General features: G+C 67.9%; 92 protein-coding genes, 1 rRNA gene, 3 pseudogenes and 1 riboswitch. Of the genes and pseudogenes, 54 read left to right on the top strand and 42 right to left on the bottom strand.

The genetic code is table 11. From position 1 onward, the window contains the following. Window positions 1-472 precede the first annotated feature (472 nt). The gene (cls, locus tag J2X52_RS11535; protein ID WP_310153228.1) at window positions 473-1,897 is read left to right on the top strand and encodes a cardiolipin synthase; all 1,425 of its coding nucleotides are present in this window, start codon (window positions 473-475) and stop codon (window positions 1,895-1,897) included. Window positions 1,898-1,981: 84 nt separating this feature from the next. Here cls and J2X52_RS11530 read toward each other — a convergent pair whose 3' ends face one another. Further along, window positions 1,982-2,524, bottom strand: coding sequence for a DUF924 family protein (locus tag J2X52_RS11530; RefSeq protein ID WP_310153226.1), 543 nt, complete (start codon window positions 2,522-2,524; stop codon window positions 1,982-1,984). A gap of 101 nt (window positions 2,525-2,625) precedes the next feature. Between J2X52_RS11530 and J2X52_RS11525 the strand changes: the two genes are divergently transcribed. Further along, window positions 2,626-3,048 carry a hypothetical protein gene (locus tag J2X52_RS11525; RefSeq protein ID WP_310153225.1) on the top strand — a complete coding sequence of 141 codons (423 nt, stop codon included), beginning with the start codon at window positions 2,626-2,628 and terminating at the stop codon, window positions 3,046-3,048. Between the two features lie 462 nt (window positions 3,049-3,510). Here J2X52_RS11525 and J2X52_RS11520 read toward each other — a convergent pair whose 3' ends face one another. Then, a complete protein-coding gene (locus tag J2X52_RS11520) occupies window positions 3,511-4,287 on the bottom strand; it encodes an AMP nucleosidase (RefSeq protein ID WP_310153222.1) in 777 nt (258 codons plus the stop codon). Window positions 4,288-4,455: 168 nt separating this feature from the next. Between J2X52_RS11520 and J2X52_RS11515 the strand changes: the two genes are divergently transcribed. After that, entirely contained in the window at window positions 4,456-5,841 is a 1,386-nt protein-coding gene (locus tag J2X52_RS11515) for an amidohydrolase family protein (protein ID WP_310153220.1), read from the top strand. Further along, on the top strand, window positions 5,838-7,139 hold the full coding sequence (locus tag J2X52_RS11510) for an amidohydrolase family protein (protein ID WP_310153219.1): 1,302 nt from the start codon (window positions 5,838-5,840) through the stop codon (window positions 7,137-7,139). The genes J2X52_RS11515 and J2X52_RS11510 overlap by 4 nt, the downstream gene beginning before the upstream one ends. A 192-nt stretch (window positions 7,140-7,331) precedes the next feature. Here J2X52_RS11510 and J2X52_RS11505 read toward each other — a convergent pair whose 3' ends face one another. Beyond that, window positions 7,332-7,997: a response regulator transcription factor gene (locus J2X52_RS11505; RefSeq protein WP_310153216.1), complete on the bottom strand. Its 666-nt coding sequence runs from the start codon at window positions 7,995-7,997 to the stop codon at window positions 7,332-7,334. Between the two features lie 185 nt (window positions 7,998-8,182). Continuing rightward, the gene (gene acs / locus J2X52_RS11500; protein WP_310153214.1) at window positions 8,183-10,270 is read right to left on the bottom strand and encodes an acetate--CoA ligase; all 2,088 of its coding nucleotides are present in this window, start codon (window positions 10,268-10,270) and stop codon (window positions 8,183-8,185) included. Window positions 10,271-10,349: 79 nt separating this feature from the next. On the opposite strand from acs, the gene J2X52_RS11495 reads away from it, so the two are divergent. The 4 genes from J2X52_RS11495 to J2X52_RS11480 all read left to right on the top strand — a co-directional run bounded on the left by J2X52_RS11495 (window position 10,350) and on the right by J2X52_RS11480 (window position 14,721). After that, window positions 10,350-11,726: a DcaP family trimeric outer membrane transporter gene (locus J2X52_RS11495; protein ID WP_310153211.1), complete on the top strand. Its 1,377-nt coding sequence runs from the start codon at window positions 10,350-10,352 to the stop codon at window positions 11,724-11,726. A gap of 184 nt (window positions 11,727-11,910) precedes the next feature. Beyond that, the gene (locus J2X52_RS11490) at window positions 11,911-12,168 is read left to right on the top strand and encodes a DUF4212 domain-containing protein (RefSeq protein ID WP_310153208.1); all 258 of its coding nucleotides are present in this window, start codon (window positions 11,911-11,913) and stop codon (window positions 12,166-12,168) included. Window positions 12,169-12,180: 12 nt separating this feature from the next. Continuing rightward, window positions 12,181-13,953, top strand: coding sequence for a sodium:solute symporter family protein (locus tag J2X52_RS11485; protein WP_310153205.1), 1,773 nt, complete (start codon window positions 12,181-12,183; stop codon window positions 13,951-13,953). Between the two features lie 249 nt (window positions 13,954-14,202). Continuing rightward, on the top strand, window positions 14,203-14,721 hold the full coding sequence (locus J2X52_RS11480; RefSeq protein ID WP_310153202.1) for a hypothetical protein: 519 nt from the start codon (window positions 14,203-14,205) through the stop codon (window positions 14,719-14,721). 448 nt (window positions 14,722-15,169) lie between these two features. Here J2X52_RS11480 and J2X52_RS11475 read toward each other — a convergent pair whose 3' ends face one another. Continuing rightward, complete coding sequence (locus J2X52_RS11475; protein ID WP_310153348.1) at window positions 15,170-15,535, bottom strand: EF-hand domain-containing protein; 366 nt, start codon at window positions 15,533-15,535, stop codon at window positions 15,170-15,172. 14 nt (window positions 15,536-15,549) lie between these two features. Further along, window positions 15,550-16,785, bottom strand: a complete 1,236-nt coding sequence (locus J2X52_RS11470) for a fatty acid desaturase (protein WP_310153199.1) — start codon at window positions 16,783-16,785, stop codon at window positions 15,550-15,552. Between the two features lie 389 nt (window positions 16,786-17,174). Between J2X52_RS11470 and J2X52_RS11465 the strand changes: the two genes are divergently transcribed. Further along, window positions 17,175-19,226: a sodium-translocating pyrophosphatase gene (locus J2X52_RS11465; protein ID WP_310153196.1), complete on the top strand. Its 2,052-nt coding sequence runs from the start codon at window positions 17,175-17,177 to the stop codon at window positions 19,224-19,226. 448 nt (window positions 19,227-19,674) lie between these two features. Here J2X52_RS11465 and J2X52_RS11460 read toward each other — a convergent pair whose 3' ends face one another. Then, window positions 19,675-20,205, bottom strand: coding sequence for a hypothetical protein (locus tag J2X52_RS11460; RefSeq protein WP_310153193.1), 531 nt, complete (start codon window positions 20,203-20,205; stop codon window positions 19,675-19,677). 262 nt (window positions 20,206-20,467) lie between these two features. After that, complete coding sequence (locus J2X52_RS11455) at window positions 20,468-22,021, bottom strand: M91 family zinc metallopeptidase (protein ID WP_310153190.1); 1,554 nt, start codon at window positions 22,019-22,021, stop codon at window positions 20,468-20,470. 182 nt (window positions 22,022-22,203) lie between these two features. On the opposite strand from J2X52_RS11455, the gene ppa reads away from it, so the two are divergent. Both ppa and J2X52_RS11445 read left to right on the top strand, forming a co-directional pair. Continuing rightward, complete coding sequence (ppa, locus tag J2X52_RS11450; RefSeq protein WP_310153188.1) at window positions 22,204-22,734, top strand: inorganic diphosphatase; 531 nt, start codon at window positions 22,204-22,206, stop codon at window positions 22,732-22,734. Between the two features lie 127 nt (window positions 22,735-22,861). Continuing rightward, the gene (locus tag J2X52_RS11445; protein ID WP_310153186.1) at window positions 22,862-23,971 is read left to right on the top strand and encodes an HDOD domain-containing protein; all 1,110 of its coding nucleotides are present in this window, start codon (window positions 22,862-22,864) and stop codon (window positions 23,969-23,971) included. A gap of 323 nt (window positions 23,972-24,294) precedes the next feature. On the opposite strand, the gene J2X52_RS11440 is transcribed toward J2X52_RS11445, so the two are convergent. The 6 genes from J2X52_RS11440 to J2X52_RS11415 form a co-directional block, all read right to left on the bottom strand. Next, window positions 24,295-27,156 carry a TonB-dependent receptor gene (locus tag J2X52_RS11440; RefSeq protein ID WP_310153182.1) on the bottom strand — a complete coding sequence of 954 codons (2,862 nt, stop codon included), beginning with the start codon at window positions 27,154-27,156 and terminating at the stop codon, window positions 24,295-24,297. Between the two features lie 164 nt (window positions 27,157-27,320). Beyond that, a complete protein-coding gene (locus tag J2X52_RS11435) occupies window positions 27,321-28,154 on the bottom strand; it encodes an AraC family transcriptional regulator (protein ID WP_310153345.1) in 834 nt (277 codons plus the stop codon). Between the two features lie 147 nt (window positions 28,155-28,301). After that, window positions 28,302-30,614 carry a winged helix-turn-helix domain-containing protein gene (locus tag J2X52_RS11430; protein ID WP_310153179.1) on the bottom strand — a complete coding sequence of 771 codons (2,313 nt, stop codon included), beginning with the start codon at window positions 30,612-30,614 and terminating at the stop codon, window positions 28,302-28,304. Window positions 30,615-31,097: 483 nt separating this feature from the next. After that, the gene (locus J2X52_RS11425; RefSeq protein ID WP_310153176.1) at window positions 31,098-31,694 is read right to left on the bottom strand and encodes a DUF4136 domain-containing protein; all 597 of its coding nucleotides are present in this window, start codon (window positions 31,692-31,694) and stop codon (window positions 31,098-31,100) included. 123 nt (window positions 31,695-31,817) lie between these two features. After that, window positions 31,818-33,695 carry a phosphomethylpyrimidine synthase ThiC gene (thiC, locus tag J2X52_RS11420; protein WP_310153173.1) on the bottom strand — a complete coding sequence of 626 codons (1,878 nt, stop codon included), beginning with the start codon at window positions 33,693-33,695 and terminating at the stop codon, window positions 31,818-31,820. A gap of 120 nt (window positions 33,696-33,815) precedes the next feature. Next, a riboswitch (TPP riboswitch) is annotated at window positions 33,816-33,910 on the bottom strand. A 43-nt stretch (window positions 33,911-33,953) separates the two neighbouring features. Further along, window positions 33,954-35,804: a methyl-accepting chemotaxis protein gene (locus J2X52_RS11415; protein WP_310153172.1), complete on the bottom strand. Its 1,851-nt coding sequence runs from the start codon at window positions 35,802-35,804 to the stop codon at window positions 33,954-33,956. A 325-nt stretch (window positions 35,805-36,129) separates the two neighbouring features. Between J2X52_RS11415 and thrA the strand changes: the two genes are divergently transcribed. The 3 genes from thrA to thrC are packed head-to-tail and all read left to right on the top strand — an operon-like array spanning window position 36,130 to window position 40,882. Further along, a complete protein-coding gene (gene thrA, locus J2X52_RS11410; RefSeq protein WP_310153169.1) occupies window positions 36,130-38,634 on the top strand; it encodes a bifunctional aspartate kinase/homoserine dehydrogenase I in 2,505 nt (834 codons plus the stop codon). Continuing rightward, the gene (locus J2X52_RS11405) at window positions 38,631-39,584 is read left to right on the top strand and encodes a homoserine kinase (protein WP_310153166.1); all 954 of its coding nucleotides are present in this window, start codon (window positions 38,631-38,633) and stop codon (window positions 39,582-39,584) included. Before thrA ends, J2X52_RS11405 begins: the two co-directional genes overlap by 4 nt. After that, window positions 39,581-40,882: a threonine synthase gene (thrC, locus tag J2X52_RS11400; protein ID WP_310153163.1), complete on the top strand. Its 1,302-nt coding sequence runs from the start codon at window positions 39,581-39,583 to the stop codon at window positions 40,880-40,882. Before J2X52_RS11405 ends, thrC begins: the two co-directional genes overlap by 4 nt. A 68-nt stretch (window positions 40,883-40,950) precedes the next feature. Here thrC and J2X52_RS11395 read toward each other — a convergent pair whose 3' ends face one another. Continuing rightward, window positions 40,951-41,319 (bottom strand): BON domain-containing protein, encoded by a 369-nt coding sequence (locus tag J2X52_RS11395; protein WP_310153160.1) that lies wholly within the window; start codon window positions 41,317-41,319, stop codon window positions 40,951-40,953. A 114-nt stretch (window positions 41,320-41,433) separates the two neighbouring features. On the opposite strand from J2X52_RS11395, the gene J2X52_RS11390 reads away from it, so the two are divergent. The 13 genes from J2X52_RS11390 to J2X52_RS11330 all read left to right on the top strand — a co-directional run bounded on the left by J2X52_RS11390 (window position 41,434) and on the right by J2X52_RS11330 (window position 56,328). Further along, window positions 41,434-42,519 carry a DNA topoisomerase IB gene (locus tag J2X52_RS11390; protein WP_310153157.1) on the top strand — a complete coding sequence of 362 codons (1,086 nt, stop codon included), beginning with the start codon at window positions 41,434-41,436 and terminating at the stop codon, window positions 42,517-42,519. 40 nt (window positions 42,520-42,559) lie between these two features. After that, complete coding sequence (locus J2X52_RS11385) at window positions 42,560-42,712, top strand: hypothetical protein (protein WP_310153154.1); 153 nt, start codon at window positions 42,560-42,562, stop codon at window positions 42,710-42,712. 355 nt (window positions 42,713-43,067) lie between these two features. Continuing rightward, on the top strand, window positions 43,068-44,063 hold the full coding sequence (gene ilvC, locus J2X52_RS11380; protein WP_310153152.1) for a ketol-acid reductoisomerase: 996 nt from the start codon (window positions 43,068-43,070) through the stop codon (window positions 44,061-44,063). Beyond that, the gene (gene ilvG / locus J2X52_RS11375) at window positions 44,063-45,835 is read left to right on the top strand and encodes an acetolactate synthase 2 catalytic subunit (RefSeq protein WP_310153150.1); all 1,773 of its coding nucleotides are present in this window, start codon (window positions 44,063-44,065) and stop codon (window positions 45,833-45,835) included. Before ilvC ends, ilvG begins: the two co-directional genes overlap by 1 nt. Continuing rightward, complete coding sequence (locus J2X52_RS11370) at window positions 45,819-46,055, top strand: ACT domain-containing protein (protein WP_310153147.1); 237 nt, start codon at window positions 45,819-45,821, stop codon at window positions 46,053-46,055. The genes ilvG and J2X52_RS11370 overlap by 17 nt, the downstream gene beginning before the upstream one ends. Then, window positions 46,046-46,975 (top strand): aminotransferase class IV, encoded by a 930-nt coding sequence (locus tag J2X52_RS11365; RefSeq protein WP_310153144.1) that lies wholly within the window; start codon window positions 46,046-46,048, stop codon window positions 46,973-46,975. Before J2X52_RS11370 ends, J2X52_RS11365 begins: the two co-directional genes overlap by 10 nt. Before the next feature lie 2 nt (window positions 46,976-46,977). Beyond that, window positions 46,978-48,144, top strand: coding sequence for a threonine dehydratase (locus J2X52_RS11360; RefSeq protein WP_310153141.1), 1,167 nt, complete (start codon window positions 46,978-46,980; stop codon window positions 48,142-48,144). After that, a complete protein-coding gene (locus J2X52_RS11355) occupies window positions 48,141-49,682 on the top strand; it encodes a 2-isopropylmalate synthase (protein ID WP_310153138.1) in 1,542 nt (513 codons plus the stop codon). The genes J2X52_RS11360 and J2X52_RS11355 overlap by 4 nt, the downstream gene beginning before the upstream one ends. A 97-nt stretch (window positions 49,683-49,779) precedes the next feature. Then, the gene (gene leuC, locus J2X52_RS11350; RefSeq protein ID WP_310153135.1) at window positions 49,780-51,207 is read left to right on the top strand and encodes a 3-isopropylmalate dehydratase large subunit; all 1,428 of its coding nucleotides are present in this window, start codon (window positions 49,780-49,782) and stop codon (window positions 51,205-51,207) included. Continuing rightward, window positions 51,207-51,800 (top strand): 3-isopropylmalate dehydratase small subunit, encoded by a 594-nt coding sequence (gene leuD, locus J2X52_RS11345; RefSeq protein WP_310153132.1) that lies wholly within the window; start codon window positions 51,207-51,209, stop codon window positions 51,798-51,800. The genes leuC and leuD overlap by 1 nt, the downstream gene beginning before the upstream one ends. Then, complete coding sequence (leuB, locus tag J2X52_RS11340) at window positions 51,790-52,869, top strand: 3-isopropylmalate dehydrogenase (protein ID WP_310153127.1); 1,080 nt, start codon at window positions 51,790-51,792, stop codon at window positions 52,867-52,869. The genes leuD and leuB overlap by 11 nt, the downstream gene beginning before the upstream one ends. Before the next feature lie 105 nt (window positions 52,870-52,974). After that, window positions 52,975-54,813, top strand: a complete 1,839-nt coding sequence (ilvD, locus tag J2X52_RS11335; RefSeq protein ID WP_310153124.1) for a dihydroxy-acid dehydratase — start codon at window positions 52,975-52,977, stop codon at window positions 54,811-54,813. Window positions 54,814-55,065: 252 nt separating this feature from the next. Continuing rightward, window positions 55,066-56,328 (top strand): HD-GYP domain-containing protein, encoded by a 1,263-nt coding sequence (locus J2X52_RS11330; protein ID WP_310153121.1) that lies wholly within the window; start codon window positions 55,066-55,068, stop codon window positions 56,326-56,328. A 27-nt stretch (window positions 56,329-56,355) separates the two neighbouring features. Here J2X52_RS11330 and J2X52_RS11325 read toward each other — a convergent pair whose 3' ends face one another. Together J2X52_RS11325 and J2X52_RS11320 are read right to left on the bottom strand one after the other, a co-directional pair. After that, window positions 56,356-59,526 carry an efflux RND transporter permease subunit gene (locus tag J2X52_RS11325; RefSeq protein WP_310153120.1) on the bottom strand — a complete coding sequence of 1,057 codons (3,171 nt, stop codon included), beginning with the start codon at window positions 59,524-59,526 and terminating at the stop codon, window positions 56,356-56,358. A gap of 178 nt (window positions 59,527-59,704) precedes the next feature. Then, entirely contained in the window at window positions 59,705-60,856 is a 1,152-nt protein-coding gene (locus J2X52_RS11320; protein WP_310153118.1) for an efflux RND transporter periplasmic adaptor subunit, read from the bottom strand. 75 nt (window positions 60,857-60,931) lie between these two features. Here J2X52_RS11320 and J2X52_RS11315 point away from each other — a divergent pair, with 75 nt between their 5' ends. From J2X52_RS11315 to J2X52_RS11305, 3 genes are all read left to right on the top strand, one after another. Further along, entirely contained in the window at window positions 60,932-61,609 is a 678-nt protein-coding gene (locus tag J2X52_RS11315) for a TetR/AcrR family transcriptional regulator (protein ID WP_310153115.1), read from the top strand. A gap of 137 nt (window positions 61,610-61,746) precedes the next feature. After that, window positions 61,747-62,409, top strand: coding sequence for a protein-L-isoaspartate O-methyltransferase (locus J2X52_RS11310; RefSeq protein ID WP_310153112.1), 663 nt, complete (start codon window positions 61,747-61,749; stop codon window positions 62,407-62,409). 17 nt (window positions 62,410-62,426) lie between these two features. After that, window positions 62,427-63,788, top strand: coding sequence for a TolC family outer membrane protein (locus J2X52_RS11305; RefSeq protein ID WP_310153109.1), 1,362 nt, complete (start codon window positions 62,427-62,429; stop codon window positions 63,786-63,788). A 13-nt stretch (window positions 63,789-63,801) separates the two neighbouring features. On the opposite strand, the gene waaA is transcribed toward J2X52_RS11305, so the two are convergent. Next, the gene (waaA, locus tag J2X52_RS11300) at window positions 63,802-65,142 is read right to left on the bottom strand and encodes a lipid IV(A) 3-deoxy-D-manno-octulosonic acid transferase (RefSeq protein WP_310153106.1); all 1,341 of its coding nucleotides are present in this window, start codon (window positions 65,140-65,142) and stop codon (window positions 63,802-63,804) included. 150 nt (window positions 65,143-65,292) lie between these two features. On the opposite strand from waaA, the gene lpxL reads away from it, so the two are divergent. After that, window positions 65,293-66,207 carry an LpxL/LpxP family Kdo(2)-lipid IV(A) lauroyl/palmitoleoyl acyltransferase gene (gene lpxL, locus J2X52_RS11295; RefSeq protein WP_310153103.1) on the top strand — a complete coding sequence of 305 codons (915 nt, stop codon included), beginning with the start codon at window positions 65,293-65,295 and terminating at the stop codon, window positions 66,205-66,207. Window positions 66,208-66,453: 246 nt separating this feature from the next. Here lpxL and J2X52_RS11290 read toward each other — a convergent pair whose 3' ends face one another. From J2X52_RS11290 to J2X52_RS11265, 6 genes are all read right to left on the bottom strand, one after another. Next, window positions 66,454-67,809 (bottom strand): O-antigen ligase, encoded by a 1,356-nt coding sequence (locus tag J2X52_RS11290; protein WP_310153100.1) that lies wholly within the window; start codon window positions 67,807-67,809, stop codon window positions 66,454-66,456. Further along, complete coding sequence (locus J2X52_RS11285) at window positions 67,784-68,905, bottom strand: glycosyltransferase (RefSeq protein ID WP_310153098.1); 1,122 nt, start codon at window positions 68,903-68,905, stop codon at window positions 67,784-67,786. The genes J2X52_RS11290 and J2X52_RS11285 overlap by 26 nt, the downstream gene beginning before the upstream one ends. 22 nt (window positions 68,906-68,927) lie before the next feature. Beyond that, entirely contained in the window at window positions 68,928-69,119 is a 192-nt protein-coding gene (locus tag J2X52_RS11280) for a zinc-finger domain-containing protein (protein WP_159682038.1), read from the bottom strand. A gap of 59 nt (window positions 69,120-69,178) precedes the next feature. After that, window positions 69,179-69,859: a hypothetical protein gene (locus tag J2X52_RS11275; protein ID WP_310153092.1), complete on the bottom strand. Its 681-nt coding sequence runs from the start codon at window positions 69,857-69,859 to the stop codon at window positions 69,179-69,181. A 75-nt stretch (window positions 69,860-69,934) separates the two neighbouring features. After that, window positions 69,935-70,636 (bottom strand): YceI family protein, encoded by a 702-nt coding sequence (locus tag J2X52_RS11270; protein WP_310153089.1) that lies wholly within the window; start codon window positions 70,634-70,636, stop codon window positions 69,935-69,937. A gap of 80 nt (window positions 70,637-70,716) precedes the next feature. After that, a complete protein-coding gene (locus tag J2X52_RS11265; protein ID WP_310153086.1) occupies window positions 70,717-71,304 on the bottom strand; it encodes a malonic semialdehyde reductase in 588 nt (195 codons plus the stop codon). Window positions 71,305-71,399: 95 nt separating this feature from the next. Here J2X52_RS11265 and J2X52_RS11260 point away from each other — a divergent pair, with 95 nt between their 5' ends. Then, the gene (locus J2X52_RS11260; protein ID WP_310153083.1) at window positions 71,400-72,371 is read left to right on the top strand and encodes a mitochondrial fission ELM1 family protein; all 972 of its coding nucleotides are present in this window, start codon (window positions 71,400-71,402) and stop codon (window positions 72,369-72,371) included. 112 nt (window positions 72,372-72,483) lie between these two features. Here the strand turns inward: J2X52_RS11260 and J2X52_RS11255 are convergent, their stop codons facing one another. Then, window positions 72,484-73,158 carry a phosphoglycolate phosphatase gene (locus J2X52_RS11255; protein ID WP_310153080.1) on the bottom strand — a complete coding sequence of 225 codons (675 nt, stop codon included), beginning with the start codon at window positions 73,156-73,158 and terminating at the stop codon, window positions 72,484-72,486. 138 nt (window positions 73,159-73,296) lie between these two features. Between J2X52_RS11255 and J2X52_RS11250 the strand changes: the two genes are divergently transcribed. Next, a complete protein-coding gene (locus tag J2X52_RS11250; protein WP_310153078.1) occupies window positions 73,297-73,596 on the top strand; it encodes a DUF2218 domain-containing protein in 300 nt (99 codons plus the stop codon). A gap of 43 nt (window positions 73,597-73,639) precedes the next feature. Here J2X52_RS11250 and J2X52_RS11245 read toward each other — a convergent pair. After that, window positions 73,640-75,272, bottom strand: a pseudogene (locus J2X52_RS11245) (Na+/H+ antiporter). A 132-nt stretch (window positions 75,273-75,404) separates the two neighbouring features. On the opposite strand from J2X52_RS11245, the gene J2X52_RS11240 reads away from it, so the two are divergent. The 4 genes from J2X52_RS11240 (at window position 75,405) to J2X52_RS11225 (ending at window position 79,596) form a co-directional block, all read left to right on the top strand. Then, on the top strand, window positions 75,405-77,423 hold the full coding sequence (locus tag J2X52_RS11240) for a M3 family metallopeptidase (RefSeq protein WP_310153075.1): 2,019 nt from the start codon (window positions 75,405-75,407) through the stop codon (window positions 77,421-77,423). 392 nt (window positions 77,424-77,815) lie between these two features. Further along, window positions 77,816-78,550 carry a hypothetical protein gene (locus tag J2X52_RS11235; RefSeq protein ID WP_310153073.1) on the top strand — a complete coding sequence of 245 codons (735 nt, stop codon included), beginning with the start codon at window positions 77,816-77,818 and terminating at the stop codon, window positions 78,548-78,550. Between the two features lie 78 nt (window positions 78,551-78,628). Continuing rightward, complete coding sequence (locus tag J2X52_RS11230) at window positions 78,629-79,006, top strand: EF-hand domain-containing protein (RefSeq protein ID WP_310153070.1); 378 nt, start codon at window positions 78,629-78,631, stop codon at window positions 79,004-79,006. 86 nt (window positions 79,007-79,092) lie between these two features. Next, entirely contained in the window at window positions 79,093-79,596 is a 504-nt protein-coding gene (locus tag J2X52_RS11225; protein WP_310153067.1) for a hypothetical protein, read from the top strand. A gap of 75 nt (window positions 79,597-79,671) precedes the next feature. Here J2X52_RS11225 and J2X52_RS11220 read toward each other — a convergent pair whose 3' ends face one another. The 3 genes from J2X52_RS11220 to J2X52_RS11210 form a co-directional block, all read right to left on the bottom strand. Further along, complete coding sequence (locus tag J2X52_RS11220) at window positions 79,672-80,103, bottom strand: PepSY domain-containing protein (protein WP_310153063.1); 432 nt, start codon at window positions 80,101-80,103, stop codon at window positions 79,672-79,674. A 103-nt stretch (window positions 80,104-80,206) separates the two neighbouring features. Then, window positions 80,207-81,613 (bottom strand): UdgX family uracil-DNA binding protein, encoded by a 1,407-nt coding sequence (locus J2X52_RS11215; protein WP_310153343.1) that lies wholly within the window; start codon window positions 81,611-81,613, stop codon window positions 80,207-80,209. Window positions 81,614-81,751: 138 nt separating this feature from the next. Further along, entirely contained in the window at window positions 81,752-83,032 is a 1,281-nt protein-coding gene (locus J2X52_RS11210; protein ID WP_310153060.1) for a putative DNA modification/repair radical SAM protein, read from the bottom strand. A 281-nt stretch (window positions 83,033-83,313) separates the two neighbouring features. On the opposite strand from J2X52_RS11210, the gene J2X52_RS11205 reads away from it, so the two are divergent. From J2X52_RS11205 to J2X52_RS11190, 4 genes are read left to right on the top strand one after another with little or no spacing between them, the layout of a single operon-like run. Continuing rightward, window positions 83,314-84,012, top strand: a complete 699-nt coding sequence (locus J2X52_RS11205) for a cytochrome c oxidase subunit II (protein ID WP_310153058.1) — start codon at window positions 83,314-83,316, stop codon at window positions 84,010-84,012. Then, complete coding sequence (gene ctaD, locus J2X52_RS11200; RefSeq protein WP_310153055.1) at window positions 84,009-86,549, top strand: cytochrome c oxidase subunit I; 2,541 nt, start codon at window positions 84,009-84,011, stop codon at window positions 86,547-86,549. Before J2X52_RS11205 ends, ctaD begins: the two co-directional genes overlap by 4 nt. Before the next feature lie 14 nt (window positions 86,550-86,563). Continuing rightward, complete coding sequence (locus J2X52_RS11195) at window positions 86,564-86,920, top strand: hypothetical protein (protein ID WP_310153053.1); 357 nt, start codon at window positions 86,564-86,566, stop codon at window positions 86,918-86,920. Between the two features lie 14 nt (window positions 86,921-86,934). Continuing rightward, the gene (locus J2X52_RS11190; RefSeq protein ID WP_310153049.1) at window positions 86,935-87,474 is read left to right on the top strand and encodes a DUF2231 domain-containing protein; all 540 of its coding nucleotides are present in this window, start codon (window positions 86,935-86,937) and stop codon (window positions 87,472-87,474) included. A 620-nt stretch (window positions 87,475-88,094) separates the two neighbouring features. Here J2X52_RS11190 and J2X52_RS11185 read toward each other — a convergent pair. Then, complete coding sequence (locus J2X52_RS11185; RefSeq protein WP_310153046.1) at window positions 88,095-88,595, bottom strand: CopD family protein; 501 nt, start codon at window positions 88,593-88,595, stop codon at window positions 88,095-88,097. 113 nt (window positions 88,596-88,708) lie between these two features. Here J2X52_RS11185 and J2X52_RS11180 point away from each other — a divergent pair, with 113 nt between their 5' ends. The 4 genes from J2X52_RS11180 to J2X52_RS11165 all read left to right on the top strand — a co-directional run bounded on the left by J2X52_RS11180 (window position 88,709) and on the right by J2X52_RS11165 (window position 93,431). Then, window positions 88,709-89,620, top strand: coding sequence for a cytochrome c oxidase assembly protein (locus J2X52_RS11180; protein ID WP_310153044.1), 912 nt, complete (start codon window positions 88,709-88,711; stop codon window positions 89,618-89,620). Further along, window positions 89,617-90,936, top strand: coding sequence for a ferric reductase-like transmembrane domain-containing protein (locus tag J2X52_RS11175; RefSeq protein ID WP_310153041.1), 1,320 nt, complete (start codon window positions 89,617-89,619; stop codon window positions 90,934-90,936). The genes J2X52_RS11180 and J2X52_RS11175 overlap by 4 nt, the downstream gene beginning before the upstream one ends. A gap of 292 nt (window positions 90,937-91,228) precedes the next feature. Continuing rightward, window positions 91,229-92,407, top strand: coding sequence for a mechanosensitive ion channel domain-containing protein (locus J2X52_RS11170; RefSeq protein WP_310153038.1), 1,179 nt, complete (start codon window positions 91,229-91,231; stop codon window positions 92,405-92,407). Window positions 92,408-92,435: 28 nt separating this feature from the next. After that, on the top strand, window positions 92,436-93,431 hold the full coding sequence (locus J2X52_RS11165; protein ID WP_310153035.1) for an aldo/keto reductase: 996 nt from the start codon (window positions 92,436-92,438) through the stop codon (window positions 93,429-93,431). A gap of 241 nt (window positions 93,432-93,672) precedes the next feature. On the opposite strand, the gene J2X52_RS11160 is transcribed toward J2X52_RS11165, so the two are convergent. Continuing rightward, the gene (locus J2X52_RS11160) at window positions 93,673-94,656 is read right to left on the bottom strand and encodes a bile acid:sodium symporter family protein (protein ID WP_310153032.1); all 984 of its coding nucleotides are present in this window, start codon (window positions 94,654-94,656) and stop codon (window positions 93,673-93,675) included. A gap of 167 nt (window positions 94,657-94,823) precedes the next feature. Between J2X52_RS11160 and J2X52_RS11155 the strand changes: the two genes are divergently transcribed. Beyond that, window positions 94,824-95,903 carry an endonuclease/exonuclease/phosphatase family protein gene (locus tag J2X52_RS11155; RefSeq protein ID WP_310153028.1) on the top strand — a complete coding sequence of 360 codons (1,080 nt, stop codon included), beginning with the start codon at window positions 94,824-94,826 and terminating at the stop codon, window positions 95,901-95,903. Between the two features lie 56 nt (window positions 95,904-95,959). Here J2X52_RS11155 and J2X52_RS11150 read toward each other — a convergent pair whose 3' ends face one another. The 4 genes and pseudogenes from J2X52_RS11150 to J2X52_RS11135 all read right to left on the bottom strand — a co-directional run bounded on the left by J2X52_RS11150 (window position 95,960) and on the right by J2X52_RS11135 (window position 99,055). Further along, a complete protein-coding gene (locus J2X52_RS11150) occupies window positions 95,960-96,322 on the bottom strand; it encodes a hypothetical protein (RefSeq protein ID WP_310153025.1) in 363 nt (120 codons plus the stop codon). An 86-nt stretch (window positions 96,323-96,408) separates the two neighbouring features. Further along, the gene (locus J2X52_RS11145) at window positions 96,409-96,969 is read right to left on the bottom strand and encodes a hypothetical protein (RefSeq protein WP_310153023.1); all 561 of its coding nucleotides are present in this window, start codon (window positions 96,967-96,969) and stop codon (window positions 96,409-96,411) included. A 298-nt stretch (window positions 96,970-97,267) separates the two neighbouring features. After that, window positions 97,268-97,774, bottom strand: a pseudogene (locus J2X52_RS11140) (pyridoxamine 5'-phosphate oxidase family protein); the annotation flags it as partial. Between the two features lie 78 nt (window positions 97,775-97,852). After that, entirely contained in the window at window positions 97,853-99,055 is a 1,203-nt protein-coding gene (locus tag J2X52_RS11135; protein WP_310153020.1) for an MFS transporter, read from the bottom strand. Window positions 99,056-99,241: 186 nt separating this feature from the next. Between J2X52_RS11135 and J2X52_RS11130 the strand changes: the two genes are divergently transcribed. The 4 genes from J2X52_RS11130 to J2X52_RS11115 all read left to right on the top strand — a co-directional run bounded on the left by J2X52_RS11130 (window position 99,242) and on the right by J2X52_RS11115 (window position 103,769). After that, a complete protein-coding gene (locus J2X52_RS11130) occupies window positions 99,242-99,853 on the top strand; it encodes an NAD(P)H-dependent oxidoreductase (RefSeq protein WP_310153018.1) in 612 nt (203 codons plus the stop codon). Window positions 99,854-99,858: 5 nt separating this feature from the next. Next, window positions 99,859-100,569 carry a DUF72 domain-containing protein gene (locus J2X52_RS11125; protein WP_310153015.1) on the top strand — a complete coding sequence of 237 codons (711 nt, stop codon included), beginning with the start codon at window positions 99,859-99,861 and terminating at the stop codon, window positions 100,567-100,569. Between the two features lie 64 nt (window positions 100,570-100,633). Then, window positions 100,634-103,438, top strand: a complete 2,805-nt coding sequence (locus tag J2X52_RS11120) for a PAS domain-containing protein (protein WP_310153012.1) — start codon at window positions 100,634-100,636, stop codon at window positions 103,436-103,438. A 43-nt stretch (window positions 103,439-103,481) separates the two neighbouring features. Beyond that, window positions 103,482-103,769 (top strand): hypothetical protein, encoded by a 288-nt coding sequence (locus J2X52_RS11115; protein WP_310153009.1) that lies wholly within the window; start codon window positions 103,482-103,484, stop codon window positions 103,767-103,769. Here the strand turns inward: J2X52_RS11115 and J2X52_RS11110 are convergent. After that, window positions 103,766-104,782, bottom strand: a complete 1,017-nt coding sequence (locus tag J2X52_RS11110; RefSeq protein WP_310153006.1) for a serine hydrolase — start codon at window positions 104,780-104,782, stop codon at window positions 103,766-103,768. The two genes, J2X52_RS11115 and J2X52_RS11110, sit on opposite strands and share 4 nt — an antisense overlap. A gap of 48 nt (window positions 104,783-104,830) precedes the next feature. After that, entirely contained in the window at window positions 104,831-105,736 is a 906-nt protein-coding gene (locus J2X52_RS11105) for an NAD(P)/FAD-dependent oxidoreductase (RefSeq protein ID WP_310153003.1), read from the bottom strand. A gap of 118 nt (window positions 105,737-105,854) precedes the next feature. On the opposite strand from J2X52_RS11105, the gene J2X52_RS11100 reads away from it, so the two are divergent. Together J2X52_RS11100 and J2X52_RS11095 are read left to right on the top strand one after the other, a co-directional pair. Next, window positions 105,855-106,289: an Rrf2 family transcriptional regulator gene (locus tag J2X52_RS11100; RefSeq protein ID WP_310153340.1), complete on the top strand. Its 435-nt coding sequence runs from the start codon at window positions 105,855-105,857 to the stop codon at window positions 106,287-106,289. 104 nt (window positions 106,290-106,393) lie between these two features. Beyond that, the gene (locus tag J2X52_RS11095; RefSeq protein WP_310153000.1) at window positions 106,394-107,179 is read left to right on the top strand and encodes a DUF2884 family protein; all 786 of its coding nucleotides are present in this window, start codon (window positions 106,394-106,396) and stop codon (window positions 107,177-107,179) included. A gap of 13 nt (window positions 107,180-107,192) precedes the next feature. On the opposite strand, the gene J2X52_RS11090 is transcribed toward J2X52_RS11095, so the two are convergent. Together J2X52_RS11090 and J2X52_RS11085 are read right to left on the bottom strand one after the other, a co-directional pair. Then, on the bottom strand, window positions 107,193-107,627 hold the full coding sequence (locus tag J2X52_RS11090) for a hypothetical protein (protein WP_310152998.1): 435 nt from the start codon (window positions 107,625-107,627) through the stop codon (window positions 107,193-107,195). After that, complete coding sequence (locus tag J2X52_RS11085) at window positions 107,624-108,223, bottom strand: DUF5671 domain-containing protein (protein WP_310152995.1); 600 nt, start codon at window positions 108,221-108,223, stop codon at window positions 107,624-107,626. The genes J2X52_RS11090 and J2X52_RS11085 overlap by 4 nt, the downstream gene beginning before the upstream one ends. Window positions 108,224-108,379: 156 nt before the next feature. On the opposite strand from J2X52_RS11085, the gene dinG reads away from it, so the two are divergent. Then, window positions 108,380-110,542: an ATP-dependent DNA helicase DinG gene (dinG, locus tag J2X52_RS11080; RefSeq protein ID WP_310152993.1), complete on the top strand. Its 2,163-nt coding sequence runs from the start codon at window positions 108,380-108,382 to the stop codon at window positions 110,540-110,542. A gap of 184 nt (window positions 110,543-110,726) precedes the next feature. On the opposite strand, the gene dinB is transcribed toward dinG, so the two are convergent. Continuing rightward, window positions 110,727-111,791, bottom strand: a complete 1,065-nt coding sequence (gene dinB, locus J2X52_RS11075) for a DNA polymerase IV (protein WP_310152990.1) — start codon at window positions 111,789-111,791, stop codon at window positions 110,727-110,729. A gap of 124 nt (window positions 111,792-111,915) precedes the next feature. Here dinB and J2X52_RS11070 point away from each other — a divergent pair. Next, window positions 111,916-112,086: pseudogene (locus J2X52_RS11070) on the top strand (HupB); the annotation flags it as partial. Window positions 112,087-112,099: 13 nt separating this feature from the next. Here the strand turns inward: J2X52_RS11070 and J2X52_RS11065 are convergent. After that, window positions 112,100-114,799: a bifunctional acetate--CoA ligase family protein/GNAT family N-acetyltransferase gene (locus tag J2X52_RS11065; RefSeq protein WP_310152987.1), complete on the bottom strand. Its 2,700-nt coding sequence runs from the start codon at window positions 114,797-114,799 to the stop codon at window positions 112,100-112,102. 454 nt (window positions 114,800-115,253) lie between these two features. Further along, window positions 115,254-115,343: ribosomal RNA gene (rrf, locus tag J2X52_RS11060) — 5S ribosomal RNA — on the bottom strand; the annotation flags it as partial.

Below are 115,343 nucleotides of genomic sequence, written 5' to 3'. Positions count from 1 at the left end.
TCCCCGCGAAGGCGGGGATCCAGCGCCTCCTTACGAAACCCGCCGCAAGGCGGGTTTCGTGTTTTCGGGATTCTGGAAGTTGCCGGAGGCATGCGCGCGCCGCGCGCCCCAACCCCTCTACCCCAGGGGCAAGTAGTCCCAGAGGGAGAGGGGCTCAGTCAACGGCCCGGCAAACGTGCGAGCCACTACCCACGGCCCATCATCCCGGACGGCGCGCAGCGACGATCCGGGATCCAGCGCCTTCAATGCAGAACCCGCTGCCAGGCGGGTCCTGTGTTTCTGGGACGTGGCATTGCTGCCAGTTTACGCGCGCGCAGCGCGCGCCCTCACCCCAACCCCTCTCCCGAAGGGAGAGGGGCTCGAAGCGCTATCGCGACGTTTGAGTTGCAGAACTTCCGCTTTAACTCTGCCGGTGCACGAGGCGGCCTTCGGATGACGTGCCCCGCCACACCCGCATGCCACACTCGAACGCATGTCGAATGACGACCTGCACATCGGCCTGTGGATTCTCGTCGCCGACTGGCTGATCCGGATCGCGGCCCTGCTGTGGATTCCGGCGCGCACGCGCTCGTCGGCCGCGCGCAGCTGGTTGTTGCTGATCGGGTTCGTGCCGTTGCTCGGGCTGCCGGCCTATCTGCTGCTCGGTCATCCGTGGCTGTCGAAGCTGCGGCGCGAGCGCCAGGCGCAGGCATCGCGATTGATCCGGCAGCGGCAGATGCCGTTGACCGCACTGCGCTGGTGTCCGGCGGATACATTCTCCGCCCAGGCGGATGCGGCGCGGCTGGTGGAACGGCTCGGTGACTTCATGCCGACCAACGGCAATGCGGTCGAGCTGCTCGACGATTACGCAGGCTCGCTGCAACGCCTGGTCGACGACATCGACGCGGCGACGCGCGAGGTGAACCTGCTCTATTACCTGATGCGCGACGACGCCACCGGCCGCAAGGTCGCCGATGCGCTCGAACGTGCCGCCCGGCGCGGCGTGCGCTGCCGCTTGCTGCTGGACGCGGTGGGCGCCAAGCCCGGACTGCGGGCCTTCCGGCGCACGCTGCGCGATGCCGGCGTCAGCGTGCAGGCCACGCTGGCCGGCGGATTCGCATGGCGGCGCAGTGCGCGGATGGACCTGCGCAACCATCGCAAGATCGCGGTGATCGACGGCCGTCTCGCGCTGACGGGGTCACAGAACCTGGCCGATCCGGAATTCGTCCCCGGCCATCCCAACCGCGAGGTCGTCGCGCGGGTGCGCGGGCCGGTGGTCGCACAACTGCAGGCGTTGTTCGCCAGCGACTGGTACATCGAAACCGGCGAGGTGCTTGAAGTCGATGCGCCGCCGATCGCACCCAGCGGCCACGTGGCGGCGCAGCTGCTGCCGAGCGGGCCGGCGTATCCGTTCGAGAATGCACGCGACGTGCTCATTGCACTCGTGCAGCGTGCGCGCAGGCGGGCGGTGCTGGTGACGCCCTACTTCGTACCCGATGAGGCGACGCTCGGTGCGCTGCGTGTGGCCGCCCTGTCAGGTGTGTCGGTGCAGCTGATCCTGTCGGCCACAAACAACCAGCGCCTGACCGCCTGGGCGCAGGCGGGCTTCTACGACGAGCTGCTCGCAGCCGGCGTGCGCATCGCCTTGTACCGGCCGCACTTCCTGCATGCCAAGCACCTGAGCATCGACGACGACATCGCGCTGGTGGGCTCGAGCAATCTCGACATCCGCAGCTTCATGCTCAATGCCGAGGCCGGCCTGCTGTGCTTCGACGCCGGCGTCGTGGCGCGGCTGCGCGAGATCGAGCTGGACTATCTACGCGAGTCGGACGTGCTCGATACCGAAGACTGGACGCGACGGCCGGCCTGGCGGCGCAGCGTCGAAGGCATCGCGCGATTGGCGGATTCGTTTTTGTGACGCTGGGGACGCGCTTGCGCGTGCTTCGGCTTCCGCAGGAAGGCCCATCGCGCGCAAGCGCGCTCCTACAGATTCAGTGCGCCACTAGAAGCCGCCGCCTTCGTCGAGCCAGGTCTGCTCTTCAGGCGTATTGATGCGACCCAGCGCGCGGTTGCGATGCGGGAAGCGGCCGAAGCGCTCGATGACGTCTAGGTGCGCCTGGGCGTAGTTGCGGTACGCGTCGTTGTCGACATCGGCAAAGAGTTCGACCGAGCGTTTCTGGTCAGCCAGGTCTTCCGAATGCTCGAACGGCAGATAGACGAAGCCGCGCAGGTCGGCCTGGAAGCTGCGGTCATGGCCGGCGTCGATCATGCGCTGCGCGTAATGGCGCGCGAGACTGTCGGTGGCGAACGCATGCCCGCTGTCGCGGAAGATGTTGCGCGGAATCTGGTCGAGCAGGATCAGCAGCGCGAGGCCGCCTTCCGGTGTGTCGAGCCAGTGTTCCAGCTCGCGCCGGCCCGCAGCGAAGTGCGCCTCGCGAAAGCGTGCGTCGCATTCGCGGTCGAAGGCGTCGCCGCCCTGGAACCATTTCTGCATGCCGGCGTCGCGCCAGAAAGCGACGACATCTTCAGGGGTGATCGTGTCCATGATGGCAGACTAGCGCGGCCGGACGGCGCGCGCACCACGTGTCGTTTCGTGCGCACGCAGCCCTATACTCGGCGCGATTCCCACATTCATCGGAGTGCTTCATGACGCGTCGCCCGATCCGCCTGCTGCTGCCTGCCCTGTTTTTCCTGTCCGGTGTGATGCTGCTGGCCGCCTGCCAGGGTGGAGACGCCGACAAGGCGCTGCTCGAGGCTCCGGCCGTCGGCGACATCTATGCCGCGCAGCTGAGCGAATTCTCCGATTACGAGTTCACCGACGAGAACGAGAAGCCGATCGATCCGGCCTACGGCCTGATGAAGGTCGTATCCACCGATGCCGCCGGCGTGGTGGTGATCACCGAGAACGCGGCTGCGGCCGACAAGTCGGTGGCCCGCAGCGACATCCGCGGCGACCTGTCCGGCACCGAGTTCGACGAGAGCGAGCAGATCCAGATTGCCAAGGCCGACCTGATCCAGGCGCATGCGGATGGCCTGATCTACGTGGTGAAGCGCCCTGCGGCGAACTGAGTTCGGCGCGATGGTGGCATGAAAAAGCCCGGCGGATGCCGGGCTTTTTTGTGGGTACGCTTCCGATCATTGTTCGAGCCCCTCCACCATGGAAGAGCAGCTGAAGTGAGCGTGCTTTCGATGTGCCTCACGACCTGCCCTCACCCGAAACGGCTGCGCCGTTTCGACCTCTCCCGGAGGGAGAGGTGCTTTCAAAGCTTGAAGCCCCTCTCCCTCTGGGGTGAAGAGGCATGTTTGCGGGCCACTGGCCTGCGTGCAGATGAACGACCCCGCGGCGAGGCGGGGTGCGGGGCGCGGAGCGGGGGTTGGGGTGAGGGTGCTTTTCGCAGTTCCTCACGTCCTTCCCTCACCCGATGCGCTTCGCGCGTCGACCCCGGATCAGGTCCGGGGCAGGCTCTCTCCCGGAGGAAGAAGGGCTCAAAGCTCAAGCGGTCTCATCCTCTGGAGGAAACGCTCGCCGCCTTACTCGTCGAACCGCAAATGCCTGACCGACTTGCCATGCCTACGGATCAGCTTCAGCGCCTCGATGCCAATGTTGATGTGCCGCTCGACGAAGTCCGCGCTGACCAGCGCATCGGAGGCTTCGGTCTTGACGCCTTCGGGAATCATCGGCTGGTCACTGACCAGCAGCAGCGCGCCGGCAGGAATGCGGTTCGCGAAGCCGGCGGCGAAGATTGTCGCGGTTTCCATGTCGATGGCCATGCAGCGCATCGCGCGCAGGCGTTCCTTGAACGCGGCGTCGTGTTCCCAGACGCGGCGGTTGGTCGTGTAGACGGTGCCGGTCCAGTAGTCGTGGCCGAGGTCGCGGATCATCGTCGAGACCGCACGCTGCAGGGCGAACGCGGGCAGCGCCGGCACTTCGGGCAGCAGGTAATCGCTGCTGGTGCCTTCGCCGCGGATGGCTGCGATCGGCAGTACCAGATCGCCGAGCTGGTTCTTGCGCTTGAGGCCGCCGCACTTGCCGAGGAACAGCACGGCCTTGGGCATGATCGCCGACAGCAGATCCATCATCGTCGCGGCGTTGGGACTGCCCATGCCGAAGTTGATCATGGTGATGCCGTCGGCGGTAGCGCTGGGCATCGGCCGGTCGAGCCCGACGACTTCGGCGCCGCTCAGGCGTGCGAAGTGATGCAGATAGCCGCTGAAATTGGTCAGCAGGATGTGTTCGCCGAACTGGTCCAACGGTACGCCGGTGTAACGCGGCAGCCAGTTCTCGACGATCTGTTCTTTTTCTTTCATCGCCCGTTCTCCTTCTTTTTTGCGGCCATTCTCGCACGCGACCGGACCGGCATCCGGACGCGAGGCGGCGGTCGCAGCGCAGATCGGGGGCGCGCGGGTACACTCGGCCATCGCCCGTGGCGCGCACTGCATGCGGCCGCGGACCGTTCAACGTACCGGGGAAATCCGATGTCTCGTCTCCTGTCGGCCGCGCTCGCGGTCGCCCTGTTCGGTGGCTGCGCCAGCACCGCCACGTCCGGAAAGCCGGCCACCGCGTCCGGCGGCGCGCATGTGGGCGCGAACGCCTACGCCAGCACCTACGTGCCGATCGCCTCGGCGCCGGTCCTGATCACCAATGCCACCGTGCTGATCGGCGACGGCCAGCGTCTCGACGGCGCGGACGTGCTGCTGCAGGACGGCCGCGTTGCGGCGGTCGGCGTCGGTCTCGACGCGCCGGCAAACGCGCAGCGCGTCGACGGCACCGGCAAGTGGGTGACGCCGGGCATCATCGACGTGCATTCGCATCTGGGCGTGTATCCGAGCCCGGGCGCCAGTGCGCACAGCGACGGCAACGAGATGACCGCGCCCAATACCGCGCAGGTCTGGGCGGAACATTCGGTGTGGCCGCAGGACCCGGGCTTTGGCGCGGCGCTCGCCGGCGGCGTGACCTCGCTGCAGATCCTGCCGGGGTCGGCCAACCTGGTCGGCGGCCGCGGTGTGACCCTGAAGAATGTCGCAGCGACGACGGTCACCGACATGAAGTTTCCGGATGCGCCCTATGGTCTGAAGATGGCCTGCGGCGAGAATCCCAAACGCGTCTACGGCCAGAAGGGTGGCCCGGCCACGCGCATGGGCAATGTCGCCGGCTATCGCGCCGCCTTCATCGACGCCGCCGAATACCGCAGCAAGCAGTCGGGTGATTCGCCGGGCAAGCGCGACCTCAAGCTCGAAACGATGGCCGGCGCGATGGATGGCGACATCCTCGTGCACATCCACTGCTACCGCGCCGACGAGATGGCGCAGATGCTGGATCTGGCGAACGAGTTCGACTTCAAGGTCACCGCCTTCCACCACGGCGTGGAGGCCTACAAGCTCGCCGATCGCCTGGGCGCCGAGGGTGTCTGCGGCGCGCTGTGGGCCGACTGGTGGGGCTTCAAGATGGAAGCCTTCGACGGCATCCAGGAAAACATCGCCATCGTCGACCGCGCGCCGGGTGGCTGCGCGATCGTGCATTCCGATTCCGACGAAGGCATCCAGCGCCTCAACCAGGAAGCTGCCAAGGTCATGGCCAGCGCGCATCGCGCGGGCATCGAGATCACGCCCGAACACGCGATCCGCTGGCTCACCGAGAACGCGGCGAAGTCGCTCGGCGTGCTCGAGCAAACCGGCACGCTGACCGCCGGCAAGATGGGCGACGTGGTGCTCTGGAACGGCAATCCGTTCACGGTCTACGCGCTTGCCGAGCAGGTGTGGGTCGATGGCGCGCACGTCTACGACCGCTTCGATCCTGCGCGTCAGCCGGTGTCGGATTTCATGCTCGGTCAGGGCGCCGCGGCCAATGGAGGTGCCCGATGAGCCGCCGTCTGCCTCGCGCGATGACGCGCCTGCTGGTCGTCGGCGCATTGCTCGCGGCGACCCTCCCCGTCGCCGCGCAGTCGGTGCTGATCCGCGGCGCGACCGTGCACACCGCCGGCGCCCAGGGTTCGCTGCAGAACACCGACGTGCTCGTGCGCAATGGCCGCGTGGCCGCGATCGGCACAGGCCTGTCCGCAGGCGATGCACAGGTGGTCGAGGCCAACGGCCGTCCGCTGACGCCGACCCTGTTCGGCGGCGTGACCGGCATCGGCATTGAGGAAGTGTCGGGCGAAAGCGGCACGCGCGACGATCGTCTGTCGCTCGGCGAGGCCAGCGACATGGCCGTGCGTCCGGAGTTCGACGTCACGCTGGCCTTCAATCCCGACTCGATCGTGATCCCGGTGGCGCGCGTCGAGGGCATCGGCTTTACGCTGATCTCGGCCGGCAGCGCGAGTTCGATCATCGGCGGCCAGGGCGCGGTGATGCGTCTGGACGGCAGCGTCGATCCGGCCGGCCCGAAGGTGCTGTATCTGTCGCTCGGCGCAGATGGTGCGGAGCAGAGCGGATCCTCGCGCGCCGCACAATGGATGCTGCTCGACCAGCTGATCGACGAAGCGCGCGGTCGCCTACCGGCCGATTCGCACGTCGCTGCGCTGACCCCGGCCGGCAAGCGTGCACTGGCGCCGTATCTGGATGGCCGCGGCACGATCGTCGTCGGCGTGAATCGCGCCGCCGACATCCGTCAGCTGCTGCGCTGGTCGAAACGTCATGGCCTGCGCATCGCGATCCGTGGCGGCGCCGAAGGCTGGCGCGTTGCGTCGGATCTTGCGGCGGCCAACGTGCCGGTGTTCGTCGATCCGCTGGTGAACCTGCCATCGGACTTCGACCAGATCGGCGCGACGATGGAGAACGCCGCGCGCCTGCAGGCCGCAGGTGTACGCGTCGGCTTCGCCCAGGCCGGTGACGCGTCGCACAACGCGCGCAAGCTGCGCCAGCTCGCCGGCAACGCCGTCGCGCATGGCCTGCCGTGGGAGGCGGGTCTTGCAGGCCTGACGCGCGTGCCGGCGGAGACGTTCGGCGTGGGCGGGTCCATCGGCACGATCGCGGTCGGCCGCACCGCGGATCTGGTGCTGTGGTCGGGCGATCCGCTCGATGTCACCAGCACCGCGGACCAGGTGTGGTTCGACGGCCGCGCGATCGAAATGCGCTCGCGGCAGACGGAACTGCGCGATCGTTACCTGCGTCCGGCGACGCCGGCGACCGAAGGCGGATTGCCGCGGGCGTACCGGAAGCGGTAAGGTGAGCACCTCTCCCTCTGGGAGAGAGCCTGCCCCGGACCTGATCCGGGGTCTACGCGCGCAGCGCGTCGGTGAGGGCCGCGCTCAACAATCTGACGGAAAAGCACCCTCATCCGCCCTTCGGGCACCTTCTCCCGAGGGGAGAAGGGCTGGATCAAAGAAGTCGAGACGGTGCGCGGCGCACCGCTTCACTCAGCGCGCGTCGGCGGGAATCTCGTCCGGATCAGGATCCACCGCCAGCTTGCCGGCAATCAGCACCGCCTGCGTGCGGTTCGATGCGCCCAGCTTGCGCAGCACCGCGGTCATGTGCGCCTTGACGGTCGCTTCCGACACGCCCAGTTCGTAGGCGATCTGCTTGTTGAGCATGCCATCGCCGAGCATCTGCAGCACGCGGAACTGCTGCGGGGTGAGATCGCGCAGGCGGGCGGCGACGTCATGTTCGCCGGGTGAGACGCCGACGGCGGACGCAGCCGCTTCTGGTATGAAGCGATCGCCATCGAGCACTTGCGCGACGGCGCGTGCCAGCGTTTCGGCATCGGCGGATTTGGGCACGAACCCCGATGCGCCGTGGTCGAGCGCGCGGCGCATGACGGCCGGCTCCTCGCGCGCGGACACCATCAGCACCGGCAATTGCGGGAACTGCGCACGCAGGTGCACCAGCGCGCTGAAGCCGTGCACACCGGGCATGTTGAGGTCGAGCATCAACAGGTCGGCATCGGGCTCCGATTCGACCATCGCGTAGAGCGCATCCACGTTGTGGGCCTCCCGCAGGCGTGCGTTCGGCACGGCGCGGGAAATCGCACCGCGCAGAGCCTCGCGGAACAGCGGGTGGTCGTCGGCAATCAGCAGGGTGGTCATTGGCGCGGGTGATGCCTTGGAAGATGGAATGCGCCCCTCGTCGATCGTGCGGCGCGGGCATATGGGTGCGTCGGCCGTCGGGACCGGGTGCGCGGCGGACGCCACGCCCCGCCGGCGATCAGGCCGGCGTGGCGCAGAACAGCGTCGCGTTTTCTCGATGGCGCCGGAGCCTCACCGCTCCAGCGTCATCCCTGCGGGATGTACCGCTCCTTGACCAGTGAGTCGACGACGGACGGATCGGCCAGCGTGCTGGTGTCGCCGAGCTGGTCGGGCGCGTTCTCGGCGATCTTGCGCAGGATGCGACGCATGATCTTGCCCGAGCGGGTCTTCGGCAGACCCGGCGCCCACTGGATGTGATCGGGCGATGCGGTCGGGCCGATCTCGCTGCGCACATGCTTGACCAGTTCCTTGCGCAGTTCCTCGCTGTATTCCACGCCATCCTTGAGGGTGACGTAGGCGTAGATGCCTTGGCCCTTGATGTCGTGCGGAAACCCGACGACCGCGGCCTCGGCCACCTTGGGATGCAGCACCAGCGCGCTTTCCAGCTCCGCCGTGCCGATGCGGTGCCCGCTGACATTGATGACGTCGTCGACGCGGCCGGTGATCCAGTAGTAACCGTCCTCGTCGCGGCGGCAGCCGTCGCCGGTGAAGTAACTGCCGGGATAGGCCTTGAAGTAGGTGTCGATGAAACGCTGGTGGTCGCCGTAGACGCTGCGCATCTGGCCGGGCCAGGAATCGGTGATGACCAGATTGCCCTCGGCCGCGCCTTCGAGCACGACGCCATTGGCATCAACCAGCGCCGGCTGCACGCCGAAGAACGGTTTGGTCGCCGAACCGGGCTTGGCGTCGATCGCGCCGGGCAGCGGGGAGATCAGGATGCCGCCAGTCTCGGTCTGCCACCAGGTGTCGACGATCGGGCAACGCGAATCGCCGACCACCTCGTAATACCAGCGCCAGGCTTCGGGATTGATCGGCTCGCCGACGCTGCCGAGCAGCCGCAGCGAGCTGCGCGAGGTCGACTTGACCAGCGCCTCGCCCTCGCGCATCAGCGCGCGGATCGCGGTCGGCGCGGTGTAGAAGATCGTCACCTGGTGCTTGTCGATGACCTGCCAGAAGCGCGAGGCATCGGGATAGTTCGGCACGCCTTCGAAGATCAGCGAGGTCGCGGCGTTCGCCAGCGGGCCATAGACGATGTAGCTGTGGCCGGTGACCCAGCCGACATCGGCAGTGCACCAGTACACATCACTGTCGCGCAGGTCGAAGATCGCCTCGTGGGTGTAGCTGGCGAACAGGAGATAGCCGCCGGTCGTGTGCAGCACGCCCTTGGGCTTGCCGGTCGAACCGGAGGTGTAGAGGATGAACAACGGATCTTCCGCGTTCATGCGCTCGGGTTCGCAGGTCGCGGGCTGGTCGTCGACGACGGCGTCGTACCAGCGGTCGCGCGGCATCTGCATGTCGACCGCGCCGCCGGTGTGGCGCACGACCAGCACGGTTTCCACGGTGTTGGTGCCCGGCAGCTTCAGCGCCGCGTCGACGTTCGCTTTGAGCGGCACTTTCTTGCCGCCGCGCAGGCCTTCGTCGGCGGTGATGATCAGCTTGCTGCCGCAGTCGCTCACGCGGTCGGCGATCGAGTTCGCCGAGAACCCGCCAAACACCACGCAATGCACCGCGCCGATGCGCGCGCAGGCCAGCATCGCCACGGCCGCCTCGACGATCATCGGCAGATAGATGGTGACGCGATCGCCCTTGCCCACGCCGAGGTTGCGCAGTGCGTTGGCGAGCTTGCAGACGCGCGCGTGCAGATCGTTGTAGGTGACGTGCAGCGCCTGGGTGTCCGGGCCGTCGGCCTCCCAGATCAGCGCGGTCTTGTCGCCCTTGCCGGCGAGATGCCGGTCGATGCAGTTGACGCTGACGTTGAGCTCGCCGTCCTCGAACCAGCGGATGCGGAAATCCTGCAGGTCGTAGCTGACGTTGCGGATCTTCGTCGGCGCCTTGAACCAGTCGAGGCGCTTGGCGGCCTCACCCCAGAACGCGTCCGGATCCTGCACCGAGCGCGCGTAATCGCGCGCGTAGGCCTCGGCGGTGATGGTGGCAGGGCCGGCGAAACCGGCCGGTGCCGGATAGGTTTCTGCGGAATGGGACATTGGTGGATCCTCCTTCAGACGCGTCCGCCCAGTGTGCCGGATCCGCCGCCGCTGGCGCCTAGACCTTCGTCTAACCGCCCTGACCGTGTTGGGGAGTATCGACCAATGGCGAATGGGCGCGGGGTCCACATCCGTGCAGTCTCCGCTGTGGACCGGTCGATGCCCGTGTGCGCGACCGCTTTTCTGTAGACCCGTGGGAGGGGAACTGATGAACCAGATGACCAAGGCGCGTCCGCGCCTGCTGGCTGCCGCCGTGCTTGCCGCGCTCACCCTGCCCGGTGCTGCGTTCGCGCAGACCGCCAAGGAACGTGAGCTCGAAGCCCGCGTCGCCCAGCTCGAGGCCATGGTCCAGCAGCTGGTGACGCAACAGCAGCAGACCGACACCGTCGTGACCGAAGTGCGGACTGCGCAGGCGGCCCAGCCCGGCGCGCCGGCCGTGGCCACCGGCACCGGCGCGGCCGCGCCGATCCAGGCAACGACGATCACACCGGGCGCCAATCCGGGCACCAAGTTCACCGTCGGCGGCATGATCCGCACCGATGGCCTGGTCACCAAGACCACCGACGGCGACATTGCCAAGGGCACCGCGGGCCGCGATTTCTACGTGCCCGGCGCGATCCCGGTCGGCGGCGACGGTCCGGACACCTATTCCGATGCGCATCTGAAGTTCTCGCGCCTGTGGTTCGACGCCAGCACGGTGCTCGATTCCGGCGACAAGCTCGGCGCGCGCGTCGAACTCGACTTCTTCGGCGGCGCGCTCGGCAACTCGGCGGCGACCAACACCTATGGCGCGACGCTGCGCCACGCCTACCTGACCTACAACAACTGGCTGGTCGGCCAGACCTGGTCGAACTTCATGGACACCAACGCGCTGCTCGACGCGGTCGACTTCGTCGGCCCGACCGATGCGGTGGTGTTCGTGCGCCAGCCGCAGCTGCGCTACACCAACGGCCCCTGGGCGATCTCGGTCGAGAGCCCGGAGACCACCGTGCAGCCCTTCGGCGGCGGCGCCCGCGTGATCGCCGGCGACAACAGCGCGATTCCCGACGTCATCGCCCGCTACACCCACAAGGGCGACTGGGGCCATGTCAGCTTCGCCGGCATGGCGCGCCAGCTGAAGTACGAACCCGTCGCCGGCGCCGAGAGCACCGACACCGGCTACGGCGCGACGGTCAGCGGTCTGGTCAAGCTCGGCGAGAGCACCGACATCCGCTACCAGGTCAGCGGCGGCGACGGCATCGGCCGCTACATCGGTCTGGCCACGATCCAGCAGGATGCAATGGTCGATTCGGCCGGCAACATCGATGCGCTGGGCGGCTGGGCCGGCTATGTCGGCCTGCGCCAGGTGTTCACGCCGAAGGTGCGCGGCAACCTGTTCTACGCGCGCTCGCAGTGGGACAACGAAACCGCCTGGACCGGTCTGGGCGTGACCCGCAAGGTCCACTCGGTGCACGCGAACATGATCTGGTCGCCGGTGCCCAAGCTCGACTTCGGCGTGGAGGCGATCTGGGGCGAGCGCACGCTCGAATCCGGTACCGACGGCGAGCTGATGCGTCTGCACACGATGGCGCGCTACTCGTTCTGAGTTTCACCGGGGGAACCGGCGCAGGCCGGTTCCCCTCGGACGTCACCAGGCAGGACGCCAGCGCAGTGCATCCAGAGCGACAGACACGCCGGGGGAGGCGACGCATGTCCCAACCGAGATCCGCAGCAGCGACGACACGACCGCAACCAGACCTTTGCAACTCAGACCTTCCGAGGAGGGACGCATGTTAGACAAGACCGCAAGCAACTACTGGAAGGCCAATCTCAGGATCATCTTCATCTGCATGGCGATCTGGGCGCTGGTGTCGTTCGGATTCGGCATCGTGCTGCGGCCGTTGCTGGCCGGCATTCCGATCGGTGGCACCGACCTGGGTTTCTGGTTCGCGCAGCAGGGCTCGATCCTGGTCTTCATTGCCCTGATCTTCTTCTACACCTGGTACATGAACCGGCTCGATCGCGAGTACGGCGTGGACGAGCAATAAGGGCCAATGCCAATGGATCAGTTCACGATCAACCTCATCTTCGTCATCGGTTCCTTCCTCGTCTATATCGGTATCGCGATCTGGGCCCGCGCGGGGTCCACGTCCGAGTTCTATGCCGCCGGGCGCGGCGTGCACCCGATCGTCAACGGCGCCGCGACCGCGGCGGACTGGATGTCGGCCGCATCGTTCATTTCGATGGCAGGCCTCATCGCGTTCGTCGGTTATGGCAATTCGACCTACCTGATGGGCTGGACCGGTGGCTACGTGCTGCTGGCCCTGCTGCTGGCGCCTTACCTGCGCAAGTTCGGCCGCTACACCGTGCCGGACTTCATCGGTGACCGGTTCTACAGCCGCTCTGCCCGCATGGTCGCGGTGGCGGCGTTGCTGATCATGTCGCTGACCTACGTCATCGGCCAGATGACCGGCGCCGGCGTGGCGTTCTCGCGCTTCCTCGAAGTCGACACCACCACCGGCCTGCTGATCGCATCCGCGGTCGTGTTCGTCTACGCGGTGCTCGGCGGCATGAAGGGCATCACCTACACGCAGCTGGCGCAGTACGTCGTGCTGATCATCGCCTACACGATCCCGGCGGTGTTCATCTCGATGCAGCTGACCGGCAACGCGATTCCGCAGTTGGGCCTGTTCTCGACCCATACCGAATCGGGCCTGCCGCTGCTGGCGAAGCTCGACCAGGTGCTGCTGGAGCTGGGCTTCAACGACTACACCGGCCAGCACGATTCCACGCTCAACATGGTGCTCTTCACCCTGTCGCTGATGATCGGTACCGCGGGCCTGCCGCACGTGATCATCCGCTTCTTCACCGTGCCGAAGGTGTCCGATGCCCGCAAGTCCGCAGGCTGGGCGCTGGTGTTCATTGCGCTGCTCTACACCGTGGCCCCGGCCGTGGGTGCGATGGCGCGTCTGAACATCGCCACGACGATCTATCCCCAGGGCACGTCCGCCGAGTCGATCAGCTATGAAGCCCGCCCCGACTGGATGCGCAACTGGGAACAGACCGGCCTGCTGAAGTTCGAGGACCTCAACGGCGACGGCCGCATCCAGTACTACAACGCCGCCAACGAAGCGTTCGCAGCCACCGCGGAAGAGCGCGGCTGGGCGGGCAACGAGATGGTGACGTTCAACCAGGACATCCTGGTGCTGGCCAATCCCGAGATCGCGCAGCTGCCCGGTTGGGTGGTGGGCCTGATCGCAGCCGGTGGTCTGGCGGCGGCGCTGTCGACGGCAGCAGGTCTGCTGCTGGCGATCTCCTCGGCCATCAGTCACGACCTCATCAAATCGACCTTCAAACCGGACATCTCGGAGAGGGGGGAACTGCTGGCGGCGCGCATCTCGATGGCGGTGGCGATCGTCGTGGCCACCTGGCTGGGACTCAATCCACCAGGGTTTGCGGCGCAAACCGTGGCGCTGGCATTCGGACTTGCGGCGTCGTCGCTGTTCCCGGCGATCATGATGGGCATCTTCTCCAAGAAGATGAACTCGTCCGGCGCGATCGTCGGCATGCTGGTGGGGCTGGGCGCCACCGTGCTCTACATCTTCACCTACCTCGGCTGGTTCTTCATTCCAGGCACCAACATGCTGGCGAACACGCCCGACAACTGGCTGTTCGGCATCTCGCCGCTGTCCTTCGGTGCGGTCGGTGCACTGCTGAACTTCATCGCCGCCTACATCACCCTCAAGCTGACCAAGCCAGCCCCGGAGCGCATCCAGGAGCTGGTGGAAAGCATCCGCGTCCCACGTGGTGCAGGTACGGCCGTGGATCACTGATCCCGGTCGTCGCGTAACCCGCGGCCCGCCCTTCGCAACCCGGAGGGCGGGCCGTGTCATATCCGGGGTCTGCCATTGCGGGCCCCACACATTGCGTCCGCAGGTCGACCGGTGCGCCAAGCGCGTGCGGTCCACCTGGGGACAATGCGACCATGCGCTCCGCATGAAGCCACGCCACATCGGCCGCGGCCGTCGCCCCTCGTTCGTCTTCCGTTCCGGCGTCTGCCGGAACCTCTGCCAGGACCCGCCATGCTGCTGGAATTCGTTGCCATCATCGCCGCCGGATTCGCCCTGGCGGGCGTTGCCCTGACGCTCAACTTCGTCGTCGGCAAGCGCCTGCCCGGCTGGGTCATTCCGGCCTCGGCGGGTCTGGGCATGCTGCTGATGGCGATCTGGCTGGAGTATTCGTGGCTCGACCGCGCCCGCAGCAGCCTCCCCGACGCGGTGGAGATCGCGTCCACCAACGAGATCCGCGTCTGGTACCGCCCGTGGACCTATGTGGTGCCGCAGAGCAACCGGCTGATCGCGATCGACCACCGCTTCGACCGCCGCAACGCGGCGATGCCCAATCAGGTGCTGACCCAGGTGCTGCTGATCGGACGCTGGCAGCCCTCACGCCAGTTCGGCGTGCTGTTCGACTGCGCCGGGCAACGCCGCGCCGATATGGTCGACCAAGTCGTATTCGAAGATGACGGCACGCTGCGCAATGCGCGCTGGCGTGACCTCGAGGCGGATGATCCGGTGCTGCGGGCCGCCTGTACCGATTGAGCGCAGTAGCGCCGCCACTCATCTGGCCGATCGCGGCACGCGGCAGCTGCGTGCTGATCAGGCCGGGTTGTTATTCGGCCGAGGACAACAACGAAAGCATCGTGCACGCACCGTCCGCGGGACCTGATGGGTGTCGTGACTCAGCCACGGTGGAGTTAAACGTGGAGTTACGACGAAGTGTCTAGGAGGCTCGGAAAATTCCCGTGACTCCCGCGAAGGCGGGAGTCCATGGACGTGCGCACGGATACTGCGAAAGTCCTGTGCCGCGACGCTCATGCTCATACGTCATGCACAGGGCACACCTTCACGAACGTGCGCGGAGACGTTGCTGCCATGCAATTCCCCCGAGGCGTCCGCAACGGGCCCGACGAGCGAACGTTGTCGCGATGCGCCAGCTAATCGGCAGGCGATGCGCAGCCCACGCGTGTGTCGGCGCTGGAGCGCGCAGCTACCTCTGCGGCGGCGCCGCGAGCTCGCGCGCGTCGAGATACCCGTCGCGGTTGGTGTCCTGCCGGTTGAACGTCGCCGCCAACTTGGCCATGTGTTCCGACAGCGTCACCGGTCGCCCTTTGCCGCCCGGCAGCTCATCGGCCGTCAGCACGCCATCGCCATTGCGGTCCATCCGGTCGAAGCCGTAACGCATCCACGCCTGGTACTCGGCGAGCGAGACGCGGCCATCGCCATCGGTGTCCATGTGGTCGAGATACTCGACCGTGCGCGTGACCTGCGCGCCGGCGCCCGTCGCGACGACAATCGCGAATAGCGCGCATGCGGCGCGGCCGATCCGTTGCTGGACCGGCCTTCCTGTGGCGATCACGGCGCGAGGTTTCAGGCGTGCGCGCTCTGCAGCGAATACCCCTTGAGCCGCGCCGAATACTCCTGCAGCGCGCGGATGCCACTGGCCTCGGCTTCTCGGCACCACGCCTGCAGGTTCTGCAACGCATCGCTGGCGTTCTGCGAACGCGCTTCGAGCAGCGCCCTCAGGCGCGCGCGATGCTCGACCAGCGTGCGGATGCGCGGGCGCTGCTCGACCCACTGGTGCAGCTGCTGACGCGCATCCGGCTGCAACCAGCGGCCATCATCCACCAGGCCCTTGCGCAGCTGACGCGGCAACAGCTTGCGCAGCCGCGCACCTGCCGCCTGCGCTTCCTCACGCAGCGCCGGCTTGAGCACGTTGCGCTGGAAATCGGTCATCGCCTGGAAGCGATGCGCGAGCAGGGCGCGCATGGTGTCGGTATCCGGCACGTGGATGTTGGGACGGATGTCGAGCGACGGCGCGACGCGCAGCACCTTCGCCAGACGCACCGATTCCAAACCCTTGATGACCGCCCAGCCAATGTCGAATTCCCACTTGCGCAGCGCGAACTTCGCCGAGCTGGGAAACGCATGGTGGTTGTTGTGCAGTTCCTCGCCGCCGATCCACACGCCCCACGGCGTCAGGTTCGTCGCGGTGTCGGTGGTTTCGAAATTGCGGTAGCCCCACCAGTGGCCGAGGCCGTTGACGACACCCGCCGCCCAGAACGGAATCCACGCCATCTGGATCGCCCACACCGCGATGCCCTTGAAGCCGAACAGCGCGAAGCTGACGAACAGCAGCAGGGTCGGGCCGAAGGTCGCCCACGGCGTATAAAGCTTGCGCTCGATCCAGTCGTTGGGCGCGCCCTTGCCGTACTGCTCGATGTCGGCGCGCATACCGCGCGCCTCGCGATACAGCTCCACGCCCTGCCAGAACACGGTCTTGATGCCCTTGAAGCGCGGGCTGTGCGGATCGTCCTCGGTCTCGCACTTGGCGTGATGCTTGCGATGGATCGCCACCCACTCGCGCGTGATCATCGACGTGGTCAGCCACGTCCAGAAGCGGAAGAAGTGTGCGATCACCGGATGGAAATCCACGCCGCGATGCGCCTGGCTGCGATGCAGATACAGGGTGACGGCGAAGATCGTCAACTGCGTGGCGACCAGCAGATAGACCAGCATCGCGACCCAGCCGAACTGCAGCAGGCCACCGGACAGAAAGTCGAGAATCGTAGAGGACATGGGCGCGTCGAAAAGTCGTGAACCCATGCATCATGGCGGCATCGCAGCGCCCTTTCCATCCCTCCGAACGGGTATGGAAGGCCCTGCGATTCAGACTCGCCACGCGGGTCGCATTCATGGGACCGCGCGATGCGGATCCGCATGAACCGCGTCCGCTCATCCGCCGAAGACCGATCACCCGAGTGCCAGTTCGCGCGGCGCGCGGCTCGCAGTGGAGACTCTCCCGGGGGGCCAGGTATTCGTGCGCTGCAACATCGATGCGCGGCCACTCGGGGCGTGGCGGCAGATCGCGGCGCGGTCCCATACCCCTCGAGCCTGTCGCTCGATCCCGACCTCCACGGCCTGTGCCATAGTCGGCGCGCACCAACGCTGCACCGCTGTTTCGTCTTGGCATACCGACTCTGGGAGGGGTTTCCATGCTCGAGCAACACGGTTTGTGGCTGGCACTGGGTTGTGCCGCCATCGCGATTCTCTACGGCGTGATTTCCGCCGGCTGGATCAACAGGCAACCGGCCGGCAACGCGCGGATGCAGGAGATCGCAGGGGCGATCCAGGAAGGCGCCCGCGCATACCTCAATCGACAATATCTGACGATCTCGATCGTCGGCGCCGTGCTGTTCGTGCTGATCAGCGTGTTTCTCGGCTGGGCCACCGGCATCGGCTTCCTGCTCGGCGCGGTGCTGTCGGGCGCGGCGGGCTACATCGGCATGAACGTGTCGGTGAAGGCCAACGTGCGCACGGCGGAAGCGGCGCGTCGCGGCATCGGGCCGGCCATGGATGTCGCATTCCGCGGCGGAGCGATCACCGGCATGCTGGTCGTCGGCCTCGGCCTGCTTGGCGTGGCCGGTTACTGGATGCTGCTGCCGCGCTTCGGCATCGCCGACGAAGCCGCGCTGCACGCGCTGGTGGGCCTGGCGTTCGGCAGTTCGTTGATCTCGATCTTCGCGCGCCTGGGTGGCGGCATCTTCACCAAGGGCGCCGACGTCGGCGCGGACCTGGTGGGCAAGGTCGAAGCCGGCATTCCCGAGGACGACCCGCGCAATCCCGCGGTGATCGCCGACAACGTCGGCGACAACGTCGGCGACTGCGCGGGCATGGCGGCCGATCTGTTCGAGACCTATGCGGTCACCGTGATCGCGACGATGCTGCTCGGCTTCCTGATGGCGTCGACCGTCGGTGCGAACGGCGTGCTGTATCCGCTGGTACTCGGCGGCGCGTCGATCCTGGCGTCGATCGTCGGCACCTTCTTCGTCAAGGTGAAGCCGGGCGGCTCGATCATGGGCGCGCTGTACAAGGGCGTGATCGTCTCGGGTGTGATCGCCGCGGCACTGTTCTGGCCGGTCACCCAGCAACTGATGGCCGACAACGCGCACGGCCCGACCAACCTCTACTGGTGCGCGCTGATCGGCCTGCTGCTGACCGGCGCGATCGTCTGGATCACCGAGTACTACACCGGCACGCAGTACGCGCCGGTCAAGCACATCGCGCAGGCGTCGACGACCGGACACGGCACCAACATCATCGCCGGCCTAGGCGTGTCGATGAAGTCGACCGCGATGCCGGTGATCGCGGTGTGCTTCGCGATCTGGGCGTGCTTCTCGTTCGCAGGCCTGTACGGCATCGCGATCGCGGCGACGGCGATGCTGTCGATGGCCGGCATGATCGTCGCGCTCGATGCGTACGGGCCGATCACCGACAACGCCGGCGGCATCGCCGAAATGGCGGAACTGCCGTCCGACGTGCGCGACGTCACCGATCCGCTGGACGCGGTGGGCAACACCACCAAGGCGGTGACCAAGGGCTATGCGATCGGCTCGGCCGCGCTCGCGGCGCTGGTGCTGTTCGCCGACTTCACCCACAACCTGGAAGCGAAGTATCCGGGCACTGAGTTCCGCTTCGATCTGGCGGATCCGGCGGTGATCATCGGCCTGTTCATCGGCGGCCTGATTCCGTACCTGTTCGGCGCGATGGCGATGGAAGCCGTCGGCCGCGCGGCAGGCGCGGTGGTCGAGGAAGTGCGTCGGCAGTTCCGCGAGATCCCCGGCATCATGGCCGGCACCGCGAAGCCCGACTACTCGCGCGCGGTCGACATGCTGACGAAATCCGCGATCAAGGAAATGATCGTGCCCTCGCTGCTGCCGGTGCTGGTGCCGGTGGTCGTCGCGCTCGGCATGAACGCGCTGATGGGACCCGGCGCCGGCATCCGCGCGCTCGGTGGCCTTTTGATCGGCACCATCGTCACCGGGCTGTTCGTCGCGATTTCGATGACGACCGGCGGCGGCGCCTGGGACAACGCCAAGAAGTACATCGAGGACGGACATTTCGGTGGCAAAGGCAGCGAAGCGCACAAGGCCGCTGTGACCGGCGATACCGTCGGCGATCCCTACAAGGACACCGCGGGCCCGGCGATCAATCCCCTGATCAAGATCATCAATATCGTCGCGTTGCTTCTGGTCCCACTGCTCTAGTCGAAGCTGACCCCGCTCGACGCCTCCGCCCCTCTCCCTCTGGGAGAGGGGAACAGGGTGAGGGCGCGCCGCAGGTGCGGATCAAGATCATCAATATCGTCGCCTTGCTGCGGGTGCCGTTGCTCTGATTGTGGGCATCACGGTATGCAACCCACGCACCGATGGTGTGTGGGTCGCATGCGGAGCGGGCATGAGGGACCGTGGCACGAACTGCGTAAAGCAACCCTATTGTTCAGCGGCATCGGAATGCTGGAGATGGTCGGCGTGTCGCCGAGGCTGGCATGGAGTCGATGCCGGTTGTCGCAGTGCAGCCCGTTGATGAGAGTCGCTACGCGGACTCGATGTCTGTTCCCGCCTAGGCACGCTCACGCAAGCTGGCCTGGCGTCACCCCGGGTGCCAGTCAACGACGATGACTGACCCTGGTGTTCTCCAGCGCCGGCGCTGTCGTCAACGCTCGAACGTACCTGCAGCGAGGTCGAACCACGGGGTGCAGACAATGCGCTGCCGGCCCGCTTCGTCGAAGCTCGCATGCCAGACTTCCACATCGCGCACCTGCTCGGGGCTGCGGAAGTACGCTGCGTCGAAAGCGGACACGCCCAGGCACCAGCGCAAGCGCTTCGGCGCATCGAGTGTCATCGGCGATGCAGTGAATGCCCCTTCCAACACGCCACCGGGCGTGACTTTTGCCGCGAGCGGCACTGGCGGCAATGTCGGCGACGGACTCGGCAGGGGCCTGGCCGCATGCGATAGGGTGACATCGCCGCCCCCCTCATCGCGTGTGGCGGGCATGCCGATGTCGCCGGTCGCATGCCGCCCGGTGAGCACGGCATGGCGATCACCGCGGTCGAATACCGCCAGCGGCGTCGGGCTGATGTTCGCCAGCCGGTACTGCACCTGGATGGGCGCACCGACGCGCGCGTCGAAACGGACGTCAAGGACAAGCGTGTCCGATTCGATCCGGGTGGTATTGGGCGACATTGCAGAACTCTCGTGCGCTTCGGAAACGCGGGTGGGCGATGTCTGTGCACAGGCGGTTGCCTGCGCGCACAGGAGCAGCACGGTCATGGCGGCCAACGAGGACAGCCTGGGACCGCGCGTGATGGCCGATGTCATGCGCACTCCTTGAGCGGGGAAAGAAACGATCGTAGCGGCACACAGGACGCCACATGTTCAGGCGACATCACGCCGCGCCAACCGGCGTGCTCGCACATCAATCGAACCACCGTGGCCTCACTTCTTCTCAGGGCAGCGCGTAGCTCGGTCGCAGATCCAGCCCCATTTCGCCTCGAATGCCGTTTTCGGTCAGCGCGTGGGGATTGGAACTGGTGACACGGCCGTCGCCATAGTCGTACTCGGGATGGCTGCTGGGCAGACCCACGGCCTGCCGTTCGAGATTGGGGACGCCGGCGGCGGCGTCGCGCGCGTCGTCGGGCGTCGAGGTTCCGGTGAAGGGACCGGGCATGAAGGTTCCGGTCACGCCATTGAACGCGTGCGACATCTCGTGATACAGGATCACCGAAGGCGCGGGCAGATCTTCAACGAAGAACTGCGGGTTGTAGGAGATCGTCACGTCGGTCCCAGGGCCGGCCTGCCCGTTCTGGATGTAGCCGGGCACCATGCTCGCGTAGCCGTTCTGCTCGTTCTGCAGTTCGCGGATCGTCACGACGTGGCCGCTGACGGCTGCCTGGTCGAACTCGGCCAGCATCTGCTGGCCATTGGGCGAGGCGCGCAGCATTTCGATATCTGCCTGCACGCGGCTCACGAACGATTCCGAGCCCTCGATGCGCATGCTGCGGCCGAGCGCGGGATCAATGGCGACGTTGACCACGGTGTTGCGGCCACCGTTCTCGGCGCTGATGCGGTCGGCGATGGCCTCGCTAGCGTAGACCACCGACGCGCCGCCCTGGTTGAGCACCGTGCTGTCGTCACCGGCGTACACGCGCGTATCGCCGATGCCCGTGTGGATGGTGTTGGTCCCGGTACCGCCGATCAGCACGTTATTGCCCGCCACGCCTTCGATGTGGTCGCTGCCGGCGCCGCCATCCACGTAATCGAAGCCCCGGCCTGCGGTGATGCGGTCGGCGCCATCGCCGCCGTAGAGCACGTTGCGACCGGCACCTTCGACGCCGATCGTGTCGTCACCGGCGCCGCCGTAGACGTAGTTGTTGCCTTCGCCGACGGTGATCGTGTCGTTGCCGGCCCCGCCGATCACCCGGTCATCGCCGGCGCCGAGCGCCGAAATCGTGTTGTCGCCACTGCCACCCTCGATGACGAAATTCACCGCGACCCCTTCCGCAACCTCGATGGTGTCGTCGCCGTCGCCACCGCGGATGGTGATCTCCTGTCCGGCGGCTAGTTCCAGGGCATAGGTTTCGCCGTTGACGTCGAGCGCCAGCGCGCCGTTCGCGCCCTGGGTCACGCGGACGTTGTCGTTGCCGTTGCCGGTGGTGAACACGAGCTGGTCGGAGACCGCATAGAGCTGCCCGTCCTGCTCGACCGCGGTGCGCTCGCGCGTGATCGTGACTTCCGCCGACTGGTGCAAAGGATCGACGAGTACCGGCTTGCCGTCGGTGGTCTGTGAGCGTGTGCGGCCGCCTTCATTCGTGCCGTCACCGTCAATGCGCGTGGCGCCCGTATCCAGCTGGGCGCCATCCGTGCCTGCACGGGCGGCGGGGTCCCACGGCGTCTGCCCGACCATGACCGGATCGAGCCGGGCGTGTTGATCGAGCGACGGCTCCCAGACGCCAGTGCGGGCTTGGGACGCGGATTGCAGCTGCGGATCGAGCGAGGTCATGGCAAAAACCTGTGGCGAGCGAAGCGGGGTTCCATATGTACGCCTGCGTATGGCGCGACCATACTGGGGCGTACCCTGGGTCGCGACCCGCCGGCTCCGTTGCAGGGGAAACCATCACCGGCGCTGCGCCGCAACATGGTTGCCGTAAAATGCCGGTCCACATCGAACATCGGAAGCGACGCATGGGCCTGGACTCCGTCTCCACCGGCAAGAACCCGCCGGACGAAATCAACGTGATCATCGAAATCCCGAAGGACGCCGAGCCGGTCAAGTACGAAGTGGACAAGGAAAGCGGCGCGATCTTCGTCGACCGCATCCTGTCCACGCCGATGCGCTACCCCTGCAACTACGGCTACGTGCCCAACACCGTCTGCGGCGACGGCGATCCGGCCGATGTGCTGGTGGTGCTGCCGCTGCCGCTGATTCCCGGCTCGGTGATCCGTTGCCGCCCGGTGGGCGTGCTGAAAATGACCGACGAGGCCGGCAGCGACGAGAAGATCCTCGCTGTGCCGATCGACAAGGTGTTCGGCGGCTACGCGCACGTCGACGATCTCGACAAGGTGTCGGCGCACTGGCTCGAGCGGATCGGTCACTTCTTCGAGCACTACAAGGATCTCGAGAAGGGCAAGTGGGTCAAGATCAGCGGCTGGGGCGACGCGGCGGAAGCCAAGGCCCTGCTCAACGACGCGATCGCGGCCTACGCGGCCGAGTAAACGCCGTGACGGCGTTCACGCCGTCACAGTTCGCACCACGCCGCCGCGACCGCAGCGGCGTGGTTGCTACTATCGTCACGAGCCGGCGCCATCGAACGGGTGTCGCGGCGATCAGGGGATTTCTATCGTGCGTATTCTGTTCGTGGGCGGCGAAGACAGCCTGCCATCCGACCTCGTCTCTCTCGTATCGGAAATGGATGACGGTTGGCACGTCCAGCGCGCCGCCGACGGCAGCGCAGCCACGGCCTTGATCACCGATGCGCCGCAGGATGTCGTCGTCGTCGCACCCACGCTGCCGGACATGCCGGTCGCGACGCTGCTGGGCCAGATCCGCACGCTTCGCCCCGAGACCTCGCGCATTGCGGTGTTCGGTGGCCAGCCGCCCGCACGCGTGCTGTCGCTCGCGCACCGGTTCCTGCCTCTGCCCGTCGGCGAGGCCCAACTGCTGGAGGCCATCGGCAGCCTGGAAGAACTGCGCGAACTGCTCGACAACCCGGATCTGCGCGAGCGCATCGGCAAGATCGAACGACTGCCGTCGCCGCCACAGACTTATCTGGCGCTGGCGCACGCGCTCGAATCCGACGAAGACAGCAACGCCAACGATGTCGCGCAGTTGATTGCCGGAGATCCCGCGATCGCCGCGAAGGTGCTGCAACTGTGCAATTCCGCCTATTTCTCGGCTGGGCGCACGATCACCGACCTGCGTTCGGCGGTCACCCGTCTGGGCATGGCGACGATGCGCGACCTGGTGCTGGCCAGCGAAGTCTTCGCGAGTCCTGCACGCAGCGATCTTGACCGCCCTGCGATGCAGCAGCGCGCGCTCCTGGCGTCGCAGCTCGCCCGCCGCATGCTGCCCGAATCCAGCGCGGAACTCGGTGCCACCGCGGCACTGCTTGCGGATATCGGCCTGCTGCTGCCGGGGGTCCGCGACGAACGTGCCCCGGCCGAGACGCAGCCCGAAGATGCGCCCGGCCACACCGAAGCCGGCGCCTATCTGCTCGGTCTTTGGGGTCTGCCGATGCCGATCATCGAGGCCGTCGCCTTCCAGCGTGATCCTGTGCGCGCGGGCACCCGCAGTTTCTGGATCACCGGCGCCGTTCATGTCGCGACCGCACTGGCCTCCGGCGAAGATGTCCGCGAGGACTATCTCCAGCGCACGGGTGTGATTGACAAGCTTCCTGGCTGGCGTGCGCACGCAGACCGCCTGCAGGGCTTGGCCGACGCACAGCCCGCCTGACGGACGTCTGTCGTCGCCACGGCGACGCTTTGTGCCATCGAACCCGCTCCATCACCTGATCAATCGAGCCGGCGCGTAGGCTCACCTGTTACAGCAGGGAGGACCGCCGGCTCAAACTGTGCGGCAACGTTGGGTTGGTCTGGGCCATACACGCCAAGCTGAGCCGAATGCGGTGTATGAGTCGCGCGCCCAAGTGGCGTCTAGACTTAACTACGGTGCTGTTTCGCAACTTTGTAAATGCCGTGATCGAAGTTCGGCATCGGTCCACAAACAACTACGGCCCCTTTCGGGGCCGTAGTTGATCATGCATGACGCTTGATGGATCAGAAGCGCTGCTGGTACTTCATGTACGTGAAGCGACCGATATCAAAGCCGCCGTAGTACGAGAACCCGCTGTTGGGCTGCGTATAGAGCAGCGGACCCACCCGGTCGAACACGTTGTTCACACCGACGGAGACCGTCGCGTTCCAAGGCGCGGTCCAGCGAACCTGCACGTCGTTGAACGTGTTGGAACCGGTCTTGTTCTGGGCGATCGCATTGCTGTCGCTGTCGATGTAATCGGGCAGGTTGCACGGATCGTCGAAGTAGCACTCTTCCTTGATGTTGGAGTGGTAGCGCGCGGTCCAGGTTGCACCGAAGTCACCCTTGTCCCACGACAGCGACGCCACCGAACGGATGCGGAAGTTGCCACCGAAGCCGATCTGCGGCTGTGGTGTGGTGTTGTCGGTGCTGTCAGGCTTGATCTCGAAGTCGCTGTAGTACGTCGTCGCCCAGTTAACGCCAAAGGTGCCGGCGCTGGTCTCGGGGAGACGATAGTTGACCTCGAAATCGTAGCCTTCGATGTCCCAGTAACCGGCATTGCGACCAACCCGGGTCAAGCTGTTAACCGTACCGGTGACCTCGTCACGCGTGAAGTACTGACACTGCGACTCGATGTCATACAGATAGCAGTCGGCGAGAATGCCCGACGCGGTGAACGCCGTCACGACGTTGTCGATCTTGGTCTTCCACCAGTCCAGCGAGACGCCCAGGCCCTGCACGAACTGCGGGCTGTAGACGATACCCAGCGAGCGGCTGACAGAGGTTTCGGGGGTCAGCTCTGGGTTCGAGCCGCTGAGGAACGGCGTACCCGTCTGGCCTCCATAGGCGACGGTGCCGCCCTGGCCGCGCTGGCGATAGCCGGCGTAATTGGCGATATCGGCCGCGCAGCGGGCAAACACGTCCGGATTGCTTGCAGCCGCACCAGCGACCGTATCGCAAGGATCAACGTAGCGGTCGAAGGTCTGGCCGACACCGCCATAAAGATCGGAGACAGCCGGGGCGCGGAAACCTTCTGCCCACGTGCCGCGGACGAGCACGTCGTCGATCGGACGCCAGCGGAAGCTGGCCTTGCTGTTGGTGGTATCACCGAAGACGTCGTAGTCCGAGTAACGGCTTGCCACGTTGATCGCGAGTTCCTGTGCGCCCGGAACATCCGCCAACAGCGGAATGTCGAGCTCGAGGTAGGCTTCGTTGACGCTGTAGCCGCCCGAGGTTTCCTGCGCAGCCAGGTTGGTCGAATTGCCGGTCTGCGCGAACGCGTCAGGCGAATAGCGGCCCTTGACGCGTCGGTTTTCGAGGCCGGCAGCGAAGCTGAGGTCACCGGCCGGAAGCGTGACGATCGCGCCGCTCACGTTGGCAAAATAATTGTGGGTCGTCGTCTCGGACGTCGCGTTTTCCGTCAGGAAGAAGCGGTTCTGGATGTCCGGATTGGCCAACGAGTTCGGGCCTTCGCTCAGTACGGGGCTCCAGGGCGTACAGGCCGACAGCGCGATTGGATTCGCCTCGGTGCCGCACTGGACAACGCCGTTCGCGTTAAGGAACGAGGGGCCCACTGCATCGCGCACGGCGATCTTGTTGAAGTCGCCACGGCCACGAATCGTTGCGTCACCGCGCGTGAAGAGGTAGCCCGCATCCCAGTCGAAGAACTTCTCGCCCACTTCGAATGAACCTTCGAACACGCCGCTGAAGCGGTAGGTGTCGAGACGGCGATCGGTGGTACGCGGGACTTCCCAGCCGCGACGGCGGAAATCAAGCGTCTCGCCAGTCGGATTGAAGTAGCTGTCGGCACTGATCGGCGTCTGCACGTCCGGCATGCCGCTCTGCAGCGGATAGCCGGCCACCTGCACGCTGGTTTCGCGACGATTGAAGCTGGCGTCGGTCGAGAAGCGCACGTTCTCGGTCAGATCGAAGTCGACGCTGGTGAAGATCGACGTGCGCTCCATGCCCGTCTTGACCATCATCTGTTCGGCGGCGTTGCTCGTATCGCCGATGACGCCACCACCCGGATTGACCTGGGGACGATAGTCGGCGAGGTTGGTCGGATCGCCGCCATCGCGCAGCACCAGCCACGCGGGTGCGCCGGGGGTCCGATCCGGATTCCGGATGTTGCCGATCTGGCCGACGGTTGTGTAGTTGTTGGCTTCGTCCTGGCCGGGATACGAGAAGCGGGACCACGGACGGTCCTTCGCCCAGACGGGCTCTTCCTTGTCGTACTGCGCACCGAAGACAACCGAGCTGCGCTCACCCTGCGAACCAATGGTGAAATCGAAGGACTGGGTCTGACCGTCACCTTCGCCGTACTGGCCGATATAGGCGTTCATTTCGGCGCCGTCGAAATTGCGACGGGTGATGATGTTGATGACACCGGCGATGGCGTCGGAGCCGTACAGGGACGAGGCACCGTCCTTCAGCACTTCGATACGCTCGACCATCGAGGACGGCACGGTGGCCAGATCCTGCAAGCCATCATTGTTGACGCCCAGACGACGGCCGTTGAGCAGCACGAGGGTGCGCTCCGGACCGAGGTTGCGCAGGTCAACATACGTACCGCCCGGGCTTTCGCCGGAGTTCAGCGGCGACGAACGGCTCAGCGCCGGGCTGCCCGTCGCGGCAATGTTCTGCAGGATGTCGCCGACGGACTGGAAGCCCTGGTTTTCGATTTCGGTACGCGAAATCGTCTGGATCGGCTGTGCGTTCTCGACATCCACCTTGCGGATGCGCGAGCCGGTGACCTGGATGCGGTCGAGTTCTGTGGTGCCGCTCGCGGACTGCTCCTGCGCGAACGTGACCGCTGGGACGACAGCCGCGAGGATCGCGGCCGGCAGCAGGGCCTTCCGCAGTGCGGGAGTGCGAAGGTTCTTCAAAGTTCTCTCTCCAGAGTGTGTGCGTTACTGAGGCGTTAAGACGCCATTGCACGTTACGTCCGGAACCACCCGCACTGCCTTGCCACGCCCACTCGGTGTCTGTGCCGAATGTGGCGCTTCACTGTCCCGCCACACGTGGAGGCGACGTGTGTCACACCCTTGTGTTAAGCCGATGCCTGGGCTTCGTTGACCAATGCCGAGCCACGGCGCAGATTGCTGCGATAGCGGCTGGCGGGCACGCCGTGATGGGCCTTGAATGCACGTGCAAAACTGCAACAGTTGTCGAAGCCGCTGGCTGCGGCCACTTCGCCCACCATCATGGAGGTGGTGCGGAGCAGCTGCGCGGCACGCTCTAGGCGCAGGCGCACGGACAGGGCCTGTGGGCTTTCGTCATAGAGCGCATGGAAGGCCTTGGAGAAGTACCAGCTCGAAAAGCTGGTCAGGTCCGCCAGTTCGCTGATCCGCACCACGCGGTCTGCGTTGCCCTCGAGGTACAGGCGGGCGCGCTGCATGCGGCCGAACACCTGACGCTTGCGGCTGCGTGAGCGGCCGGGGCAGCGGCGCACGCGGGCGGCCAGATCCCGCTGGACATGGGCGAGCTGCAGCAGCAGCGGACGCACCGACAGTGCATCGCCCTGCGCCTGCGCCGCCTCCCGCCACAGGCGGAACACGGTACGCACCTCGCGGGTGGGCAGACGGCCGCGGCCCGCGTACAGACTGCCGTCGCTCAGCGCCTGGAGGGCATCGAGTGCGCTGGCGTCGAGTGCGACGCCGATGCACAACCCCTGCGGTCCGCTCTGCACCAGCGGCGTGGATTCCTTCTCGAAGGCCATCCAGTCGCCCCGACGCATCCGGAAGCGCCCCTCGCGCGATTCGATCCAGCCGTCACCGCGCACCTGGATCCACAGGTTGAACACCGGTGCCGACACCTGCACACCGCCCAAGCGCGAGGTGCCGATGCACTGCGCGGTTTGTTCCAGACCTTCGAATGCAAGCATCTGACCACGCACAGCCCACAGACAGTTCGACATCCCGGCACCCGTTTCGCATTGTTGGAGGCAACCGTTGTGCCGGGATGGGCTGACCCTTGCCGGAAGGAGCGCCTAGACTTTGCCGAAATTGGTCCGAACGGAATTCCGAAGAACTTACGACAGCTTTTTTCTCAGCGATATCAGCCACTTGAGGGTTCGCGATTGCTCCAGCCGGTCTTCGGGCAGGGGCATGAACCCGATGCCGCTGCCGTCGTCGGAGGCCAGCGAGACGTAGGACGAGGTGCCGTCGAACGAGAATCCGTTGGTGGCGCTACGGGTGATCGGGTCGACGCACTCCTGCCCGTCCCCCACCAGTTGCCCGGTTTCGATGCGGTACCGAGACAGCCGCGTCCAGCAGGCGGGGGTCGCGTCGAGGTAGGCGATGCGACCGTCGGGCGCCAGCGACCAGCCGCGATAGCGCCAGCGGGACGGCACCGTGGTACTGAGCCGCGCAATGGTCTCAGGCTCCAGCGACGGCGACGCCGCCCAGAGCCCACTGGCATCGAGGCGGGTATAGAGCAGACGATCGCGCGCGTGGTCGAACTGCGCCTGCGAGACGCCTTCGATACGTCCCAAGGGCTGCCAATTCGCGCGCGTGTAGGCGATGAGCGACGTGCCGCCTGCCTTGCGATCCTCCTCCAGCACGAACAGCGTGCCCGCAGGGCCGTATACCGCCAGCGCAGGACGGCCGCCCGGCACCTCCAGGCGGGTGATGCGACCGCTCGCTGGTTCTATCTCCATGATCACGGGCTCATTGGACGCATCCAGTGCGGTGACCAGGAAACTCCGGCCATCCGGAGACCAGGACGGGGCCTGCCGGGTATCGGGCCGCACGCCCTCGATCGGCCGCAAGGAATCGGGTGCCCCGATCCGGCCCCACCACAACTCGAAGCGACCGGCCCGGTCGGACGTGAACACCATCTGCTCACCGTCGGGCGCCAGCGTCGGCTGTGAATCGCGCCCCGAAGACGTGAACAGGCGATCCCAGTCACCGCGGGCCCAGTCCACGCGGTAGATCCCGAACTGGGGACGCCGGTGCACGAAGGCCATCATGCCGGTGCGGGGCGAGATCGACGGCATCTGCGCGTCCTCGATCCCCAGGTCGACGACAGCGCCGCCGTCCACATCGGCGCGATACAGCCTTGCCTCGCTGTCGACACGCAGACCGAACACCATGGCCGTCCCGTCCGGCGTCCATGACCAGCCACGCATCTCGGCATTGAGGTGGGTCACCTGCTCGGGCGTGCCCCCCCCAACCGGCACCCGCCACAGATCGCCCATCTGCGGATTGCGGATGAAGCCGATCCAACGGCCATCGGGGGAGATCTGAGGTGCATAGTCGAGATCACCCGGCGCACCGGCATAGTCGAGATTGCGCCAGCGCCCGCCTACGGGATCGAGGATGCGCAGCCGCGTCTTCTGGCCCTCACCGGTCATGGTGCCGAACAGCAGGCCGCTGCCGTCGGGCAGCCAGTCGAAGCTCAACAGATCGCTGCCGTCACATCGCGCCACTTCGCGTTCGTCCCCCACGCCGTTGGCGGAGACCAGCAGCACACGGCAGGCGCCATCAACTTCCCAGCGTGCGAATGCGATTTCGCGCCCGTCGGGCGACCACGCCGGTAGATCGTCGAGCGCGCCGCGCGGGGGCCGCGACAGGATGCGCGGTGCCGCGCTCGAAGTAGTCTGGACCAGGATGGCCGTCTGCTGCGCGGCGCCACCGACCCCCGAAGCGGAGTAGGCCACCATGGAGGCATCGGGGGACAGCGAGGGCGACAGCGCGAAACCCGTCGCGCTGGTGATGAGCCGGTAGGGGCGGCTGACCGGGGCCGGTCCGGGCGCAGCTGCGGCGGAGGGATTCAGGAGCGCCGCGGATTCCCACGTCACCCAGAGCCCGCCCACCACCAGCGAAATCAGCGCCAGCACGGCTGTCGCAAGCAGCCAGAGCCCGCGTTGCAGCACGGCGTTGCGTGGCCGGGCTGTCGGCGTCGCTGCGGCTGTCGTCGCCGGCGTGGCGGCAAACCCGGGATCGGTGGTGAGTCCACCGGTGGTCTGCAGGGCGGGGTTCGGATCGGGTGCGAGCACCTCGACCGGCACGGTTAGCCGGTACCCGCCCTTGGCGATCGTCTCGATATACCGCTTGCCCACCTCGGTGCCGATCCTGCCGACGCCGAATGCCTTGCGCAGCTGGGTGATGGCCTGGGTCAGCACATCGTCGGTCGGCAAGGTATCGCGCCAGACTTCGGCCAGCAGCTCGTTGCGTCCGACCACGGCACCAGGCGCGCGCGCCAGTACCCGCAGCACGCCGATGGCTTTCGGCGTGACGCGGCGGGGGCCGCGCGCATCGGGCATCAGGATCTCGCGCGTGGCGAGATCGACAAGTGCCTCGCCCACGCGAAGACGCAGGGGCGCCGGCACGTCGGGAGGCATCGGTTCTGACATCTGGGCACCAACAGGCAGGCGGGGAGATTAGCCAAGGCAGGCTGAATGCTGCGCAGCCTGACGCCGCATTCCGCACAACGCGCGTGGCACAGGTCATGCCCGGGCTGGAAACACGGCCGGGCCAAGCGGGCTGCCACCCGCCTGCATGACGCCAGTGTCGCTGAGGCCCGTGACAGAACATCGGCCCTGATCGGAACCGCCCTCCCGACGGTCCTGACGGGTCATGCCTCGGTGATCAGCTGCGCGACGCTGGACCCCCGTGTCTCGACGGACTTCCTCTGCGCCGGGACTCGAACATGGGACGCCCGTCGTCAGTGGCCCAGTCACGCGGCGGGGAGAGGACTGGACGGCTACCGGACGCGGTTCAAACTGGCACAGACTTCCGCCGTTCGTCCGCCAGCCGACGGCGCATGCCACCAAAAAAAACGGGCCGCAAGGCCCGTTTTTTCACCGCAGCAGCGGATGCCCGACTTACAGGGCCTGCGCGCGTGCGCCGGCCTGGTGGGGGTAGTTCGCGAAGATCTCGGCGATCGTCGAATTGATCCGCTGCGCGCGCTGGTCCGGCCTCATGTTGGCGACCCGGCCAACGGCGATGCCCTCCCAGACGAGGCGCTTCTCGCGCGCATCGACCAGATCGACGTTCATCGTGCCCTCGGTGTAGCGGTACACGCTGGTGCGTTCGTTCCAGTACGGCACCGCGAAATAACCGCGGTGGCGATAGCTGTAGTAGTACGCATAATCGACCGTCGGCACGCTGCTCACGTCGGTACGACGTTCCATGTAGGCGTTGATGTTCACCCACAGATCCGGATTGGTTTCGCTGTAGCGGTAGCCGCGGCGCTCCATCTCGGCGCGTACGGCGGCCTTGGTGATTTCGCTGGTCTGGGTCTCGTACCCGTCCTTCTCGATCGCCAGCGGCGTGTAGAAGGACCAGGTGCGGTAGGCCGAGAAATCCGCACGAGGATCGGCCTCGGTGGTGATACGGGGGCCGGTGGCACAGCCCGCGAGCAGCGCGATGCCGCACAGCGCCACGAGCCAGCCGGCGACGCGGGACGTCGAAATCTTCATGTCGGATCTCCCTGTTGTCTGGCGGATCGTGACGCGCTGTCCCGATACCGGTCCTGAACATACGCGCCGTCGCGTCGCGCGGATGCGACGGCGCCTGGAGCGGTTCATGCGCCGGCCCTGCCCTCAGCCCGGACGATAGACCTCGGCGCCCTGGGCGCGGAACTCCGCCGACTTCTCCGCCATGCCCGCCGCCAGCGCATCCGTCGTATCCACGCCGTGCTCGGCAGCGTAGTCGCGCACGTCCTGGGTGATCTTCATCGAGCAGAAGTGCGGGCCGCACATCGAGCAGAAATGGGCCGCCTTGTGCGCATCCTTCGGCAGGGTCTCGTCGTGGAAGCTCTGCGCCTTTTCCGGATCCAGGCCGAGATGGAACTGGTCCTGCCAGCGGAACTCGAACCGCGCCTTGCTCAGCGCGTTGTCGCGCACCTGCGCGCCGGGATGACCCTTGGCGAGATCGGCGGCATGCGCGGCGATCTTGTAGGCCATGATCCCGTCGCGCACGTCCTCGCGGTTCGGCAGGCCCAGGTGCTCCTTCGGCGTCACGTAGCAGAGCATCGCGCAGCCGTACCAGCCGATCATCGCCGCGCCGATCGCGCTGGTGATGTGGTCGTAGCCCGGGGCGATGTCGGTCGTCAGCGGGCCTAGCGTGTAGAACGGCGCTTCGCCGCACTCGACCAGTTGCTTGTCCATGTTCTCCTTGATCAGCTGCATCGGCACGTGACCAGGGCCCTCGATCATGGTCTGGATGTCGTGCTTCCACGCGATCTTGGTCAGCTCGCCGAGCGTCTCCAGCTCACCGAACTGCGCGGCGTCGTTGGCATCGGCGATGCAGCCTGGGCGCAGGCCGTCGCCGAGCGAGAACGCCACGTCGTAGGCCTTCATGATCTCGCAGATGTCCTCGAAGTGCGTGTAGAGGAAGCTCTCGCGGTGATGCGCCAGGCACCACTTGGCCATGATCGAGCCACCGCGCGAGACGATGCCGGTCACCCGCTTCGCGCTCAGTGGCACGTAACGCAGCAGCACGCCGGCGTGGATGGTGAAGTAGTCGACGCCCTGCTCGGCCTGCTCGATCAACGTGTCGCGGAAGATCTCCCAGGTCAGTTCCTCGGCGCGACCGTCCACCTTCTCCAGCGCCTGGTAGATCGGCACCGTGCCGATCGGCACCGGCGAATTGCGGATGATCCACTCGCGCGTCTCGTGGATGTGCTTGCCGGTCGACAGATCCATCACCGTGTCGCCGCCCCAGCGAATCGACCAGACCAGCTTCTCCACTTCCTCGGCGATGCCGGAACTCACCGCACTGTTGCCGATGTTGGCGTTGATCTTGGTCAGGAAGTTGCGGCCGATGATCATCGGCTCGCTCTCGGGATGATTGATGTTGTTGGGCAGGATCGCGCGGCCGCGGGCGATTTCATCGCGCACGAACTCCGGCGTGATCACCTGCTGAATATTGGCGCCGAAGGCCTCGCCCGGATGCTGCTGGCGCAGCAGTGCGTCGCGTACCAGCTCGATCCGCTGGTTCTCGCGGATCGCGACGTATTCCATTTCCGGGGTGACGATGCCGCGGCGCGCGTAATGCATCTGGGTGACGTTGGCGCCGGCCTTCGCCACGCGCGGCAGGATTCGCGACGGAAAGCGGACATGGTCGAGCTTGGGGTCGTGCTCGCGGCCACGTCCGAATGCCGAGCTCAATGCCGACAGTGCTTCGGTATCGCCGCGCTCCTCGATCCAGCGCGCGCGCAATGGCGCGAGGCCAGCGGCCAGATCGATCGTGACATCCGGGTCGGTGTACGGGCCGGACGGATCGTAGACGGTGATCGGCGGGTTCTCCTCACCGCCGAACAGTGTCGGCGTGCGCGTCTGCACGATCTCGCGCATCGCCACGCGCAGGTCGGGCCGCGAACCTTCGACATGGATCTTGCGCGAGCCCGGGATCGGGCGCGTCACCGATTCGGACAGCTGGTCGGTCTGCTGCAGCAGTGTGGAAGGCACGGCATTCATCGCATTCGTCCTGTGGTGGCGAACGGGAACCCGGGGTGGGCTCTCCTTCTCGCGGACGAAGCGGCGGCGCGGGCCCGGCGCGACGCCAGCCGCATTGCGCATGCGACAAGACGGTTCTGCGGCAGGTCCTGCGAAGCTTCCCTACGCCGGTATCAACCGGATCAGGTTCGAAGGGACTGTCTCAACCGGCGACGCCGGTACCCCCGCTTCAGCGCGCATTAGACCGCGAAGACAGGTGCGATGCCAGCGCCGCTGGCGTCACTCCAGCGTGTAGCCGACGCGGAACCCGCCCCAATGACGGCCGCTCACGTAGATCGGCACCGAGAGGTCGAACATGATCTGGCCGGTGTCGCGCCGGTAGACCTGCAGGCGCCAGGGGTCGGTGTGCGCACCGACGCTGCGTCCGACCCGATCGTCGAAAATGCGCTTGGTGCGGTTGCCGACAAGGTCGCGGGCGTGATCGCCGGTCAAGGGCTGGCAGAAGCGCTGGTTGTGGGTGGGCACATAGCCATCGGGGTTGGCGCTGATCGCGAAGACAATCCAGGGATGCGCGCCGGCCACCGGTTCCTGCAGCGGCGGTAGCACCCGGTCGCAGAGGGCATCGAAGACGCTGCGGTATTTGGCCGGACTCACGCCGGGAATCGGCTCGTACTCGCGGGCGAACAGTGCGGCCAGGTCGATCTCGCGCTGGGCGACGGCCTGGGCCAGGGCTTGGCCGATGGCCGATGCCGCCGCCTGCGCCAGGCCGAGCACGCAGGCGTGGCGCGGTGTGCGCATCGGATCGGCGGGCAGACGGAACAGGCCCACGCCGTCGTGCAGCGTGGCCGCGTTGCGGCCCAGGGCCTCGCTGCGCTCGGCGACATGGGCGGCATGCTCGAGATTGCTGCGACCCAGGCCGACGACGTGTTCGACCGCCTGGTCGATGGCGGCGATCTCGCCGCTCTGCGCATCGATCCGCTGGGCCACCGACGCCATCGCGCGGCCGGCGCCGCCCAGCAGCTCGCCGATGCCGTCGAGCACCTGTCCGGTGTGCTGCGCCGAGGCGGCGCCCTCGCCGAGGGCGGAGACCGTTTCGCCGATGATGCCGCGCACATCCCGCGCCGCACTCGCGGCACGGTCTGCCAGCCGGCGGATCTCGCTGGCGACCACGGCGAAGCCGCGTCCCGCGTCGCCGGCATGGGCGGCTTCGATGCTGGCGTTGATCGAGAGGATGTTGGTCTGGAAGGCGACGGTGTCGATGACCTCGATGACCTCGTTGGCGCGGGCGGAGCGCTGCTGCACCGCTGCCATCGAATCGGCCAGCGCCCGCGCGGCCTCGATGCCGGCGCGGGCGCGCTCGTCCGCGTTGCCGGCCACATCCCGCACCGCCTGGAGCTCGCCGGTGACCGCCTGCAGGTCCGCCAGCAACCGCCGGCTTGCGGCGAGCACCGATTCCAGCGCTTCGAGCTGCGCCTGCGACTGGCGCACGAGTTCGTCGTTCTCACTGACCAGATGCGGCACTTCGTCGGCAATGCCCACCGACAGGACCACCGCCTGTCGGATCGCCTCGGCGAGGTTGCCGAAGCCTGCCGACAGCCGGCGCACAAGTGGCGCATCTTTTTCGTCGGCGTTCTCCAGTGCGCCGAGGTCGAGATCGCAGCGCGTGAGCAGATCGCCGATCCGCTCCAGCAGGCGCTGCGCGGCGCGCCCGTCTTCGAAGGCCTGGACCAGCGGCTGCAGGCCGCCTGCTGCCACGCCCTCGCCCGCCGCCTCGTGCAGGACGGCGGCCTGGCGCAGCAGGGCGGCGGTTTCGGGATGCGGCAACGAGAGGATCCAGCCGCCGTGATCGGGATCTGCCTGGTAGCGCACCCGCGATGCGGGATCGGCGCCGGGCGCGACCCACACGCCGTCGGTGCCGCGCAGCGCGTCGAGCGGCATGCCCCAGGGCACCCCCAGGGTCTGGCCGTCGAGCATTCCAGGCGCGAGGGCCAGCATGTCGATGGCCACGCGGTTCGCGTCGAGCAGGTGCCCCGCCGCGTCCAGGCGCAGCAGCGCGACCGGCGCATCCGGCAAGGCCGCGCACGCCGCGCCCGGGTCCGCCCCGCCCCGCATATCCGTCGACTCCGCCATGCACCCGTTCTCCCGCGCTGTCTCACGTTAGCGGCCGCGCGCGCGCCACGTTGAGGCGCCCGCTTGACGCGCCGCACCATCGGGGTGGATGCTCGGGTCATGCGCCGCCCCGACCCCCGCCTGCAGATCACCGCCGTTCCGGCGGCCGCGGCGTGTCGATATGCGGCCGCGCAGACCACCCTCACCATTACGACCGGTACCACCCGAACACGGGTGTGGACGGGCGTGTCCAACTGATCCAGCACGCCGCTCCGCACCCGAACCGGGTGCGGCGCTGCCGCCTGACCCGGAACGCGATGCGGGGCCCCGACCCAAGGAGCCTTTGATGTCCGCTGTCCCGTCCAACCCGCTTTCCCGCCTGCAGTTGCACAAGTTCGGCGGCACCAGCCTGGCCGATGCCGGCCGTATCGCTGCGGCCGCGCGCCTGGCCGCACCCGTCGCCGACGGCGCCAGCGTAGTCGTGGTGTCTGCCATGCGCGGCGTCACCGACGCGCTGGTCGCTTTGGCTGCCGTTGCGCGCGGTGGCGGTGACTGGGCGCCGGGCTGGCAGGCCCTGCAAGCCCGTCACCACGAGGCGGCGCACGCGATCCCGGGCGCCGACACCGGAACCCTGATCGCGCGGTTGGACGCCGAGGCGGCCGCGCTGCACGCGGACCTGGGCGCGCTGGCGTTCGCCACAGAAGACGCCGCGCTGCGGGTGTCCGAACGCATCTGGGGCCATGGCGAACTGTGCAGCGCCTGGCTGATGCACGCCGCGCTCGGCGGCGAGCCTGCGGGCTGGGCCCGCCTGGATGCGCGCGAGGTCCTGGTCGTGCATGGCAGCGAGATCGGCATGCATGTCGACCGCGAAGCCAGCCTGAGGTGTCTGGCCGGATGGCGCGCGCGCCATCCGCAGGCGCATGTGGTCGCCACCGGCTTCGTGGCGCGCACGCCGGACGGACACGCGACCACTCTCGGTCGCAACGGCAGTGACCACTCGGCCACGTTGCTGGCGGATTTGTTCGATGCCGACGCGGTGACCATCTGGACCGATGTGGACGGCGTGCTGTCGGCCGATCCGCGACTGGTCCCCGATGCCGTGTGCCTGAGCGCACTGTCGTACGCCGAGGCCTGCGAACTTGCCTACTTCGGCGCCAAGGTGCTGCATCCGCGCACCATCGTGCCGTTGCAGGCACGCGGCATCCCGCTATCGATCCGCAACGCCCTTGCGCCATCCACACGCGGTACACGCATTGATGCGCTGGGCGAGGCCGCACGCTCGCCGGTCAAGGGCCTGAGCATCGTCGACGACATGGCGGTGCTGGAACTCACCGGCAGCGGCATGGCCGGCGTGCCCGGCGTGGCCGAAACGCTGTTCGCGGCGCTGCATGCGACGGGGGTGTCGGTGACGATGATCTCGCAGGGCTCGTCGGAGCATTCGATCTGCTGCGTGGTGCGCGCGCCCGAGGCGGCGCGTGGACGTGCGGCCATCGAAAACGCGTTCGCGGATGCGATCGCCGGCGGCCAGGTCGAGGGCGTGCGCCTGGAGACCGGCCTGTGCGTGCTGGCCGCCGTCGGCGACGGCATGGTCGGCAGCCAGGGCGTCGCCGCGCGGCTGTTCGACGGCCTTGCCCAGGCCCGGGTCAACATCCGCGCGATCGCCCAGGGCGCGAGTGAACGCAACATCTCGGTCGCGATCGCGCAGGACGACGCCACCCGCGCCCTGCGCGCCGCGCACGCTGCGTTCTGGCTGTCGCCGCAAACGGTGTCGGTCGGCGTGATCGGGCCCGGCAATGTGGGCCGCGCGCTGCTGGCGCAATTGTCCGAGGTGATCCCGGCGCTGCGCGCGCGCGCCGGTGTTGATCTGCGCCTGCGGGCGATCGCCAGCAGCCGGCGCATGTATCTGAGCGATGCCGCGCTCGATCCGGATACCGCGGGCGCCCTGCTCGGCGACCACGCCGACGCCTGCGATCTCGACGCCTTCGCCGCGCACGTCCGCGCCGACCACCTGCCGCACGCGATGATCGTCGACTGCAGCGCCAGTGACGCCGTGGCCGCGAAGTACGAAGACTGGCTCGCCGCCGGCATCCATGTGGTTACCCCGAACAAGCACGCCGGCAGTGGCGACTGGACGCGTTATGCGCGGATCGCCGAGGCGCGCGTCACCGGGCACAGCCGCTTCATGTACGAGGCCACGGTGGGCGCCGGTCTGCCGGTCATCGTGACGCTGCGCAACCTGCTCGATACCGGCGACACCCTGCACGCGATTGACGGCATGCTGTCGGGCACGCTGGCATGGCTGTTCAACAGTTTCGACGGCAGCCGGCCGTTCTCCGAACTCGTGCGGGAAGCGCGCGCGCTCGGCTATACCGAGCCTGATCCACGCGACGATCTGTCCGGTCTCGATGTCGCGCGCAAGCTGGTGATCCTCGCGCGCGAGGCCGGTCGCACGCTGTCGCTGGCGGATGTCGATGTGGAAAGCCTGGTGCCCGAAGCGCTGCGCGAGGTGCCGCTCGACGAGTTCCTGCAGCGCCTGTCGGAACTCGACGCGCCGATGCAGGCGCGTCTGGACGCCGCCCGCGCGCAAGGGCGCGGCCTGCGCCATATCGCCCGGCTCGAGGCCGGCGGGGACGCCAGTGTTGGCGTCCGTGCACTTCCCGCCGATCATGCGTGCATGCACACACGTCTGACCGACAATCTTGTCCAGTTCACCACCGCTCGCTACGCCGAGAATCCGCTGGTCGTGCAGGGTCCGGGCGCCGGCCCGCAGGTCACCGCCGCCGGCGTGTTCGGCGACGTGCTCGCGATCGCGCACGCGCTCGGCGCGCGCACCGGCTGGCGACACGCATGAGCGGCCGCATCACATCCGCACGCGCATTCGCGCCCGCGAGCGTCGGCAACATCGGCGTCGGTTTCGACGTGCTGGGCCATGTGATCGAAGGCCCGCGCGACATCGCCGGGGTCCGTCGTATCGAGGCGCCAGAAGTGCGCATCGATGCAATCGGCGGCGATGTCGAAGGTGCCGACCGGTTGCCGCTGACCGCAGCCGACAACACCGCCGGGCGCGCCCTGCAGTCGCTGCGGGCCGCGCTGTCGCTGCCGTTCGGCTTCGCGCTGACGCTGGAGAAGGGTATTCCGCTCGGCTCTGGGCTCGGCGGCTCGGCGGCGTCCTGCGTCGCCGCCCTCGTCGCGGCAAATGCGCTGCTCGATGCACCGTTGTCGCGCGAGGCCTTGTATCCATTCGCACTCGATGGCGAGTCGGTTGCATCCGGCGCGCGCCACGGCGACAACGTCGCGCCGATGCTGCTTGGCGGCGTCACCCTCTCGACCGCCGATCGCCTCATCGCGCTCGACGTGCCTGAGTGGCTGCACGCGGTCGTCGTGCATCCCGAGCAGGTGCTGGAAACGCGACGTTCGCGCGCTGTGCTGGCGGCGCCCTACGCGTTGCACGACGTGGTGACCCACAGCACCCATCTCGCCCTGTTCCTCACCGGCCTGCAGCGCGGCGATCGCGAACTGATCCGCGCCGGCCTGCATGATGTGCTGGTCGAACCGCGACGCGCGCCGCTGATTCCCGGCTTCGATACGGTCAAGGCCGCGGCGCTGGCGCACGGCGCGCTCGGCGCGAGCATCTCCGGCGGCGGGCCCAGCGTATTCGCGTGGTTCGATTCGCGCGAAGCGGCCGAGCGCGCGGCACCTGCGATGCGCGCCGGCTTCACGGATGCAGACATCGACGCACAGGCGTATGTGTCGCCGGTCGCCGGGCCACGCGCCGGCTTGCTGGACGGAGACGCGACATGAAGTTCGTCAGTACCCGCGGTCACGCACCCGCCGTCGGGATCGACGACGCGCTCGTCGCCGGACTTGCCCCGGACGGCGGCCTGTACGTGCCGGAATCGATCCCGGCGGTCGATCTCGCCACGCCGCGTGCCACGCTCGCCGACACCGCCTTGGTGACGCTCGCACCCTGGTTCGAAGGGTCGCGCATCGAATCGCAACTCCACGCGCTCTGCGGGCACGCGTTCGCATTCGACGCGCCCTTGCGGCCGCTCGCAGGCCCGGGCGACTACTTGCTCGAACTGTTCCACGGGCCGACCGCAGCCTTCAAGGATTACGCCGCCCGCTTCCTCGCCGGCGCGCTCGGCGCATTGCGCGATCCTGCAGCGCAGGCCACGACAATCCTCGTGGCGACCTCCGGTGATACGGGCGCGGCCGTCGCCGCCGCTTTTCATCGACGACCCGGCTTCTCCGTCGTGATCCTGTATCCGGACGGGCGCGTGTCGCCGCGGCAGGCACACGGCCTGGAGTGCTGGGGCGACAACGTGCATGCCTACCGCGTGGATGGCAGTTTCGACGACTGCCAGCGACTCGCGAAGCAGGCGTTGTCCGATCCGACCTTGCGCGCGCGCATCGCGCTCGGCACCGCCAACAGCATCAGTCTCGGACGCCTGTTGCCGCAGGCGGCGTACTACGCGCATGCAGCCGCGCACCATCACACGGCAAGCGGTCACGCACTGAACCTCATCATCCCGACGGGCAATCTCGGCAACGCCTGCGCGGCGTATCTCGCACGTGCGATGGGCGCGCCGGTCGGCGAGATCCGCCTGGCCTGCAATGCCAACGACACGTTGCCGCAGTTCTTCGATGGCGTCGATTACGCGGCGCAGCCGACACGGGCGACGCTGGCGAACGCGATGGACGTCGGCGCTCCGAGCAACTTCGAGCGGCTGCGTCATTGGCACGTCGACGACGCCGCGCTACGCGCCGCCTTCGTCGCGCGCTCGGTCGACGACGCGACCATCCGCGCGACGATCCGCGCTGCGCCTGCCCGGCACGACATCGTGCCCTGTCCGCATACGGCGACGGCGCTGCACCTGCTCGAGACCTTGCGTACGCAAGGCGACGGCCGGGACTGGGCCGTGGTGGCCACCGCGCATCCGGCCAAGTTCGACAGCATCGTCGAACCATTGGTCGGGGCCGGCGTCGAGCTGCCGTCCGCGCTCGCAGCGTGCCTGGCGCGCCCCGCACACGGCGCGCATCTCGACGACTCGGACGACGCACTGGCGCGTGTATTGCTGAAAACAGGCGCGAGCGCCTGAGCACCGCGCATGAAAAAGGCCTCCCGTTCGGGAGGCCTTCGTACAACGGATGGACGGACGCGGAGGCGTCAGTCGCTGTGGTGCGCGTGACCGGCGACCTTCAGCTGGCTGCTGTCGACGTTCGTCACGCCTTCGATCTCCGCGGCGATCGCCTTGGCGCGGTCAATCTGCGCCTGCGATTCGACATCGCCCGACAGGCTGACGGTGCCGTTGGTGGTCTCCACGCTGATGTCGAGGCCGGCCACATCGCTGGATGCGAGCAGGTCGGCCTTCACCTTGGTGGTGATCCAGGTGTCGGATACCGGCTGGTCGGATTCGGACTGGGCGGCAACCGTGCGGTCGGCGCGATCCTGGGTTTCCTGCGCAACGGCCGTGCCGGCGAGCAGCAGCGTACCGGCAATCGCGGCGCCCATCAGGGCCTTGTGCATCGTCTTCATGGCGGTGTTCCTCGTGCGAGTGGTGTGCGGCGAGTCTGCGAAGCGATGCGTTCCGACGAAGTGAAGCAGGTCCTGTTCACGAGTCGCTGATCCGGCGCTTGTTATCAGCCGCTCATGAACACCCCGAAAGACGATGACGCCGCGCGCGCAGCGCGCCTCGCAGGCCTGCGCTGGGTCAGCGATGACATGCCGGGCCTGAGCCGGCGCCGCGCGGGCACGGGATTCAGCTACCGCGATCCAGACGGGACGGCCGTGCGCGACCGTGCCACGCTCGAGCGCGTGCGCAGGCTGGCGATTCCGCCGGCCTATCGCGACGTGTGGATCTGCGCGATCGAGAACGGGCACCTGCAGGCCACGGGTCGTGACGCGCGCGGACGCAAGCAGTATCGCTACCATCCGGACTGGAGCGAGGTGCGCGGCCTCGGCAAGTTCGACCGCATCGTCGCGTTCGCGACTGCCCTCCCGCGCCTGCGCCGCGCACTCGGGCGCGATCTCAAACTGCCAGGTCTACAGCGCGACAAGGTGCTGGCGATCGTGGTGTCGCTGATGGCGCAAACCTTCGTGCGTGTCGGCAACGACAGCTACACGCGCAGCAACGGCTCGTTCGGACTGACGACCTTGCGCAACCGACATTTCGAACTGGTGCGCGGCGGCCGTGCACGCCTGAAATTCCGCGGCAAGAGCGGGCAGGAACAGGACATCGAACTCGACGATGCGAAGCTGACCGCACTGGTGCGCAAGGTGCAGCAACTGCCCGGCCAGGCGCTGTTCCAGTATCTGGACGATGACGGCGAGCGTCACGGGGTCGACTCGGGCATGGTCAACGACTACCTGCGCGACGCGATGGGCGGCCCGTTCACCGCCAAGGATTTCCGCACCTGGGGCGCCACGCTGATGGCGTTCCGCCGGTTCGCGGCAATGCCCTTGCCGGAAGGCCGGACAGGTGGCGACCCCAGCGAGCGCGCACTGGCGACGCAGGAGAAGATCGTCATCGCCGATGTCGCCGATGCGCTCGGCAACACCGTCGCAGTGTGTCGCAAGGCTTATATCGATCCGGTGCTGTACGCGGCCTGGCGCGATGGCGGATTGCAGCGCGCGGCAGGCGATGCACGCGGCGAACGCCAGTGGGAAGCCGCGGCACTGAAGCTGTTGCGTCAACGGCATCGCAAGCGCCCGGCAGCGAAATCGTTGTCGAAGTAACTGTTGACACGTCTGTCACGGGCGTGTTTTTCTCGGACCCATGACGCAGCGCAACAACCACCGCCAGACGCAGATCGACGCAGGCCGTCGCGTGCGCAACGTGCCGCTGCCGGTCGCGCTCACCTCGGCCGTTCTCCTTGTACTCGTACTCCTTATTACCGTCCGGAATGGCGCGGGGATGGGGTTCGTGTAGCAAGACGAAACTCCAGAAGGTCGAAAGAACCTGAACCCCGCGCCGAAAGGCGCGGGGTTTTTTGTTTGGCCCCTCGCAAACCTCCCGCATCAGAGCCAGCCCGCCATGCATCGCCATCCCGCCAGCGTCCGCCCGAGCCAGCACGCCATGCCGCAAGGCCCAGCGTGTGCGTCAGCCGCGTGTCCTGATGCATGCGGCGACACCGCCTTCGCCACCGCCTTCGCGGTGTATCGGACGGCCGGCCGGAACGGGGCGACGCCCTCGACCGCCGGCCGTTTCCACATCCGGGCCACGCGCATCGCTGCGTGAACTGCCTGCCCTCCCCTTTCCACCCGCAGATCGGACACCACCACCCATGAGCAATGCCAATCCCTCCATCGCGATCGTCGGCTACGGCAGCCAGGGCCGCGCCCACGCGCTGAACCTGCGCGATTCCGGCTTCGACGTCGTCGTCGGCCTGCGTCCCGGCGGCCCGACCGAACAGAAGGCGAAGGCCGACGGCTTCACCGTCAAGACGCCTGCCGACGCGGTCGCCGACGCCGACCTGGTCGCGGTGCTGACGCCGGACATGGTGCAGAAGCAGCTGTATGCCGACGTGCTGGCGCCGCACATGAAGCAGGGCGCCTGCCTGCTGTTTGCGCACGGCCTCAACGTGCACTTCGACATGATCGCGCCGCGCGCGGATCTGGATGTCGTGCTGGTCGCGCCCAAGGGACCGGGCGCGCTGGTGCGCCGCGAATACGAGATCGGCCGCGGCGTGCCGTGCATCTACGCCGTGCATCAGGATCCGAGCGGCAAGAGCGAGCAGCTGGCGCTGGCGTACGCCGCAGGCCTGGGCGGCGCGCGCGCGAACATCATCAAGACCACGTTCAAGGAAGAGACCGAGACCGATCTGTTCGGCGAGCAGGCCGTGCTGTGCGGCGGCGCGTCGTCGCTGGTGCAGGCCGGTTTCGAGACGCTGGTCGAAGCCGGTTACCAGCCGGAGATCGCGTACTACGAAGTGCTGCACGAGCTGAAGCTGATCGTCGACCTGTTCTACGAAGGCGGCATCACCCGGATGCTGGAATTCATCTCCGAGACCGCGCAGTACGGCGACTTCGTCAGCGGTCCGCGCGTCATCGATGCCAGCGTCAAGGCGCGCATGAAGGAGGTGCTGACCGACATCCAGAACGGCACGTTCACCCGCAACTGGCAGGCCGAATACGACGCCGGCCTGCCGAACTACAAGAAGTTCCAGCAGGCCGACAAGGACCACCCGATCGAGCAGGTCGGCAAGCAGTTGCGCGCCAAGATGACCTGGCTGGGCGAGCAGACCGGCGCGCCGGCACAACCGCAGAGCGAGGCCGCCTGATGAACGGCGCCCGCTGGCTGGTGCAGGCGCTGGAAGCCGAGGGGGTCGACACGATCTTCGGCTATCCGGGCGGCGCGATCATGCCGTTCTACGACGCGCTGCATGGCGCCGCGTTGAAGCACGTGCTGGTCCGCCACGAACAGGGCGCGGCGTTCGCCGCGAACGGGTTCGCGCGGGCCAGCGGGCGCGTCGGTGTCTGCGTGGCCACGTCCGGCCCGGGCGCCTCCAATCTGGTGACCGGCATCGCCGACGCGATGCTGGACTCGGTGCCGATGGTCATCATCACCGGCCAGGTGGCGACACCGCTGATGGGCACCGATGCGTTCCAGGAACTGGACGTGTTCGGCATGACGCTGCCGATCGTCAAGCACAGCTTTCTGCTGCGCAGCGTCGACGAAATGCCCAACGTCGTCGCCGAAGCATTCCGCATCGCGCGGTCGGGCCGTCCCGGTCCCGTGCTGATCGATCTGCCGAAGGACGTGCAGATCGGTGATGCCGCGCATCTGGGCGCGCACATTCCCTCGACGGTCGACGTCATGCCGGCCTGCGCCGATCATGCGCTGCACGAAGCAGCCGCGCTGATCTCGCAGGCCGAGCGGCCGGTGGTCTACGGCGGCGGCGGCATCATCCTGGGCGACGCGTTGGACGCGTTCCGCGAGTTCGCCGATCTGACCCAGATCCCGACCGTGCTGACGCTGCGCGCACTGGGCGCGCTGCCGCCGACGCATCCGGCCAACCTCGGCATGATCGGTATGCACGGCTCGCGCGCGGCGAATCTGGCGGTGCAGGAATCGGATCTGCTGATCGTCGTCGGTGCGCGCTTCGACGATCGCGCGACCGGCAAGCTGGCCGAGTTCGCACCGCTGGCGCGCATCGTCCATCTGGATGGCGACAGCTGCGAGATCGGCAAGCTGCGCGCGGCGGACGTGTCGGTGTGCGGTGATGTCGCCACCAGTCTGTCGCGTCTGGGTGCGCCGTGCGCGGCGCAGATGCAGGGCCGGCACGCGGCCGCGCGCACTGCGTGGCGTGAGCTGTGCGCACAGCGCCGCGAGCGGTTCGCCGCGCGCTACGACGCGCCCGGCGACAAGGTCTTCGCGCCGGCGCTGCTCAAGCGCATGAGCGAACTGGCGCCCGATGCGACCGTCGCCTGCGATGTCGGCCAGCACCAGATGTGGGTCGCGCAGCACTGGCGCTTCGACCATCCGCGCAAGCATCTGACCAGCGGCGCGCTGGGTGCGATGGGCTTCGGCCTGCCGGCCGCGATAGGCGCGCAGATGGAAGACCCGTCGCGGCGCGTGGTCTGCGTCAGCGGCGACGGCTCTTTCATGATGAACGTGCAGGAGCTGGCGACGCTCAAGCGCTACCGCGTGCCGGTGAAGATCATCCTGCTCGACAACTCGGCGCTGGGCATGGTGCGCCAGTGGCAGGAACTGTTCTTCGAACGCCGCTATTCCGAGATCGACCTGTCCGACAATCCGGACTTCGCCCAGGTCGCGCGCGCGTTCGGCATCCAGGCGCTGTCGGTCGACAAGGCCGCCGATGTCGAATCCGCCCTGGCCGCGCTGCTGGCCGCCGACGGCCCCGCATTGCTGCACGTCGCCATCGACACCGCCGCCAACGTCTGGCCGCTGGTGCCGCCCAACCACAACAACGCGCAGATGCTCGATGCCGACGAGGCCACCTCGCTCGACATCGGCGATCCCGTCGCGCCTGTCACCGAACCCGCTGCCGCCACGTCCGCCAAGGAATCGAGCCATGCGTTACCAGTTTGAGATGACCCTGCGCCGCGCCGAAGGCGCATTGGTGCGCGTGCTGGGCACGACCGAACGCCGTGGCTTCCGCCCGGTGTCGTTCGAAGGCGACGCGCACGCGGACAGCGAGCACTGGAACCTGCGCATGACCGTCGAAGGCGACCGCGCCGCGATCGCCCTGCAGGGCCAGCTGGCGAAGCTCTACGACTGCCTGTCGGTGGAGGTGTCGCCGTGTCGTTGAACGTCACCGCCGAGGCCTCACCGGCGCAGGCGCCGTCGATCGCGGAGACCGCAGCACCCAATCGTCCGCAGGCCTGGTTCGACGGCGCACTGTGCGATATCGATGCGCTGCAGGCCGGCCTGACCACGCACGCGATGCACTACGGCAGCGGCGTGTTCGAAGGCATCCGCAGCTACGCGACCGCCGATGGCGCCGCGGTGTTCCGCCTGCCCGAACACATGGCGCGCATGCGCGAAGGTGCGGCGCTGCTCGGCATGCGCTTCGATCCCGCGCAGGCCACCGAGGCCGTGCTGGCGACGCTGCGTGCGAATGGCCATCGCGATGCCTACATCCGCCCGCTGGCGTGGTTCGGCGAGGGCGGCTTCGGTCTGGACGTCGAAGGCCACACCGAACATCTGATGGTCGCGACCACCGCGACCCAGGTGCATCTCAACGGCACTCGCGCGCGACTGGGCATCAGCAAGTGGCGGCGCAATCCCGCGGATTCGCTGCCGCCGCTGAAGCTGTGCGGCGCCTACGTCAATTCGATCCTGGCCAAGCGCGAAAGCAAGTCGCGCGGCTTCGACGAAGCGTTGTTTACCGATGCCGACGGCTACGTCGTCGAATGCACCGGTGCCAATGTCTTCATCATCAAGGCCGGACGCGTCACCGCGGTCCAGCATCGCGACGCACTGCCGGGCATCACCCGCGACACGCTGGTCACGCTGAGCGGTGCGGACGCGCGCCCCGTCACCGTGGAAGAGCTGTACGACGCCGACGAAGTCTTCGCCTGCGGCACCGCGGCCGAAGTGGCGCCGGTACACGGCGTCGAAGACCGCAGCTACGGCGACAACCCGGTCACCCGCGAACTGGCCGCGCTGTATGCGCGCGTCGTGCGCGGCGAGGCGGAAGTCGCGCGCGGCTGGCTGACGGCAGTCTGAGCATGTCCGAGCCCGACGTAGGCCACACGCCGCGAGCGACCGCCAGTGATGTGCTGGCGGCGCAGGCGCGGCTGCGTCGGCATCTCGACGTGACGCCGATGCATTACGCCGAACGCTTCGGCTGCTGGCTGAAGCTCGAGAACCTGCAGCGCACCGGCTCCTACAAGGTGCGCGGGGCACTGAACGCATTGATGGCTGCGCGCGAGCGCGGCGACGACCGCACGGTGATCACCGCCTCGGCCGGCAACCACGCGCAGGGCATGGCGTGGGCCGCGTACCGTCTGGGCGTGCCGGCGATCACGGTGATGCCGAAGAACGCGCCCGCGACCAAGGTCGCCGGCGTCGCCCACTGGGGCGCGACCGTGCGCCTGCATGGCGAGACCTACGACGAAGCGAAAGCCTTCGCCGCCGAACTGGCCGCGCAGAACGGCTTCCGTCTGCTGTCGGCGTTCGACGATGTCGACGTGATCGCCGGCCAAGGCACGGTCGGGCTGGAGATCGCGTCGGTGCTGATGCCGGACGTGGTCATCGTGCCGATCGGCGGCGGTGGACTGGCCTCGGGCGTTGCACTGGCGTTGAAATCGCAGGGCGTGCGCATCGTCGGTGCGCAGGTCGAAGGCGTCGATGCGATGGCGCGCGTGCTGCGCGGCGATCATTCGCCGTTCTCGCCCGTGGCGACGCTGGCCGACGGCGTGCGAGTGAAGGAGCCCGGCCTGCTGACGCGCGCGCTGCTGGCGGATCTGCTCGACGACGTGGTGATCGTGCGCGAGGCCGAGTTGCGCGAGACGCTGGTGCGTCTGGCGCTGGAAGAACACGTGATCGCCGAAGGCGCCGGCGCGCTGGCACTGGCCGCGGGCCGCCGCGTCGCCGGCAAGCGCAAGGTCGCCGTGGTGTCGGGCGGCAACGTCGATGCCGGCGTGCTGGCGCAGCTGCTGTCGGAGGTGCGTCCGCGCCCGCCGCGCAAGCCGCGCCGTCGGTTACGCGAAACCGCGGCCGAGGTGCCGGCCATTGCAGCCATCGCACCCGCCGCGCACATGGCGACGCCACGTCGCCGCAACGACCTCGCTGCATCCGCGCCGTCCGGAGGCGGCGAACCGCGACTTCGACGCGCGACCGCCGCCCGCATCGAACGCACGCCACACGCCATTGCCGAGGAACTGCCCGCATGACCACCTCCGACACCATCCGGATTTTCGACACCACCCTGCGCGACGGCGAGCAGTCGCCCGGCTGCAGCATGAGCCCGCAGCAGAAGGTGGTGATGGCGCGCGCGCTCGATGCGCTGGGCGTCGACATCATCGAGACCGGCTTTCCGGCCAGCTCCGAATCCGACCGCGAGGCGGCGCGTCTGATCGCGCGCGAGGTCCGCCGGCCGACGCTGGCGGTGCTGTCGCGCTGCCTGCCCGCCGATATCGAAGCCTCGGCGCGCGCGCTGGACGGCACCGCGAATCCGCGCCTGCACGTCTTCATCTCGACCAGCCCGCTGCACCGCGAACACAAGCTGCGCATGAGCCGGCAGCAGGTGCTGGACATGACCGCGACCAGCGTCGCCCACGCGCGCCGGCTGATCGGGGATGTCGAGTTCTCGGCGGAGGACGCGACCCGCACCGAAGACGATTTCCTGAGTGAGGTAATCGCCGTCGCGATCGCCAACGGCGCGACCACGATCAACGTGCCCGACACGCTGGGCTACGCGACGCCCGAGGAAACCCGCGCGCTGTTCCAGCGCCTGATCGACACGATCCCCGGCGCGCGCGACGTGATCTTCAGCGCGCATTGCCACAACGATCTGGGACTGGCCGTCGCCAATTCGCTGGCCGCGATCGAAGGTGGCGCGCGCCAGGTCGAGTGCACCATCAACGGCATCGGCGAGCGCGCCGGTAACTGCGCGGTCGAAGAGCTGGTCATGGCGCTGAAGGTCCGCAACGCGTTCTACAACCTGGACACGCAGATCGACACGCGCCGCCTGGTCCCGACCTCGCAACTGCTGCGACGCCTGACCGGCATGGCCGTACAGCGCAACAAGGCCATCGTCGGCGAAAACGCATTCGCGCACGAATCCGGCATCCACCAGCACGGCATGCTGCGCCACCGTGGCACCTACGAAATCATGAATCCGTCGGATGTCGGCTGGCCAGATTCCAAGCTGGTACTGGGCCGGCACAGCGGCCGCGCCGCAGTAGGCCATCGCCTGCGCGCGCTGGGTTACACGCTGGAGGACGGGCAGCTGGAACAGGTGTTCGAGGCGTTCAAGGATCTGTGCGAGCGTCAGCGCGTGGTCGAGGACGACGATCTGGAAGCGCTGATGCACGGCGACGTGCATGGCCAGGGCTGGCGTCTGGCGTCGATGACCGTCAGCGATCGCGGCCAGCGTGCGAGCGCACAGGTCGAGCTGTCCGATCCCGAAGGTGGCAAGGTCAGCGAGAGCGCGCTGGGCGATGGACCGGTCGATGCGCTGTTCGCCGCACTGGCCACCGCGACCGGCGTCGAGCTGGCGCTGGAGAGCTACCAGGTCCACAGCGTCGGCATGGGCCGCGATGCGCGCGGCGAAGCCAGCGTCAGCGTGCGCCACGGCGAGGACATCCACGAAGGCACCGGCACCAGCCGCGACATCATCGAGGCCAGCGCGCTCGCGTGGCTGGATGTCGCCAACCGGATCCTGCGTGGCGCACGCACGATTCCGGCGACCCAGGCCGCGCACGCCTGATCATTCTTTCCGCAGGAGCGTGCCCGCGCGCGAAGACGCTTTGCCGGTAGTGCCCATCGCGCGCAAGCGCGCTCCTACACGAAATCAAGAGCCAGCAATGACCGCCACCAAGCCACGCACCCTGTTCGACAAACTGTGGGACGCGCACATCGTGACCCCCGAGTCCGACGCCGCGCCCGCCGTGCTCTACATCGACCTGCATCTGATCCACGAAGTCACCTCGCCGCAGGCCTTCACCGAGCTGCGCGCGCGCGGACTCGTCCCACGCCGCCCGGATCGCACCAAGGCGACGATGGACCACTCCACGCCGACCCTGCCGGCCGATGCCGATGGCCGTCTGCCCTACACCAGCGACGCCGCGCGCGCGCAGGTCGAGATGCTGGCGGCGAACTGCGCGCAGTTCGGCATCGAGCTGTTCGACATGTCATCCGACCAGCGCGGCATCGTCCACGTCATCGCGCCCGAACAGGGCTTCACCCAGCCCGGCATGACCATCGTCTGCGGCGACAGCCACACCTCCACACACGGCGCGTTCGGCGCGCTGGCGTTCGGGATCGGCACCAGCGAGGTCGGCAACGTGCTGGCGACGCAGTGCCTGCTGCAGCGACGTCCGAAGACGATGTCGATCACCGTCGACGGTCCGCTCGCGCCCGGCGTCGGCGCCAAGGACGTGACCCTGCACGCGATCGGCGTCATCGGCGTCAATGGCGGCACCGGCCATGTCATCGAGTACCGCGGTTCCACCATCGAGGCGATGGACATGGAGCAGCGAATGACCCTGTGCAACATGTCGATCGAAGCGGGCGCGCGCGCGGGCATGGTCGCCCCCGACGACACCACGTTCGAGTGGATCGCACGCACGCCGCGCGGGCCGAAGGGCGCCGACTTCGACGCTGCAGTCGCGCGCTGGCGCGACCTGCGCAGTGACGCGGGCGCACGCTTCGATTCCGAAGTGCGCATCGATGCGGCCGACATCCGCCCCACGCTGACCTGGGGCACGCATCCGGGCACCGCGATCGGCGTCGATGTGCCGGTGCCGGCTGCGACCGATGCCGCCGAGCAGAAGGGGCAGGACTACATGCGCGTCGTCGCCGGACAGTCGCTGGCCGGCATGCCGGTCGACGTGGTGTTCGTCGGCTCGTGCACCAACGGTCGCCTGCGCGACATGCGCGAAGTCGCCGACGTGCTGCGCGGACGCCGCGTGTCGGCGGGCGTGCGCATGCTGGTGGTGCCGGGCTCGGAGATCGTCAAGCGCGAGGCCGAGGCCGAAGGCATCGACGTGATCGTCCGTGAGGCCGGCGCCGAATGGCGCGAGCCGGGGTGTTCGATGTGCATCGCAATGAACGGCGATCTGGTGGCGCCGGGCCAGTTGGCCGTGAGCACCAGCAACCGCAACTTCGAAGGCCGCCAGGGCCCCGGCGCGCGCACGCTGCTGGCCTCGCCGACGACAGCGGCCTGGGCTGCGGTGCGTGGCGTCGTGGCCGATCCCCGCGAACTGTTCGACGACCGCCGGGAGGTGGCCTGATGTCCGCCGCTCACATCCCCGAGTTTCCGGTGCGTTCGGCCAGCGTGGTGCTGGCGCAGACCAATATCGATACCGACCAGATCATTCCCGCGCGCTTTCTGTCGACGACCGAACGCAAGGGTCTCGGCCGCTTCGCATTCAACGACTGGCGCTGGCGCGAGGACGGCAGCGCGAATCCGGACTTCGCCTTCAACCAGGCGCACAACGCCGGGCGCGCGGTGCTGCTGGCGGGCCGCAACTTCGGCTGCGGATCCTCGCGCGAACATGCGCCGTGGGCACTGCGCGATCTGGGCCTGCAGGTCGTGGTCAGCAGCGAGATCGCCGACATCTTCCGCAACAACGCATTGAAGAACGGCGTGCTGCCGGTCGTGCTGCCCGAAGCCGTGGTGCAGGACCTGATGACGCGGCCCGACGACATACTGACCTTCGACATCGTCGCCCGTGAGCTGCGCACACCGGACGGCACCGTCCACGCGTTCCCGCTCGACGCGTTCGCACGCACCTGCCTGCTCGAGGGCGTCGACGAAATGGGCTTCCTGCTGGCGCGCGACGCCGACATTCGCCACTACGAGGACACCCACCATGCACGCTGACATAGTCGTTCTGCCCGGAGACGGCATCGGCCCGGAAGTGACCGCGGCCGCGGTCGATGTGCTGCAGGCGGTCGCGCAGCGCTTCGGCCATCAGTTTTCGCTGCACGAACACCTGATCGGCGGCGCAGCGATCGACGCCACCGGCAAGCCGCTGCCCGACGAGACCCTGGCCGCGGCGCGCGATGCGGATGCAGTACTGCTGGGCGCGGTGGGCGGTCCGAAGTGGTCCGATCCCAACGCGAGCGTGCGCCCCGAACAGGGCCTGCTGGCGATCCGCAAGGCGCTGGGCCTGTACGCGAACCTGCGCCCGACCAAGCCGCATCCGGCCGCGATGGGCGCCTCGCCGATCAAGCCGCATCTGCTGGCCGGCGTCGATCTGCTGGTGGTGCGCGAGCTGACCGGCGGTATCTACTTCGGCGAGCGCACCCGCACTGCCGAATCCGCCAGCGATCTGTGCACCTACACGGTGCCGGAGATCGAACGCGTGGTGCGCCGCGCCTGTCTGCTCGCGCGCGGCCGCCGCAGCCACGTGACCTCCGTCGACAAGGCCAACGTGCTCGAGACCTCACGACTGTGGCGCGATGTCGCCAGCCGCATCGCGCGCGACGAGTTCCCCGACATCACCATCGAACACCAGCTGGTCGATTCGATGGCGATGCATCTGCTGTCGAAGCCGCGCGCCTACGATGTGATCGTGACCGAGAACATGTTCGGCGACATCCTCACCGACGAGGCCTCGATGCTGGCCGGTTCGCTCGGCCTGCTGCCGTCGGCATCGCTGGGCGAAGGCTGCGTCGGCATGTACGAGCCGATCCACGGTTCGGCGCCGGACATCGCAGGCCGCGGCATCGCCAATCCCTACGGCACCATCCTCAGCGCCGCGCTGCTGCTGCGTTACTCGCTGGGCCTGTCGCAGGAAGCGGCATGCATCGAACAGGCCGTCGATGACGCGCTGGAGGCCGGCGTGTTCACCGCCGACCTGGCAGCCGACGGCGCTGCGGTCTCGACGCGCGAGGCCGCCGCTGCGGTGCTCACGCATATCGCGACGCCCGCACGGATCACCGGATAGCGAGATGGATCGACGCGGCGTGGCGCCACGCCGCCGCGTTCGATCACCTACAACCACCGCCACACACGCCGCCAGCCCCGCGCCCGCCGCACCTGCGAGTCATCGATGCCCGAGTACCGTTCCAGAACCTCCACCTTTGGTCGCAACATGGCCGGCGCCCGCGCCTTGTGGCGCGCCACCGGCATGCAGGACGACGACTTCCACAAGCCGATCGTCGCGGTCGCGAATTCGTTCACCCAGTTCGTGCCGGGTCACGTGCACCTCAAGGACATCGGTCAACTCGTCGCGCGCGAGATCGAGCGCGTCGGCGGTGTGGCGAAGGAGTTCAACACCATCGCCGTCGACGACGGCATCGCGATGGGGCACGACGGCATGCTGTATTCGCTGCCGAGCCGCGAGATCATCGCCGACTCGGTCGAATACATGGTCAACGCCCACTGCGCCGACGCGCTGGTGTGCATCTCCAACTGCGACAAGATCACGCCCGGCATGCTGATGGCTGCCCTGCGCCTGAACATACCGGTGGTGTTCGTGTCCGGCGGGCCGATGGAAGCCGGCAAAACGAAGCTGTCGGAACACGGGCTCGATCTCGTCGATGCGATGGTCGTCGCCGCCGATCCGGATGCCTCCGACGAGAAGGTCGCCGTCTACGAGCGCAGCGCGTGCCCCACCTGCGGCTCCTGCAGCGGCATGTTCACCGCCAACTCGATGAACTGCCTGACCGAAGCACTGGGCCTCGCCCTGCCCGGCAACGGCTCGATGCTGGCGACACACGCCGATCGCGAGCAGCTGTTCCTGCAGGCCGCGCGCACCGTCGTCGAGCTCTGCCATCGCTGGTACGGCGCCGAAGATCCGACCGCGCTGCCACGCGGCATCGCGACCTTCGAGGCGTTCGAGAATGCGATGACGCTCGACATCGCGATGGGCGGTTCGACCAACACCATCCTGCATCTGCTCGCCGCCGCGCAGGAGGCCGAGGTCGCCTTTGATCTGCACGACATCGACCGCCTGTCACGACGCGTGCCGCAGCTGTGCAAGGTCGCACCGAACATCCAGACCTATCACATGGAAGACGTGCACCGCGCCGGCGGCATCGTCTCGATCCTCGGCGAGCTCGCGCGTGGTGGCCTGCTGCATGTCGACCAGCCGACCGTGCACAGCCGCACGCTGCGCGACGCCATCGCGCGCTGGGACATCACCGTCACCGCTGACGACGCGGTGCGCACGTTCTTCAAGGCCGGACCCGCCGGCATTCCCACGCAGACCGCCTTCAGCCAGGCCACGCGCTGGGAGACGCTCGACGACGATCGCGCCGGCGGTTGCATCCGCGATGTCGCACACGCGTACTCGCAAGAAGGCGGCCTCGCCGTGCTGCGGGGCAATCTCGCGCCCGACGGTTGCGTGGTCAAGACCGCGGGCGTCGATGCATCGATCCACGTGTTCGAAGGCACGGCAAAAGTCTTCGAAAGCCAGGACGCCGCGGTGAAGGGCATCCTCGCCGACGAAGTGCAGACGGGCGACGTGGTGGTGATCCGCTACGAAGGCCCGAAGGGCGGACCGGGCATGCAGGAAATGCTGTACCCGACGAGCTACCTGAAGTCGAAAGGCCTCAGCAAGCAATGCGCGCTGCTGACCGACGGACGTTTCTCCGGCGGCACCTCGGGTCTCTCGATTGGACACGCATCACCGGAAGCCGCAGCCGGCGGCACGATCGGCTTGGTGCGCGATGGCGACCGTATCCGGATCGACATTCCGCAACGGCGCATCGACCTGCTGGTCGACGACGTCGAACTGGCCGCGCGCCGCAACGCGCAGGACGCACTCGGCTGGAAGCCGGCGCAGGCGCGGCCGCGCAAGGTCACCGCGGCGCTCAAGGCCTATGCCCTGCTCGCGACCAGCGCCGACAAGGGCGCGGTGCGCAATCTCGCGATGCTCGGCGACTAACCCTTCCCCGCAGCGGCCGCGAACGCGCGCCTTGCGCGCCGGCCGGTCGCATCACAGGCCCTGGCCGAGCGCATGCCCGCGCCTGCGATGGACGCTCCGACGAACGGCAAGCGGGTGTGCCTCAAGTCCGGGCACAGCCGGCCGACACAGAACGGGTCACTCCGGAATCCGCCGCGGGTGGCGCGTGTGTGCGAACGACGCCTGCATGCCAGGTCGCGCCGCGCCCAGACTCCCGTCCATGAGCGCCGCCCGATGCATCGCACGATCCGCGCCGACCAGCTTCGCCCGGGCATGTACGTGCATCGCGTGCCGGGCTCCTGGCTGGATTCACCGTTCTGGCGGCGCTCGTTCGTTGCCGATACCGAGTCGATCGCCCGGATCCACGCCAATGGTGTGGGCGAGGTGGTGATCGACATCGTGCTGGGCATCGCCCCCGAGGAGCCCACGCCAGCCAGCGTTGCGGATACGGTCCGCGCACGCGAGGCGCTGCCTGTTGCGCACGCACTTCCAGCGACCCCATCGGCAGTCCCCGTCTCGGTGGAAGACGCTCCGCCCGCCACACCGATACATCCGACACCCGTCAGCTTCGAGGCCGAAGTCAGGAGCGCGCGCGAATTGCTGGCCTCCGGCCGGGCGTTGATGCAAGGCCTGTTCGGCGAGGCCCGCCTGGGGCGCGCGGTGGACACCGGAGTGACCACGCCGCTGATCGACGCGGTGTGCGACTCGGTACTGCGCAACCCGCACGCTCTGGTCAGTCTGGCGCGGCTGAAGACGGCCGACGATTACACCTACCTGCATTCGATGGCCGTGGCCGGCCTGCTGGCGTCACTGGCCCGTCGCCTGGGCCTGCCGGAGGATGCAGTGCATGCGGCGGCCAAGGGTGGCCTGCTGCACGACATGGGCAAGGCGGTGACACCGCTGCATATCCTCAACAAGCCGGGCAGCCTCAGCGATGCCGAAGCCGGCGCGATGCGCCAGCATCCCGAGGACGGTCATCGCCTGCTGCGCGAGAGCGGCGTCGACGACCCCGCCGTGCTGGACATCACCCTGCACCACCACGAGAAGATCGACGGCAGCGGCTACCCGCACGGCCTTCGCGGCGAGGGCATCTCGCAGATGGCGCGGATGGCGACGATATGCGATGTCTACGATGCGATCACCTCGGACCGGCCCTACAAGCGCGGCTGGTGTCCGGCCGAGTCGCTCAAGCGCATGGCGTCGTGGACCGGACATTTCGATCCGGTGATCTTCCAGGCCTTCGTCAAGAGCCTGGGCATCTATCCCGTGGGCACGCTGGTGCGCCTGCGGTCGCAGCACCTGGCGGTGGTGATCGAACAGGCGCCGGCAGCCTTGCTCAAGCCGCGCGTGCGGGTGTTCCACTGCGCGCGCCGGAAGGCGCGCGTGCTGATCCGGGACATCGACCTGTCGCTGGCCGGCTGCGACGACGGCATCGTGCAGTCGGAAGCGGCGAGCGACTGGGGCCTGCGGGATCTGGAGAAGCTCTGGCTACCCTGATCCTCGGCGCCTGCGCCTGCGCGCAGGTCACGCGGCCGGTGGCGTCTCGTCCTCGCGCACCTTGAACCAGGCCGCATACAGCGCCGGCAGGAAGGTCAGCGTCAGCAATGTGGCCACGGTGAGACCGCCCATGATCGCGACCGCCATCGGGCCGAAGAACACGCTGCGCGAGAGCGGAATCATCGCCAGGATCGCGGCGAGTGCGGTCAGCACGATCGGCCGGAACCGGCGCACCGTCGCATCGATCACCGCGTCCCAGCGCGCGTGACCGGCGGCGATGTCCTGCTCGATCTGGTCCACGAGGATGATCGAGTTGCGCATGATCATGCCGGCCAGCGCGATCGTGCCGAGCATCGCAACGAAGCCGAACGGCACGCGGAACACCAGCAGGAACAGGGTCACGCCGATCATGCCCAGCGGCGCCGTCAGCAGCACCAAGGCGGTACGGGAGAAGCTGCGCAGCTGCAGCATCAACAACGAAACCACGACGAACAGGAACAGGGGCAGGCCCGCCTTGATCGAATCCTGGCCCTTGCTGGAGTCTTCGACCGTGCCGCCGGTCTCGAGCCGGTACCCATCGGGCATCGACGCACGGATACCGTCGAGCGTGGGGAGGATCTGCGCGACCACCGTCGGTGCGGTGACGTCGCCATGGATGTCGGCGCGCACGGTGATCGTCGGCAGCCGGTCGCGGTGCCAGATGATGCCGTCCTCGAACGTCGACTCCAGCCGCGCGACCTGCCCCAGCGGCACCGACTGTCCGTTCGAGGTCGGAATGGCCAGGCTCTCCAGCATCTCGAGCTGGCCGCGTTCGTCGTCCGGGCCGCGCATGACGATGCCGATCAGTTCGTTGCCCTCGCGGTAGGTGCTGACCTGCAGACCCGACAGGGAACTCGACAGAAACTGCGCAAGATTCTGCGAACTCACGCCGAGCACGCGCGCGCGTTCCTGGTCGACGACCAGCCGCACGATGCGGGAGGGTTCGTCCCAGTCCAGATTGACGTTGGCGGCGTTCGGATTCGCCCGCACCTGTTCGGCGATCGCATCGGCAATGCTGCGTACGCGCTCGACGTGTTCGCCCGACACGCGCAGTTGCACCGGATAGCCCACCGGCGGCCCGGTCTCGAGTCGGGTCACGCGCAACTGCAGGTCCGGGAACAGCGGTGCCACCTCGTCGATCAGCCAGACGCGGACCTGCTCGCGCGCTTCGACATCGGCCGTGGTCACAACGAACTGGGCAAAGTTGGCCTGCGGTAATTGCTGGTCGAGCGGCAGATAGAACCGGGGCGAACCGGTCCCGACATAGACGACGCGGTTGTCGACGCCCTCGCGCGTCGCAAGCAGCGCGTCGAGCCACGCAGCCGCCGCCTCGGTCGCGCGCAAGGAACTGCCTTCGGCGAGTTCGACATCGACCATCAGTTCCAGGCGCGTCGAATCGGGGAAGAACTGCTGCGGCACGAAGCGGAACAGCAGCAACGACGCGACGAACAGCGCACCGGTCACGCCGATGACGATCCAGCGATGACGCAGCGACCAGTCCAGGAGCCCGCGGAAGCGCCGGTAGAACGGGCGCTGGTAGGGATCCTGGTCGTGCGCGTGCGGATCCCCGGGCGCCAGCGCAAACGCGAAGGCCGGACAGCGGTCTGCCGCCCGCGCGCGCGCGTCGCGCCAGCGCGCGGGCAACGAGCCGGGACGCGGCAGCTTGGGATTGGCGAGATCGGGCAGCATCTTCTCGCCGAGCAGCGGAATGAACAGCACCGCGGCGATCCACGACACCACCAGTGCGATCGTCACCACCTGGAACAGCGAACGCGTGTACTCGCCGGTACTCGACGCCGCAGTGGCGATCGGCAGGAAACCGGCCGCGGTGACCAGGGTGCCGGTCAGCATCGGGAACGCGGTATGTGTCCAGGCGTAACTCGCCGCCGCGAGCCGGCTGTCGCCCTGCTCCATGCGGATGGCCATCATCTCCACCGCGATGATCGCGTCGTCGACCATCAAGCCCAGCGCGAGTACCAGCGCGCCGAGCGAGATCTTGTGCAGGCCGATGTTGAACTGGTCCATCGCGATGAAGGTCATCGCCAGCACCAGCGGGATCGACACCGCGACCACGAGGCCCGTGCGGAAGCCCAGCGAGACGAAGCTCACCAGCAGCACGATGATTACCGCCTCGGCGAGCACCTTGACGAACTCGCCGACCGAGTCGCGCACCGCGCGCGGCTGGTCGGACACCTTGCGCAGCTCCATGCCGGCCGGCAGCGTCTCCTGCAGCCGCGCGAACTCGGTTTCCAGCTGCTTGCCGAGCCTGAGGATGTCGCCGCCGTCGTGCATCGCCACCGCGATGCCGATCGCGTCCTCGCCCATGAACCGCATGCGCGGCGCGGCGGGATCGGCAAACCCGCGTTCGACGGTCGCGATGTCGCCCAGACGCACGGTGCGGTCACCGGCGCGGATCGGGAAATCGCGGATCGCATCGACCGATTCGAACGCGCCGTCGACGCGGAGCTGCACCCGGGCACTGTCGGTCTCGAAGAAGCCCGCGGGCACCAACGCGTTCTGTTCCGACAACGCCTGCTGCACGGCGGCCATCGGAATGCCGAGCGTCGCCAGCCGCGTATTGCTGACCTCGATCCAGACCTTCTCATCCTGCAGGCCGACCAGTTCGACCTTGCCGACATCGCTGACCAGCTGCAGTTCGCGCTGGATACGGTCGGCGTAGTCCTTCTTGATCGCGTAGTCGAAACCCTCGCCGGTCAATGCGTAGATATTGCCGAAGGTGTCACCGAACTCATCGTTGAAGAACGGGCCGACGATGTCCTGCGGCAGCGACGGCCGCAGATCGGCGACCTTCTTGCGTACCTGGTACCAGAGATCGGGAATCTCGCTCGAGCGCATCGAATCGCGGGCAAAGAAGATCACCTGCGATTCGCCGGGCCGCGAGTACGAGCGCAGGAATTCGTAGTCGCCGGTTTCCATCAGCTTGCGCTCGATGCGCTCGGTGACCTGCTGCGACACCTGCTCGGCGGTCGCGCCCGGCCACTGGGTCTGGATGACCATCGCCTTGAAGGTGAAGGGCGGATCCTCGGACTGGCCGAGCCGGCCGTACGAGAAAATGCCGGCAATCGCGACGACCAGCATCACGTAGAGCACCAGCGTGCGGTTGCCGAGTGCCCATTCGGAGAGGTTGAAACGGGTCATGGGGAGGCCTGCGGTAGGAGCGCGCTCGCGCGCGATGTGGCGGTCCCGCAGAAGGCGTCGCGCGCAAGCGCGTTCCTACAAGGACGCCGCGGCGGGTACCCGTCCCCACCCTTCCGCCCCCGCAGGCAGGGGAGGTGTGATTGCCCCGAGCTGGACCGGCTTGCGAGGGCGGCATGCTTCATTTCACTGCTGCCGGCTTCACCGCCTGCAACTGCACAGGCCGGTTTTCCCGATCCACCGGCGTCACCCGTTGCCCTTCGCGCAGCAGATGGCCACCGGCCGCGACCACCAGCGCATCGGGCGCCAGGCCCGACAGCACCGGCACACTGCGCGCGCCATACGCTCCGGTCTCGACCGGCACCGAACGCAATATGCCTTCGGCGCGATCGACAACCCAGACCGCCTTTGCCCCATCCACGCCCGGCTGGATCGCGCTCAGCGGTATCTGCAGCGTTGTCTCCGGTGTTGCCGCGGCGAGATACACGCGTGCGCTCTGGCCAAGTTCGATGCCTTCAAGCGCGTCATCGGCGAGCGCCACGCGCGCGGCGTAGGTGCGCGCCTGCGGATCGGCGGCCGCAGCGATCTCGCGGATCGTGCCCGGCACGCGCACGCCCGGGCGATTCCACAGCTCGATCTGCGCCGGCTGGCCGATCGCGAACGCGGCGATGCGTGACTCCGGCAGGGCGATCGCGACTTCGCGGCCGTCGTCGCCGGCGAGCATGTAGATCGCCTGCCCGGCCGCGACCACCTGTCCGGCCTCGGCCTCACGGCTGGCGATGACGCCATCGCGCGGCGCGCGCAGCTGTGTATAGCCCGCTTGGTTGCCGGCGACATCGGCCTGCGCGCGCGCGGCGCGCAGCTGCGCCTGCGCAGCGGTATAGGCCGCGTCCTGGGCATCCATCTGCGAGCGGCTGATCAGCTGCTGGTCGACGAGTGCGGCGTAGCGCGCGCGATCGGTCCGGGTGCGGGCGTACTCGGCCTCGGCCGAAGCGACCTGCGCCTGGGCCGACTGCTGCTGCAATCGCAGGTCACCGGGATCGATCTCGGCCAGCACCTGGCCGCGGCGCACATGCGCGCCGGCATCGACATCTCGGCGGATCACCTGACCACCGACTTGGAACGCCAGCACGCTTTCCTCGCGGGCGCGAATCTCGCCGGCAAACGCCGATGCCCCGCTGTCGTCGCCCGAGGCGGGCGTCACCACGAACACCGGGCGCGGCGCGGGCTCGGCCGCGGCGCGGTCACCGCATCCCGCCAGAGCCAATGCGCAGGCGAGGAGCACCAGCGGCAGCGCCGGACGGGCGAGGGGAAGCAGGATCAGGCGGCGCATGGAGACCGTCCAGCAAGTGGGGATACGGATCCGTATCGTATATTTTCAGAACTGATTGGTATAGTATTCCATGCCATGTCCACCCGTCCCGCCAGCCCGCCCCCCGCTCCGGTGCCCGAGAAGGCAGCGCCGGGCCCTGGCCGCCCGAAGGATCTGGCCAAGCGCGCGGCGATTCTCGAAGCCGCGGAGCGCATGTTCCTGCAGCAGGGCTACGAAGGCGTCAGCATGGACCAGATCGCGGCCGAGGCCGGCGTGTCCAAGCTGACCGTGTACAGCCACTTCGGCGACAAGGACACCCTGTTCACCGAGGCCGCAGCGCGTTACTGCGAACAGCAGATGCCCGATTCGGTGTTCGAGCCGTCGCCGTCGACACCGCTGCGCCAGCGCCTGCTGGAAGTGGCCGAAGCCTTCTTCACGATGGTGTCCTCGCCCGAGGCCGTCGCCGGCCACCGTCTGTTGTGCACGCCGCAGATGGTCGAAAAGCGCTTGCCGCAGCGGTTCTGGAAGGGCGGTCCCGAACGCGTGCAGTCGTCGTTCGCGACGATGCTGCGGCGCCGTATCGAGACCGGCGATCTCGACATCGACGAGGCCCTGGTGCCGACCGCCGCGGCGCAGTTCTTCGTGCTGCTCAAGGGCGACCTGCACCAGCGCATGGTGTTCGACTGCGACGACGCCGGCAATTGCGCCGCGCAACGGCGCGCACACCTGGACGCCTCGGTCGACATGTTCCTGCGCGCCTACGGGCGTCGCTGACCGCTGTCACATGGGCCGCCCGCGTGCCGTCTGGGCCGGTGACTTCCGGCACTGCGTGGACAGCCCCACCCCCGCGATGATGAACCCGCGCCCGCACCGCTAGAATTGCGGGCTGGCGAACGAAGGAACCCGCAACAATGACGATCGACTACGCCAAGGCCCGTGTGGCGATGGTGGAACAACAGGTCCGGCCCTGGGACGTGCTCGATGCACGCGTGCTGGAGACGATTTCGCGCGTGCCGCGCGAGGCGTTCGTCGCCGAGCCGCGCCGCGCGCTGGCCTATGCCGACCTCGAACTCCCGCTCGGCCACGGCGAGCTGATGCTCAAGCCGGTCGTCGAGGGCCGTGCACTGCAGGCGCTGGCGCTGGAGCAGGGCGACGAGGTGCTGCAGATCGGCACCGGCAGCGGCTATCTCGCCGCGTGCATGGGCCATCTGGCCCGTGATGTCGTCAGCCTGGAACGCCACGACGATCTGGCCGATGCCGCACGCGGCCGTCTGCAGGCGCAAGGCATCACCAATGTCGACGTGGTGACCGCCGATGCGTTCGCCTGGAACACCGACCGCCGCTTCGACGCGATCTGCGTCTGTGGCGCGGTGGATGTGATTCCCGAGCGCTTCGTGCAGTGGCTGCGTCCCGGCGGCCGGATGTTCATCGTCCGCGGCCGTGCGCCCGCAATGGAAGCGGTGCTGGTCCACCGCGAAGGCGACGCTGTCAACGCGCCGCGCATCGAATCGTTGTTCGAGACCGGGCTCGCCTACCTCGCAGGCGCCGCGCCGGTGCCGCAGTTCACTCTCTGATCGTCCAAGGATCCTCCATGTTCCGCCGCCCCCTGTTCCTGTCGCTTGCACTCGCGCTGACGTCCAGCCCGCTGCTGGCCGCCGATCTCGTCCAGACCTACGAGCTGGCCCGCACCAATGATCCGACGCTGTCGATTGCCGAATCGCAGCGCCTGTCGACGAAGGAAGGCGCGGTCCAGGCGCGTGCAAACCTGCTGCCGCAGATCAACGGCAGCGCGCAGCTCAGCCAGGGTCGCGCGGCGGGATTTCCGGGCAGCGCCCGTTCCCGCACCTATAGTGTTGGCGCCAGTCAGACGCTGTTCGACTGGGGCCGGATCTCAACGCTGCGCTCGCAGCGCGCGCTGAGCACTGCGGCCGATTTCCAGCTCGATGCCGACAACGACGCGCTGATCACGCGCACCGCCGCGGCGTATTTCGACGTACTGGTCGCGACCGAGACGCTGGCCGCTGCCGAAGCCGCCGAAGCCGCGTTCAAGCGCCAGTTCGATTTCGCCGACAAGCGCCTCGAAGTGGGCCTGGCGCCGATCACCGACGTGCACGAGGCGCGCGCCCAGTACGACGGCGCCCGCGCGAACACGATCGTCCGCCGCAACGCGCTGCAGGATGCCTACCAGGCGCTGGCCGAGATCACCGGTTCGGAGATCCGTGACCTGCGCGGCCTGCCCGACGATTTCACCCCGCAGCTGCCGGAAGGCCGCGATGCGGAAGCCTGGGTCGCCACTGCGATCGAGCAGAACCCGCAGCTGCAGGCGTTGCGCTACCAGGTGACCGCGTCCGAGTACGGTGTGACCGCGGCGAAGTCCGGCCATCTGCCGACGCTAGACCTTGGCGGAAGCTACGGCAAGAACGCGAACTGGGGCAGGACGAACCAGCTGTCGGCAGAGCGCGAGAGCGAGACCAACAGCATCAACTTGACGCTGACGGTGCCGATTTTCAGCGGCGGCCGCACGCAATCACTGGTGCGCCAGTCCATCGCCCAGCGCGACATCGCTGGCGACCAGTACGAAGCCCAGCGCCGCGCCATCGAGCGCAATACCCGCAGCGCCTACCAGAACCTTGTCGCCGGCATCACCGAGGTCGAGGCACGCCGTCTCGCACTGGTGTCCGCCAACAGCGCCTACGAGGCCTCGCAGGTCGGCCTGGAAGTCGGTACGCGTACCGTGATCGACGTGTTGATCAACCAGCAGAACCTCTTTCAGGCACGTCAGGAATATGCCTTCGCCAAGTACAACTTCCTGCAGAGCCGCCTACTGCTCGAGCAGGCCGCGGGCACGCTGGACATCGGCAACCTGCAGGACGTGAACCGCCAGCTGACCGTCGACGTCAACAGTGTCGGCGCGTCCACCGGGACGGGTGCGGCCACGCCGCCGCCCCAGTAAGGATTCTTGGATTTCAGTTCGACGACGGCGCGGATCGCAGGATCCGCGCCGTTTTCGTATCCGGTACCGGCAGGTCCGGCTCGATCAGTGCCAGCGTGCGCGCCAGCGCGCCGCGGCCATTGGCGACGAGCGCACGCCCGGCCTCGGCCATCGCGCGTCGCGCGTCCGTATCGTCGAGCAAGGCGGCGATGTGGTCGTGCACCGCGTCCGCATCCGCGCCGATGCGCAGCGCGTCCGCGCGCCCCAGCTGCTTGGCGATGTCGGTGAAATTCTGCAGATGCGGACCGGTGACCACCGGCGTGCCGACCGCGGCCGGCTCGAGCAGGTTGTGGCCGCCGATGTCCTGCAGGCTGCCGCCGACGAAGGCGACATCGGCGCAGGCGAAGAACAGACCGAGTTCGCCGAGCGTGTCGAGCACGAAGACGCCGTCGCCGGCATCGGGCCAGGTGGTCAACGCGCGCGTCGCCACGCGCCAGCCGGCGTCGACACCCAGCTGCATCGCGCTGCGGAAGCGCTCGGGATGGCGCGGCGCCCAGATCAGCAGCAGGTCTGGCCAACGCGTGCGCAGCCGGCGATGGATGTCGATCACCGCCGCTTCCTCTTCGGGATGCGTGCTGGCGGCAATCCACACCGGGCGCGCGCCGGCGTGTCCGCGGAAGTCCGCAACCAGCCCGGCGATCTTCGCCTCGTCGGGGGTGATGTCGAATTTCAGGTTGCCGGTGTCGATCACCGCGTCACGCAGCGCGCCCAGTTTCACGAAGCGCTTGCCGTCGTCGGCGGACTGCGTCGCAACCCGACGCACCGTGCGCAGCGCGCGCGCCACCAGCGGCCGCAGCACACGATAGCCGCGCAGCGAACGCGCCGACAGCCGTGCGTTGACGATCACCGTGGGCACGCCGGCATCGCGGCAGCAGAACAGCAGGTTCGGCCACAGCTCGGTCTCCACGATCAGGCCGATCTGCGGGCGGAAATGGCGCAGGAATCGCCGCACCGCACCCGACAGGTCGTAGGGAAGATAGACGTGCTCCACACGATCACCCCACAGCGCGCACACGCGCTCCGAGCCGGTCGGGGTGATGGTGGTGACCAGCAGGCGACGCGCGGGATCGCGGGCGAGCAATGCATTGATCAGCGGCGCCGCCGCATTGACCTCGCCGACCGACACCGCGTGCACCCACACCGGCGCGGTCAGCGGCGGCGTGCGGTAGATGCCGTAGCGCTCGTCCCAGCGCAGCAGATAGGCCGACTGCCGGAACCCGCGCCAGATCAGGTGATAGACCGTGATCGGCGCAAGCACGACGAGCACGGCCGAATAGAGGCCGCGCAGCAGTCGTTCTGTGGTGTCGGCCGGCATCCGCACAGGATAGCGGATGCCATAGAGCCGGGATTCGGGATTCGAAAGCAGCTCGGCCACACCAGAAGGCGGACGCAGGCCTCGCTGTGCGGAATGCGTTGACCGATGACCAGCAGCCGGCCTGCGACGCACAGCTTCTACAATGACCTCATGTCGTCCGCCCCTCCTCTCCTTCCACGCCCGCCGCTCGCACCCCGCCATTGGCCCGCTTGGATCGGCATCGGCCTGATGGCGCTCGCTGCGCGGATTCCGTGGCCGCTGCAACGCGCGCTTGGTCGCGGTCTCGGCAACGCCTTGCGCATCGCGCTGGCGAGCCGTCGCCGCGTGGCCGCGCGCAATCTCGAACTGTGTTTTCCGGAGCTCGACGCTTCTGCACGCGACGCGCTGCTGCGTCGGCATTTCCATGCGCTGGGCATCGGCCTGTTCGAATTCGCGCGCGCCTGGTGGGGCTCGATCGCGCCGCTGCAGGGCGGGCTGATCATTGAAGGCGTCGAGCATGTGGAAGCCGCGCGCGCGGCGGGTCGTGGCGTGATCGTCGTGTCCGGTCACTTCACGACGCTCGAAGTCTGCGGCCGCCTGATGTGCGACTACATCCCGCTGGCCGGCATGTATCGCCCGCACACGCAGCCGGCAATGGAATGGGCGGTGCGCCGCGGACGTGCGCGCTACGCCACGGCGATGTTCCCCAAGCGCGACGTCCGCGGCGTGGTGCGACATCTCAAGCGCGGCGGTCTGCTGTGGTACGCGCCCGACCAGGATCCCAGCGGCGGCGATGCGGTCTACGTGCCGTTCTTCGGCCGTGCTGCGCACAGCCTGACTTCGACCCACTCGCTGGCGCGCCTGTCGGGGGCGGCGGTGGTGTTCTACCGGCATGTGCGGCGCGACGACGGCGGCTACACGCTGACGCTGTCTCCGGCGCCCGAACCCTATCCGACGACCGATGCGACCGCCGACACCGCGGCCGTCATCGCCGGCATCGAGAACATGGCGCGCGCGGCGCCCGACCAGTACCTGTGGATCCATCGGCGCTTCAAGCGCCAGCCCGATGGTGGATCGCTGTACTGAGGGGAGGCTCTCCTATTGGCACGCTGGTGCCTCGAAGCGCTTGCCTGATTCACTTGGGTCGCGCCCTGAGGTCGGGTCAGCTGTGCACGAGGCACCTCCCTCCGGGAGAGCGCCTGCCCCGGATCCGATCCGGGGGCGACGCGCGAATGCGTCGGATGAGGCGGGGGTTGCGCGGTCAGCTTCAGCGAACGCCCTCACTCGACCCCTCGCCCGGAGGGAGAGGGGCTCAACCCGCCGCGTGTGACGTCAGCGCAGCACACCATCCTGCGGCTGCACCGGTTCCACGCGCGCCAGCAGGCTGCCGGCATACAGGGCCGACAGCAGCAGGGTGAAGCCGCCCCAGAACGTCGAGTAGAACGCGAGATGCGTGTTGAGCGGGAACACGGTGACCGCGAGTGCGAGCATCGCCGGACGCGCCTGCTCGCGGGCTTCGGGCGAGGCGAAGCGCCAGGCGCGCCAGGCCATGGCCACGCCGGCCAGCCACATCAGCAGGCCAATGAGCCCCGTTTCGCTGCCGATCTCGAGCACGATCTGGTGGGCGTGGAAGGCGGGGCCGTCGCCCCAGGCGGCCATCTCGTCCGGACGCGGGTCGCACCCGGGAAAGGCTTCACGGAAGCCGCGGGCGCCGACGCCGTTGATTGGGTTCTCGCGGATCATGCACAGCGCGGCGTCCCAGATGCGGGCACGGCCCGACAGGGCGTTGTCGACATCGGCCTCGTCAGCCGACAGGCCTATCGCGGTGCGCTCGATACGCTCGCGGACCTGTGGCGAACTCACGGCTGCGACCACCGCAATGACGACACCGGCAGCGAACACCGCCAGCAGGCGGCGCCAGCCGAGCAGGCGCCAGCCCGACAGCAGCAGCACAAGCGCATAGGTCAGCCATGAGGCACGCGAACCGGCGAACAGCACGACGATGCCGATCGCCGCGCTCGAGATCACCCAGCCGCTCGCACCGAAGCGGCGACCGGCCCAGTACAGGCCGAATGGCGACAGGCTGGCCAGCACCACGCCGAGCTTGAGATTGCAGGGGCCGAGCACGCCGCCGAGACGGTCAGCGGCGGCGACCTGTTCGAGCGTGCACATGGGCCGGCTGCTGATCAGTTGCTTGACCTGGTCGATGCCGAAGAACAGCGGACTGCTGCCGAACACGACTTCGCACAGGCCGTCGATCGTCCACACCGCGACGATTACCGCCAGGCCACCGAGCGTGATGCGCCGACCGCGGCGTGTCGCGACTGCGGACGCCACCAGCCACAGGAACGGGAGATAGCGCAGATCGACCAGTGCCTCGCGCAGTGCGCGTCCGACATCGACCGAGTCCACTGCCGAGATCAGCTGCGGCAGCCAGTAGGCGAAGAACAGCACGCTGGTCAGCGCCCACGCGGGCGCGCTGAGCAATGCAGCACCGCCGCGGAAACGCGCGGCAACCAGATGGATGATCGCGGCCAGCGCGCCGAGCACCATCACGCCTTCGGCATAGCCGGGCGCGGGCCACAGGATCACGAATGCCAGCACCCAGTGCGGCGCCCAGCGCCAGCCGACGGGACGCGGCGCACGGGCGCCGGTCGCGGTTTCAGTTGTCGTCGTCGAACTCGTCATAGACCGCGAGGGTCGCCTCCTGCATCGCACGCAGCGTGTCGGGCATCGTACCGGCTCGCGCCGGCGCTCGCGTGACCAGCGCGCGGGCGGCGTGCGCCAGCGCGGCGCGATCGAACGGCGCCACCGCGCCTTCGGGCTGCAGGTGTGCGAGCAGTTCGCCGACCCCGCCATGCGCCCAGCCGACGACCGGACGCGCGCAGGAGAGCGCTTCGAGCACGGTACGACCGAAGGCCTCCGGCTTGCGCGAGAGCTGCAGCACCAGATCGCTGGCCGCGTAGGCCTGCGCGATCGCATCGGTGGGCGCGGTCATCGCCAGCGCGTCGCCGCAGCCCAGCGCCTGGGCTTCACGTTCGAGTTCGGCGACGTAGGTTTCGCGTCCGGATTCGCGCGCGCCCGGCATCCACAGGCGCGCATCGAGACCGCCGGCGCGCAGGTCGGCCAGCAGCGCGATCGCATCGTGATGGCCTTTCAGCCGCGTGCCGCGTCCCGGCAACAGCAGCAGCGGACCATCACCGTCGAGCGCGGGCCAACGCGCAGCGACATCGGCGCGCGCAGCGGGATTCGGCTGCGGTGTGGCCGGGAATTTGGTCGGGTCGATGCCGCGCGGAATCACCCGCAGGCGCGCCCGCGGCGTCGCTTGGTAGTGCTGCAGCAGATAGTCGCGCACGGTGTCCGATACGCAGATCACCCGCTCGCCGCGCGCCATGATCGCGCTGTAGCGCGACGGCGAATTGAGCCCGTGCATGGTGGTGACGAAATGCGGACGGCGCGCATCGGGCATGCCGCGCAGGGCACACCAGCCGATCCAGGCCGGCAGTCGCGAGCGGGCATGCACGATGTCGGCGCCGGACTCGGCGAACAGGCGGCGCAGAGCGCGCACGTGACGCAACACCCGGAGCGATTTCGCACCGATGTCGAGCGTGATGTGGGTCGCGCCGGTCGCTTCCAGCGCAGGCACGAGGCGCCCGCCGGCAGAGACGACGATCGCGCGGTGGCCGGCATCGACCAGCGCCTGCGCGATCTCGATCGTGGAACGCTCGACGCCGCCCGACGACAACGCCGGCAGCAACTGGATGACGGTCAGCGGTCGACGCATGCGGGCGCGCAGCGCGCCGAGTTCAGTCGACGAGGACGAAATGCGCGCCGCAGTACGGGCAGTCGGATTCGCCGTTCTCGGCTTCGATCGGCAGGTAGACGCGCGGATGCGAGTTCCACAGCGCCATCGACGGCAGCGGGCAGCTAAGCGGCAGGTCGGCACGGCGCACTTCGTAGCGCTGGGCGGCGTTGGCTTGCGTCGGGGCTGCGGTCATGACGGCGGGTTTCATCGGCGTGGAGGCCGCCATTCTACCGCGCGGCCGTGCAGGCGGGCTCAGCCCGGCAGAGTGATCAGCAGCAGTTCGGCTCCATCGGGCGTGGCGACAAGATCGGCGGTGATGGCTTCGTCGTGCACGCCGAGCGCATCGCCGGCCGCCAGCGTGTGGTCGGCAACGGCCGCGCTGCCGTGCAGGACCTGCAGCCAGTGCCGCTGCGTGGCCTCGAGCGTCACGTCCAGGCGCGCGCCCGGCGCCAGTCGCGCATGGCGCAACCAAGCCTGCTGACGGATCGGCAGTCTGTCTTCAGCACCTTCGGGCGCGGCCAGCAACATCCAGCGGTCTACGCCGGCAGCGCGTGTGATCCCGGCGGCGGGCGGCAGATTGACGCGGTCCGGCTGGATCGCGATGCGCAGCACGCGCGCGCCTTCGGCGCCCGCGGTTTCGACCGGCGTGTCGCTGGCATGACCGGCGCCGGTCCACGCCAGGGCGCCGGCATCGAGCGCGACGCCATCGCGGACCAGCGTGCCGTCGAGCACCAGCGTCAGCAGCTCCATGTTCGCCACGCGCTGCGTCGGCACTGTCGCGCCCGGCAGCAGGTGATCTTCGTTGAGCTGGCGCAGCGCGCCGAAGCCGAGCCAGTCGGGATCGTGGAAATCGCCGCTGGAGAACGTGCACAGGCGCGTGCGCGCGCCGTGCGTGGTGCGGCCGCGCTGGTCGGCAGGACGATGGACTTTCATGACGGCGGATCCGGGACGCGGAAACGAAAACGCCGGCGCAGGAAGACCCGTGCGCCGGCGTCGTGACGCGGAATCTTACTGCGCGGCGGGGGCAGCCGGCGCAGCGCCTTCGGCGACGACGGCTTCGGTAGTGATGCGCAGTTCGACTTCGTCGCTGACATTCGGCGCATACGCGCCCACGCCGAAATCGCTGCGCTTGATCTGCGCGACCGCATCGAAACCGGCGGCGGCGCGCTTGGCCATCGGCTGCTCGCCGAACTTGTTGATGGTCACGTCGAGCACCACCGGCCGGGTGATGTCCTTGATCGTCAGGTCACCGGTGACCTTGAGCTGGTTGGTGCCGGCGCTTTCGACCGACGTGCTCTTGAAGGTGGCATTCGGGAACCTGGCCGCGTCGAAGAAATCGGCGCTGCGCAGGTGATCGTCGAAATCACCGACATGCGAGTTCAGGCCCGACAGCGGCAGCGTGACTTCGACCGACGAGGCGCCGACGTTCTCGGCGTCGTAGACGATCTGGCCCGACACTTCACCGAAGTGCGCGATCGGATTGGAGAAGCCGAAGTGGCTCCACTGCGCGATCACGTCGGTGTGCTGGGGGTCGAGCACATAGGTGCCGGACACGCCGGCGACGGCTTCCGCGGTGGGCGCGGTTTCGGCGGTCGCTTCGGACGCCGGCTGCGCAGACGCAGCGGGCGCCGCGGGCGTGGGGTCCTGCTGGGCGCAGGCGGCGAGGGCAAGCGCGGCGGCGAGCGGGAGCAACAAATGGACGGTACGCATGGGTGGAATCCTCAGAGCAGTGGGCGGGAAACCGCGCGGCCGGCAAGCCGCCGCGCGATGGAACAAGACGGACGTACGCCTCAGACGATGCGCGCGGCTTCGTCGAACGGCAGGCGCGGCGAACGCGGGAAGATCGTCGACGGATCGCCAGTGCCCAGATTGACCAGGAAGTTCGACTTGATCGCGGTGCCGGCGAAGAACGCCGCGTCGACCTTGGCATTGTCGAAGCCCGACATCGCACCGGTATCGAGGCCCAGCGCGCGTGCGGCCAGGATCAGATACGCGCCCTGCAGGCTGCCGTTGCGGAACGCCGGCACTTCGCGGTTCTCGCGCGGGCCGTCGAACCAGCTCTTGGCATCGGTGTGCGGGAACAGGAACGGCAGCTTCTCGTGGAAGTCCTCGTCGTGGGCCACGATCACCGTCACCGGCGCGGACATCGTTTTCTCGTAGTTGCCTTCGCTCAATGCCGGACCGAGCTTCGCCTTGCCCTCGGCCGACTTCACGAACACGAAACGCGCAGGCGACGAATTGGCCGACGTCGGGGCGAACTTCAGCAGGTCGTAGAGCTGGCGCAGCGTGTCGTCGCTGATGTCGCCGCTGAATCCGTTGTAGGTGCGGGCGGTGCGGAACAGTTGGTCGAGCGCGGTATCGGGCAGGACATCGGTCATCGGGCAACCTCGGATCGGATGGGCCAAACAGGCCGCAGTGTAGAGTCCTGCGGCGGCGCGACGCGTGCGCCGGCGCAGAACGGATGATCACATACGTGGAACGTCGACCAGGCCAAACGCGGGATTACGGACGGATCTGGGCGCTCAGCGACGGGCGCGCCGGCAACGCACGCCAGGCCGAGGCACTGGCGGGCGCGTTGTCGTCGCATTCCGAAATCCTGCATCTGGATGCCCGCGCGCCGTGGCGCTGGGCCGCGCCGCGGCGTCTGCCCGGCGCAGGCCAGGCCTTCGGCGACGCCTACGCCGCGCGCCTCGACACGGCCCCGGACATCGCGATCGGCTGCGGCCGACAGGCGGCGCTCGCGACCCGTCTGGCCGGTCGACGCGGCGCACGCACGGTGCAGATCCTCGATCCGCGCATCGATCCGCGACACTGGGATCTCGTCGTCGTGCCCGAACACGACGCCCTGCGTGGTGACAACGTGCTGGTCGCACGCGGCAGCCTGCACCCGGTCGACGACGTGTGGCTGGCGAGCGCGCGCGAGGCGCATCCGGCGCTCGGCGCCCTGCCCGGCCCGCGCATCGCGGTGCTGCTCGGCGGCGATTCGCGGCACGGGCGTTTCGACGTCGCCGCGTTCGACGCGCTCGCCGATCGGCTCGACGCGATCCTCGCGTGCGAGGGCGGCAGCCTGCTGCTGACCGGTTCGCGGCGCACATCGCCAGGCGTGCGTGATGCGTTGCGCGCGCGCTATGCGGGACATGCCGGCTGCGTGTGGGCGGACGCGCGTGACGGCGCGAATCCGTATGCCGGGATGCTCGGCTGGGCCGACCGCATCGTGTGTTCGTCGGACTCGGTCAACATGCTCTCCGAGGCCTGCGCGACACGCGCACCGGTGTTCGTGTTCGCGCCCGGGCCACTCGAGGGCGCTCCGCAGCGCTTCGTCGATGGACTGTTCGCCGAGGGACGCGCCCGGCAATTCGAGGACACGCTGTCTGCGTTCGACGTCACGCCTTTGCGCGAAACCGCGCGGATCGCAGCCGAGATACGGGCGCGGCTGGGGCTTTGACACCCGCCGCGATTGCGGCAGGTGCTTGGGCAGGAGCGCGCTTGCGCGCGATGCGGCGATCACGCAACCGGCCATCGCGCGCAAGCGCGCGCCTACAAAAGCGCAGGCGCCGTCAGCGCAGTTCGAGCAGCTGGTCGAACCGATCGATCACTGCACGCGCACCGCAGCCATGCAGATCGAAATCGCGCCGGTAGCCATAGCTCACCAGCACCAGCGGCGCGCCGGCCGCAATCGCCGCGCCGGCATCGGCGGCCGAATCGCCAACCATCAGGCACTGTGCGATATCGACGCCGAATCCCTCGGCCAGATGCAAGAGCGGCAGCGGATGCGGCTTGCGCTCGGGCAGGTCGCCGGCGCCGAGCACCGCGTCGAAATAGCCGTCGATGCCCAGAGCATCGAGCAGCGGCGGCACGAACTGCGCGGGCTTGTTGGTGCACACGGCCATGCGGACGCCGGCGGCCTGCAGCGCCTGCAGCGTCGATTCCACCCCGGGATACACCTGCGGATCGAGCAGCAGGCAGTCTTCGTAATGACGCAGGAAGCGCGGCATCACCGCATCGACCGTCTGCGTCTCGCCGGCGTGCTGCAGCGCCGAGGTGATCAGCTGGCGGGCGCCGTCGCCGATCCAGCTGCGCACCGTGGCTTCGTCGACCTGCGCATGGCCGAGCTCGGCCAGCAGGCGGTTGACCGCCTCGGCGATATCGGAGGCGCTGTCGACCAGGGTGCCGTCGAGATCGAACAGCACGACCGGCCAGGGGAACGCGCGCGGCGCGGCGGAATCGGCCATGGAACACCTGCGTGAAAACGGGTCGCCCAGTGTGCGGCATTCCGGTTGCAACGCTGCGTCGGCGCGGCGGGGTTCACGAGGCGCGGCCGCGCGCCTATGCTCGCGACCGCGGCGACGCGCCGCTCGCAGGAGCCCCCCATGTCGATCACCACCACCGCGACCACCACCTCCAACGATGCCCCGCGCCTGCTGCGCACGCTGTGCAACCACTGGCGGCACAAGTTCGAGATCACCCGCGACGACGAAGGCGGACACGCCTTCATCCCGTTCCAGGGCGAGGAGAACGGTGCTGACTTCTTCGTCGAGGACGACACGCTGCGCATCGTGCTGACCCAGCCCACGGCCGACGACAGCGAGCGCTACCAGCAGGTCATCGAGAACCATCTGCAGCGCTTCGCGCGCGACGAGACCTTGGCCTTCGACTGGCAGCCGGGTTGAGTGTGCTTTGAAGCCTTCCCTCGCATGCGAGGGAAGGCTCGACCTACCGGTACCGCGCCTCCATCAGATCCAGGTCGCGTACCAGCTTGCGGGCAACTTCGTCTGAAATTTCCCGGTGCCGCGCGAGTGCATAGATCCGTTCGCGCTCGGCATGCACACCGGCCAGGCGCAGCGCGCGCTCGGCTTCGTCGGCGCGGCGCAGTTCGGCGGCCTCCACGCCCAGCGTGCCCTCGCGGCGCAGGCGCTCCTCGTACAGGGCCATGACCCGGACCGCGGCGCTGGCATAGAGATCGGGGTTGGCCTGTGCGGCCGGCAGGCCGTGCTGGGCACGCTCCACCGCGGCCACCGCCGCGACCGCCGCCTCGTGACGCGCCCGGTCGAGTTCGCGGTCATCCTCGTCTGCCTCGGGCACTTCCAGGCCGCGCAGCAGGCGCGGCAGCACGAAACTGCCGAGCAGCAGCGAGAGGATGATCACCGCGGCGGCGAGAAAGATCGCCAGGTCCCGGGTGGGGAACGGGGTGCCGTCATGGAGCACGAGCGGGAGCGTCAGCACACCGGCCAACGTGATCGCGCCGCGCACGCCGGCCAGCGACATCGCGGCCACCAGACGCAGGCGCGGTCGGGTGTCATGGCGGCCGCTGCGATACAGCCCGATCCGCAGCGACACCCAGACCCAGGCGAAGCGCAGCGCGAACAGGCCGCCGTAGATCACGAAGACGAACACCGCCAGCCACCACGGATCGACATGCCCGGCCTCGCGCACCGATTGCACCGCGCGCTCGACGATCCACGGCAACTGCTCGCCCAGCAGCACGAAGATGATGCCGTTGAGCGAAAACTGCACCGTGTCCCAGACCGCGGCGCGCTGCACGCGCGTGGTCGCCAGCGCACGGCCGCTGAGTTCGACGTAGCTCATCGTCACGCCGGCCGCGACCGCGGCAAGGATGCCCGAGGCGCCGATCTGCTCGGCCAGCAGATAGGCGCCGAACGGGGTCAGCAGGCTGATCAGGATCGGCGTGCCGGCCTCCTCGCCGAACACGCGCGAAACCAGCGCGTGGCCGCGGTTGACGCCGATCGTGAGCAGCGCGCCGACCGCGATGCCCGCCAGCGCCAGCCACAGGTAAGGTCAGCGAGGCCGACACCAGAGAAAATGTGCCGGTCAGCGCCGCGGCCACCGCGAAGCGGAAACACACAAGACCGGACGCGTCGTTGAGCAACGATTCGCCTTCGAGGATGTGCATGACCCGCTTGGGAATCGGCGCGCGCGCGGCGATCGACGACACTGCCACCGGATCGGTCGGCGACAGGATCGCGGCGAGCGCGAATGCGACCGCCAGCGGCATCACCGGGATCATCCAGTGGATCAGCAGGCCCGCACCGATCACCGTGAACACCACCAGTCCCAACGCCAGCTGCAGGATTAGCCCGCGATCGCGGAACAGGCCACTTTTGGGAATGCGCCAGCCGTCGAGGAACAGCAGCGGCGGCAGGAACAACACGAAGAACAGGTGCGGATCGAGGGTCACGCCCTGGCCGAACACCCCGGCGATCGTCGCCCCCAGCGCAATCTGCACCAGCGGCAGGGGCAGTGGCAGCCAGCGCGGCAGCACCCGGGTCAGATAGCCGCTGGCGACCACGGCCAGCAGCATCACCAGGACGACTTCGATCGAATGCATGCGGCGCGGGCACGGCGGAAAGACGAGACCGCCACGATAGCGCCGAAGCCGCGCCACAGTGCGCCCGCACACGGGCCATGCATACGCCCGCGCCTAGAATCGGCTTCCCTTCTCCGCTGGATGGCTCGCACGATGGACAACCCGCTGCTCGATCAATCCGGCCTGCCGCGCTTCGACGAGATCGAACCGACCCATGTGCAGCCTGCGATCGATGCCCTGGTTGCGGAGGCGGAGGCCGCCCTGGCGCTGGCGGGCCGGGCGCAGCCCGTGACTTGGCGCAGCGTGTTGGCGCCGCTGGAAGATGCGACCGAGCGCCTGGCCCGGGCGTGGAATCAGGTGGGTCACCTCAACGCGGTGGTCAACACGCCGGCGATGCGCGAGGCCTACAACGCGGCGCTGCCGAAGGTCACCGGCTTCTTCAGCGCCCTCGGGCAAGACCAGGCGCTGTTCGCCGCCTACCAGGCACTGTCCGACCAGGCCGATGCGCTGGGGCTGGACGCGCTGCAGCGCCGCGTGCTCGCCCACGCATTGCGCGATTTCCGGCTCGGCGGCGCCGCACTGGCGGATGCCGAGCGCGCGCGGTTTTCGGAGATCCAGCAGGTACTGGCGAAGCTGTCATCCGAGTTCTCCGAGCATGTGCTGGATGCGACGGACGCGTTCGCGGTGTACGTGGAGGACCTGGCCGAACTCGACGGGCTACCCGAAGAAACCCTGGCAGCCGCGCGCGCGGCGGCCGAACGCGACGAGCGGCCTGGCTGGAAGCTCACCCTGCAGATGCCGTGCTATCTGCCGATCCAGACCTACGCGACCAACCGGGCGCTGCGCGAGCGCTTCTATCGTGCCTACGGCCTGCGCGCGTCCGAGTCCGGTCCTCAAGAGCTCGACAACGGACCGCTGATCGCCCGCATCCTCGCTTTGCGCGAGGAAAAAGCGCGCCTGCTGGGCCACGCGAACTACGCCGAACTCTCGCTCGCGACCAAGATGGCCACCGCGCCCGATGCGGTGCTGGCGTTCCTGCGCGATCTCGCCGCGCGTGCGCGCCCGCATGCCGAAGAGGATCGCGAAGCGCTGGCGACATTCGCGCGCGAGCAGCTCGGCATCCCCACGCTCGAACCCTGGGACATGTCCTTCGCCAGCGATCGCCTGCGCCAAGCGCGTTACGACTACTCGGCACAGGCAGTGAAGCGCTACTTCATCGAAGACCGCGTGCTGGCCGGGCTGTTCGACGTCATCCAGTCGCTGTACGGCCTGCGTGTCGAACCCGACACGGCCCCGGTGTGGCACGAGGACGCGCGCTTCTACCGCCTGACCGATGCCGACGGCGCGCTGGTCGGGCAGTTCTATCTCGATCTCTACGCCCGCGAAGGCAAGCGCGGCGGCGCGTGGATGGACGATTGCCGCAACCGCCGCGCGACCGCTGACGGCGTGCAGACGCCGCTGGTCTATCTGGTCTGCAATTTCGGCCGCGGCACCGGCGGCCGCCCGGCCACGTTCACCCATGGCGAAGTCACCACGCTGTTCCACGAGATGGGCCACGGCCTGCACCAGTTGCTGACCCAGGTCGACACCTTGCCGATCGCCGGCATCAACGGCGTGGAATGGGACGCGGTGGAACTGCCGAGCCAGTTCATGGAGAACTTCTGCTGGGAATGGGAGCGCGTACAGGCGATGACCGCGCATGTCGACACCGGCGAGCCGCTGCCACGCGAACTCTTCGACCGCATGCTCGCCGCGCGCAATTTCCAGAGCGGCCTGCAGACACTGCGGCAGATCGAGTTTTCCCTGTTCGACATGCTGCTGCATTCGGACTTCGACGCCAGCCGGGACGAGGTGCAGGCCCTGCTCGCGCGCGTACGTGATGAAGTCGCGGTGACCCGCATTCCCGACTGGCACCGCTTCCCCAACCAGTTCAGCCACATCTTCGCCGGCGGCTATGCGGCCGGCTACTACAGCTACAAGTGGGCTGAAGTGCTCAGCGCCGACGCCTACGGCGCGTTCGAAGAAATGCCCGACTCGCTTTCGGAGACCGGCCGCCGCTTCCGCGACGAGGTGCTGTCGCGCGGCGGCAGCCGCGATGCGATCGAGAACTTCCGCGCGTTCCGCGGCCGCGATCCGGATATCGCGGCGCTATTGCGGCATAGCGGCATGTAAATCCCTTCCCGCCTCTCTCGTTGGGAGAGGGGAGGACCACCTGCAAAGCAGGTGGTGGGGTGAGGGAATGACGTTCGCGGCACGTGTTGGCGAAGCATCGCTTGCAGGTCTCGGCGGATTTGATCCTGAAGATTGCAGACGCGCTGCTGACCAACGCGGTGCGCGCTCGATTTGCGCACGCTGATCGCGCCCCGCCAAAAGCACCCTCACCCAACTCCCGCTCCGCGCCCCGGCCCTCGCGCCAGCACGAGGGGGTTCGTAGACACGCGAGCCAGTGGCTCGCAAGCGTGCCGCCTCACCCCAGCGGGAGAGGGGCTTGCGGGGACCTCCCACGACACCCTCACGCCCCCGGTGCGAGCATCCGCGCCGGTTCCCCGCCGGAAGACACCGACATGCGACTGCTCGTCCTGCTCTGCGCCATCGCGATGCCGGTCGTCGCCTGGCTGTCGCAGACCGGCGCGTTCGGCCCCGACCAGGGCACGATCTCCAATCGCTATCCCACCCTGCTGGTCGCCGCCGGCTATGCATTCTCGGTCTGGGGGCTGATCTTCCTGCTGGATCTGCTCTACGCCCTCTGGCAGGCGACCGGCACGCGGCGCAGCGACCCGCTGCTGGGCCGCATCGCGCCCGCAGCCGCGCTCGGCTTCTTTCTCACCGCGATCTGGATGCCGCTGTTCTCGGCCGGTCTGTTCTGGGCCTGCGTCGTGGTGATCTTCGGCGCGTTGATGGCGCTGGCCTGGTGCGCGGTGCAGCTGTCGCGCCCCGTCAACGCGAAGCGCTACCGGCTGGCGTGGCTGGCACTGTCGGTCCATGCCGGCTGGTTGTCGCTGGCAGCGTTCCTCAATGTCGCGCAGACGATCGTCGCCTACCAGCTGCTGTCGACCAGCTGCATGCTCGGCTGGAGTCTCGCGCTGTGGGCGATCTCGGCGGTCGTGCTGCTGGTGCTCAACTGGCGCATGCGCGGCAACATCGCCTACTTGGCGATCGCGCTGTGGGGCTTGTTCGCGGTGTGGTTCAAGCAGACCGAGTGGCCGCTGGCCGGCGCGGTGACCTCCGCCTGGGTGGCGCTCGGCATCGGCGCGCTGCTGGCGATCCAGACCGTGCTGCTGCGTCTGCGCCACCGCTGAGACCAGCGCGACGCGTTCATGCGGCATGCGGCCACGCGTTGCGAACCTGTTGCATCAGGACACATCACAGGGGCTTCCATGATCCGTACATCCACGGCCACCGGCCTGCTCGTACTCGCCGCCGCGCTGTCGCCGGCCCTCGCCCAGGTCACCACTTCCCCGCTGCAGCAGGTCGACGCGCCGCCCGAGCTGTCCTCGCAGTCCGGCCGCCAGACCGGCGTGGTCACGATGGATCGCGACGACGGCCCGCAGGTCATCATCCGCTCCTTCGAGCCGCGCTCGGCCCTCTCCGACCAGTACCGCATCGATTTCACCGCGCTCGACACCGACGGCGACGGCTACATCAGCCGCGCCGAGGCCAAGGCGCACCCAGCGCTCGACGCCGAGTTCAACGCGATCGACAGCAACCGCGACGGCCGCCTGAGCCGCGAAGAACTCGCGGGCTGGCTGCGCTGATCGGTCGCACCCTCGGGCGCCGCATCGCGACCGCGCTGCGCTAGCCTATGCCGCCGCCGGCAACCGGTCGGCGACGGAGTGTTCGCGTGAACCAGATTCCCCATGACGACATCGATGCACCGCGTTCGCGCGGCCCGCTGCTGGTCGGCGCGGTGTTCGTATTGATGATCGGCATCTTCATCGGCGCGCTCGGCGCGACCGTGCTGCTGCGCATGAGCATCGGCTCGGCCGGCGACCTCAAGGCACGCGAGGCGATCCGCCTGCATGCGTTGCTCGAGGCGCCGGGTGGCATTGCGGCGCCGGACGCGTCGACCGAGCGTACGACCGCGGCTTTCGCCCACAGCTTCATCGTCAGCACCGCGGCGATCGATGCGGTGTCCTCGCTCGACGAGCGCGCACAGCTGGTCGACATCGCGCGCTGGATGGTCGAAACAGATGCGCTGTCGGCGCGCGGAGATGCGGTCTCGCGCTGGGCGATGATCGCCGCGCGCTGCGTGGACACAAATGCGGACGCGCCCAAGGACGCCGCGAACTGCGTGCGCGACCAGATGCCGCACGACGTGCCGATTCCGGATCACGCGCGCGACTGACACGCCGCCAGCAGGTTCCAGACAGCAGAACGCCCGGCCGGAGCCGGGCGTTCGGTTATTGCGACGCAAGATCGATCAGTCGCGCGATTCGCTGACGACGCGGCCGTCTTCCGGATCGAGCTTGAGATCCATGCGCACGCCCTGGGCGTTGTCGGCCTCGGCCTCCCACATGCCGTCATCGAACTTGACGTCATCGATGCGGGTATAACCCGCCGCCGTCAGCTTGGCGCGGATATCCGCTTCGCCGAGGCTGGTCGCACCGGCATTCTCCGGATAGATGCGGCCGGTCGCCGGATCCAGGCGCACATCGATCTTGCTGCCGTTGGCATCCTTGACGTCGGCCTTCCAGATGCCGTCCTTGAACTCGACATCGGTGATCTCGGTGTACCCGCCCTCGGTCAGCGCGGCGCGCACCTGGGTGCTGGTCATAGCGTCCTGCGCGACGGCGGCGCCGGCAGCCAGGGACAGGGCCAGAACCAGGCCACGGACAGCAGTCGACTGCTTCATCGGGAAACTCCTCGCATGGGTGTGCGGCGAGTCTTGGTCGCCTGCCGCGAAGTAGAAGTGAACGCCGACGCGCCCCGTTCAGCCACGCGGCGCATACAAGGTGTCAGGCCTCGACCAAGCGGCGCAGATCGTCGACGAACCCAACGTAGGCCGCGTCCTGGGCGGCGGGTTCGCCCTGCCGTAGCACCCACGAGGGGTGCACGGTGGCGAACGCGCGCACGCCGTCTTCGCGCGTGCGCCAGATGCCGCGTTCTTCGGTTAGACGCACACCAGGGCCGAATACCGCACGCGCGGCACTGGCGCCGAGGCAGACGATGCGCTCGGGCCGCACCTGCGCGATCTCCGCGCGCAGCCAACCGTTGCAGGCCTCGATGTGCGCCACGTCCGGCCGCTTGTGCAGGCGACGCTTGCCGCGCGGCTCGAAGCGGAAATGCTTGACCGCATTGGTCAGGTACAGCGTCTCGCGATCGATGCCGAGCTCATCCAGCGCGCGCGAAAACAGGCGCCCCGCGGGGCCGACGAACGGGCGTCCGGACAGATCTTCCTCGTCGCCTGGCTGCTCGCCGACGATCATCGTGCGCGCGGTCGAAGGTCCTTCGCCGAATACGATCTGCGTCGCCGGTTGCCACAACGGGCACCGCCGGCAATCGCGCGCGGAGTCGCGCAGCGCTTCGAGCGTGCCGGCCACCACAGGCGCGGGCGTCGGCGCTGCGGGAATGCGGCGACGCGGCGCTTGATGTTCGCGCTCGGCCATCTCGCGCACGCGCAGGCCGGCGTCGCGAACAAGGTCGGGCAGCAGCGCCGCCTCCGGCAGATGCTTCCAGTATTTCTGCGGCATCTCGGCGCGCATCATCGTGGTGTTGAGCCGCGCCGGATTGAAGATGTTCGCGTAATAGGTGCGCCAGAGATCCTCGCGCGCGTCTTCGGTGGGCGCATCGGTGCGCGCGCCGCCATCGGCGAACGCCAGCGCCTCGCCGTCCCACGTCGCGGTGCGGTACGGCGTCACGATCGCCCAGCGCATACCGGCGAAACGGCGCGCGAAGAACGGCGCGACGCGGTCGACGATGTGATGATCGGGCTCGAACCAGGCGATGTAGTGCTCCTTGTCGCCGGGCACTTCGCGGAAGCGCACGAAGGCCTTCATCTTGTGGCTGTCGCGGCGCACCGCCTGCGCCATTGTGTTGGCGCGGTGCACGTCGGGATCGGACGCGCGCTGCAGCAGCGCGCGCTCGCCTTCGGCGATGCGCCAGAGTATCCGGTAGAGCAAGCCGTGGCGGTCTTCGGCGCGATTGCAGAGCACGGCACCGGCTAGGGCCAGGAACTCCGCCGGCACGCGGGGCGCGGGACGCTGCGCCGGCAGCAAGGCGAGATCGCTGCCACCGAGCAGCGAGCCCTGCATGCCGCCGTTCCAGTCGATACGCTCCGGCGCGACACCGGCGCGCAACGCGGCACGCGCGGCGGCGCGCCAGACGGCGGGGTCCCAAGGCGGTTCGACGTGGGCGGCGACCAGCGGGTCGACGGTGTGGCGATTCATGCCGGGCACGTCATCGGCACCGCGTACGTGTAGGAGCGCGCTTGCGCGCGATGCGGCATCACCAGAAACGCTCCGTCGCGCGCAAGCGCGCTCCTACACAAAGCCGCTCTGTCATCAGAACAGGCTCGCCTGCCGCGGCTGCGGGGCGAGTTCATTGCGCAGGCGTGCGGGATCGTCGAGCCGCTGGCGTGGGTGATGGCCGGGCGTGATCACGAACGGCATGATCTTCTTCAGCGGCACGCGCAGACGGGCGAGATCGTCGAGGCGCAGCGCGCCGTGCGGGCGCGCGGAAATGATGCGCTCGACATTGCGCGTGCCCAGGCCCGGCACGCGCAGCAGCATCTCCCGCGGCGCGCGGTTGATGTCGACCGGGAAACGCGTCGGGTTGCGCAGCGCCCAGGCGAGCTTGGGATCGACGTCGAGATCGAGCATGCCCGGTGCCTGGGCGTCCACGTCCTCCGCGTTCGCCGCGTCGGGCGTAATCTCGTCGACATCGAATCCGTAGAAACGCAGCAGCCAGTCGGCCTGGTAGAGACGATGCTCGCGCAGCAGCGGCGGCGACTGCAGCGGCAGGTTCTTCGAAGCATCGGGAATCGGACTGAAGGCCGAGTAGTACACCCGCCGCATGCGGTAGGTGCCGTACATCCGGTTGCTGGTCTCCAGAATGCTGCGGTCGTCGGCATCGTCGGCGCCGACGATCATCTGCGTGCTCTGCCCGGCCGGCGCGAAACGCGGCGCCTTGGCGCGGCGCACGGTGACGCCCTGCCGTTTCACCCGGCGCGCATCCTTGTCCTCGTCGATACGCCACTTGAGCTCGCCCATCGCGCCGTGGATGCCGGCGTGGGTCTTCTCAGGCGCCAGCGCCGACATGCCGGCCTCGGTGGGCAGTTCGATGTTGATGCTCAGGCGATCGGCGTAGCGGCCGGCCGCGGCCAGCAACTCGGGCGCGGCATCTGGAATCGTCTTGAGATGGATGTAGCCGGCGAAGCGGTGGTCTTCGCGCAGGCTGCGCGCGACTTCGACCATCTGCTCCATCGTGTAGTCGCCGCTGCGGATGATGCCGCTGGAGAGAAACAATCCTTCGATGTAATTGCGCTTGTAGAAATCCAGCGTCAGCGTCACGACCTCCTCGGGCGTGAAGCGCGCGCGGCGCACGTTGCTCGACACGCGGTTGACGCAATAGGCGCAGTCGAAGATGCAGAAGTTGGTCAGCAGGATCTTCAACAGCGACACGCAACGGCCGTCCGGCGTGTAGGAGTGGCAGATGCCCATGCCTTCGGTGCTGCCGATGCCGCCGGTCTTCGACGAATCGCGTTTGTTCGCGCCGCTCGACGCGCAAGAGGCGTCGTACTTGGCGGCATCGGCGAGGATCGCGAGCTTGTCTGTCAGGTTCACGCGCGTACTGTGCCCGTCAATCGTCTCAGGCCATGAGACTGCCGGACATGCTGATCCGCGCTGTGAGTGCGGCGCGAGGCCCGCGTCGTGCCGTCGCATTCACAGAACGTGGCCGCACCGATCGGTAGCGTACTTCGAGGGTTGGCCGACCGGCTGCCCATGTACGTGGACACTGGGGCCGCACCATCGACATGCCGATCCGAGATTGCCGACGCTCCGGCGCCCTGCTTGCCGCCGCATCGTTTGCGATGCTGGCCAGCGCCTGCGCCGGTCCGCAATCCATGCTCGATCCCGCGGGTCCCGCCGCCGCCGAGATCGCCCGCGGAAGCTGGTTGATGACGGGCCTGTTCACCGTGGTCTGGGTGGGTGTGCTGCTGTTGCTGTGGCACACCCTGCGCCGGCGCGATGCGGGCGCGGGGCCGCGACGTCCCGAGCGCCTGATCCTGTGGGGCGGCGTGGCACTGCCGCTGGTCGTCGTCGCGGCCCTACTGATCTACGGCACGCTGACCAGCGCGCGCGTGACCGGCGTGGGCAGTGAACCCGATGCGGTGATCGAAGTCACCGCGCGCCAGTGGCAATGGCACTTCCGCTATCGCGACGGCAACGACCAAGTGATCGGCGAGAGCATCGACGAACTGGCGATGCCGCTGGGCCAGATGATCGAGTTCCGCATCACCAGCGAAGACGTGATCCACAGCTTCTGGATTCCGCGGCTGGGCGGCAAGGTCGACGCGATTCCCGGGCGGGTCAACACGCTGCGGCTGCGCGCCGACCGCGACACGCCGATGCGCGGCCAGTGCGCCGAGTTCTGCGGGCTGGAACATGCGCGCATGCTCTTCCCTGTTCGCGTGATCAATCCTGCGGCGCTGCCCGGTTGGCTCGCCGAGCGTGATGCGCGGCCCGCCGACGAGCCGCCATCTGCGCATGCGCCCGCCGGCCGCGCGCCGCCGCGCCATGGTGCTTCGGAGGATGTGCTGTGAGCCCCGCAACACCCGACCACACGATTCCCACGCCCGGCGATCACCTGCGCCATGCCGACCGCCTCGCACGACTGACACGTGTGTGGGCCAATGGCCCGGGCATCGTCGGCCAGCTGACCGCGGTCAACCACTCCACGGTGTCGATGCGCTTCATCGTCACCGGTTTCGCCTTCCTGCTGGTCGGTGGCCTGCTGTCGATGTTCATGCGCCTGCAGCTGGCCTGGCCGGGCCTCGAGGTGCTGGATCCGCAGCGTTACGCGCAGTTCGTGACCATGCACGGCACGACGATGATGTTCCTGTTCGCGGTGCCGATCATGGGCGGCTTCGGCATGTATCTGGTGCCGAAGATGATCGGCGCGCGTGACCTGCCGTTCCCGCGCCTGTCGGCATTCGGCTATTGGTGTTACCTGTTCGGCGGCCTGTTCCTGTATTCGAGTTTCATCTTCGGCAGCGTGCCCGACACCGGCTGGTTCATGTACACGCCGTTGAGCGACTCGACCTATTCGCCGGGCAAGGGCGCGGACTTCTGGCTGATCGGCGTGACCTTCGCCGAGATCGCGGCCGTGGTCGCGTCGGTGGAAATGATCACCGCGGTGCTGATCACCCGCGCGCCGGGCATGGACCTGCGACGGATGCCGCTGTTCGTCTGGGCGATGCTGGTCACCGCCTTCATGATCGCTTTCGGCTTCCCGCCGCTGATCCTGGCCAGCATCCTGCTCGAGATCCAGCGCGCATTCGATTTCGCATTTTTCGAGGTCGCCCGCGGCGGCGATCCGCTGCTGTGGCAGCACCTGTTCTGGCTGTTCGGCCATCCCGAGGTCTACATCATCTTCCTGCCCGCCGCCGGCGTGGTCTCGATGGTGGTGTCGACGTTCGCGCGCCGTCCGATGATCGGCTACACCTGGATCGTGCTCGCGCTGGTGGCGACGGGCTTCCTCAGCTTCGGGCTGTGGGTGCATCACATGTTCGCGGTCGGCATTCCCTTGCTGGCGCTGGCGTTCTTCAGCGCCGCCAGCATGATGGTGGCGATCCCGACCGGCATCCAGATCTTCGCGTGGCTGGCCACGCTGTGGGCCGGCAAGCCGTGGCTGCGCGTGCCGATGCTCTACATCATCGGTTTCTTCGTGGTGTTCATCTGCGGCGGCCTGACCGGGGTGATGCTGGCCTTTGTGCCGTTCAACTGGCAGGTGCACGACACCCACTTCGTCGTCGCCCACCTGCACTACGTGCTGATCGGCGGGCTGATGTTCCCGCTGTTCGCCGGCCTGTATTACTGGCTGCCGCTGGCCAGTGGTCGGATGCCGAGCGAATCGCTGAGCCGCAGCGGATTCTGGCTGGTGTTCATCGGCTTCAACCTCGCGTTCCTGCCGATGCACGTGACCGGCATGGGCGGCATGCCGCGCCGGGTAGACACCTATGCGATGGAACTCGGCGTGCACTGGCTCAACCTGCTGTCGACTGCGGCCGGGTTCGTGATGGCCGTCGGCGTGATCGCGATCCTGATCGACGTGGCGCTGTGTTTCCTGCTCGGCCGCCGCGGCGTCGAGAATCCGTGGCAGGCCGGCACGCTGGAGTGGGCGGTGCCGACGCCGGTACCGACCTACAACTTCGCTTCGGTCCCACAGATCGAGAGCCGTTATCCGCTGTGGGACAACCCGGAGGTGGTCGAGGCCACACGGCGCACCGATGGCCTGCTGGGCGAAGCCCACGACGACCGCCGCGAACTGCTCGGTACCGGCATCCAATCCGGCCGCCCGGAGCAGGTGATCCGTATCTCCAACTCCACCTGGCTGCCGATCCTGGCCGCGGCCACGATCGCCGTGCTGCTGGCCGGCTTCATCAGCTCGCAGTACTGGCTGTCGATCCTGATGCTGGTGCCACTGATCGGCCTGTTCCTGCATTGGGCCTGGACCACCGGTGACCGCCATGCGCCGACCGAGATCGAAATCGCGCCGGGCCTGCGCCTGCCCACACAGGCGTCCGCGCGCAATGCGCCGGGCTGGTGGGCGCTGGTCGGCACGTTGCTGATCGACGGCTCGCTGTTCGCCTCCCTGGTGTTCGCCTATTTCTATCTATGGCTCAACGCGCCGGCCTGGCCGGCGGGCGGTGCGACGGTGATGGCGTGGACGCCGGCCCTGACCGCGCTGTCCCTGCTAGCGCTGCCGCTGATCGCGGCCTGGCGTGGGCCTGCAGCGCTGGCGGCCGGCCGGCTGCGCACGGCGATCGTGTGGCAGGGCGTGGCGCTCGTCGGCGGCGCCGCGTTCCTCGCGGTGCATCTGCCGGCGATGTGGACCGCGGTCGGCGCGCCGCAGGTGCATGCCTATGCGTCGGTGGCGTGGACGCTGGCAGGTTTCCACGCGGTGCATGTGTGCGTGGCACTGCTGATCGGCGGCTTCACCGCGCTGCGCATCCATCATGGTTATGTCGACGCGGTCCGCAGCCTCGAGTCGCGGATCGCCGCCGGCTTCTGGCGCTATACCGTCGGCATCGGCGTGATCACCTGGGCGGTGCTGCACCTGTTCCCGAGGTGGGTATGAACCGGCCACCGCGCATGACCCTGACCCGCATGAGCGTGCCCTACGCGCTGTGGGCGTTGCACTTCGTCGCCCTCTACAGCCTGCAGGGCCTGGCCTGCGCGCAGCAGCTGTGGCGTGAGCGCGTGGGCGGTCTCGAACTCATGACCTGGGTGCTGTGGGCGCTGACAGCGCTCGTGCTCGCCGCGATCGCGTTCGAAGCCCGGCGTGCCTGGCACATCCGTCGCGCCTTGCAGGCGAGTGACGAGACAGGCCGCGCCGATCACGAACGACGCTCTTTCCTGGTGGCATTGAGCCTGCTTGGCGCGGCAGTGTCCGCGCTCGGCGTCGTGTTCACCGCTTCGCCGCTGGCGATGCTCCCGACCTGCGCCTGAGGCGCCAGACATCCATGCGCGACGATCTCAAACAGCCGGTTCCCGACACCAAAAGCCACACCGTGGAGAGCGTGCTGGCGATCGCCAAGCACCCCATCCACCCGATGCTGGTGACCTTCCCCATCGCGTTCCTGTCGATGGTCGTGATCTCCGACGTGCTCTTTCTATGGCTCGGTGCTGTGTTCTGGGCCGAACTCTCGTTCTGGCTCAACGTCGGGGGGCTCGGCTTCGGCGTGCTCGCCGGCATCGTCGGCACGATCGACATGATGTCGATCCGCGTGGTGCGCCGGCACGTCTCGGCCTGGAACCACTTCATCGTCGCGGTGATGGTGCTGGCGATGGCCGCGCTCGGCGTCTGGTTGCGGCTGCCCGGCCATGCCGAAGCCGTGTGGCCATGGGGCCTGCTGTCATCGGCGACGATGGCGGTACTGGTGGGCGTGGCCGGCTGGCTCGGCGGCACGCTGAGCTTCCGCCATGGCGTGGGTGTGTATGGGGACGGGGAAACCGAGGCTGCGAGTGGGCGCGATGCGGTGGAGAAGCCACCGGCGGAGTAGGGTTCGCCGTTCGCCTTTGCTTCTGGTTTGCTTTCACGTTTGAAGTCCGTAACGACATCGCCCATGTGCGCAGACCCATCGGGCGCCGCACATGGATGTGCGGCGTTTTTCGACCGAGCCAGGATGGCGAGTCGAAAAATCCCTGAACGAGTGACACGCCGGGTGAGCTCCGTCGGGGCTGGCCCTTTTCTTTGGTTCCGTTTCTTTGACTCGCATCTTCGATGCTCGCCCTTCAGGTCGGCTGCGCCGTTCGCACTGCGTGCGTGGGGCCAGCAAAAGAAATGAACCCGCTCGCCGCAAGGTGAGTGGAAGCGTTTGATCCTGCTTGGCGCCGTCGGCGAACAAGCGAACGACTGCGTCAAACGCTTTCGTCCGCTGACGCGGCCGAGTTCATTTTTTTGGTGGACGCCAAAAGAAACGGAACCAAAGAAAAACGTCTCCCCGACACGTCCGAAGCCCGCGGCGTCATGCGCACCGGGATTTTCCGACTCGGCATCCTGGCTCGGTCGGAAAACGCCGCACATCCATGTGCGGCGCCCTGCGGGTCTTCTAGCTAAGCCATTGCGTGACGCTTCGATAGGAGCGGAGCAACAGGAAAGCAAAAGCAAAAAAACAATTCGCTACGGCCTCGCGGCGCCATCCTCCAGCCCAGGCACCACATCCTCCACATCCACATTGCGCGATGGCGGCGCCGGCAGATCCCCCAGCGTCTGCGGCTTTGCGCCCGTCAGCCCGGCGATCAGCAGCAACAACAGCAGCGGGATCCATCCGATCACCCGGAAGAACGTCGGCCCATGCCGGCAGCGGTCGTGGCCAAGTTCGTAGAGCAGCAGGCCCATGTACAGATGCAGCAGCACCGCGCCGGCGACGACCACGAGCTTGAGCACCAGCCACGCACCACTGGGATTCCAAGCGATCAGGATGCCGCCGATCGCGATCGTCACCAACGCGGCCGGGGTCATGATCCGGAAGAACAGGGTATTGGTGACCGGATTCCAGTACGTCGGATCCGAATCGATTTCCTTGCGGTGGTGCGCGACGAACAGTCGCGGCAGGAAGAACAAGCCGGCGAACCAGATCGTCATTGCCAGGATGTGCAGGATCTTGAGCCAGAAGTACACCGGCGCTCCACCAATCTTCGAATCGCGCAGCGTACGCGCGTCCGCATCAAGTCCGTGTGGCGTTGCCTGCACGTCGACGCGATGTCCCGCCGCCGGCTGCTAGGGTCGACCGCATGTCCCGTGCCGCCTTCCTCCTCCCCGGCATCGCCGGCCCGGTGTGCCTGCTGGCCGCATCGACGGCGGGGGCGGCGATGCCGGAGGGGCCGGCGCCGCCCCTCGGCGCTGCCTGGACGCTGTCGATGTGGTCCCTGCTGCCGATGACATGCGGGGTGATGCTGTACATCGCAGGCTGGGTCCGCATGGGCCACACCGCTTCTGGCGCCGCGCACCCGGGGTGGCGGCCGCTCGCATTCGCGGCCGGCATGATCGCGCTGGCGCTCGCCTTGGTCTGGCCGCTGGACACGTATGCGGCCTATGCGCTGTCGGCGCATGTCGCCCAGCACATGACCCTGCTCGCCTGGGCACCGCCGCTGCTACTGATCGCGCGGCCCTGGGCGGTGGCGTCCCATGCGCTGCCGTCGGCGGTCGCCTCAACGCTGGCCCGCGTGCTCGCGCCGGCCGGCAGGTGTGCAGACCGCCAGCTCGGCGCCGCGACGCTCGTGCATGTCACGACGATGTGGCTGTGGCATCTGCCGGCCGCGACCGCGGCGACGCTGGCCAGCGAATCGCTGCACCGGGCGATGCTCGCGAGCGCGCTGCTGGCCGGCCTGTGGTTCTGGAGCGCGGTGCTGCATCGGCTGCGCACGCGCGACGGCGGCGCGGCCGGCGGGTTCGTCGCGCTGGTCACGGCGATGATGCTGATGGGATTTCTCGGCGCGATGCTGACGTTCTCGCCGCGGCTGCTGTATCCGGCCTACACCGATCGCGCGCTGCTGGCCGGCCTCGATGCGCTGCGCGACCAGCAGCTCGCGGGTCTGCTGATGTGGGTGCCGAGCGGCCTGCCGTACCTGGTCGTCGGCATGTGCCTCGTCATCGCACTTCTGCGCGATGTGCAGCACGGCGCGGCAGATGGCCCTGCGGCATGAACACACGCTGGCGCCGCCTGCTGCTGTGGCTGCTCGCGTGGATGGCGCTGGCCTTGCTGCCGATGGCGATCGCGCTGTCGGGCAATCCCCCGGAAGTACGCGACCGCGTTGTCGAAACCGGCGCCATGCTCGGCCTGCTGGGGCTGGGCGTGCTGTCGGCGCAGGCCCTGACTTCGGGCCGCCAGCGCTGGTTCGCCAAGGGCCTCGGCCAGGACGACGTGCTGCAGTTCCATCGCCAGACCGGCCTGCTCGGCTGGGTGCTGGTGCTGGCGCATCCGCTGACGATGTTCCTCGGCGATGCGCGGTTCCTCGACTATCTGGATCCACGCGAGGACTGGGTGCGCGCAACACCGCTGTGGGGCGCGCTAGTCGCGGTGACGTGGCTGGCCATGACCTCGTTGTGGCGGCTGTCGTTCGGCCTGCAGTACGAACACTGGCGAGCACTGCATGGCCTGCTCGCATTGATGGTCGTCGCGATCGGCCTGGGCCATGCGTTGATGGTCGACCACTACACCGCGCCACTGTGGAAGAAGGCCGCGCTGGTGTTGGCCGTCGGCGCCTCAATCTACGCGGTGCTCGAGCAGCGCGTGCTGCGTCCGCGGCGCCTCGCGCGGCGTCCTTGGACGGTGCAGTCGGTCGGGACCGCGCGCGACGGCAGCCACATGCTGCGTCTGCTGCCGGCTGGGCACGACGGGCTGGACTTCCGCCCGGGCCAGTACGCGTGGATCACGATCGGCGACACGCCATGGCGGCTGCAGCAGCATCCGTTCTCGATCAGTTCCAGCGCCGACGACACGACGCTCGAATTCACGATCAAGCCGCTCGGTGATTTCACCCAGCGCGTGGGCACGTTGTTGCCGGGCACGCGGGCCTTCGTCGAAGGACCGTATGGCGAGTTCGTGTATCTGCCGACGCATTGTCCGGATGGCGCGGTCTTCATCGCAGGCGGTGTCGGGATCACCCCGATCATGAGCATGTTGCGCACCGCGCGCGATCGGGGCGCGACCGCGCCGCTGTGGCTGGTCTACGGCAATCCGGATTGGGATGCGGTGCTGTATCGCGACGAGCTGACCGCGCTTGCAGAAGAACTGCAGCTGACCGTGATCCACGTGCTCGAGGATGCGCCCGATGGCTGGAACGGCGAAACCGGGCATGTCGATGGCGACCTCATTGACCGGCGGTTGCCTGCCAACCTCGCCGCGCTGCCGGTCTATGTCTGCGGCCCGGACGCGCTGGCGAACGCGGTCGAACCCGAACTCGTCGCACGCGGCGTGCCGTCGGACCGGCTGTACTCGGAACGGTTCAATCTCGTATGAGCGCACGCGGAGACTCGACCCGATGATGCACCGCCACCTGCGCCGCGCCGGCGTGATTGCCGCGATCGCCCTGGTCTGCATCGCACTCGCCGCAGCCTGGCTGCGCTGAACGTTTTGTAAGAGCCGCCTATAGGCACCGCCGGGGATGCAGGAGCGCGCTTGCGCGCGATTCGGCTGTGTTGGAACACCCATCGCGCGCAAGCGCGCTCCTACATACACACGCTGCGCCGCGCGGATTAACAGTGTGTGGACCGGTCCGGTCGCACACTGATCCGCCGTCGACGAGACTGCCATGCGCTCTGAATGGACCCATCTCGCTGCCATCGCGTGGCCGTTGCTGGCTGCGCTGATCCTCGGCATTGCCGTGCATTGGAGCCTGCGTGCACTCGCCCGCGCCGCCAGCCGCCGTGCCCGCGAGCAGATGCGTGCGCAGATCGCGCAGGTGGTCGCGGTGCCCGCGGCGGTGGCGCTTCCGCTGTTGTTCCTGTCGCTGGCGCTCAACGCCACGCCGATCGATCCGGACCTGCTCGGCCAGTTGCGCCACTGGATCGCGATCGGCGGCATGTTGTGCCTGACCTGGCTGGTCGCGCGTGCGGTCGGCGCGGTCGAGGCACGCATCCTGCTCGAGCATCCGGTGGACGTGGAGGACAACCTCGCCGCGCGCCGCATCCAGACCCAGGCACGGGTGATCAGCCGCGTGATCCAGGCCGGCGTGATCCTGGTCGGCGTGGCATTGGCGCTGATGACATTCCCGCAGGTGCGCCAGATCGGTGCAGGTTTGCTGGCCTCAGCCGGCATCATCGGTCTGATCGCCGGCGTCGCTGCGCAGCCGGTGTTCGGCAACCTGATCGCCGGCCTGCAGATCGCGCTGGCGCAGCCGATCCGGCTCGACGACGTGGTGATCGTCGAAGGCGAATGGGGCCGCATCGAGGAGATCACCTCGACCTACGTCGTGGTGCGCATCTGGGACGAACGGCGCCTGGTGGTGCCGCTGCAGTGGTTCATTTCGAACCCCTTCCAGAACTGGACCCGTACCAGCGCGCAGCTGCTCGGCACGGTGTTCCTGTGGCTGGACCACCGCGCGCCGATCCCGGCGATCCGCGAAGAACTGCAGCGGATCTGCGAGGCTGATCCACGCTGGGACCGCCGCGTCTGCGTGACCCAGATCACCGAGACCGACAAGCACACGATCGAAGTGCGCCTGCTGGTCAGCGCGCGCAATTCCGGTGAGCTGTTCGACCTGCGCTGCGCGGTACGCGAAGGCATGCTGGCCTTCCTCGACGCGCATCATCCGCAGGCCTTGCCGCGCGTGCGCAACGAGGTCACCGACGGCGACGCGCGACGCGCCGCCACGCATGCGGTCGCGCCGGTGGCCCACGGGAGCACGCAGTCGCCCGGTGCTGAAGCAGACTCGGAGACGACTGTCGACCCCGACCTCGACACCGGCTTGCCATCGGGCCGTGCACAGTGAGCCCTCGCATTCACGACGGAGACCCGCGATGAAGACCCGCACCCTCGGCCTCGGCGGCCCCACCGTCTCGGCGATCGGACTCGGCTGCATGGGCATGAGCGCGTTCTACGGCGGCCGCGGCAGCGATGCCGACGCGATTGCCGTGATCAAACACGCGCTCGACCAGGGCATCACCCTGCTCGACACCGCCGACATGTACGGCCCGCACACCAACGAAACGCTGGTGGGGCGCGCGATCGACGGTCGCCGCGACGATGTGTTCATCGCGACGAAGTTCGGCATCCAGCTCGATCCGTCCAACCCGCACGCACGCGGCATCAACGGCAGGCCCGAATACGTGCAGCAGGCCTGCGAGGCCAGCCTCAAGCGGCTCAACATCGAAACGATCGATCTGTACTACCAGCATCGCGTCGATCCTGAAGTGCCGATCGAGGACACCGTCGGCGCGATGGCGCGGCTGGTGGAACAGGGCAAGGTGCGGCATCTGGGCCTGTCGGAAGCCTCGGCCGACACGCTGCGACGCGCGGCCAAGGTGCACGCGATCGCGGCGTTGCAGAGCGAGTACTCGCTGTGGTCGCGCGATCCCGAGACCAACGGCACGCTCACCGCCTGTCGCGAACTCGGCGTCGGCTTCGTGCCGTATTCGCCACTCGGCCGTGGGTTTCTGACCGGCACGATCCGCAACATCGAGGATTTCGACGAGGACGACTACCGTCGCCATTCGCCGCGCTTCCAGGGCGAGAACTTCGACCGCAATCTGGCGCTGGTCGAATCGGTACAGGCGATCGCGCAGGACTACGGTGTCACGCCGGGCCAGCTCGCGCTCGCCTGGGTGCTGTCGCAGGGCGACGATCTGGTGCCGATTCCGGGCACCAAGCGCATCGGCTTCCTCGACGAGAACATCGCCGCGCTCGATATCCATCTGACCGAGGACGACCTCGCGCGCATCGATGCGATCTTCCCGCCCGACGCGGCATCGGGCACGCGCTACCCGGCCGCGGGCATGGGCGCCCTGAACCGCTGAATGCAGAAACACGCCGAATACAGACGCATTCGGTAGCGCCGCTCCTTCCCCGCGCGCGGGGCATTGCGCCCTCTACGGGTGGAAGACCGGGATGGGGCAACCGTACGTCCAGGCGGACGCACCGTCAGACACGAAGCTCGACGCACGCGCCCAATGCTTGCTCGATCGGGTGGTTCGCCCCCACCCAACCCTCCCCCGCAGCCGGGGGAGGGCTTCGAGCGCAGTGCGCGAAGGCTTCAGCTCATCGCTTATCAGCGACCGCTGGTGCGCCTTCAGCGTAGCGCCGCGCGACCACCGCGCAGACGATCAGCTGGATCTGGTGGTAGATCATGATCGGCAGCACGATCGCGCCCAGCCCGCCACTGGCGAACATGAGCTTGGCCATCGGCAGGCCGGTTGCGAGACTCTTCTTCGAGCCGCAGAAGACGATCGCGATCTCGTCGGCCCGATCGAATCCGAGGCGTCGCGCGATCCATGCGATCAGCGGCATCGCAATCCCGAGCAGCACGGCGCACACCGCGGCGACCGCGAGCAGCGTCCACACCGGCGTCTCGCGCCACAGACCTTCGATCACCGACGCGCTGAAAGCGGTGTAGACCACCAGCAGGATCGTGCCCTGGTCAGTCCAGCGCAGCACCGCCCGCCGGCGCTCCACCCAGCCGCCGACGAGCGGCCGCAGCAGATGCCCGGCCACGAACGGCAACAGCAGGAGCAGCATGATCTTGCCGACCGCGGTGAGCGGATGTGTCATCACCCCGTCCGAGCTGCCGACCAGCAATGCCATCAGCAGCGGCGTCAGTGCTACGCCGAGCAGGCTCGACAGCGATGCGCTGCAGACTGCAGCGGGCACATTGCCGCCGGCCATCGAGGTGAACGCGATGGACGACTGCACCGTCGACGGCAGCGCGCACAAGAACAGCACGCCGACGTAGAGCTCGGGCGTCAGCAGCCAGCCCGACAGCGGCTTGCCCAGCAGGCCGATCAGCGGAAACAGCGCGAACGTGCACGCGAGAATCGTCAGATGCAGCCGCCAGTGCAGCGCGCCGGCCACAATCGCAGCGCGCGACAGGCGCGCGCCGTGCAGAAAGAACAACGCCGCGATGGCGCCATTCGTCACCACATCCATGACCGCCGCGGCGCGGCCCTGCACCGGCACCAGCGACGCCAGCGCGACAGTGGCCAGCAGCAACAGTGTGAAAGGATCGATTCGCGAGCGCAGGGACATGCGGAGACTGCCGCCAGTGGGTACCGACGGCTGCGGATGGCGGGGGCCTATGGTCGCAGCCACCAGCAGAGGCAGCCAGCGGCCACAGTGCAACGCCGCGTCCCGGGTTCACACGATTGCGGCGCGCGCGTGTTCATAGTGCGGCTCCCGCCGACGCCACATCCACGATGCTGACCCTCACGTTCGCCGCAGTCACCGCGTTGCTGGTTGTCGCGACCCTGATGCCCACCATCCGCAGCGGCCTGTGGTGGATCCGCGGCTTCGATTTTCCACGCCTGCAATTGCTGCTGCTTTCGGCGGCGATCCTGGTGCTGCAGCTCGTCTTCCATCCAATCGACGATTCCTGGACGACTGCCATCGTCATCATCAATGCGGCCTGCATGCTGTGGCAGGCGTGGTGGGTCATTCCGTATACACGCATGGCGCCCGTCGAAGTCGAGGATGCGCCGGCGGACGCGCAGACCCGGATCCGGCTGATGGCCAGCAACGTGCTGATGACCAACCGCAATGCGGATCCTCTGATTGCCTTGGTGCGCGCGCAGCGGCCGGACGTGCTGATCGCGGTCGAGACCGATGCATGGTGGGAAAGTCGACTCGATGTGCTGACGGACGCGCTGCCGCACGTGATGCGCTGCCCGCTCGACAATCTCTACGGCATGCACGTGTACTCGCGGCTGCCGCTGCATGACGCCGAGATCCGCTATCTGGTCGAGGACGACATTCCGTCGATCCACGCCACGCTGGAACTCGATGGAGGCCGTCGTATCACGCTGCATGCGCTGCATCCACGGCCGCCGAGCCCGACCGAATCCGACAGTTCGGTGGATCGGGATGCGGAACTCGTGATCGTCGGCCGCGCCGCGCACGACGCCACGTTGCCGGTGATCGTCGCCGGCGATCTCAACGACGTGGCGTGGTCACGCACGACGCGCCTGTTCCGCAAGCTCAGCGGCCTGCTCGATCCGCGCATCGGCCGCGGCATGTACAACACCTTCCACGCGAAGCTGCCGGGCCTGCGCTGGCCGCTGGATCACCTGTTCCACAGCCGCCACTTCACCCTGGTCGGCATGCAGCGCCTGCCGGACATCGGCTCGGACCACTTTCCGATCCTCGTCGAACTGGCGCTGTCACCCGGCGAAAACGATGCCGACGCCGGCCTCGATGCCGACGCGAAGGATCACGCGGATGCGAATGCGGCGGTGGCGCAATCCGGTGCCACGGACGCGGCGCCCGACATCCAGCGCTGACCGCCTGGTGATGCGAAGGCCATCCGTGGCCGGACGCGCTCGAGACGCTGGAGGCTTCAGCGTTCCAGCCGCGCCCGCAGATCGCGCAGGTCGCGGCGCGCGACGTTCTTCAGCGTCTCTTCCCGCCACGCTTCCGCCGCCTCTTCGCCCGACATCGCCAGGCGACGTTCGTACTCCGGCTGCATCTGTTCGCGGCGGAGTTCGCGGATACGGCGGTATTCGGTCTTCAGCGCCGACATGCGACGGATCGGACGGTCGGTGGGGATCGGCTCCAGCCAGGCGGCCCGTTGATCTCCATCGAGCACCGCACGCGGCGGTTCGGCACTCGCATCGGGGCTCGTGGCCCAGACCGGTGCCATGCATGCGGCGGCCAGCGACAAGGCGCAGCCCCACGTGGTGTAGACAGTTCGGCTGTCCATGGCACCCTCCCATGCGGCGACGGACAGCCGCACCGTAGCAGGGAATCCGCGAACGGCGTGTTCAAGCCGCGCGTTCAGCCATTTGTTCAGCCAGCGCCGGGACGCACGTCCAGTCCGAGTGCGTGGCCGATGACACGCATGCCTTCGTCATCGTCGCGCGGGGCCATGACACCGGCGACGGTGTCGTCGCCCGTATCCCAGGTCCACAGCGTGTAACCGGCCACGCGCAGCTGGTCGTAGGCGGTGTCGAGCAGGGCGTGGGTAGACGCGCCGGCCAGTGCGACTTCGTCGGTCGGGTCTTCGACGCCCCAGTCGAGTTCGACGCGGAAGCGCTCGGCCAGCGTGTCGATTGCGTCGATCAGGGTCGCGCGCTCGTCCTCGGGCACGCGGAAACTCGCGCGCCAGTCGGTCGCCGACTCGAGCGCGGCCTGCACGGCGTCCTGTGCATCGTCGTCGCCCAGCGTCTCGCGGAAGGCCTGGAACTGCTGGGTCGCGGCGTCTTCATCACCCGGATTGACGCGCAGCAGCCACTGCCACGCGATCGCTTCCAGATCGCCGTCATGCGCTTCGTCTTCGCCGTCGTCGCGCTCGGGTGCGCCGAAGGAAAAGTTGTCGTCAGGATCGAATTCGTGTTCGTGCGCGGCCATGACAGGACTCGAAGATCGGGCGGCGTAGTGTGCCGCGGCGACAGGGCCGCGGCATACCGGATCGCGATCGGAGCGGGTCTGCGACTCAGCTTCGCGCGTCGGTCTTCTTCACTGCGCGCTTGCCCGTCTTCGCGGTGCGCTGGGTCGCGGCCTTCTTCGCAGCTGTGGCCTTCTTTGCAGCCGGCTTCGGCGTTGCGGTCTTGCCGACTGTCTTCTTCGTCGTCTTCTTCGCGGCTTTCTTCGCACCGCCACGTGCATCGGCGTGCGAGGGCGGCAGCTTCGAGGTCTTGTTCGGGCCGCGCAGCTTGACGATGCGGTTCTCGCCCATGACTTCTTCGCGCTTGGTCACGCGCGCGACCGCGAACGCGATGGCCTTGCCGATCAGCGAGCCCGGGCCGTCCCAGTATTCGGCGGTATGCGCCTGCACTTCGATCAGGGTGAGTTTGGGATCGTTGACGCCGCGCGGAAAATAGGCCTTGAGCGCATCGTTCCAGAACGCTTCGATCTTCGCCGGATCCTCGTTGACGTAGGCATCGCCGGTGATCGACACGTAGGTGTTGCGGCCCTTGGACGCGTACGCGAGGTTGACCTTGGAATTGCGCGCGATCTCGGCGACCTTGGGGCTGTCGGATGCGACGAAGAACCACACCCGCTCACCGTCGAACTGCGCCTTCTGCGTCGACAGCGGCCGGCTGACCAGATAGCCGCCCGGGCCCACGGTGGTGAACATCGTGATGTCGATGTCCTCGATCAGTTTCGCGATCGTCTGCGCGTCCTTCGCGCCCTTGCTGCTGCGTGTGGCCATGTCGCACTCCCGTCAGGAATCAGCGCGCAGTGTCGACAGCGCGGCGATGGACCGACGTGAAGGTGTCGCGTTCGCGCGTCAACAGGCCGACGGTGCCGCGCATCGACGGCGACGTTCGGCGCGACGCGCCCATGCGTAGATCATCAGACCGGCGGCGGCGGTCGCGGCGCCGACATAACCGGTCGAAGTCCAGCCCAGTCCGGCGCTGATCGCGATGCCGCCCAGCCATGGGCCGAGTGCGTTCGCGGTATTGAACGCCGCATGGTTGGACGCGGCGGCGAGCGTCTGCGCATCGCCGGCGACATCCATCAGGCGCGTCTGCAGCACCGGCGCGAGCGCGCCCATCGTGCCGACCGCGACGATCGCCGGCAGGATCGACCACGGCGCCGCGGTCGCGAGCGGAAACAGCAGCAGCACCAGCAGCGACCAGCCGAGGATCACCGGGACCGCGCGGAACTGCAGGCGATCGACCAGCCAGCCACCGGCGATGTTGCCGAGGATCGCGCCGACGCCGAACGCCGCCAGCGCCACCGGGATCCAGGATTCGGCCACGCGGGTGACGTTGATCAGCGTCGGGGCCAGATAACTGAAGACACAGAACATGCCGGCGAAACCCACCGCGCCGATCAGCAATGCATACCAGACCTGGGAGGTGTTGAACGCGCGCAGTTCGCGCATCGGTGTCTGCGGCGCTTCCGCCGGATCGGGTGCGAGCAGGCGCGCGACCAGCACGACGGTCAGGAGCGACAGCACCGACACCAGCGCAAACGTCCAGCGCCAGCTCAGTTGCTGGCCCAGCCAGGTCGCCATCGGGTTGCCGACGAGGATCGCGATCGACAAGCCCAGCAGCACCCGGCTGACGGCCTTGCCGCGTTGCGCGGGCGGGCTCACCGACGCGGCCACGAGCATCGCGACGCCGAAGTAGGCGCCATGCGGCAGGCCGGCGACGAAGCGCGCGACCAGCATCGTGGCGTAGTTGGGGGCCAGCGCAGTCGCGAGGTTGCCGAGCGCATAGAAGCCCATCAGCGCCAGCAGCAGGCGCCGACGCGGTAGACGCGCGCCGAGGATCGCGAGCAGTGGTGCGCCGACGACGACGCCGATCGCGTAGCTGCTGATCAGATGACCGACTGCGGGCTCGTCCACGCCGAAACCGCGCGTCAGATTCGGCATCAAGCCCATCATCGCGAATTCGCTGGTGCCGATCGCGAACCCGCCCATCGCCAGCGCGAACAAGATCAGGGTGCGGGTGCGGCGATCGGGAAGCGCCGGTGCGATGGCCATGGCCGGTTTCCGGAACGGGGCGTGCATTATTGTGCATTGCAGCATCGGCGTCAGCGCCAAGGCTGCACTTGCAGTGTTGCGGGCGCCGCAGTGTTCAGCAGGCGATATGCGGATGAACGCGTGGAAATGACAGGCGCTGGACGTGTCCCGGCGGACCGTATGCGTCCGTCACTGACCTGTCCTGCCATGACTCTGAACGCATTCGGCCTCAACTGCACCCTGAAAGCGGGCGGCGCGCCTTCGTCCACGCAGACGCTGCTCGATCAGGTCCTGTCTGCGATGGCCGGCCACGGTGCGACGACCGACAGCGCGCGCGTGGTCGATCACGACGTCAGGCCTGGGGTCACCGCGGACGAAGGCGGCGACGACCAGTGGCCCGCACTTCGGCAGCGCATCATGGACGCGCAGCTTTTCGTGCTCGCCACGCCCATCTGGCTGGGTCACCCATCGAGCGTGGCGCAGCGTGTGCTCGAACGCCTGGACGCGGTGCTCGGCGAAATCGGCGACGACGGCTGTTATCCGACCTTCGGCAAGGTGGCCGTCGTGGCCGTGGTCGGCAACGAGGATGGCGCCCACCATGTCCATGCCCAGCTCCAGCAGGGCCTGATCGATGTGGGATTCACGATTCCGGCAGGCGGCCACCCCTACTGGGTGGGCGAGGCGATGGGCGGCGTCGACTATAAGGATCTCGACCGCGTGCCCGAGACAGTGGCCGGCAACATCCGGACCGCCGCGTCGAATGCCGTGCATCTGGCGCGTCTGCTCCAGCAGACGCCCTATCCCAGCCCCAATCGCTGACCGCCGTGCGACGCATCGGCTGCGCGGGGTGGTCGATCGCCTCACGCGACGCGGCGCTGCTGGGATCGGGCGACAGCATGCTGGCCCGGTATGCAACCCGTTTCGATGCGGTCGAGATCAACTCGTCGTTCTACCGGCCGCATCGGGCCAGCACCTATGCGCGCTGGGCCGACAGCGTGCCCACAGGCTTCCGGTTCTCGGTGAAACTGCCGCGCGCGATCACCCACGATGCAAGGCTGCTGCGCTGCGGCCCCGCCCTCGATACGTTCTTCGATGCCGCTGGCGCCCTCGGCAAACGCCTGGGGTGCGTGCTGGTGCAACTGCCGCCCAGCCTCGCCTTCGATGCCCGCACGGCGGCCACGTTCTTCGCAATGCTGGGGCGGCGCTGGCCGGGCCGCACGGCGTGCGAGGCGCGACACGCGAGTTGGCTCACGCCCGCCGCCGACGCGCTGCTCGCCCGCCACGGCGTGGCACGGGTGGCGGCGGATCCGCCGCGACACAGCGGCGATGCCCGACCAGGCGGCGCGGATGCATTCGCCTACTGGCGCTGGCATGGGGCGCCGAAGATCTACTACAGCGACTATCCCCCCGCGGCCCTGGATGCGATTGCGGAGGCGGTGCGCGCCGGGCCGGCGGATGCCTGGGTGATCTTCGACAACACCGCGGCGGGTCACGCGGTGCCGAACGCCGCCGCGCTGCAGGCCCGTCTTGCCTGATCGTCATGCAACCGCCACCACCGCCTGTGGCAGGATGCGCCGTCCTGACCCTACGTTTGTCGCCGTGAGTGTGTCGCTACCCGCCGAACACCCCGCCTTCCTGCCACGCCACAGCGTGATGGCCGGACGGATCGCGGCGTTCGACTGGTCGACCACCTCGCTCGGGCCGATGGCGAACTGGCCGCACGCCCTGCGCACCGCGCTCGCGTTGATGCTCGATTCGCGCTTCGCGATGAACCTCGCCTGGGGCGAGGACCTGGTGTTCTTCTACAACGACGCCTACGCCCCGTTCCTCGGCAGCAAGGAGGCGCCGTTGGGGCGGCCGATGGCCGAGGTCTGGTCGGATGTGTGGGCCGATATCCTGCCGCTGGTCGAGAGCGCGATGTCGGGCCAGCCGACGTGGCACGAAGACATGCCGCTGACGATGCTGCGCAACGGCTATCCGGAAGAAACCTTCTGGACGTTCTCGTATTCGCCGGTGCGCGACGACGACCATGTGATCGCCGGCTTCCTCAACATCACTACCGAAGTCACCCGCAAGGTGCAGAACGAGCGCCGCCTGCGCACCGACATCCGCCAGCTGGGCCGCATGTTCGAGCAGGCGCCGGGTTTCATGGCTATGCTCACCGGGCCGGAGCACACCTTCGCCTATATCAATCCCGCCTATCGCGCGCTGATCGGCGAGCGCAACGTGATCGGCAAGCGCCTCGTCGACGCGCTGCCGGATGCGGTCGAACAAGGCTATCTGGCCCTGCTGGAAGAGGTGTACCGGACCGGACAGGCGTTCTCCACCAATGGCGCGCGTTATCTCGTGCAGGCCGGACCGGGCAGGGCGACCGTCGAGCGCTATCTCGATTTCGTCTACCAGCCGATCAACGACGCCAGCGGCGTGATCGGGGTCCTCGTGCAGGGGATCGACGTCACCGCGCGCCGCGCGGCCGACCTGGCCCTGCAGACCCGCGAGGCCGAACTGCTCAGCCTCAACAGCGATCTCGAGCGGCAGGTGATCGAGCGCGCGCGCGAGCGGTCCCTGACATGGCAGGTCACCCCGGATCTGCTGGCCGTGGTCGACCAGGCCGGCTGCATCGAGACCGTCAATCCCGCGTGGGAGCAGCTGCTCGGCTGGCCGCAGACGGCGTTGGTCGGTCAGCCCTGGGTGGAATACGTGCTCGAGGACGACCAGGCCGTCACCCGGTCGGTGCTCGAGACGCTGCGCAGCGGCAAGCCGGTGCTGCACTTCGAAAATCGCCTGCGGACGCGCAGCGGCGGCGTGCGCACGCTGTCCTGGGTGGCGACGCCCGAGAGTGGCCGTTTCTACTGCAGCGCGCGCGACGTGACCGACATCAACGCGGCGGCCAGCGCGCTGGCGCGCTCACAGGCGCAGCTGCGCACGCTGTTCGAGACCAGTTACCAGCTGCAGGCCCTGTGCACGCCCGACGGCATCGTCACCGACGCCAACCGGTCGGGGCTGGATGCGATCGGCGCCGAGTTCGACGATGTCGTCGGACGGCTGCTCTGGGACACGCCGTGGTTCACCGGTACCCGGGACCTGCCGCACCGCATCCGGTTGATGTTCGCGCGGGCCGCCGCGGGCGATACCGTGCGCGAGGAGCTCGAGGTCGATCTGCCAAGCGGTCGTCGCTTCCACGATTTCTCGCTGCGCCCCATCTACGACAACGGCCGGATCATCGCGGTGGTGCCCGAAGCGATCGACACCACCGAACGTCGCAATGCGGAAGACGCCCTGCGCCAGTCGCAGAAGCTCGAGGCGGTCGGCCAGCTGACCGGCGGCGTCGCCCACGACTTCAACAATCTGCTGACGCCGATCGTGACCGCGCTGGATCTCGCCGCAGACCCGACTGCGCGCGCCGACCGCCGCGACCGCATGATCGGCGTGGCCAGACAGTCCGCCGAACGCGCCGCCACGCTGGTGCAACGGCTGCTCTCCTTCGCCCGCCGTCAGCCGCTGCAGGCCGTGGATGTCGACGTGACCGCGCTGGTCAACGGCATGGCGGCGCTGATCGAAAGTTCGAGCAGCCCACGTATCCGGCTGGTGCTGAGTCTCGCCCGCGATCTGAATCCGGCGATCGCCGACCCGAACCAACTGGAGATGGCGATCCTCAACCTCAGCGTCAACGCCTGCGACGCGATGCCGGCGGGCGGCACGCTGACGATCGCCGCGCGCAACGTGCACGTTTCGCACGACGACGACCTGGCGACTGGACACTATGTCGTGGTCTCGGTCTCCGACACCGGGCACGGCATGGATGCGCACACGCGGCAACGCGCGATCGAGCCGTTCTTCTCGACCAAGGGCGTCGGCAAGGGCACCGGTCTCGGGCTGTCGATGGCGCACGGCCTGGCCTCCCAGCTGGGGGGTCAGCTGACCATCGACAGCACGCCCGGCGCCGGCACCACCATTCATCTCTGGCTGCCGGTGGGCACGCGCTCTGGCGCCGCATTCGAAGCACACGAGGAGACGACAGTGAGCAATACAGGGGACAGCCGCGGGACCGCCCTGGTGGTCGACGACGAGGATTCGGTGCGCATGTGCACCTCCGATGCACTTGAGGACATGGGCTATCGCATCGTCGAGGCCAGTTCCGCCGAAGAAGCGCTGCGTGCACTCGACGACGGCCTGATGCCGGCCGTGCTGGTCACCGACCACCTGATGCCGGGCATGACCGGCGCAGAGCTCGCGCGCACCGTACGTGCGCGCCTGCCGGACACCGCGATCGTGATCGTGTCTGGCTATACCGGCATGGCCGATTTCGACCCGGGGCTGACCATCCTCGGCAAGCCCTTCCGCCAGCACGAACTCGTGGCGAGCGTGGAAGCGGCGAACGCCGTGACCCAGACCGCGGCCTGATCAGCGCTGCGGCCTCGCCGAGGACGCGCCCCGGCACGCGGTCATGCAATCAGCCCGTCTCCGCCCTTACCGCAACCGCCATGGCGGCAGTGGCGTCAGGGCGTGGTCGATCAGCGACGACACGCTGTCGATCGAATTCGTGGACGGGGCGGTCTACGACTATCGCCGACAGGACATTGGCTCGCGACTGTTCGCCGCCGCCTGCAGTGCAGCACGCGCGGGACGCGGCCTGTCGACCTGTGTCAGTCGGCACCTGCGACAGCGGTATGCGCAGCGTCACGTTGACCGCGCAGCTTGGGCGGCGCGCCAACGCGCCGGCGCACGCCGTTAGCCTGACTGGCTCTGGATAATCCGCGCCATCAGCCGATGCAGGTCGACGAGATGACCAGTGCCGGCGACGGTGGTCTCGTCGGAGGTCATGGCCACCGTGAGATTCAGCGAGGGGACGATGTACAGCATCTGCCCGCCGTGGCCCCAGGCGAAGCGCACGTCGTGTCCGCCGATCTGCCGCACGAACCAGCCATACCCGTAGCCATCGCCGGTATGGATCGAACGCGTCCGGGGGACCCATGACTGCGCGATCCAGCTTGCCGGCACCAGCTGCGCCCCCGATGCCGCGCGTCCGTGGTTGCGGTAGAGCTCGCCGAAGGCCAGCAATGCGCGCGGCGTCATGGCCATCTGGTTGCCGCCGAAATGCAGGCCCTGCGGATCGGTATCCCATGATGCGATGGCGAAGCCCGCCTGCGGGCCGAGCCACTCCTGCGCCAGGGTGCGGACCGGCTTGCCACCGACGCGGGCGAGCACGGCCGACAACAGATGCGTCGAGCCCGTGGAATAGATCATGCCGCCGCCCGGCGCGTCGACGAACGGCTGGGCGAGCGCGGCACGCACCCAGTCCGGCTGTGCGACCCAGCGGCCATAACCGCGGCCCGAGGTGGACTGCAGCCCTGCCTGCATCGACAGCAGGTGGCCGATGGTGATCTGCGCCAACCGCGGATCGGGATCGCGCGGCAGACGGTCGGCGAGCAGCGGGGCAATGGGCTGGTCCACACCTTCGAGCAATCCGCGTTCGATCGCGATCCCGACCAGGGCCGACATGACGGTCTTCGACGCCGACTTGATGTTGGCCGGGCGCGTGGTCGACGCGCCGCGGTAAGCGCGCTCGGCGACCAGCACGCCATCGCGCGCGACCACCACGGTGCGCAGCGGCGCCATCGACGACGCGTCTTCGAGCACACGCTCGAGCGCATCACCGCGCGCCACCTGCGCCGACTGGGCGAACGCGGGTACTGCAACGAGGGAGACGAGCAGAGAAGCCAACAGCAGGGAGACGAGTCGGTGCATCGCCCCAGTATCGGCGCACGCCTACAACCGGCGATGAAACGCGGGGGCTCAGGCCGCGTCGGCCGCGATCAGCGCCTGATGCGCGCCCACACCTGCGAGCAATCCCGACGCTATCGCCAGCGGCACGCTGTGCATCGGCTGGCTGAGATCGCCGGCGGCGAAGACGCCCGGCACGGTGGTCTGCTTGAACGCATCCACGCGCAGATACGGCCCCTGCGGACCGGGATCCTGCGCGCAGCCCAGCGCCTCGGCCAGACCACCCACTGGTTCGATTCGCGCACCAACGAACAGCGCCTTGACGCCCACCTCGCGCCCGTCGGCCAGGCGCACGCCGTCCAGCGCCGGGGCGGTGCCCAGCAGTGCCACCACCGGCACCCGCTCGAGGACGACGCCGCGATTGGCGAGTTTCCGGGCGTCCTCGGCATCGGGCTCGAAGCCGCCCTCGAGGAAACAGGTGGTCGGGCCCCAGTCCGGCAGCATCAGCGCGCGGTGCAGGCCCATCGCTTCGCCCGCGAACGCGCCGAGCGCGCGGCCGCCGAGTTCGAAGCCGTGGCAGTACGGGCAGTGCAGCACGCTACGTCCCCAGCGCGCCTGCAACCCTTCGAGCGGCGGCAGTACGTCGCGTACCCCGCCCGCCAGAATCAGCGTGCGCGTGTCCAACGCCTGGCCGTCCGCCAGTGCGAGCGAGAACCCGTCTGCTTCTGCGGTCGCCGCGATGACCTCGCCGGTGAGGACTGTGGCAGTGGGATAGCGGTGCAATTCCGCGCGCCCCTTCGCCAGCAGTACCGCCGGCGGCGTGTCGTCGTGGCCGAACACATTGTGCACGGCAGCGGCGAACCGGTTACGAGGCTGTCCGGCATCCACCACCAGCACTTGCCTGCGGGCGCGCGCCAGAGCCTGCGCCGCGGACAGCCCCGCACTGCCTCCACCCACGATGACTGCGTCGTATCGCATGCACCACCTCATGATACCTCAGTTGTTTCATGATGCTCGCATCATTGCGATCATGCAACTTTAGAAGTGTCGGGAGCTGGCCTGGGGTATCGTGAGCGCCCGTCTCATCATCTGCCCCATGCGCCCCGACAGCCGCCTCAGCCGCATGCTCCACGTCCTGATCCATCTCGACGAGGCAGAGAGCCCGGCGACCTCCGACGCCATTGCAGCCATGCTGGGGACCAATCCCGTGGTCGTGCGGCGCACGATGGCCGGGCTGCGCAACCACGGCTACGTCCGTTCGGACAAGGGCCACGGCGGCGGCTGGTCCCTGGCCACGCCGCTGGCGGACATCAGCCTGCTCGACATCCACAAAGCGCTGGGCGCGCCTGCGCCGTTCGCGTTCGGGCTGGCCAATGACGATCCTGACTGCCTCGTGGAAAAAGCCGTCAACGCGCATCTCACCCACGCGATGGACGAGGCGGAAGCCCTGCTGCGCGAGCGACTGGCCTCGGTGACGCTGGCCGACATCGCGGCGGATTTCCAGATGCGCCTGGCGGCCATCGGGCACTGATCGGGACAGACTACGGGCCGCGGGCGCCCCCACCGTGACTTCAAGCACGCGATCCGGCGGCGAGAAGATCCGATGCTTCCGCCATGCAACCGGGAACGCTGCCCATGTCATTTCATCGCGCCGCGCTCGTCGCCGGTCTTGTGTTCGTCTCGACGCCGGTCCTGGCTGCCGACGATGACGACAACGCGCCGCGTTTGTCCTCGGACCAGTGCGAGATCTCGACGCCGTACAACGTGCTCGTCGATACCGGCGGTGTGTGGCTCTACCGCGACAGCGGCATGCCAAAGGAAATCTTTTTCCACGACGGCACGCTCAGCGTGGACCGCGCGGTGCAGACGGTCAGCGCCGCCGATGCTGCGCGCCTGCGCCAGCTCGAATCGGGCGCCCGCACGCTGATGCCGCAGGTCACCTCGGTCGCGCGCGAGAGCACCGGCATCGCGTTCGACGCGCTGGCCAGCGTTGTGGAAGTGATGACCGGCAGCGCACGCAAGGTGCGTCAGGTCGAACGTTTCCGCACCGACACGCTCGGCTACATCGACAGTACGCTCGGCACCGGGCGCTGGGACCAGGACGTGTTCGGCGAAGGTTTCGAATCGCGCATCGAGGACGCGGCCGAACGCATGACCGGCAGCCTCGGCCGCAGCGTCATGTGGCAGGTCTTCACCGGCCGCGCCGGTCGCATGGACGCACGCGCGGAACGCATGGAAGCCGATCTCGACCACAAGATCGAAGCCCGCAGCGCCGCGCTCGAAGCGCAGGCTGATGCGCTGTGCGCCCAAGTGCGCGAACTGCAGTCCATCCAGGCGGCGCTCGAGTACCGCCTCGATGGTCAGCGTCTGGTGATGCTGGAAGACGCGCCGCGCAGCGGGACGGGCAACGGCGCCGACTGACGGCGCATACCACTCATCCTTCAGCGCGCGATGGCCGATCCAGGCGGCGCTCGAAACAGGCTGGTCCGGCCACATGCGGCCAGTCGCGACGCACCCAGGGTTCGATCTGACGCAGCGGCTGCCCGTTGTCGGCAGCGAACACCGCACACAGTTCCACGCCATCCGGCGCGATAACGCGGTATCCGTACGCCGCGCCGGTCACAGGATCGACCCGACGCAGGTCGGCGCCGGGCACGTCCGCCAGCTTGGCGGGCAGCGCGCCGTTCTCCCGCAGGTGCGTGCCGGCCGCCTGCTCGATCGCGCGCAGGTCACGGACGCGGACCGTGTCGAGCCGTGCGTCGCGTTGGGCGCCGGGCGAACCGGTCAACCACAAGCTCGCCACCACGGTCACGGCGGCGACCAGCCCGCCCGCGATGACGAGACCACGCCCGAACCGGGACACGTTCATGGCGCGGCCTCTTCGCGACGCAGGTCGAGCAGGTAGAACGCGAAGATCGCCCCGGCGATGGTGCCCGCGATCAGTACCTTGAGCAGGAAGCGGATGCTGAGTTCGCCGCCCAACACGTTGTAGACCAGGGTGATGAGATCACCGACCAAGATGGCGGCGGCCAGAAACAGCGTCATGTACGTCAGCCAGCGACGCACCGGGGACAGTCGCTTGACGGGATTGCGCGCCAGCTCGCGTGAAATCTTGTGCGCAACGAATGCGAACAACGGGAACGCGATGACAACCGAAGCCGCCGCCCACCGCATCGATTGGCCGCGACCCTTCACTTTATAGCCGAGCTCCGTCGGATCAGGGAGCGCCAGGTTCACGAGGTCGAACAGCAGGCTGCCGAGCTGCCAGGCGGCCACATACAGCGAGGTGAACAGCACGAGGTGCAGGAAGGCATCGCGCGCCGAAAGCGTCGGACGCGGTCGCGGCACCGGCACCCCGAATGCCACATCCGCATACCGGGACAGTGCGTCCTCGATCTGCTCGGCAGGCCATCCGGCGTGTGCCAGGGCGATAGCGACTGCTTTGCGATCCGCGCCACGCGCCAATGCCTCGCGTACGAAGCTGTCCAGATCCTTCGATTCCGTTCCCATTGCCCGCTCCATCGTGTCCTGAGGCAAATCTAGCAGGCTGCCGATCGTCTACGCAGACATGTTCAGCATCCCGGACTCGGTCCGCGCGACGCGGCGTGGGACAATGGGCGCATGGGCGATTCCGACTCCAACTCGCCGGCCACACCCGCGGCCGACGCGCCGCCGCGCGCGCTGAACGACGCGCTCAAGGCCGACATCCGCGCCGCGTACGCAAAGCTGCAGGCGAATACGCCGGGCTTCAGCACGCGCCGGTCGCAGAGCGCGATGATCGGGCTGGTCTCGCGCGCGCTCGCGACTTCGGGCGGCATCGGCATCGCCGAAGCGCCGACCGGCGTCGGCAAGTCGCTCGCGTATCTGACCGCCGGCGTGCCGATCGCGCTGGCGACGAAGAAGAAGCTGGTGATCAGCACCGGCACCGTGGCGCTGCAGTCACAGCTGTTCGAACGCGACATTCCCGCATTCCTTGCCGCGACCGGACTCGAAGCCCGGGTCGCGCTGGCCAAGGGCCGCACGCGGTATCTGTGCACGCGCAACGCCGCCGAGCTCCACGCCGAGCACAGCCAGGGCACGATGCTGCTCGATGGCGCCGGGCCGGACGAAGGTGGCGACTACGAGCGTCAGCTCTACGACCGCCCGCTCGCGCCACACGAGGTCGACGCCGCGCGGCGTCTGCTCGAAGCGCATGCGGACCGGCAATGGGATGGCGATCTCGACACCGCACCCGAGCCTGTTTCGCCGGCACTGCGCACGCGCATCACCACGCCCGCCTCGAGCTGCGCCGGGCGCCGTTGCAGCTTCGCCCAGCAGTGCCCGGTGCTGAAGGTGCGCACGACCGTGCGCGAGGCGCAGATCGTGGTGACCAATCACGCGCTGCTGCTGTCGTCGCTGGCGATGGGCGACATCGAGAACGGCCAACCGTTGCTGGCGCCGCCCGGCGACATGCTGCTGGTGCTCGACGAAGGCCACCACGTGGCGAATGTCGCGATCGACCAGGGCGCCGCGCGCCTGCCGCTGGCCGACATGGCCAAGCGCACCAGCCGCATGCAGATCCTGATCGCCGGCAGCTACCGGCTGGTCGACAAGGAACGTATCGGCACCTTGCTGCCGAACGAAGCGATCGAACTCGCCGCGCGCGTGTCGAAGGGACTCAAGGCCTTCCAGCTGGATGTTGATCGCACCTGGCAACCCGAGCCCGGCGATCGCGACCCGATGTGGCGCGCACCGCTCGGCCGCCTGCCCGACGACTGGGCGCCTGCGATCGAGACCCTGGGCGAAGACACGCGCGCCCTGTTCAACTGGGTGCACGCCGCGCAGCAGGCCGTCGCACGCAACAAGCAGGAAGACCCGGCGCGCGAGAAACTGCAGCGCAGTCTCGGCATGGCGCTGGAGATGGTGGAACAGCAGCATGAGCTGTGGGCCGGCTGGCGCCGCGAGGACCGCGAAGGTGCGCCGCCGATGGCGCGCTGGGTCACCGCGACGCGCGATGGCGATCTCGCGCTGCACTGCTCGCCCGTCTCGGCTGCGCACGTGCTGCGCTCGCTGCTGTGGAAGGAGATCGATTCGGTCGTGATGACCTCGGCGACGCTGACTGGTGGCGGTGATTTCCAGTCGTTCGCGATCGACACCGGTCTTCCCGATCACGCCGAGACCGCCTCGCTGCCGTCGCCGTTCGATCTGCCGAACCAGGCGCAGCTGGTGGTGCCGCAGTTCCCGGTGGCGCCCGATGACCGCGAAGGGCATCCGAAGGCGGTCGCCGAATGGCTGGCGCGCGAGCTCGACTGGAAAAAGGGCAGCATGGTGCTCTTCACGTCGCGCTGGAAGATGGAGAAGGTTGCCGAACTGATGCCGGCTTCGCGCCGCGAGGCGATCCAGGTGCAGAGCAGCGGCAACAAGTCGCAGGTCGTCGCCGCGCATCTCGAACGCGTCGCCGCCGGCAAGGGCTCGGTGCTGTTCGGCCTCAACTCGTTCGGCGAAGGTCTCGACCTGCCGGGCGAGGCCTGCACGACGGTGGTGATCACGCAGGTACCGTTCGCAGTGCCGACCGATCCGCAGACGGCGACGCTTGGCGAATGGCTGGAGGCGCGCGGCCAGAATCCGTTCAACCTGATCGCGATTCCGCATGCGCTGCGCACGCTGACCCAGTTCGCCGGCCGCCTGATCCGCACCTCGACCGATACCGGCCGCGTCGTGATCCTCGACTCGCGGCTGCTCAACCGCCGCTACGGCAAACGCATTCTCGATGCGCTGCCGCCGTTCAAGCGGGTGATCGGCTGAGCACAGCTAGAGGCATCGCAGAAGAGGCCGGTGTGTCGGCGCATGCGAGGCAGCGCGCGAGACGCGCCTTTGATTGGCACCTCTCCCTCCGGGAGAGAGCCTGCCCCGGACTCGATCCGGGGTCGACGCGCAAAGCGCGTCGGGTGAGGGCGGAAGGTCGCTGACAATTCAAAGCTGATCGCGCTCACCCCTCGAACAACCCCGCCTGCACCGGCAACTCGTCCGGCTCGCGAAACCCGCCGATTCCCACACCGACCAGCCGATACCGCGTCGACGCCGGCAGGTCCACGCGCTCACGCAGCGCCAGCGCGATCCGCGTCAGCTCCGCCTGCGATGCAGGCGGCGCATCCGGCGTGAAGCTGCGCGTGAGGATGCGGAACTGCGAGGTCTTGAGCTTCAGCACCACGGTGCGGCCCACACGCGCCGTCTTGCGCGTCGCCGCCCATGTTTTTTCCGCGAGACGCTCGATCATTGGCGCGAGCGCTTCGAGCGGCAGGTCGCTCTCGAACGTGTCCTCCGACGAGATCGACTGCACCGGCTGATCCGGCTCCACCGGTCGATCGTCGATGCCGAGTGCGCGCTGGTGCAGACGCACACCGAACGTGCCGAAGCGCCGTTCGAGCGTCTCGCGCGACAGCCCGCGCAGATCGCCCACCGTCGCGACGCCGAGTTCGGCCAGCTTTTTCTCCATGACCTTGCCGACGCCGGGAATCAGGCCGACCTTGAGCGGCAGCAGGAACGCATCGATCTGCGTGGGCTTCACCACGTACAGGCCATCGGGCTTGTTCCAGTCCGACGCGATCTTGGCGATGAACTTGTTCGGCGCCACGCCGGCCGAGGCGGTCAGTTGCGTCGCCTCACGGATCTGCGCGCGGATCGCCTGCGCGGTCGCCGTCGCACTGGGCGAAGGAATCTTCGGGTCGGTGACGTCGAGATAGGCCTCGTCCAGCGACAGCGGCTGCACCAGATCGGTATGCGCGTGGAAGATCTCGCGCACCTGCCGCGAGACGGCCTTGTAGCGGGCGAAATCCGGCGGCACGAAGACCGCATCCGGACACAGCCGTTCGGCGGTGACGGCGGGCATCGCCGAGCGCACACCGAACGGACGCGCCTCATAGGACGCCGCGCAGACCACAGAACGCGCGCCGCGCCAGGCCACGACCACCGGTCGCCCGCGCAGCGCGGGATCGTCGCGCTGCTCGACCGAAGCGTAGAACGCGTCCATGTCGATGTGGAGGATCTTGCGCACCGCTGCATTATCGTCGCTTCCGTCGCAGTGACTGCGCCCGATCCACGATGTCTGCACGCGGATTCGACCCGTCGCTCACGATCGCGGGCGCAGGCTTTCTGCTTCCATCGATAGGAGCAGCGTCATGAGCCGCGGCGACAAGTCGTCCTACACGGACAAGCAGAAGCGACAGGCTGAACACGTGGAAGCATCGGAACGCGATAAGGGCCGATCGAAGGAAGACGCCGAGCGGATCGCCTGGGCCACCGTCAACAAGCAGGATAGCGGCGGCAAGCAGTCGGGCTCGGGACGCGAGAAGGACTGACCGGTCAGGAGCCGGCGGCGACAGGCAGCCGGACGATCGCCACCGTCGAATCGTCGGGGTCGGTCGTGATCGCAAAACCGAGCTGGCGGCACATCGCAAGCATGGTGGTGTTCTCGCGCAGCACCTGTCCTTCGACCACGCGCAGGCCCTGCCACTGTGCGTATTCGATCATGATCCGCATCAGCCGCCAGCCCAGGCCAGCGCCCTTGAGATCGGAGCGCACCATGATCCCGTATTCGCCGGTGTCGTAATTCGCGTCGGCGAGCAGACGCACAGCGCCCAGCATTTCACCGGTGGCCGGATCGATCGCGGCCAGGGCGATCGAGCGCGCATAGTCGAGCTGGGTCAGACGTGCGACGAACTCGTGACTGAAATGCCGCACCGCGCTGAAGAACCGCAGCCGTAGATCCTCGGTGCTGACCCGCTCGAAGAATTGCCTGAACATGGCTTCGTCTTCCGGCCGCACCGGTCGCACGAAGGCCGTGGTGTCGTTCGACAGCGCGATCGTGCGTTCCCATTCCTTCGGATAAGGAAAGATCGCGAAACGCGGATGACCGCGCCCCCGGTGCAGGCGCTTGACCGGGCCGAGCGCGATGCGTGCATCGACCGCGATCACGCCGTCGCGGTCGGCGAGCAGAGGGTTGATGTCGAGCTCCACCAGCTCCGGAATGTCCGCCGCCATCTGCGCAAGCTTCACCAGCACCAGAGCAACCGTGCGCTCGTCCGCTGCCGGCACGTCGCGGTAAGCCTTCAGGATGCGCGATGCACGCGTGCGCCCGATCAACTCGTGCGCCAAGCGCAGATCGAGGGGCGGCAGCATCAATGCCTTGTCGTCGATGACATCGACTGCGGTCCCGCCCCGCCCGAACACGATCACGGGGCCGAATACCGGGTCGTCAGCAATGCCGGCAATGAGTTCCCGCGCCTTGGGCCGCACCACCATTGCATGCACGGTCACGCCGTCGATCCGGGCATCGGGGCGCAGCGCACGCGCGCGTGCCAGAATGTCCTCGGTGGCATGCCGCACGGCCTGCGGCGTCGTCAGGTTGAGACGCACGCCATCGACATCGGACTTGTGCGGGATATCGGACGCGTCGATCTTCACCGCAACCGCGGCGCCACGCGCGAACAACAGGTCGGCCGCCGCGACCGCTGCGTCTGCATCGCCCGCACGCGAGACCTCGGCCAAGGCAATGCCATAAGCGCCGAGCAGGCGGGCGGTCGCCACCGGATCGAGCAGGCGTTTGCCCGATGCCAATCCGGCATCCACCACCGCGCGCGCGGCTGGCAGGTCGACATTGAAATCGTCCGGCAGACTCGGCGGCGTTTCCATCAGCGCCCGCTGGGCCTCGTGATGACGCGCCAGGTACATGAAGCCGCGAACCGCGTCCGCCTCGCTGTCGTAGACCGGGATACCGGCATCCCCGAGTCTTCGGCGTGCAGCCGGTTGATCGCCGTGCCAGACCGCAAGCACGGGTTTACGTATCCCGCCTCGCGGGCGCGCCTGTACAGTGCGGACGACGGCCTCGGCCACGTCCTCGGGATCCGACAGCACGGTCGGCACCTGCATCACCAGCACGGCATCGTTGTCGCGGTCGTCCAGCAGAGCACCAAGTGTGGATTCATACCGCCCGCCATCCGCGTCACCAAGCATGTCGACGGCATTGCGGCGTGACCAGCCGCGCGGCAGTGCACCCTCCAGCGTCGTGACCGTGGCCTCCGACAAGGCCGCACGCCTGCCACCGAGATCGACGAGGCGGTCGAGAGCGAGCATGCCCACGCCGATGCCGTTGGTCATCACCGCGAGCCGGTTGCCCGGAACGCCGCCCAGGTGCGACAGCGTTTCAGCGGCGGCGAACAGTTCGTCCAGCGCATGCACACGCAGCAGGCCGGCGCGCCGGAACGCCGCGTCGTACACCGCGTCCGGCGCGGCGAGTGCGGCGGCGTGGGTAATCGCGGCCGTGTCGCGTGTCGCATGGCGTCCCGGTTTGACCACCACCACCGGTTTTGCCCGCGCCGCCGCGCGCGCCGCCGACAGGAACTTGCGGGCATCGCGCACCCGCTCGACGTAGAGCAGAATCGCGCGGGTATGCCGGTCGGTCGCGAAGTAATCGAGCAGATCGGCGAAGTCGATGTCGAGGGCATCGCCCAGCGACGCCACGGCGGAGAAGCCGATCCCGCGCGGCCGACTCCACTCGATCATCCCGGCCGCAACCGCGCCGGACTGGGAGATCAGCGCCAGATCGCCGGCGATAGGCGCATGGGCCGCAAAACTCGCGAACAGTTTCGCGTGCGGCGCGATCACGCCGAGACAGTTCGGCCCCACGATGCGCAGCCCGTGGGCACGCGCGACTTCGGCCAGCGCGGCGTTGTGCGAACCCACGCCGCCGCCCATATCTCGTGTTAACACGATCGCGGCCTTGGCACCGGCGCGCGCAGCGGCATCGGCGATGCCCGGCACATCTGCCGGTGGCACTGCGATCACGACCAGTTCCGGCGCGAACGGCAATGCGGCGAGCGTCGGTGACGCCTCAATCCCATCGATCGATGCGTAACGCGGATTGACCAGACCAATCGGCCCCGCAAAACCACCTGCACGCAGCTGCTGCAAGACGAGCCGCCCCAAAGACCGCGCGCGGGGACTCGCGCCGACGACCGCAACCGAAGCGGGATGGAAAACAGACTGCAGTGCGTAGGTACTCATCGCGTCTTACGCGGCCTTTCCGGACGAGGGCAGACGATACACGACGCCCGTTATGCGCCTCTGCCTGTTGCAATCCTTCTAGGCATTGAGCTGTCGCGACCAGAATGATGTCATTGACCGGGGCTTCTCCATTCCTGAGCCGGATCGAGCCAGGCAAGTCCATCACCGCGCGTCCGGGAGCTGTCTGGATCACTGCCTGCTCTTCGTAATCGGGGGTGGTGCCGTGGGCACCTTACGCGGAGCCGGCCCGGCCCCACCCGTGCGGCGGAGATAGCGGGATCGCCCACACCGAGCCGCTGCCCGATTTTCGGATAGATTCGCCAGCGCTGCTTGCGGAGTAAATCCCCTTCGCCACAAGATCCGCACCGAAGTTTCTCCGCTTCGCCGGACATTCTCCAAATCTGCCACAAAGAAAAACCCCCGCCGGAGTACCGGCGGGGGTTTTGGGTAAAAACCCTGGCGATGACCTACTCTCGCATGCTAGATGCACACTACCATCGGCGCATGTACGTTTCACTTCCGAGTTCGGAATGGGATCGGGTGG

The sequence above is a fragment of the Luteimonas sp. 3794 genome (assembly GCF_031456825.1).
Lineage (GTDB): Bacteria > Pseudomonadota > Gammaproteobacteria > Xanthomonadales > Xanthomonadaceae > Luteimonas.
The sequence above is the reverse complement of the archived record's forward strand: the minus strand, read 5'-3'. Positions and strand labels throughout refer to the sequence as shown.

What these genes read in the sequence shown, in the direction of transcription:
- J2X52_RS11320 (WP_310153118.1), bottom strand. Translation starts at nt 60,856, where the DNA reads ATGCGCCGCCTGATCCTGCTTCCCCTCGCCCGTCCGGCGCTGCCGCTG.
- J2X52_RS11455 (WP_310153190.1), bottom strand. Translation starts at nt 22,021, where the DNA reads ATGACCTCGCTCGATCCGCAGCTGCAATCCGCGTCCCAAGCCCGCACT.
- dinG (WP_310152993.1), top strand. Translation starts at nt 108,380, where the DNA reads ATGGGCGATTCCGACTCCAACTCGCCGGCCACACCCGCGGCCGACGCG.
- J2X52_RS11480 (WP_310153202.1), top strand. Translation starts at nt 14,203, where the DNA reads ATGCTGCTGGAATTCGTTGCCATCATCGCCGCCGGATTCGCCCTGGCG.
- J2X52_RS11495 (WP_310153211.1), top strand. Translation starts at nt 10,350, where the DNA reads ATGAACCAGATGACCAAGGCGCGTCCGCGCCTGCTGGCTGCCGCCGTG.
- J2X52_RS11150 (WP_310153025.1), bottom strand. Translation starts at nt 96,322, where the DNA reads ATGGACAGCCGAACTGTCTACACCACGTGGGGCTGCGCCTTGTCGCTG.
- J2X52_RS11135 (WP_310153020.1), bottom strand. Translation starts at nt 99,055, where the DNA reads ATGGCCATCGCACCGGCGCTTCCCGATCGCCGCACCCGCACCCTGATC.
- thrA (WP_310153169.1), top strand. Translation starts at nt 36,130, where the DNA reads ATGTCCGCTGTCCCGTCCAACCCGCTTTCCCGCCTGCAGTTGCACAAG.
- J2X52_RS11175 (WP_310153041.1), top strand. Translation starts at nt 89,617, where the DNA reads ATGAACACACGCTGGCGCCGCCTGCTGCTGTGGCTGCTCGCGTGGATG.
- ilvC (WP_310153152.1), top strand. Translation starts at nt 43,068, where the DNA reads ATGAGCAATGCCAATCCCTCCATCGCGATCGTCGGCTACGGCAGCCAG.
- J2X52_RS11230 (WP_310153070.1), top strand. Translation starts at nt 78,629, where the DNA reads ATGATCCGTACATCCACGGCCACCGGCCTGCTCGTACTCGCCGCCGCG.
- J2X52_RS11415 (WP_310153172.1), bottom strand. Translation starts at nt 35,804, where the DNA reads ATGGCGGAGTCGACGGATATGCGGGGCGGGGCGGACCCGGGCGCGGCG.
- J2X52_RS11355 (WP_310153138.1), top strand. Translation starts at nt 48,141, where the DNA reads ATGACCACCTCCGACACCATCCGGATTTTCGACACCACCCTGCGCGAC.
- J2X52_RS11405 (WP_310153166.1), top strand. Translation starts at nt 38,631, where the DNA reads ATGAGCGGCCGCATCACATCCGCACGCGCATTCGCGCCCGCGAGCGTC.
- J2X52_RS11425 (WP_310153176.1), bottom strand. Translation starts at nt 31,694, where the DNA reads ATGAAGATTTCGACGTCCCGCGTCGCCGGCTGGCTCGTGGCGCTGTGC.
- J2X52_RS11100 (WP_310153340.1), top strand. Translation starts at nt 105,855, where the DNA reads ATGCGCCCCGACAGCCGCCTCAGCCGCATGCTCCACGTCCTGATCCAT.
- J2X52_RS11165 (WP_310153035.1), top strand. Translation starts at nt 92,436, where the DNA reads ATGAAGACCCGCACCCTCGGCCTCGGCGGCCCCACCGTCTCGGCGATC.
- J2X52_RS11250 (WP_310153078.1), top strand. Translation starts at nt 73,297, where the DNA reads ATGTCGATCACCACCACCGCGACCACCACCTCCAACGATGCCCCGCGC.
- J2X52_RS11145 (WP_310153023.1), bottom strand. Translation starts at nt 96,969, where the DNA reads ATGGCCGCGCACGAACACGAATTCGATCCTGACGACAACTTTTCCTTC.
- J2X52_RS11220 (WP_310153063.1), bottom strand. Translation starts at nt 80,103, where the DNA reads ATGAAGCAGTCGACTGCTGTCCGTGGCCTGGTTCTGGCCCTGTCCCTG.
- ppa (WP_310153188.1), top strand. Translation starts at nt 22,204, where the DNA reads ATGGGCCTGGACTCCGTCTCCACCGGCAAGAACCCGCCGGACGAAATC.
- J2X52_RS11510 (WP_310153219.1), top strand. Translation starts at nt 5,838, where the DNA reads ATGAGCCGCCGTCTGCCTCGCGCGATGACGCGCCTGCTGGTCGTCGGC.
- leuC (WP_310153135.1), top strand. Translation starts at nt 49,780, where the DNA reads ATGACCGCCACCAAGCCACGCACCCTGTTCGACAAACTGTGGGACGCG.
- ilvD (WP_310153124.1), top strand. Translation starts at nt 52,975, where the DNA reads ATGCCCGAGTACCGTTCCAGAACCTCCACCTTTGGTCGCAACATGGCC.
- waaA (WP_310153106.1), bottom strand. Translation starts at nt 65,142, where the DNA reads ATGCCGGCCGACACCACAGAACGACTGCTGCGCGGCCTCTATTCGGCC.
- J2X52_RS11195 (WP_310153053.1), top strand. Translation starts at nt 86,564, where the DNA reads ATGACCCTGACCCGCATGAGCGTGCCCTACGCGCTGTGGGCGTTGCAC.
- J2X52_RS11170 (WP_310153038.1), top strand. Translation starts at nt 91,229, where the DNA reads ATGCGCTCTGAATGGACCCATCTCGCTGCCATCGCGTGGCCGTTGCTG.
- J2X52_RS11310 (WP_310153112.1), top strand. Translation starts at nt 61,747, where the DNA reads ATGACGATCGACTACGCCAAGGCCCGTGTGGCGATGGTGGAACAACAG.
- leuB (WP_310153127.1), top strand. Translation starts at nt 51,790, where the DNA reads ATGCACGCTGACATAGTCGTTCTGCCCGGAGACGGCATCGGCCCGGAA.
- J2X52_RS11265 (WP_310153086.1), bottom strand. Translation starts at nt 71,304, where the DNA reads ATGACCGATGTCCTGCCCGATACCGCGCTCGACCAACTGTTCCGCACC.
- J2X52_RS11505 (WP_310153216.1), bottom strand. Translation starts at nt 7,997, where the DNA reads ATGACCACCCTGCTGATTGCCGACGACCACCCGCTGTTCCGCGAGGCT.
- J2X52_RS11430 (WP_310153179.1), bottom strand. Translation starts at nt 30,614, where the DNA reads ATGCCTCCCGACGTGCCGGCGCCCCTGCGTCTTCGCGTGGGCGAGGCA.
- J2X52_RS11240 (WP_310153075.1), top strand. Translation starts at nt 75,405, where the DNA reads ATGGACAACCCGCTGCTCGATCAATCCGGCCTGCCGCGCTTCGACGAG.
- J2X52_RS11485 (WP_310153205.1), top strand. Translation starts at nt 12,181, where the DNA reads ATGGATCAGTTCACGATCAACCTCATCTTCGTCATCGGTTCCTTCCTC.
- J2X52_RS11205 (WP_310153058.1), top strand. Translation starts at nt 83,314, where the DNA reads ATGCTCGATCCCGCGGGTCCCGCCGCCGCCGAGATCGCCCGCGGAAGC.
- J2X52_RS11305 (WP_310153109.1), top strand. Translation starts at nt 62,427, where the DNA reads ATGTTCCGCCGCCCCCTGTTCCTGTCGCTTGCACTCGCGCTGACGTCC.
- J2X52_RS11435 (WP_310153345.1), bottom strand. Translation starts at nt 28,154, where the DNA reads ATGCTTGCATTCGAAGGTCTGGAACAAACCGCGCAGTGCATCGGCACC.
- leuD (WP_310153132.1), top strand. Translation starts at nt 51,207, where the DNA reads ATGTCCGCCGCTCACATCCCCGAGTTTCCGGTGCGTTCGGCCAGCGTG.
- thiC (WP_310153173.1), bottom strand. Translation starts at nt 33,695, where the DNA reads ATGAATGCCGTGCCTTCCACACTGCTGCAGCAGACCGACCAGCTGTCC.
- J2X52_RS11255 (WP_310153080.1), bottom strand. Translation starts at nt 73,158, where the DNA reads ATGGCCGATTCCGCCGCGCCGCGCGCGTTCCCCTGGCCGGTCGTGCTG.
- J2X52_RS11370 (WP_310153147.1), top strand. Translation starts at nt 45,819, where the DNA reads ATGCGTTACCAGTTTGAGATGACCCTGCGCCGCGCCGAAGGCGCATTG.
- J2X52_RS11065 (WP_310152987.1), bottom strand. Translation starts at nt 114,799, where the DNA reads ATGAGTACCTACGCACTGCAGTCTGTTTTCCATCCCGCTTCGGTTGCG.
- J2X52_RS11520 (WP_310153222.1), bottom strand. Translation starts at nt 4,287, where the DNA reads ATGAAAGAAAAAGAACAGATCGTCGAGAACTGGCTGCCGCGTTACACC.
- J2X52_RS11525 (WP_310153225.1), top strand. Translation starts at nt 2,626, where the DNA reads ATGACGCGTCGCCCGATCCGCCTGCTGCTGCCTGCCCTGTTTTTCCTG.
- J2X52_RS11470 (WP_310153199.1), bottom strand. Translation starts at nt 16,785, where the DNA reads ATGGGTTCACGACTTTTCGACGCGCCCATGTCCTCTACGATTCTCGAC.
- J2X52_RS11460 (WP_310153193.1), bottom strand. Translation starts at nt 20,205, where the DNA reads ATGTCGCCCAATACCACCCGGATCGAATCGGACACGCTTGTCCTTGAC.
- J2X52_RS11530 (WP_310153226.1), bottom strand. Translation starts at nt 2,524, where the DNA reads ATGGACACGATCACCCCTGAAGATGTCGTCGCTTTCTGGCGCGACGCC.
- J2X52_RS11280 (WP_159682038.1), bottom strand. Translation starts at nt 69,119, where the DNA reads ATGACCGCAGCCCCGACGCAAGCCAACGCCGCCCAGCGCTACGAAGTG.
- J2X52_RS11325 (WP_310153120.1), bottom strand. Translation starts at nt 59,526, where the DNA reads ATGACCCGTTTCAACCTCTCCGAATGGGCACTCGGCAACCGCACGCTG.
- J2X52_RS11130 (WP_310153018.1), top strand. Translation starts at nt 99,242, where the DNA reads ATGACTCTGAACGCATTCGGCCTCAACTGCACCCTGAAAGCGGGCGGC.
- J2X52_RS11110 (WP_310153006.1), bottom strand. Translation starts at nt 104,782, where the DNA reads ATGCACCGACTCGTCTCCCTGCTGTTGGCTTCTCTGCTCGTCTCCCTC.
- J2X52_RS11395 (WP_310153160.1), bottom strand. Translation starts at nt 41,319, where the DNA reads ATGAAGACGATGCACAAGGCCCTGATGGGCGCCGCGATTGCCGGTACG.
- thrC (WP_310153163.1), top strand. Translation starts at nt 39,581, where the DNA reads ATGAAGTTCGTCAGTACCCGCGGTCACGCACCCGCCGTCGGGATCGAC.
- J2X52_RS11090 (WP_310152998.1), bottom strand. Translation starts at nt 107,627, where the DNA reads ATGAACGTGTCCCGGTTCGGGCGTGGTCTCGTCATCGCGGGCGGGCTG.
- J2X52_RS11515 (WP_310153220.1), top strand. Translation starts at nt 4,456, where the DNA reads ATGTCTCGTCTCCTGTCGGCCGCGCTCGCGGTCGCCCTGTTCGGTGGC.
- J2X52_RS11275 (WP_310153092.1), bottom strand. Translation starts at nt 69,859, where the DNA reads ATGAAAGTCCATCGTCCTGCCGACCAGCGCGGCCGCACCACGCACGGC.
- J2X52_RS11180 (WP_310153044.1), top strand. Translation starts at nt 88,709, where the DNA reads ATGTCCCGTGCCGCCTTCCTCCTCCCCGGCATCGCCGGCCCGGTGTGC.
- J2X52_RS11155 (WP_310153028.1), top strand. Translation starts at nt 94,824, where the DNA reads ATGCTGACCCTCACGTTCGCCGCAGTCACCGCGTTGCTGGTTGTCGCG.
- J2X52_RS11315 (WP_310153115.1), top strand. Translation starts at nt 60,932, where the DNA reads ATGTCCACCCGTCCCGCCAGCCCGCCCCCCGCTCCGGTGCCCGAGAAG.
- J2X52_RS11160 (WP_310153032.1), bottom strand. Translation starts at nt 94,656, where the DNA reads ATGTCCCTGCGCTCGCGAATCGATCCTTTCACACTGTTGCTGCTGGCC.
- J2X52_RS11105 (WP_310153003.1), bottom strand. Translation starts at nt 105,736, where the DNA reads ATGCGATACGACGCAGTCATCGTGGGTGGAGGCAGTGCGGGGCTGTCC.
- J2X52_RS11190 (WP_310153049.1), top strand. Translation starts at nt 86,935, where the DNA reads ATGCGCGACGATCTCAAACAGCCGGTTCCCGACACCAAAAGCCACACC.
- J2X52_RS11390 (WP_310153157.1), top strand. Translation starts at nt 41,434, where the DNA reads ATGAACACCCCGAAAGACGATGACGCCGCGCGCGCAGCGCGCCTCGCA.
- J2X52_RS11095 (WP_310153000.1), top strand. Translation starts at nt 106,394, where the DNA reads ATGTCATTTCATCGCGCCGCGCTCGTCGCCGGTCTTGTGTTCGTCTCG.
- J2X52_RS11385 (WP_310153154.1), top strand. Translation starts at nt 42,560, where the DNA reads ATGACGCAGCGCAACAACCACCGCCAGACGCAGATCGACGCAGGCCGT.
- J2X52_RS11360 (WP_310153141.1), top strand. Translation starts at nt 46,978, where the DNA reads ATGTCCGAGCCCGACGTAGGCCACACGCCGCGAGCGACCGCCAGTGAT.
- ilvG (WP_310153150.1), top strand. Translation starts at nt 44,063, where the DNA reads ATGAACGGCGCCCGCTGGCTGGTGCAGGCGCTGGAAGCCGAGGGGGTC.
- J2X52_RS11270 (WP_310153089.1), bottom strand. Translation starts at nt 70,636, where the DNA reads ATGCGTACCGTCCATTTGTTGCTCCCGCTCGCCGCCGCGCTTGCCCTC.
- J2X52_RS11115 (WP_310153009.1), top strand. Translation starts at nt 103,482, where the DNA reads ATGCAATCAGCCCGTCTCCGCCCTTACCGCAACCGCCATGGCGGCAGT.
- J2X52_RS11290 (WP_310153100.1), bottom strand. Translation starts at nt 67,809, where the DNA reads ATGACGAGTTCGACGACGACAACTGAAACCGCGACCGGCGCCCGTGCG.
- lpxL (WP_310153103.1), top strand. Translation starts at nt 65,293, where the DNA reads ATGTCGTCCGCCCCTCCTCTCCTTCCACGCCCGCCGCTCGCACCCCGC.
- J2X52_RS11490 (WP_310153208.1), top strand. Translation starts at nt 11,911, where the DNA reads ATGTTAGACAAGACCGCAAGCAACTACTGGAAGGCCAATCTCAGGATC.
- J2X52_RS11330 (WP_310153121.1), top strand. Translation starts at nt 55,066, where the DNA reads ATGCATCGCACGATCCGCGCCGACCAGCTTCGCCCGGGCATGTACGTG.
- J2X52_RS11285 (WP_310153098.1), bottom strand. Translation starts at nt 68,905, where the DNA reads ATGCGTCGACCGCTGACCGTCATCCAGTTGCTGCCGGCGTTGTCGTCG.
- J2X52_RS11465 (WP_310153196.1), top strand. Translation starts at nt 17,175, where the DNA reads ATGCTCGAGCAACACGGTTTGTGGCTGGCACTGGGTTGTGCCGCCATC.
- J2X52_RS11235 (WP_310153073.1), top strand. Translation starts at nt 77,816, where the DNA reads ATGCGACTGCTCGTCCTGCTCTGCGCCATCGCGATGCCGGTCGTCGCC.
- cls (WP_310153228.1), top strand. Translation starts at nt 473, where the DNA reads ATGTCGAATGACGACCTGCACATCGGCCTGTGGATTCTCGTCGCCGAC.